This is a genomic window from Actinomadura sp. NTSP31, from assembly GCF_041951385.1.
In the GTDB taxonomy this organism is placed as follows: Bacteria; Actinomycetota; Actinomycetes; order Streptosporangiales; family Streptosporangiaceae; genus Spirillospora; species Spirillospora napierensis.
Window position 1 is genome coordinate 1 of sequence record NZ_JBGNUT010000039.1, and the last position, 98,347, is coordinate 98,347.

Annotated in this window: 89 protein-coding genes, 1 tRNA gene and 1 other RNA gene; 56 read left to right on the plus strand and 35 right to left on the minus strand. The window is 73.9% G+C overall.

Features of this window, described 5'->3' with window-relative positions; translation table 11 throughout:
• Positions 1-321: 321 nt before the first annotated feature.
• Entirely contained in the window at positions 322-1,581 is a 1,260-nt protein-coding gene (locus tag ACA514_RS42275) for a DUF222 domain-containing protein (protein WP_375047105.1), read from the plus strand.
• A 163-nt stretch (positions 1,582-1,744) separates the two neighbouring features.
• Here ACA514_RS42275 and ACA514_RS42280 read toward each other — a convergent pair whose 3' ends face one another.
• Genes ACA514_RS42280 through ACA514_RS42295 form a run of 4 tightly spaced genes read right to left on the minus strand, consistent with a single transcriptional unit; the run spans position 1,745 to position 3,151 of the window.
• Positions 1,745-1,933 (minus strand): DUF397 domain-containing protein, encoded by a 189-nt coding sequence (locus ACA514_RS42280; protein ID WP_375047106.1) that lies wholly within the window; start codon positions 1,931-1,933, stop codon positions 1,745-1,747.
• Between the two features lie 5 nt (positions 1,934-1,938).
• On the minus strand, positions 1,939-2,106 hold the full coding sequence (locus tag ACA514_RS42285; RefSeq protein WP_375047107.1) for a DUF397 domain-containing protein: 168 nt from the start codon (positions 2,104-2,106) through the stop codon (positions 1,939-1,941).
• The gene (locus tag ACA514_RS42290; RefSeq protein ID WP_375047108.1) at positions 2,103-2,300 is read right to left on the minus strand and encodes a DUF397 domain-containing protein; all 198 of its coding nucleotides are present in this window, start codon (positions 2,298-2,300) and stop codon (positions 2,103-2,105) included. Before ACA514_RS42290 ends, ACA514_RS42285 begins: the two co-directional genes overlap by 4 nt.
• Positions 2,297-3,151 carry a helix-turn-helix domain-containing protein gene (locus tag ACA514_RS42295; protein WP_375047109.1) on the minus strand — a complete coding sequence of 285 codons (855 nt, stop codon included), beginning with the start codon at positions 3,149-3,151 and terminating at the stop codon, positions 2,297-2,299. Before ACA514_RS42295 ends, ACA514_RS42290 begins: the two co-directional genes overlap by 4 nt.
• A gap of 131 nt (positions 3,152-3,282) precedes the next feature.
• Here ACA514_RS42295 and ACA514_RS42300 point away from each other — a divergent pair, with 131 nt between their 5' ends.
• Both ACA514_RS42300 and ACA514_RS42305 read left to right on the plus strand, forming a co-directional pair.
• Positions 3,283-3,795, plus strand: coding sequence for an ATP-binding protein (locus tag ACA514_RS42300; RefSeq protein ID WP_375047110.1), 513 nt, complete (start codon positions 3,283-3,285; stop codon positions 3,793-3,795).
• Positions 3,792-4,163 (plus strand): VOC family protein, encoded by a 372-nt coding sequence (locus tag ACA514_RS42305; RefSeq protein WP_375047111.1) that lies wholly within the window; start codon positions 3,792-3,794, stop codon positions 4,161-4,163. The genes ACA514_RS42300 and ACA514_RS42305 overlap by 4 nt, the downstream gene beginning before the upstream one ends.
• A gap of 84 nt (positions 4,164-4,247) precedes the next feature.
• Here ACA514_RS42305 and aceE read toward each other — a convergent pair whose 3' ends face one another.
• Entirely contained in the window at positions 4,248-7,037 is a 2,790-nt protein-coding gene (gene aceE / locus ACA514_RS42310; protein WP_375047112.1) for a pyruvate dehydrogenase (acetyl-transferring), homodimeric type, read from the minus strand.
• A gap of 218 nt (positions 7,038-7,255) precedes the next feature.
• On the opposite strand from aceE, the gene ACA514_RS42315 reads away from it, so the two are divergent.
• From ACA514_RS42315 to ACA514_RS42340, 6 genes are all read left to right on the plus strand, one after another.
• Positions 7,256-7,462: a DUF1918 domain-containing protein gene (locus ACA514_RS42315; protein WP_375047113.1), complete on the plus strand. Its 207-nt coding sequence runs from the start codon at positions 7,256-7,258 to the stop codon at positions 7,460-7,462.
• Between the two features lie 76 nt (positions 7,463-7,538).
• Positions 7,539-7,946, plus strand: a complete 408-nt coding sequence (locus ACA514_RS42320) for a secondary thiamine-phosphate synthase enzyme YjbQ (protein ID WP_375047114.1) — start codon at positions 7,539-7,541, stop codon at positions 7,944-7,946.
• A 220-nt stretch (positions 7,947-8,166) separates the two neighbouring features.
• Complete coding sequence (locus ACA514_RS42325; RefSeq protein WP_375047115.1) at positions 8,167-8,595, plus strand: DUF3052 domain-containing protein; 429 nt, start codon at positions 8,167-8,169, stop codon at positions 8,593-8,595.
• 145 nt (positions 8,596-8,740) lie between these two features.
• On the plus strand, positions 8,741-9,199 hold the full coding sequence (locus ACA514_RS42330; protein WP_344264027.1) for a peroxiredoxin: 459 nt from the start codon (positions 8,741-8,743) through the stop codon (positions 9,197-9,199).
• Between the two features lie 72 nt (positions 9,200-9,271).
• A complete protein-coding gene (locus ACA514_RS42335) occupies positions 9,272-9,622 on the plus strand; it encodes a hypothetical protein (protein WP_375047116.1) in 351 nt (116 codons plus the stop codon).
• Between the two features lie 115 nt (positions 9,623-9,737).
• Positions 9,738-10,796: a potassium channel family protein gene (locus ACA514_RS42340; protein ID WP_375047117.1), complete on the plus strand. Its 1,059-nt coding sequence runs from the start codon at positions 9,738-9,740 to the stop codon at positions 10,794-10,796.
• A 291-nt stretch (positions 10,797-11,087) separates the two neighbouring features.
• On the opposite strand, the gene ACA514_RS42345 is transcribed toward ACA514_RS42340, so the two are convergent.
• Positions 11,088-12,038: a phosphoribulokinase gene (locus ACA514_RS42345; protein WP_375047118.1), complete on the minus strand. Its 951-nt coding sequence runs from the start codon at positions 12,036-12,038 to the stop codon at positions 11,088-11,090.
• Between the two features lie 182 nt (positions 12,039-12,220).
• On the opposite strand from ACA514_RS42345, the gene ACA514_RS42350 reads away from it, so the two are divergent.
• Together ACA514_RS42350 and ACA514_RS42355 are read left to right on the plus strand one after the other, a co-directional pair.
• Positions 12,221-12,877, plus strand: a complete 657-nt coding sequence (locus ACA514_RS42350; protein ID WP_375047119.1) for a response regulator — start codon at positions 12,221-12,223, stop codon at positions 12,875-12,877.
• Entirely contained in the window at positions 12,874-14,055 is a 1,182-nt protein-coding gene (locus ACA514_RS42355; protein ID WP_375047120.1) for a GAF domain-containing sensor histidine kinase, read from the plus strand. Before ACA514_RS42350 ends, ACA514_RS42355 begins: the two co-directional genes overlap by 4 nt.
• Here the strand turns inward: ACA514_RS42355 and ACA514_RS42360 are convergent.
• On the minus strand, positions 14,042-15,220 hold the full coding sequence (locus ACA514_RS42360) for a saccharopine dehydrogenase family protein (RefSeq protein WP_375047121.1): 1,179 nt from the start codon (positions 15,218-15,220) through the stop codon (positions 14,042-14,044). The two genes, ACA514_RS42355 and ACA514_RS42360, sit on opposite strands and share 14 nt — an antisense overlap.
• Before the next feature lie 177 nt (positions 15,221-15,397).
• Between ACA514_RS42360 and ACA514_RS42365 the strand changes: the two genes are divergently transcribed.
• Entirely contained in the window at positions 15,398-15,577 is a 180-nt protein-coding gene (locus ACA514_RS42365) for a hypothetical protein (RefSeq protein WP_375047122.1), read from the plus strand.
• Here ACA514_RS42365 and ACA514_RS42370 read toward each other — a convergent pair.
• Positions 15,540-16,442, minus strand: coding sequence for a LysR family transcriptional regulator (locus tag ACA514_RS42370; RefSeq protein ID WP_375047123.1), 903 nt, complete (start codon positions 16,440-16,442; stop codon positions 15,540-15,542). The two genes, ACA514_RS42365 and ACA514_RS42370, sit on opposite strands and share 38 nt — an antisense overlap.
• 199 nt (positions 16,443-16,641) lie before the next feature.
• Between ACA514_RS42370 and ACA514_RS42375 the strand changes: the two genes are divergently transcribed.
• The 9 genes from ACA514_RS42375 to ACA514_RS42415 all read left to right on the plus strand — a co-directional run bounded on the left by ACA514_RS42375 (position 16,642) and on the right by ACA514_RS42415 (position 24,130).
• The gene (locus ACA514_RS42375) at positions 16,642-18,075 is read left to right on the plus strand and encodes a form I ribulose bisphosphate carboxylase large subunit (protein ID WP_375047124.1); all 1,434 of its coding nucleotides are present in this window, start codon (positions 16,642-16,644) and stop codon (positions 18,073-18,075) included.
• Position 18,076: 1 nt separating this feature from the next.
• Positions 18,077-18,505, plus strand: a complete 429-nt coding sequence (locus ACA514_RS42380) for a ribulose bisphosphate carboxylase small subunit (protein ID WP_208241894.1) — start codon at positions 18,077-18,079, stop codon at positions 18,503-18,505.
• 20 nt (positions 18,506-18,525) lie between these two features.
• A complete protein-coding gene (gene cbbX / locus ACA514_RS42385) occupies positions 18,526-19,473 on the plus strand; it encodes a CbbX protein (RefSeq protein ID WP_375047125.1) in 948 nt (315 codons plus the stop codon).
• Between the two features lie 99 nt (positions 19,474-19,572).
• Positions 19,573-20,481, plus strand: a complete 909-nt coding sequence (locus ACA514_RS42390) for a proteasome assembly chaperone family protein (protein ID WP_375047126.1) — start codon at positions 19,573-19,575, stop codon at positions 20,479-20,481.
• A gap of 70 nt (positions 20,482-20,551) precedes the next feature.
• Entirely contained in the window at positions 20,552-20,971 is a 420-nt protein-coding gene (locus ACA514_RS42395) for a CBS domain-containing protein (RefSeq protein WP_375047127.1), read from the plus strand.
• Entirely contained in the window at positions 20,968-21,615 is a 648-nt protein-coding gene (locus ACA514_RS42400) for a dienelactone hydrolase family protein (protein WP_375047128.1), read from the plus strand. Before ACA514_RS42395 ends, ACA514_RS42400 begins: the two co-directional genes overlap by 4 nt.
• Positions 21,616-21,647: 32 nt before the next feature.
• Positions 21,648-22,832, plus strand: a complete 1,185-nt coding sequence (locus ACA514_RS42405) for a geranylgeranyl reductase family protein (protein ID WP_375047129.1) — start codon at positions 21,648-21,650, stop codon at positions 22,830-22,832.
• A 51-nt stretch (positions 22,833-22,883) separates the two neighbouring features.
• Positions 22,884-22,958, plus strand: a tRNA-Val gene (locus ACA514_RS42410).
• 161 nt (positions 22,959-23,119) lie between these two features.
• Entirely contained in the window at positions 23,120-24,130 is a 1,011-nt protein-coding gene (locus ACA514_RS42415) for an aldo/keto reductase (RefSeq protein WP_375047130.1), read from the plus strand.
• Positions 24,131-24,355: 225 nt separating this feature from the next.
• Here ACA514_RS42415 and ACA514_RS42420 read toward each other — a convergent pair whose 3' ends face one another.
• On the minus strand, positions 24,356-24,946 hold the full coding sequence (locus ACA514_RS42420) for a hypothetical protein (protein ID WP_375047131.1): 591 nt from the start codon (positions 24,944-24,946) through the stop codon (positions 24,356-24,358).
• Between the two features lie 299 nt (positions 24,947-25,245).
• Between ACA514_RS42420 and ACA514_RS42425 the strand changes: the two genes are divergently transcribed.
• On the plus strand, positions 25,246-25,800 hold the full coding sequence (locus ACA514_RS42425; protein WP_375047132.1) for a hypothetical protein: 555 nt from the start codon (positions 25,246-25,248) through the stop codon (positions 25,798-25,800).
• Positions 25,801-25,840: 40 nt separating this feature from the next.
• Here ACA514_RS42425 and ACA514_RS42430 read toward each other — a convergent pair whose 3' ends face one another.
• Positions 25,841-27,064 (minus strand): cytochrome P450, encoded by a 1,224-nt coding sequence (locus ACA514_RS42430; protein ID WP_375047133.1) that lies wholly within the window; start codon positions 27,062-27,064, stop codon positions 25,841-25,843.
• A 192-nt stretch (positions 27,065-27,256) separates the two neighbouring features.
• Entirely contained in the window at positions 27,257-27,940 is a 684-nt protein-coding gene (locus ACA514_RS42435) for a DUF899 domain-containing protein (protein ID WP_375047134.1), read from the minus strand.
• 198 nt (positions 27,941-28,138) lie between these two features.
• Between ACA514_RS42435 and ACA514_RS42440 the strand changes: the two genes are divergently transcribed.
• From ACA514_RS42440 to glnII, 4 genes are all read left to right on the plus strand, one after another.
• A complete protein-coding gene (locus ACA514_RS42440; protein WP_375047135.1) occupies positions 28,139-28,987 on the plus strand; it encodes a metal-dependent hydrolase in 849 nt (282 codons plus the stop codon).
• A gap of 92 nt (positions 28,988-29,079) precedes the next feature.
• Positions 29,080-29,529 (plus strand): group II truncated hemoglobin, encoded by a 450-nt coding sequence (locus ACA514_RS42445; RefSeq protein ID WP_375047136.1) that lies wholly within the window; start codon positions 29,080-29,082, stop codon positions 29,527-29,529.
• Positions 29,530-29,602: 73 nt separating this feature from the next.
• Positions 29,603-30,601 (plus strand): ketopantoate reductase family protein, encoded by a 999-nt coding sequence (locus tag ACA514_RS42450; RefSeq protein WP_375047137.1) that lies wholly within the window; start codon positions 29,603-29,605, stop codon positions 30,599-30,601.
• Between the two features lie 130 nt (positions 30,602-30,731).
• On the plus strand, positions 30,732-31,748 hold the full coding sequence (gene glnII, locus ACA514_RS42455; protein ID WP_375047138.1) for a glutamine synthetase GlnII: 1,017 nt from the start codon (positions 30,732-30,734) through the stop codon (positions 31,746-31,748).
• Positions 31,749-31,834: 86 nt separating this feature from the next.
• Here the strand turns inward: glnII and ACA514_RS42460 are convergent, their stop codons facing one another.
• Complete coding sequence (locus ACA514_RS42460; protein WP_344264086.1) at positions 31,835-32,197, minus strand: DUF2203 domain-containing protein; 363 nt, start codon at positions 32,195-32,197, stop codon at positions 31,835-31,837.
• 154 nt (positions 32,198-32,351) lie between these two features.
• Between ACA514_RS42460 and ACA514_RS42465 the strand changes: the two genes are divergently transcribed.
• Positions 32,352-32,984, plus strand: coding sequence for a hypothetical protein (locus ACA514_RS42465; RefSeq protein ID WP_375047139.1), 633 nt, complete (start codon positions 32,352-32,354; stop codon positions 32,982-32,984).
• Here the strand turns inward: ACA514_RS42465 and ACA514_RS42470 are convergent.
• From ACA514_RS42470 to ACA514_RS42480, 3 genes are all read right to left on the minus strand, one after another.
• Positions 32,965-33,834, minus strand: coding sequence for a hypothetical protein (locus ACA514_RS42470; protein ID WP_375047140.1), 870 nt, complete (start codon positions 33,832-33,834; stop codon positions 32,965-32,967). The two genes, ACA514_RS42465 and ACA514_RS42470, sit on opposite strands and share 20 nt — an antisense overlap.
• A gap of 61 nt (positions 33,835-33,895) precedes the next feature.
• Positions 33,896-34,348 carry a universal stress protein gene (locus tag ACA514_RS42475; protein ID WP_375047141.1) on the minus strand — a complete coding sequence of 151 codons (453 nt, stop codon included), beginning with the start codon at positions 34,346-34,348 and terminating at the stop codon, positions 33,896-33,898.
• Positions 34,349-34,382: 34 nt separating this feature from the next.
• The gene (locus ACA514_RS42480) at positions 34,383-36,305 is read right to left on the minus strand and encodes a RelA/SpoT family protein (protein ID WP_375047142.1); all 1,923 of its coding nucleotides are present in this window, start codon (positions 36,303-36,305) and stop codon (positions 34,383-34,385) included.
• 328 nt (positions 36,306-36,633) lie between these two features.
• Between ACA514_RS42480 and ACA514_RS42485 the strand changes: the two genes are divergently transcribed.
• The 7 genes from ACA514_RS42485 to ACA514_RS42515 all read left to right on the plus strand — a co-directional run bounded on the left by ACA514_RS42485 (position 36,634) and on the right by ACA514_RS42515 (position 52,882).
• The gene (locus tag ACA514_RS42485) at positions 36,634-37,656 is read left to right on the plus strand and encodes an alpha/beta fold hydrolase (RefSeq protein ID WP_375047143.1); all 1,023 of its coding nucleotides are present in this window, start codon (positions 36,634-36,636) and stop codon (positions 37,654-37,656) included.
• Between the two features lie 214 nt (positions 37,657-37,870).
• A complete protein-coding gene (locus ACA514_RS42490) occupies positions 37,871-45,391 on the plus strand; it encodes an SDR family NAD(P)-dependent oxidoreductase (RefSeq protein ID WP_375047144.1) in 7,521 nt (2,506 codons plus the stop codon).
• Complete coding sequence (locus tag ACA514_RS42495; RefSeq protein WP_375047145.1) at positions 45,388-49,656, plus strand: beta-ketoacyl synthase N-terminal-like domain-containing protein; 4,269 nt, start codon at positions 45,388-45,390, stop codon at positions 49,654-49,656. The genes ACA514_RS42490 and ACA514_RS42495 overlap by 4 nt, the downstream gene beginning before the upstream one ends.
• Complete coding sequence (locus tag ACA514_RS42500) at positions 49,653-49,934, plus strand: acyl carrier protein (RefSeq protein ID WP_375047146.1); 282 nt, start codon at positions 49,653-49,655, stop codon at positions 49,932-49,934. Before ACA514_RS42495 ends, ACA514_RS42500 begins: the two co-directional genes overlap by 4 nt.
• The gene (locus ACA514_RS42505) at positions 49,927-50,751 is read left to right on the plus strand and encodes an alpha/beta fold hydrolase (protein WP_375047147.1); all 825 of its coding nucleotides are present in this window, start codon (positions 49,927-49,929) and stop codon (positions 50,749-50,751) included. The genes ACA514_RS42500 and ACA514_RS42505 overlap by 8 nt, the downstream gene beginning before the upstream one ends.
• A complete protein-coding gene (locus ACA514_RS42510) occupies positions 50,748-51,971 on the plus strand; it encodes a glycosyltransferase (RefSeq protein ID WP_375047148.1) in 1,224 nt (407 codons plus the stop codon). The genes ACA514_RS42505 and ACA514_RS42510 overlap by 4 nt, the downstream gene beginning before the upstream one ends.
• Positions 51,968-52,882, plus strand: a complete 915-nt coding sequence (locus ACA514_RS42515; protein ID WP_375047149.1) for a hypothetical protein — start codon at positions 51,968-51,970, stop codon at positions 52,880-52,882. Before ACA514_RS42510 ends, ACA514_RS42515 begins: the two co-directional genes overlap by 4 nt.
• A 13-nt stretch (positions 52,883-52,895) precedes the next feature.
• Here ACA514_RS42515 and ACA514_RS42520 read toward each other — a convergent pair whose 3' ends face one another.
• The 3 genes from ACA514_RS42520 to ACA514_RS42530 are packed head-to-tail and all read right to left on the minus strand — an operon-like array spanning position 52,896 to position 54,339.
• Complete coding sequence (locus ACA514_RS42520) at positions 52,896-53,294, minus strand: hypothetical protein (protein WP_375047150.1); 399 nt, start codon at positions 53,292-53,294, stop codon at positions 52,896-52,898.
• Positions 53,295-53,346: 52 nt separating this feature from the next.
• Positions 53,347-53,709, minus strand: a complete 363-nt coding sequence (locus ACA514_RS42525; RefSeq protein ID WP_375047151.1) for a DUF6191 domain-containing protein — start codon at positions 53,707-53,709, stop codon at positions 53,347-53,349.
• A 45-nt stretch (positions 53,710-53,754) separates the two neighbouring features.
• Positions 53,755-54,339 carry a pyridoxamine 5'-phosphate oxidase family protein gene (locus tag ACA514_RS42530; protein ID WP_375047152.1) on the minus strand — a complete coding sequence of 195 codons (585 nt, stop codon included), beginning with the start codon at positions 54,337-54,339 and terminating at the stop codon, positions 53,755-53,757.
• 110 nt (positions 54,340-54,449) lie between these two features.
• Between ACA514_RS42530 and ACA514_RS42535 the strand changes: the two genes are divergently transcribed.
• The 4 genes from ACA514_RS42535 (at position 54,450) to rnpB (ending at position 57,514) form a co-directional block, all read left to right on the plus strand.
• Positions 54,450-55,271, plus strand: a complete 822-nt coding sequence (locus ACA514_RS42535; protein ID WP_375047153.1) for a Nif3-like dinuclear metal center hexameric protein — start codon at positions 54,450-54,452, stop codon at positions 55,269-55,271.
• Positions 55,268-56,011 (plus strand): zinc ribbon domain-containing protein, encoded by a 744-nt coding sequence (locus tag ACA514_RS42540; RefSeq protein WP_375047154.1) that lies wholly within the window; start codon positions 55,268-55,270, stop codon positions 56,009-56,011. The genes ACA514_RS42535 and ACA514_RS42540 overlap by 4 nt, the downstream gene beginning before the upstream one ends.
• Positions 56,008-57,099, plus strand: a complete 1,092-nt coding sequence (locus ACA514_RS42545; protein ID WP_375047155.1) for a bifunctional RNase H/acid phosphatase — start codon at positions 56,008-56,010, stop codon at positions 57,097-57,099. The genes ACA514_RS42540 and ACA514_RS42545 overlap by 4 nt, the downstream gene beginning before the upstream one ends.
• A 30-nt stretch (positions 57,100-57,129) precedes the next feature.
• An RNA gene (rnpB, locus tag ACA514_RS42550) (RNase P RNA component class A) lies at positions 57,130-57,514 on the plus strand.
• Between the two features lie 23 nt (positions 57,515-57,537).
• Here the strand turns inward: rnpB and ACA514_RS42555 are convergent.
• Positions 57,538-58,014 (minus strand): MarR family winged helix-turn-helix transcriptional regulator, encoded by a 477-nt coding sequence (locus ACA514_RS42555; protein WP_375047156.1) that lies wholly within the window; start codon positions 58,012-58,014, stop codon positions 57,538-57,540.
• 42 nt (positions 58,015-58,056) lie between these two features.
• Here ACA514_RS42555 and ACA514_RS42560 point away from each other — a divergent pair, with 42 nt between their 5' ends.
• Complete coding sequence (locus ACA514_RS42560; RefSeq protein WP_375047157.1) at positions 58,057-58,959, plus strand: alpha/beta hydrolase; 903 nt, start codon at positions 58,057-58,059, stop codon at positions 58,957-58,959.
• 22 nt (positions 58,960-58,981) lie between these two features.
• On the opposite strand, the gene ACA514_RS42565 is transcribed toward ACA514_RS42560, so the two are convergent.
• The gene (locus tag ACA514_RS42565; protein ID WP_375047158.1) at positions 58,982-59,929 is read right to left on the minus strand and encodes a GlxA family transcriptional regulator; all 948 of its coding nucleotides are present in this window, start codon (positions 59,927-59,929) and stop codon (positions 58,982-58,984) included.
• Positions 59,930-60,000: 71 nt separating this feature from the next.
• Here ACA514_RS42565 and ACA514_RS42570 point away from each other — a divergent pair, with 71 nt between their 5' ends.
• Entirely contained in the window at positions 60,001-60,324 is a 324-nt protein-coding gene (locus ACA514_RS42570; protein ID WP_375047159.1) for a cupin domain-containing protein, read from the plus strand.
• A 22-nt stretch (positions 60,325-60,346) separates the two neighbouring features.
• Complete coding sequence (locus ACA514_RS42575; protein WP_375047160.1) at positions 60,347-60,742, plus strand: VOC family protein; 396 nt, start codon at positions 60,347-60,349, stop codon at positions 60,740-60,742.
• On the opposite strand, the gene ACA514_RS42580 is transcribed toward ACA514_RS42575, so the two are convergent.
• Positions 60,743-61,198: a PaaI family thioesterase gene (locus ACA514_RS42580; protein ID WP_375047161.1), complete on the minus strand. Its 456-nt coding sequence runs from the start codon at positions 61,196-61,198 to the stop codon at positions 60,743-60,745.
• A gap of 26 nt (positions 61,199-61,224) precedes the next feature.
• On the minus strand, positions 61,225-61,515 hold the full coding sequence (locus tag ACA514_RS42585; RefSeq protein ID WP_375047162.1) for a hypothetical protein: 291 nt from the start codon (positions 61,513-61,515) through the stop codon (positions 61,225-61,227).
• Positions 61,516-61,620: 105 nt separating this feature from the next.
• Here ACA514_RS42585 and ACA514_RS42590 point away from each other — a divergent pair, with 105 nt between their 5' ends.
• Complete coding sequence (locus ACA514_RS42590) at positions 61,621-61,863, plus strand: GntR family transcriptional regulator (protein ID WP_375047163.1); 243 nt, start codon at positions 61,621-61,623, stop codon at positions 61,861-61,863.
• Between the two features lie 66 nt (positions 61,864-61,929).
• On the opposite strand, the gene ACA514_RS42595 is transcribed toward ACA514_RS42590, so the two are convergent.
• On the minus strand, positions 61,930-62,766 hold the full coding sequence (locus tag ACA514_RS42595; RefSeq protein WP_375047164.1) for a hypothetical protein: 837 nt from the start codon (positions 62,764-62,766) through the stop codon (positions 61,930-61,932).
• 354 nt (positions 62,767-63,120) lie between these two features.
• Here ACA514_RS42595 and ACA514_RS42600 point away from each other — a divergent pair, with 354 nt between their 5' ends.
• Positions 63,121-63,405 (plus strand): hypothetical protein, encoded by a 285-nt coding sequence (locus tag ACA514_RS42600; RefSeq protein ID WP_375047165.1) that lies wholly within the window; start codon positions 63,121-63,123, stop codon positions 63,403-63,405.
• Positions 63,406-63,458: 53 nt separating this feature from the next.
• Here ACA514_RS42600 and ACA514_RS42605 read toward each other — a convergent pair whose 3' ends face one another.
• The 3 genes from ACA514_RS42605 to ACA514_RS42615 form a co-directional block, all read right to left on the minus strand.
• Complete coding sequence (locus tag ACA514_RS42605; protein ID WP_375047166.1) at positions 63,459-65,681, minus strand: bifunctional SulP family inorganic anion transporter/carbonic anhydrase; 2,223 nt, start codon at positions 65,679-65,681, stop codon at positions 63,459-63,461.
• Between the two features lie 157 nt (positions 65,682-65,838).
• On the minus strand, positions 65,839-67,764 hold the full coding sequence (locus ACA514_RS42610; protein WP_375047167.1) for a hypothetical protein: 1,926 nt from the start codon (positions 67,762-67,764) through the stop codon (positions 65,839-65,841).
• A 253-nt stretch (positions 67,765-68,017) separates the two neighbouring features.
• Positions 68,018-68,605 carry a YbhB/YbcL family Raf kinase inhibitor-like protein gene (locus ACA514_RS42615; protein ID WP_375047168.1) on the minus strand — a complete coding sequence of 196 codons (588 nt, stop codon included), beginning with the start codon at positions 68,603-68,605 and terminating at the stop codon, positions 68,018-68,020.
• Positions 68,606-69,017: 412 nt separating this feature from the next.
• Here ACA514_RS42615 and ACA514_RS42620 point away from each other — a divergent pair, with 412 nt between their 5' ends.
• A complete protein-coding gene (locus tag ACA514_RS42620; protein WP_375047169.1) occupies positions 69,018-70,391 on the plus strand; it encodes an NAD(P)/FAD-dependent oxidoreductase in 1,374 nt (457 codons plus the stop codon).
• 90 nt (positions 70,392-70,481) lie between these two features.
• Positions 70,482-73,766 carry a BTAD domain-containing putative transcriptional regulator gene (locus ACA514_RS42625; protein ID WP_375047170.1) on the plus strand — a complete coding sequence of 1,095 codons (3,285 nt, stop codon included), beginning with the start codon at positions 70,482-70,484 and terminating at the stop codon, positions 73,764-73,766.
• Here ACA514_RS42625 and ACA514_RS42630 read toward each other — a convergent pair whose 3' ends face one another.
• Positions 73,767-74,729: an Lrp/AsnC family transcriptional regulator gene (locus ACA514_RS42630; protein WP_375047171.1), complete on the minus strand. Its 963-nt coding sequence runs from the start codon at positions 74,727-74,729 to the stop codon at positions 73,767-73,769. It abuts the gene before it with no gap.
• A 108-nt stretch (positions 74,730-74,837) separates the two neighbouring features.
• Between ACA514_RS42630 and ACA514_RS42635 the strand changes: the two genes are divergently transcribed.
• Complete coding sequence (locus ACA514_RS42635) at positions 74,838-76,169, plus strand: MFS transporter (RefSeq protein ID WP_375047172.1); 1,332 nt, start codon at positions 74,838-74,840, stop codon at positions 76,167-76,169.
• On the opposite strand, the gene ACA514_RS42640 is transcribed toward ACA514_RS42635, so the two are convergent.
• Positions 76,153-76,962 carry an ABC transporter permease gene (locus ACA514_RS42640; RefSeq protein ID WP_375047173.1) on the minus strand — a complete coding sequence of 270 codons (810 nt, stop codon included), beginning with the start codon at positions 76,960-76,962 and terminating at the stop codon, positions 76,153-76,155. The two genes, ACA514_RS42635 and ACA514_RS42640, sit on opposite strands and share 17 nt — an antisense overlap.
• Positions 76,959-77,951 carry an ATP-binding cassette domain-containing protein gene (locus ACA514_RS42645; protein WP_375047174.1) on the minus strand — a complete coding sequence of 331 codons (993 nt, stop codon included), beginning with the start codon at positions 77,949-77,951 and terminating at the stop codon, positions 76,959-76,961. The genes ACA514_RS42640 and ACA514_RS42645 overlap by 4 nt, the downstream gene beginning before the upstream one ends.
• 106 nt (positions 77,952-78,057) lie before the next feature.
• On the opposite strand from ACA514_RS42645, the gene ACA514_RS42650 reads away from it, so the two are divergent.
• Together ACA514_RS42650 and ACA514_RS42655 are read left to right on the plus strand one after the other, a co-directional pair.
• A complete protein-coding gene (locus ACA514_RS42650; RefSeq protein WP_375047175.1) occupies positions 78,058-78,618 on the plus strand; it encodes a PH domain-containing protein in 561 nt (186 codons plus the stop codon).
• Positions 78,615-80,120 (plus strand): PH domain-containing protein, encoded by a 1,506-nt coding sequence (locus ACA514_RS42655; protein ID WP_375047176.1) that lies wholly within the window; start codon positions 78,615-78,617, stop codon positions 80,118-80,120. The genes ACA514_RS42650 and ACA514_RS42655 overlap by 4 nt, the downstream gene beginning before the upstream one ends.
• Before the next feature lie 59 nt (positions 80,121-80,179).
• Here the strand turns inward: ACA514_RS42655 and sepH are convergent, their stop codons facing one another.
• The gene (gene sepH, locus ACA514_RS42660) at positions 80,180-82,399 is read right to left on the minus strand and encodes a septation protein SepH (RefSeq protein ID WP_375047177.1); all 2,220 of its coding nucleotides are present in this window, start codon (positions 82,397-82,399) and stop codon (positions 80,180-80,182) included.
• Between the two features lie 421 nt (positions 82,400-82,820).
• Between sepH and ACA514_RS42665 the strand changes: the two genes are divergently transcribed.
• Positions 82,821-83,750 carry a hypothetical protein gene (locus tag ACA514_RS42665; protein ID WP_375047178.1) on the plus strand — a complete coding sequence of 310 codons (930 nt, stop codon included), beginning with the start codon at positions 82,821-82,823 and terminating at the stop codon, positions 83,748-83,750.
• Positions 83,751-83,762: 12 nt separating this feature from the next.
• Here the strand turns inward: ACA514_RS42665 and ACA514_RS42670 are convergent, their stop codons facing one another.
• Both ACA514_RS42670 and ACA514_RS42675 read right to left on the minus strand, forming a co-directional pair.
• A complete protein-coding gene (locus tag ACA514_RS42670; protein WP_375047179.1) occupies positions 83,763-85,073 on the minus strand; it encodes a D-arabinono-1,4-lactone oxidase in 1,311 nt (436 codons plus the stop codon).
• A gap of 9 nt (positions 85,074-85,082) precedes the next feature.
• Positions 85,083-86,294, minus strand: a complete 1,212-nt coding sequence (locus ACA514_RS42675; protein WP_375047180.1) for an MFS transporter — start codon at positions 86,292-86,294, stop codon at positions 85,083-85,085.
• 139 nt (positions 86,295-86,433) lie between these two features.
• On the opposite strand from ACA514_RS42675, the gene ACA514_RS42680 reads away from it, so the two are divergent.
• From ACA514_RS42680 to ACA514_RS42690, 3 genes are all read left to right on the plus strand, one after another.
• Positions 86,434-87,714: a lytic transglycosylase domain-containing protein gene (locus ACA514_RS42680; protein ID WP_375047181.1), complete on the plus strand. Its 1,281-nt coding sequence runs from the start codon at positions 86,434-86,436 to the stop codon at positions 87,712-87,714.
• Positions 87,715-87,826: 112 nt separating this feature from the next.
• Positions 87,827-88,735: a ferrochelatase gene (locus tag ACA514_RS42685; RefSeq protein WP_375047182.1), complete on the plus strand. Its 909-nt coding sequence runs from the start codon at positions 87,827-87,829 to the stop codon at positions 88,733-88,735.
• Positions 88,732-89,595: an inositol monophosphatase family protein gene (locus tag ACA514_RS42690; protein ID WP_375047183.1), complete on the plus strand. Its 864-nt coding sequence runs from the start codon at positions 88,732-88,734 to the stop codon at positions 89,593-89,595. The genes ACA514_RS42685 and ACA514_RS42690 overlap by 4 nt, the downstream gene beginning before the upstream one ends.
• A 109-nt stretch (positions 89,596-89,704) precedes the next feature.
• Here ACA514_RS42690 and ACA514_RS42695 read toward each other — a convergent pair whose 3' ends face one another.
• Positions 89,705-89,881, minus strand: coding sequence for a hypothetical protein (locus tag ACA514_RS42695; protein WP_173095336.1), 177 nt, complete (start codon positions 89,879-89,881; stop codon positions 89,705-89,707).
• Positions 89,882-90,091: 210 nt separating this feature from the next.
• Between ACA514_RS42695 and ACA514_RS42700 the strand changes: the two genes are divergently transcribed.
• Together ACA514_RS42700 and ACA514_RS42705 are read left to right on the plus strand one after the other, a co-directional pair.
• A complete protein-coding gene (locus ACA514_RS42700) occupies positions 90,092-90,745 on the plus strand; it encodes a response regulator transcription factor (protein WP_344277143.1) in 654 nt (217 codons plus the stop codon).
• Positions 90,742-92,040, plus strand: coding sequence for a sensor histidine kinase (locus tag ACA514_RS42705; protein ID WP_375047184.1), 1,299 nt, complete (start codon positions 90,742-90,744; stop codon positions 92,038-92,040). Before ACA514_RS42700 ends, ACA514_RS42705 begins: the two co-directional genes overlap by 4 nt.
• 13 nt (positions 92,041-92,053) lie before the next feature.
• On the opposite strand, the gene ACA514_RS42710 is transcribed toward ACA514_RS42705, so the two are convergent.
• The gene (locus ACA514_RS42710) at positions 92,054-94,870 is read right to left on the minus strand and encodes an ABC transporter substrate-binding protein (RefSeq protein WP_375047185.1); all 2,817 of its coding nucleotides are present in this window, start codon (positions 94,868-94,870) and stop codon (positions 92,054-92,056) included.
• Positions 94,871-94,872: 2 nt separating this feature from the next.
• On the minus strand, positions 94,873-96,582 hold the full coding sequence (locus tag ACA514_RS42715) for a serine/threonine-protein kinase (protein WP_375047186.1): 1,710 nt from the start codon (positions 96,580-96,582) through the stop codon (positions 94,873-94,875).
• Between the two features lie 521 nt (positions 96,583-97,103).
• Between ACA514_RS42715 and ACA514_RS42720 the strand changes: the two genes are divergently transcribed.
• A complete protein-coding gene (locus tag ACA514_RS42720) occupies positions 97,104-97,400 on the plus strand; it encodes a DUF4193 domain-containing protein (RefSeq protein WP_117404125.1) in 297 nt (98 codons plus the stop codon).
• A gap of 10 nt (positions 97,401-97,410) precedes the next feature.
• Positions 97,411-98,217: a hypothetical protein gene (locus tag ACA514_RS42725; protein ID WP_375047187.1), complete on the plus strand. Its 807-nt coding sequence runs from the start codon at positions 97,411-97,413 to the stop codon at positions 98,215-98,217.
• Positions 98,218-98,347 lie beyond the last annotated feature (130 nt).

Genomic DNA, 98,347 nt, shown 5'->3' on the forward strand with positions numbered 1-98,347 from the left:
TCAAGGGCGCCTTCGGCGTCGCTTCGCGATGGACTTCGTCCACCCTTGACTTTGGAGCCTCTGCGGCCCCTGAGGCAGCGCTTAAGGGGCAGGCTCCGCCTGCCCCGCCTGGTCGCGCCACCCCACCACCCCCTTCCGTAAGGAAGCATCGGCGGCCTGGTTGAATCGCCGAACCGTCGAATCGCGTAACCGCAGAAAGATCCCTGCGAGTGGGCGTTCGCTTGCGCAGTCAGATACTCGGTGGCATTCGGGCTGTGAAATACCTTGAAGAATCCAGCTCCAGTGACTCCAATTGTCGGACGCTCAGGGTATTCTTTACCTATGCAATCAGTGACGGTCGAGCTTGAGGCCGCGTCCACCCGTGAGTTGGTGAACGCGCTCTCCGTCATTGCCACTGAACTTGCCGCCCGCGAGGTTCCCGACTCGGCGGCGGCCTGCCTGGAACTGACGGAGACGCTAGCGGCCGCCGTCGATATGCAGGAAAGCGCGTTGGCCGGATTCATCGGCCGGGTGGACGCCGCAGGTGAGCATCGCCGGTGGGGATATCCCTCCGCGCGGGCCTGGCTGCGCTCACGCCTCGGGCTGCGCGAGAACCGCGCCAAGGAGCGCCTCACCCTCGCCCGCCAACGGCACCGCCTCCCGCAAGTGGCCGAGCGGCTGGCGGCCGGAGACCTGTCCTACGGCTACGCCACCACCGTGGCCGACTCGGTCGCCCGCCTGGACGACACCGACTGCGCCACCGTAGAGGCCACGCTGCTGCAGATGGCCGACGACGGGTTCTCTCCTGGCAAGGTGGCCGCGTTCGGGCAGCGGATCCGGGACGTCATCGCCGACCGCGACGGCACCGGGCAAGCGCCCGGCGACGTCAGGCGGGGATACGAGCGGTCCTGGATCACGTCGACGCGGTCACTGGACGGCGGTCGCTACATCAAGGGATGGCTGAACGCCGAGGACGCCGCCATCTGGGACGGCACTCTCGGCCCGCTGGCCAAGCCGGCCGGGCCTGAGGACCACCGCGATGTGGCGGAGCGGACGGCGGCGGCGCTGTCCAGCATGCTGTCGGGCGGGCACCAGACCACGAAGGTCACCGTCCTCTGCGACCTGGACACGTTGACCGGCGGCGACACACCGGCACGGTTGACCGACGGCACGCCGATCCCGGCGGCGCAGGCCCGCCGCATCGCGCTGGCGGCCGGGGTGTCGCCCCTGCTACTGGGACGCGGCAACACCCCGCTGTATCTGGGGCACCGGCAGCGATTCGCCAGCGCGGCGCAGCGCCAAGTACTGGAGGCGCTGTATCCGTCGTGTGCGGTGCGGGAATGCGAGATCCCCGGGACGCTGTGCGAGGTCGACCACGTCCACGGCTGGGCCCTCGGGAACTCGCCGACCGACATCGACCAGCTCGCCCTGACTTGCGGCTGGCATAACCGCTTCAAGCACGCCAAGCCCCACCAGATCGCCATCGGCAAGGATCCGGACGGGCACTGGGTGTACCGGCTCCTGCCACCCACCACCACACCGCCGCGAACCAGCGACCCACCCCGGCCGAGCGGCCCGCCGCCGACCGGCTGGGCCGCCTGACCACCCACCCGTCGCCCGTCACCGCTAATGCTGGAGGACGGATACATCGGCGTGCTCGCCACCCGGATGCACACAACCGCCACTGCGCGACCCGACGCCGACACCTGCCCGCGTGCCGTCGCGAACACCCGGCGTCACGCCAGAGCCGCTTGCCGTTGCGAACCTATTCCGTCCGCGACGCCAGGCGCGCGAGGAGCGCGGCGAAGTCCCGCCGGGTGACGGTGAGGTGCCCGGCGGCGGTGTCCTTGCTGTCGCGCACGCCGATGCGGCCATTCAGGTCGGCAACCTCGACGCAGTTGCCTTCGTCGCCGCCGCTGTAGCTGCTCTTGCGCCAATGGCGTCCGCTGGTCACGGCTTTTATGCCAGGCGGGTGAGGAGGGCGGTGAAGTCCCGCCGGGTGAGGGTGAGGTGTCCGGCGGCGGGGTTCTTGCTGTCGCGGACGCCGATGTGCCCGTCCAGGTCGGCGACCTCGACGCACTCGCCTTCGTTGCCGCCGCTGTGCGTGCTCTTGCGCCAGTGGGTCATGGTTGTGACGCCAGGCGGGTGAGGAGTGCGGCGAAGTTTCGCCGGGTGAGGGTGAGGTGTCCGGCGGCGGGGTTCTTGCTGTCCCGGACGCCGATGTGCCCCTCCAGGTCGGCGACCTCGATGCAGTTGCCTTCGTCGGCGCCGCTGTGGGTGCTCTTGCGCCAATGGACCCTGGGCAGCTGGGGGGTGTTCATGCTTGCGACGCTACCTCGTCAATGAGTTCTATCGAAGCGGTTCTGCTGAGTGCCGCTTCGAGCAACTGCTCGAAAATGTCCTCGTGTGTGGCGACCTTGTCCTCGTCCTCCACGAAGATGCTCTCACCGAGCAGATCACATACGGACACGGTGACTCGTCCGGGTGGGCGCAGGGAGAGGAGAAGATACGGGGTGATGAGCGCGAGGTACTCGCTGGCCGTGTTGGGCAGGATGCGGATTTCCACGTGATCGAGCCGGGCGGTTCCGGCCAGTTGCCGGACCTGCGCAAGCAGGATTGTCGGATCAGCCCCGACCTGGTTGTGAAGAACGGCCTCCGCGATGATCGCCACGTAGCGGGGCGGGGCAGGACGGCTCAGCACCCGCTGGCGTGACAGTCGGAAGTCGACGAGCGTCTTGACATCGCGCGGGTGTTTGGCCCGGCCGATTGCGATGATCTTCCGGGCATAGTCGGGAGTCTGGAGGAGCCCTGGCACGATGCTGGGCTCGAAGTTGCGGATTTCGGCTGCGTCTTCTTCCAGGCTGGCCAGATCTAGGGCAGCGGCCGAGATACGGCCCTCCCGTTCTCGTACCCACGTGCCCGGTTGGTGGGTGGCGAGGTGGAGGAGGGACTGGCGGAGCGGGCCGTTCTCGATGCCGTAGAGGTCGAGGAGGTCGCTGAGTTCGTCGGGGGAGATGGCCTGGAGGCCGTTCTCGACCATGCTCATCCAGCCCTGGGAGCGGCCGAAGCGGCGGGCGACGGTGGCGACGGTCAGGTGGTGGCGGTCGCGGGCTTTGCGGAGCGCCGAGCCGATCCGGCGCTGGCGGACGGTGGGGGCGGTACCGGAGGGCATCCTTCAAGAATGTCACCGAGTGTGTCGAGGTGGTGACCGGTTGAACGTTCAGTCCGGAAACGTTCAGAGCCGGTACCGGGAGGCCGTCGGGCGGCGAGTGTGGCGGGCGTTTCCGAATCGAGGGGAGGCGCATGATGGGAGCGCCCGAGAACAGAGGGGCGGGCCCCGGCGGGCTGGTCGTGGTGGGCGCGCTCACGCTTCCGGGCGTCCGGCGGTCCGTCGGGCACGCGCGGCGGTTCCTGCGGGACATGGTGCCCCCGGACCATCCGGGGCTGGACGACCTGGTGACGGTCGTGAGCGAGCTCGTCTGCAACGCCGTCACCCACACGGCTTCGGGCGACGGCGGACGGGTGACGGTGAGCCTGCTGGCCGGGAGCGGTTGCCTGCGTCTGGAGGTGGCCGACGACGGTGCGGGCGGCGGGCGTCCGCGGCTCAAGGCGGAGACCGGTGCCGAGAGCGGGCGCGGGCTGCGGATCGTGGACGCCCTGACGCGCGGTTGGGGGTTCCGGCCGGACGGGCCCGGCACCGTCGTGTGGGCGGAGTTTCCGTCGGTCGGCCGGATTCTGTTCGGAAACACCGACAGGGGGTTGTCGCGGGGCTCCTCGACGCTGGTGCCCACAGCGTTCGAAGGAGAAGACCGATGACCGTTCCCGCGTTCAACACCGTCACCTGGTTCCAGGTCGGCACCGACGCCCCGGAGGAGGCCCGGCGCTTCTACGGCGACATGTTCGGCTGGACGTTCGCGGGGGACCCCGACGGCGGCTACGACCTGATCAGCTACCCGGGCGCCGAGGCGCCGAGCGGGGGCGTCTCGCACGAGCCGGACGCGTCCCGCAACCACGCGATGTTCCTGGTGCTGGTCGAGGACGTCGACGCCGCCTGCGATCGGACCGTGCAGTGCGGCGGCAAGGTCGCGATGCCGGCCCTGACCACGCCGGACGGCCTCACGTTCGCCTACCTGGAGGACCCGTCCGGCAACCGCTTCGGCGTCTTCAGGCCGCCGGCGTCCTGACCGCGGACACGACGAAGGGCCCCGGGCGCGGGCGCCCGGGGCCCTTCCACGGTGATCGCGGCCTACACCTCCGCGATCACCGGCTCAGCTCTCGCCGCCGGTGTTGCTCTCGGCGCTGCCGACGCCGCCGGCGAACACGTCGCTGACCTGGGCGTCCAGCTGGTAGCGGCGGATCGCCTCGGGCAGCGCCTCCGGCTTGATCTCGCCGTGCCGGGCGAGCCGGGTCAGCACGGCGAGGACGATGGACGCGGCGTCCACGTGGAAGAACCGGCGGGCGGCGGCGCGGGTGTCGGAGAACCCGAAGCCGTCGGTGCCGAGCGAGGTGAAGTCGCCGCGCACCCACGGCGCGATCTGGTCGGGGACGGCGCGCATGTAGTCCGATACCGCGACGATCGGCCCGGCGACGTTGTCGAGCGTCCGGGTGACGTACGGGACGCGCTGCTCGCTGTCGGGGTTGAGCAGGTTCTGCTCGTCGCACTCGCGGGCCTCGCGGGCCAGCTCGTTCCACGACGTGGCCGACCAGACGTCCGCGGCGACGCCCCAGTCCTCGGCGAGCAGCCGCTGCGCCTCCAGCGCCCACCGGCCGCCGACGCCGGACGCGAGGATCTGCGCCCGCGGCGGCTGCCCGTTGCCCGTGGACACCTCCGGCGCCTCCCGGAACCGGTACAGGCCCTTGAGCAGGCCGTCGACGTCGAGGCCCTCGGGCTCGACGGGCTGCTGGTAGGGCTCGTTGTAGACGGTCAGGTAGTAGAAGACGTTCTCGCCCTGCGGGTGCTCCTCGGACGAGCCGTACATGCGGCGCAGCGCGTCCTGGGTGATGTGCGCCAGCTCGAACGCCCACGTCGGGTCGTAGTGGACGCAGGCGGGGTTCGCGGCGGCGAGCAGCGGGGAGTGCCCGTCGGCGTGCTGCAGGCCCTCACCGGTGAGCGTGGTGCGGCCGGCCGTGGCGCCGAGCAGGAACCCGCGGCCCATCTGGTCGCCGAGCGCCCACATCTGGTCGCCGGTCCGCTGGAACCCGAACATCGAGTAGAAGATGTAGACGGGGATCATGTGCTCGCCGTGCGTGGCGTACGCGGTGCCGGCGGCGATCGCGGAGGCCATCGACCCGGCCTCGCTGATGCCCTCGTGCAGCATCTGGCCGCTTTCGGACTCCTTGTACGACAGCAGCAGCTTGCGGTCCACCGCGTCGTAGGTCTGCCCGTGCGGCGAGTAGATCTTGGACGTGGGGAACAGCGAGTCCATGCCGAACGTCCGGTACTCGTCCGGGGCGATCGGGACGAACCGGGCGCCGAGGTTCTCGTCCTTGATCAGGTCCTTGAGCAGCCGGACGAACGCCATGGTCGTGGCGACGTTCTGCTTGCCGGAGCCCTTCTTCAGCTCGCTGTAGACGGGGTCGCCGGGCAGTTTGAGCGCCTTGGCGCGCACGGCCCGCTTCGGCAGGAACCCGCCGAGGGCGGCGCGGCGCTCGCGCATGTACTGGATCTCGTCGGAGTCCTCGCCCGGGTGGTAGTAGGGCGGCAGCGACGCCTCGAGCGCCGAGTCCGGGATGTCCAGGTACAGGCGGTCGCGGAACTCCTTCAGCTCGGCCTTGGTGAGCTTCTTCATCTGGTGGGTGGCGTTGCGGGCCTCGAAGTCCGACCCGAGCGTCCAGCCCTTGATGGTGTGCGCGAGGATCACCGTCGGCTGCCCGACGTGCTCGCGGGCCGACTTGAACGCCGCGTACACCTTGCGGTAGTCGTGCCCGCCGCGGGACAGCTTGCGCAGGTCGTCGTCCGACAGGTGCTGGACGATCTTGCGCAGCCGCGGGTCGGCGCCGAAGAACTTCTCCCGGATGTAGTCGCCGGTCTCCACGGAGAAGGTCTGGAACTGCCCGTCGGGGGTGGTGTTCATCTGATTGACCAGCACGCCGTCGACGTCCTGGGCGAGCAGCGGGTCCCAGTCGCGGCCCCAGATGACCTTGATGACGTTCCAGCCGGCGCCGCGGAAGAACGACTCCAGCTCCTGGATGATCTTGCCGTTGCCGCGCACCGGGCCGTCCAGCTGCTGCAGGTTGCAGTTGACGACGAAGGTGAGGTTGTCCAGCTCCTCGCGGGCGGCGAGGCCGATCGCGCCGAGCGACTCCGGCTCGCCCATCTCGCCGTCGCCGAGGAACGCCCACACGTGCGAGCGGGAGGTGTCCTTGATCTTGCGGTTGTACAGGTAGCGGTTGAATCGGGCCTGGTACACCGAGTTGATCGCGGTGAGGCCCATCGAGACGGTGGGGAACTCCCAGAAGTCGGGCATCAGCCGGGGGTGCGGGTAGGACGACAGGCCGCCGCCGGGGTGCGACTGCTCCTGCCGGAACCCGTCGAGCTTCTCCTCGGGCAGGCGCCCTTCCAGGAACGCGCGCGCGTAGATGCCGGGGGCGGCGTGGCCCTGGATGAACACCTGGTCGCCGGACTCGCCGTGGTCCTTGCCGCGGAAGAAGTGGTTGAAGCCGACCTCGTAGAGGGACGCGGCGGAGGCGTAGGTGGCGATGTGGCCGCCGACGCCGAGCTCGGGGCGGTTGGCCCGCGACACCATGATCGCCGCGTTCCAGCGGATGTAGGCCCGGATGCGCCGCTCGACGTGCTCGTCGCCGGGGAACCACGGCTCCGACTCCGGCGGGATCGTGTTGATGAAGTCCGTGCTCCGCAGCCCGGGCACGCCGACCTGCAGCTCCCGGGCCCTCTCCAGGAGGCGGAGCATCACGTACCGCGCCCTGCCGCGGCCCTCGGTCTTGATGACCGTGTCCAGCGATTCCAGCCACTCCCGGGTCTCGTCCGGGTTGATGTCCGGCAGCTGGCTCGGCAGGCCGTCGCTGATGATCGAAAAGCGTTGACGTCCGGAAGCCACGGGATCCCCTCTGTGCTTGCCGTCTTTGCTGGTGGGGACCCGGACTCCGTTCGGCGTCCCGCGGTCCCCGGCGGAGGTGTCGCACCGCCTGGTTTCGTGATCCATCGTCGTCGTTCGCGACGGCTAACGCATCTCTACCAACCGGTAACCATTCTCCCCGGTCAGGCTGGGTACGCACCTTCCGAGGAGCCCTTTTTCGACGCGAACGGAGGGGAGCCATGTACGCGCGAATCGGAGACCGGCTGCACGTCCACGGCACCGTCGTCGGGCAGCACGACCGGGTGGGCGAGATCAGGGAGATCCGCGGCGACAGCGGCGGCCCGCCGTACCTGGTCCGGTACGAGGACGGCCACGAGATGCTCGTCTACCCGGGGCCGGACGCGGTCGTCGAGTCCCGCGAGGCCGCGGGGCACCCCGTCCGCTAGGGGACGGCGTGCGCCGCGCCCGGATCCGCGCGCGCCGGGATGCGTCCGGCGCCGCGGATCGGGTAGACCTGCGATCATGGAGAGCACCGTGGTCCGGGTGACCACCGGGACGCGGGAGGCCGTGCACGACATCACGGCCGAGTGCGAGCGGTTCGCCGCGGCGGCGGGCGGGGACGGCCTGCTGCACGTGTTCGTCCCGCACGCCACCGCGGGCATCGCGATCATCGAGCTCGGCGCGGGCAGCGACGACGACCTGCTCGCCGCGCTCGGCGACCTGCTGCCGGCCGACGACCGCTGGCGGCACCGGCACGGGTCGCGCGGGCACGGCCGCTCGCACGTGATGCCGGCGCTCGTCCCGCCGTATGCGACGCTACCGGTGGTGGACGGCCGGCTCGCCCTCGGAACCTGGCAGTCGGTCGCCCTGGTCGACCTCAACGTCGACAACCCGGAACGGCAGGTCCGCCTGTCCTTCCTCAAAGGATGACGGCGTGTTGTCACCCTCTGTGGAGGTCCTGTGACGTCGGCCGCCGTGATCGGGCCAATGAGCCCACCAAAAGCCGGGAAGACACTTGCGCTAGGGGCCCTCACTTGTGTGGACTGTCCCGCAAACACCGCACGGGTGCGGGCGGGCCGCCCGGCACGGGGGCCCGGAGACGAGAAATGCGCGGGACACCGTGCGGACTGACGACAATGGGAGGACTTTCGTGAGCGCGACCGCGGGTCAGGCGCAGTCTGAGCGCAGCCTGGCCGAACGGCTCGGCGTCAAGCCGGGCCAGGTGGTGCAGGAGATCGGCTACGACGACGACGTCGACGAGGAGCTTCGCCGCTCCGTCGAGGCCGTCACGGGGACCGAGCTGGTCGACGAGGACTACGAGGACGTGGTCGACATCGTGCTGCTCTGGTGGCGCGAGGAGGACGGCGACCTGTTCGAGGGCCTGACCGACGCGATGATCCCGCTCACCGGCGGCGGCAACATCTGGCTGCTGACGCCGAAGGCGGGCCGGGAGGGGCACGTCGAGCCCAGCGACATCGGTGAGGCCGCGCAGACGGCCGGGCTGTCGCAGACGAGCAGCGTCAGCGCCGCGAAGGAGTGGTCCGGAACGCGGCTGGTCGCGCCCAAGGTCCGCAAGTAGCGGCGCGGTCCGGGGCGCCCGCCGGGAGCGGCGGGCGGCCGGGCCGTCCGGCGCCGGCGGCGGGTGGCAGACTGGGCGCGTCCCCACGTCCGTGGGGGCGCCCAACACCCCCCGCCCGGGCGGGGACGATTCCGCGGGAGAGGCTTTGTCGGTTGAGGTAGGCGACAGCGCACCGGACTTCGAGCTGAAGGACCAGCACGGGACCCCGGTGAAGCTGTCGGACTTCCGGGGCGCGAAGACCGTCGTCCTGGTGTTCTATCCGCTGGCGTTCAGCGGCGTGTGCACGGGCGAGCTGTGCCAGATCAGGGACGAGCTGCCCACCCTCGGCGGCGACGACGTGCAGGTGCTGGCCGTGTCGGTCGACTCGGTGTTCGCGCTGCGCGCCTGGGCCGAGCAGGAGAAGTACCAGTTCCCGCTGCTGTCGGACTTCTGGCCGCACGGCGGGACGGCGCAGCGCTACGGCGTGTTCGACGACGAGAAGGGCCTCGCGGTCCGCGGCACCTTCATCATCGACGCGCAGGGCGTGGTCCGCTGGAAGGTCGTCAACGCCATCCCGGACGCACGCGACCTCGACGAGTACCGCAAGGCGCTCGCCGGGCTCTGAGCGAAACGGGCCGGTCCCGGCCGCGCGGCGCCGCCCGCGGCCGGATCCGGCCCCCGCACCGCTGGAGGTGTGATGCCCTGCTTCCGCTGCGGGGCGCGGCAGACCGACCCCGTGCGCGGGGCGAGCCCGTGGAGACGCGGAGTCCGGGCCGACCGCCAGGTGCTGATCTGCCCCGGCTGCCGGTCCGCCCACGACTGGGCCGACGACCTCGACCGCTGCGCGGCCTGCGGTTCCACCGCGCTGGTCTGCCGGCTCGGCGAGGTCGAGTGCCGCGACTGCGGCCACACCCGCGAGGCCGTCCGCGACGACCCGCGCGCCGCGGACCTGGTGCCGTCCAGCGCGGGCCCCCGCGCCGACCGGGGCCTGTCCGAGGAGGTCGCGGCGGCGCTGAGCCGCGTGCTGCGGCGCGGCCCGGCCGGCTGAACCCGCGCCGGTGGCCGCCTCCGGCCAGCCCTCCCCAGTCTCGTCACGCACCGTAGCCGCCGCAGGGGGCATTCCGGGCTTGACGCGGCATTTCGCCTGCTGGCACGCTGCGCCAATGCCGATCATCCTGCTGCGCCTGGCGCACCGTGTCGCGGCGCGGTCGTGGCGCGCGCCGGCGCTGGTGCTGCTCGGGGCGTTCGGCGTCGGCTGGCTGCTGATCGCGGTGTGCGAGAAGCCCGGCGCCGAGATCAAGCAGCCGTGGAACTACATCTGGTACTTCTTCGTCAGCGGCACCTCCACCGGTTACGGCGACCTGTACCCGTCCTCGACGGGCGGCCGGATCGGCGGCGTGATCGTGATCGTGGCCGGGCTCACCGCGGGCCTCGTGCTGTTCGCCGAACTGACGCTGTGGATGGCGAAGGGCAGGACGATGCGGGCCAACGGCCAGGCGCAGTTGCACGTCAAGCGGCACATCGTGGTCATCGGGTACGAGCGGGACGGGCTGCGCGCCATCATCACCCAGCTGCGCGCCGACTCCGCGTTCGCCCGCACCCCGGTCGTCGCGGTCTTCTGGCCGGGCGAGCTGACCGGCGAGAACCCCGACCCCGACCTGTACGACGTCGTCGCCTTCGACGACACCGCCTACGGGCGGGCCTGCATGGAGGCCGCGGCGACGGTCGTGGTGGTCGGCCGCACCGACGACGAGACCGTCCGGGTGATGCTGGGCGTGTCGGCCTACCTGCGGCGCCACGGGGAGCCGCCCGTCCACCTGCTGGCGGGCGTGCACGACGGCGGCCGCCGCGCCGAGATCACCGAGGCGCTCGCCCTCGTCGCCCCGGACATCGAGCCGGTCGACATCGACGACCCGGCCGTGGTCGCGGTCGCGATCCGCAACCCCGGCGTCGCCGCGATCTACCACAACCTCGCCAGCACCCTCGACGCCGACGGCACGCTGTACCGGGTCGACGTCCCCGACGGCGCCGGCGAGTGGCCGCGCCTGGACGTCGCGGTCTTCCTGCTCCGCCGCGGCAGCACCCTGCTCGCGGTCGGCGAGTCGCACCGCCCGAACGCCCGCTTCCGCCTCACCTCGAAGCCGGACGAGCTCGTCCGCGGCGGCCAGTCCCTCGCCGTCGTCGCCCCCGACCGCCCCCAGATCCCCTGGAACGAGCTCTGACCCCGCAAGGCCGCGGCCGCGTGCGATCGCGAGCGAAGCCAAGTTCGAGCCTGCGAGAACTTGATCGCGCAGCGAGGCCCCCAGGGCCGAGTCGGAGCGATGCAGCGATCGCCGCTTTGCCCGTTGAAGGAAGGCGCTCCAGCGCCTGACGCCGAGGGCGAAGCAATGGGAAGGGCCGGGAGAGCGCCCTCGCGCCCGCTTGGGCGCTCTCCCGGCCCGCCGCGTGCGCGCGGCCCGAGGCACAGGTCCGAGGCCTCGGGGCCTCCCCGCGCGCCGCGGGGTCATGGTGTTTCAGGCGGCTTGGCGGTGGTCGGCGTCCAGCAGGTGGTAGAGCAGGAGGAGCTGGGTGATCGCGAGGGGGTCGCTGGTGTCGGTGTCGCCGAGGCGGCCGAGGGCGTCGGGGGCGGGCAGGCCGTCGCCGGCGCGGGGGCCGAGCCGTTCCCAGATGGCCTTCTTGACGACCTGGGACTCCTCGGGCGAGACGTAGCCGTGCACGTGCAGGGCGTCGACGGGCCGCCCGTCGTCGTCGCGGTGCAGGCGCAGGTGCAGGAGCTTGTCGGTGTCGCCGGGGGTGCCGTCCAGGACGTCGGCGAGTTCGGGGTGGTCGATGGTGGGGCGCAGGAGCAGCTCGGCCGAGAGGGGGGTGCCGGGCGGGTCGAGCCGGCCGGCGACGGGCGCGAACCGGACGACGATGTCGGCGTACTTGCGCTGCGGCCGGATGTAGGCGGCGCTCTCCGGCTCGCGGCGGGCGAGTTCGGCCATGACCTGCTCGGGGCTGTAACCGCGCTTGTCGCAGTCGCGGCGGACCTTCCAGGAGTGCCGGAGCGGTTCGGGCGGGTCGAGGTAGACGGTGATGTCGAAGCAGGCGCGGGCGAGCCGGGTGTGCAGGGGGAGCAGGCCCTCGACGATCACGAAGTCGCGGGGCTCGACCAGTTCCGGCCGGACGAGTTCGCCGGTGGCGTGGTCGTAGACCGGTTTGAGGATCGGCTCGCCCATCGAGAGCAGCTGCAGGTGCTGCTCCATGACGTCGATGTGGTTGCAGTCGGGGTGCAGCGCCGTGAACGGTTTTCCGGCGCGTTCGGCCCGGTCGTAGCGGTGGTAGTCGTCGACGCAGACGGCCGTCATCCGCTCGGCCCCGAGACACCGCACAAGCCCCCTGGTCAGTGTGGTCTTGCCCGCCGCGCTGTCCCCGGCGATGGCGAGCATGACGGGGCGGCGGCCCGACCCGCGCGCCCGGAGCATATGCACGATCCGATGGGGCACCTGGCTCCTCCGTCCTGCGGAATCCGGTTTTCGAGAGGGAGCGTAGGCCGGTCCCGCCGCGGGTGCGTCCCCCGGCCGGGGGAGAGCGGGGGTGAAGATGGCGGGAGGCCCCGCCGGCGCGGGGCTACTGGTGAGTAGCTTCGGGTTGTTATCGTGCCGGAATGGGCGCCCCCGTACGCGTCGTCCTGGTGGACGACCACGAGATGATCCTCGCCGGACTGCAGGCGATGCTGGCCGGATTCGCCGGGCGGGTGCGCGTCGTGGGGCAGGCGGGCACGGGGGCCGAGGCCACCCGCCTGGTCACCGCGCTGCGTCCCGACGTCGTCCTGCTGGACGTGCGGCTCGGCCCCGAGAGCGGCCTGGACCTGTGCCGGCTGCTCACCGGCCGCGTCCCGGAGGCGCGGGTGGTGTTCCTGTCGGTGTACGACGACGAGCAGTACGTCTTCGAGGCGCTGCGCGCCGGCGCGGGCGGCTACCTGCTGAAACGGGTGGACGGCCCGGAACTCGTGCGGCGCCTGGAGGAGGTCGCGCAGGGCGAGACGGTCGTCGATCCGACGCTCGCCGGGCGGATGGCGGTGACGGCCGCGCGGCTGACCCGCGGCGAGTTCTGGCCGGGCGCGAACCGGGGGCTGACGCAGCGCGAGAGCGAGGTGCTGTCGCTGCTGGTCGGCGGCCTGTCCAACAGGGCGATCGCGGCCCGCCTGGTGCTCAGCGAGGAGACGGTGAAGAGCCACCTGCGGGCGCTGTACCGCAAGCTGGAGGTGGCCGACCGGTCGGCGGCCATCGCGGTCGCCCTGCGCGAGGGGCTGTTCCGGTGACGGCGTCGCCGCTGTCGCCGGCGGAGCTGCTCGCCGGGCGCGGCAACGACCTGCTCGTCCGGATCGTGGCGGTGGCCTGCTCCGACCGGGAGCTGCCGCGGCTGGCCGAGGAGCTGGCCGGGCTGGTCGTCCGGTCGGCGCGCGCGCTGACGTTCTGCGACGTGTACGTCCTGGACGACGAGGAGCGGGGGCTCGAATGGGCGGGCCCGGCCGTCCCGCTGGGGGAGGGCGACGTGGGCTGGGTCGCCGCGCATGGCCGTCTCCGCGCGCACACGGACGGACGAGGCGTCGCGATCCCCGTCCGCAGCGGGAACGCCACGATCGCCGTGGTGGACGTGCGGTCCGCGGGCCCCTGCCCGGCCGACGACGTCGCGCTTGTCACCGCGCTGGCGGAGCTGTTCGCGCCGGTGCTGTGCTCGTGCCGGCGGCTGCGCGCCGCCCGCGAGCGCGAGCACGCCGCCGAGCGGTTCGCCGAGCGGGCCGTGGAGGCGCAGGAGGCCGAGCGGTCCCGGCTGAGCCGGGAGATCCACGACGGCATCGCGCAGCGGCTGGCCAGCCTGGGCTTCCACCTGTCGGCGGCCGAGCGGGCGCTGCCCGAGCACCATCCGGAGGGGCTCGCGCAGATCATGATCGCGCGGAAGCTGTGCGAGCTGGCGGCGGCGGAGACGCGGGCGGCGATCGGCGGGCTGCGGCCGCCCGTGCTGGACGACCTCGGCCTGTCGGCGGCGCTGGCGACGCTCGCCCGCGAGGCCGGGGACGGCCTGGGGCCGTCCGGCGTCATCGACGTGACCGTGACCGTGGAGGGGGAGCTGGAGGAGGAGCTGCCCGACCACGTGCAGACCGCGCTGTACCGGATCGCTCAGGAGGCGGTCGGCAACAGCCTGCGGCACGCGTCCGCGACCTGCGTGGACCTGCTGCTGGAGCACTCCCGCGACCGGGTCCGGCTGAAGGTCACCGACGACGGCACCGGGTTCTCGGTGCGGGACGTGTTCGCGCAGGGCGCGCGCGCGGAGCGGACCCGGCGCACCGACTCCTACGGCCTGCGCGGCATGCGGGAGCGCGCCGAGCTGCTGGGCGGACGGGTCACCGTGACCAGCCGCCCCGGGGTCGGCACGACCGTCGAGGCGGTCGTCCCGGTTCCGGGACGGGGGCGTGCCGCGGGCCTCAGCCCGCGCTGAGCACCCGGAAGGCGATCCCGGCGGCGGTCAGCCGCCCGATCAGCGCGTCGCCCATCGCGGCGGCCGTGGTGACCTGCCCGGACGTCGCCGGCAGGTCGTCGTGGACGAGGCACAGCGCCGACTGCGCGAGCATCTTCGCCGTCTCGCCGTAGCCGGGGTCGCCGCCCGCGACCTCCGTCACGACCCGCTTCCCGCCGCCCTCGCCGACGAACTTCACGCTGAACCAGTTGCGGGCGCGCCGCTCGGCGGACGGCCCGTCGCCCGGTGCGCGCAGCCGCAGCAGCAGCGACCGGGTGGGCGGGAGCTGCGCGAGGGCGAGCAGCGCGCCGGAGCCGGCGGCCATGCCGGCGGCGACGGGCAGCCGCTTGACCGCGAGGTAGTGGCCGTAGGAGAAGTCCGGGCCGTACCGGTCGAGCGCGGCGGCCGAACGGGCGACGATCTGCGGGTCGATGGTCGGCAGCGGGAGCGTCCAGCCGTCGCCGATGCGGGCCTTCGGGACGGGCCGCCGCGAGATCCGGACCGTCCGGTTCGCCGGCCGCCCCTCGGCGCGGCGGCGCTCGCGTTCGGCCCGCATCATGCCGGTGACGTCGGCGAAGATGCCGACGGCGGAGGCGATCGTGCCGCCCGACGCGTCGCCGTGCACGCGCAGGAACCCTTCGACGTGCAGCGGGACGCCCTCCGGCAGCTGCTTCACGGTGAAGTACGCGCCGAGGTCGTGCGGGATCGAGTCGAAGCCGCAGGCGTGGATGATCCGGGCGCCGCTGCGGACCGCCTCGTCGTGGTACTTGAGGTACATCCGGTCGACGAAGGTGGGCTCCCCGGTGAGGTCGACGTAGTCGGTCCCGGCGCGCGCGCACGCCGCGACGAGCGGCTCGCCGTACTGGACGTACGGCCCGACCGTCGTGATGACGACCTTGGCCGACCGCGCCACCTGCTCGATCGAGCCCGGGTCGGTGGTGTCGGCGTGCAGCAGCGGAAGCCCGGCGCACGCCGGGTCGATCGCGGCGGCCCGGTCGCGGACGGCGGCGAGCTTGGCCTGGTTGCGGCCGGCCAGCGCCCAGCGCGTCCCCGGGTCGGCGTGCTCCGCCAGGTACTCGGCGGTGAGGGCGCCCGTGAAGCCGGTGGCGCCGAACAGAACGATGTCGTACGGGCGGTCGGTGGTCATGGTCGCGCCTCTCCGGTACCGAACGGAATCTGTACCGAACACGATTCTGTCGTGCCCGGCGCCCGTCGTGGAGCCGCCTCGCCGCCGATGTGAGCGACCGCACTGCGCCCCTGCGAGCTCGGGCTCGTGCTCGCGGAAACGCCGCTAAGGTAGGCCCCTACGAGGGGGGATGGTGGCGTGATCGGGCTCGCGGTGGCGATGGACGCCGGCGCCGTACTCTCCCTGTGCTGGTCGGCCGCCGGCGTGCTGCGCCCCAAGAGCGTGCCGGGCGGCGGCGACGGCGGACGCTCCGTCGCGGTCGCGCTCATCGGCGTCAGCCTCATCCTGCTGTCGGTGCCCCTGTGGAGCCTGCCCTGACGGGTGCGGTCCAGCCCGGCGCGTCCAGCAGGTGCCGGACGAACAGCAGCGTCGTCGGGGTCGGCGCGGCGCCCCCGACCGCGTGCCACGGCCGGTCGAGGGGCATGCCCGGTGCGTCGATCACCACGAGCCGCCCGGCCGCCAGTTCGGCGCCGACCGCGTCCCGCGACACCAGCGCCACCCCCAGCCCGGCCGCCGCGCCGGCGATCACCGCGCCGTTCGAGCCGAGCACCAGCCGGGGCGGCGCCACCTCCCGTTCGGCCAGGTAGGCGTCCGCGGACGCCCGCGTCCCCGAGCCCGGCTCGCGCATCACCCACGGCGTGCGGGCGGGCGAGAAGCCGTCCGCGACGTCCGGTGCGCCGACCACGACCAGCTCGTTCGGACGCGTCGCCAGCACGGTCGCGGCCGCGTCGGCCGGCGGGCGGCCCGCCAGCACGAGGTCGGCCCCGTGGGCGGCGAGGCTGCTCCACACCTGCCGCCGCGGACCGACCTCCAGGGCCAGTTCGACGTCGGGCCAGCGCGTCCGGAACGAGGCGAGCAGGTCGGGCAGGACCTGGTCGGCGGCCGTCGTCACCGCCGCCAGCCGCAGCGGCCCGCGTCCCGGATCGGCCGCGCCGCGCGCCGCCGCCCGCCCCTCCTCCAGCAGGCCGAGGACCTGCCGCGCGTACCCGGCGTAGACGGTCCCGGCCGGGGTCAGCCGGATCCCGCGCCCCACCCGCCGGACGAGCGGGACGCCGAGGTCGCGGGTCAGCGCCGCGACCGCCGCCGACACCGCCGACTCCGTCACGTACAGGCGCAGCGCCGCCGCCCGCACGGACCCGGTGTCGGCGAGCGCGACGAACGTCCGCAACCGCGCCTCCGTCACGTCCGGCCTCCTCGTTCAAGTGAATGCTTGATGGTCACCGTAGAACACTTGATGGACAGCGCAAGTGTCCGGAGGTGAAGCTCGAGCCGTCACGGTTCCACGTGGCCGGGACGCGGCGCTCCGGCCCCATTCCCCTGGGCATGCCGTCCTTCGCGGGACGGAGCCGCCGCGTCCCGCCATCACGCGAAGGAGATCGGCGATGAGTTCGGGCAGATGGTCGGCGGGCGTGATCCCCTATGCGGAGATGGGCTACTGGAAGCCCGACTACGAGCCGAAGGACAGCGACGTCCTCGCCGCCTTCCGGATCACGCCGCAGCCGGGCGTCCCGCCGGAGGAGGCCGGCGCGGCGGTCGCGGGCGAGTCGTCCACCGCCACCTGGACGGTCGTGTGGACCGACCGGCTCACCTCCTACGAGAACTACCAGGCCAAGTGCTACAAGGTGGAGCAGGTCCCCGGCCAGGAGGGCCAGTTCATCGCCTACATCGCCTACGACCTCGACCTGTTCGAGGAGGGGTCGATCGCGAACCTGACGTCTTCCATCATCGGGAACGTCTTCGGGTTCAAGGCGCTGAAGGCGCTGCGCCTGGAGGACATGCGGATCCCGACCCACTACGTGAAGACGTTCCAGGGGCCCGCGCACGGCATCGTGATGGAGCGCGAGTACCTGGGCAAGTTCGGGCGCCCGCTGCTCGGCGCGACGGTGAAGCCCAAGCTCGGCCTGTCGGCCCGCAACTACGGACGCGTCGTCTACGAGGCCCTGCGCGGCGGCCTCGACTTCACCAAGGACGACGAGAACATCAACTCCCAGCCGTTCATGCGCTGGCGCGACCGCTTCCTGTACTGCATGGAGGGCGTCAACCGGGCGCAGGCCGCGACGGGCGAGGTCAAGGGCCACTACCTCAACGTCACCGCCGCGACGATGGAGGACATGTACGAGCGCGCCGAGTTCGCCAAGGACCTCGGCAGCGTCATCGTCATGATCGACCTGACCATCGGGTACACGGCGATCCAGTCGATGGCGAAATGGGCGCGCAGGAACGGCGTCATCCTGCACCTGCACCGCGCCGGGCACTCCACCTACACGCGGCAGAAGAACCACGGCGTGAACTTCCGCGTCATCGCCAAGTGGATGCGGCTCGCCGGCGTCGACCACATCCACGCCGGGACGGTCGTCGGCAAGCTGGAAGGCGACCCCAACAGCGTCCGCGGCTACTACGACACCCTCCGCCTCGGCCACGTCCCCGCCGACCCGCGCAAGGGCCTGTACTTCGACCAGGACTGGGCGTCGCTGCCGGGCTGCATGCCCGTCGCGTCCGGCGGCATCCACGCCGGGCAGATGCACCAGCTCCTGCACTACCTCGGCGAGGACTCGATCCTGCAGTTCGGCGGCGGGACGATCGGCCACCCGATGGGCATCGCCGCCGGCGCCACCGCCAACCGCGTCGCCCTCGAGGCGATGATCAAGGCGCGGAACGAGGGCCGCGACTACCTCGCCGAGGGCCCCGACATCCTGCGCGCCGCCGCCAAGCACAGCCGCGAGCTGGACGTCGCCCTGTCCACCTGGGGCGACATCACCTTCACCTACGAGTCCACCGACACCCCCGACGTCGTCGAGACCCCCGTGAGCGTGTGACATGCGAATCACCCAAGGGACCTTCTCCTACCTGCCCGAGCTGACCGACGACGAGATCACCAAGCAGATCGCCTACGCGCTGGACCAGGGCTGGCCCTGCTCGGTCGAGTTCACCGACGACCCGCACCCGCGCAACGCCTACTGGGACATGTGGGGGCTGCCGATGTTCGACCTCGCCGACCCCGCCGGCGTCCTGTACGAGGTGAAGGAGTGCCGCAAGGCGTACCCGAACCACTACGTCCGGCTGAACGCCTACGACGCGCACTACGGACGCCAGACCACCGCGCTCCAGTTCATCGTGCAGCGCCCGCCCGTGGAGCCCGGCTTCCGCCTCGACCGCGAGGAGACGTCCGACCGGCGCATCCGGTACACGCTGCACTCCTACGCGACGGACCGTCCCGAAGGCGAGCGTTACGGGGACGCGCGTTGAGCGACCGCCCCGGCTTCGGCATGAGGCCCTCCGAAAACGGCTCCCCGGCGGACCCACCCCAGGCTCCCGCCGCCGGGGAGCCGGCCCCGCCGCCCCGGCTGCCCGCCGACGCGCGCGTCGACCTCGCCCGGGAGCGCGCCGACTCGCACGCCGGCGAGATCCTGGACGCCCTGGACGCCGAACTCGTCGGCCTCGCCCCGGTGAAGACCCGCATCCGGGAGATCGCCGCGCTGCTCCTCGTCGACCGCGTCCGCGCCCGCTTCGGCATCGACTCCGGACGTCCCAACCTGCACATGTGCTTCACCGGCAGCCCCGGAACCGGCAAGACGACCGTCGCCGTCCGGCTCGCCGAACTGCTCCACCGGCTCGGTTACGTCCGCAAGGGCCACCTGGTCTCCGTCACCCGCGACGACCTCGTCGGCCAGTACGTCGGTCACACCGCGCCCAAGACCAAAGAAGTGTTGAAACGGGCTATGGGCGGCGTCCTGTTCATCGACGAGGCGTACTACCTGTACCGGGCGGAGAACGAGCGCGACTACGGGCAGGAGGCCATCGAGATCCTCTTGCAGGTCATGGAGAACCAGCGGGACGACCTCGTCGTCGTCTTGGCCGGCTACAAGGACCGCATGGACTCCTTCTTCGCGTCCAACCCCGGCATGAGCTCCCGCATCGCCCACCACATCGACTTCCCGGACTACAAACCGGACGAACTCGAGGCGATCGGGCACCTGATGATGGAGCGCGAGGGCTACACCCTCGCCCCGGAGACCCAGCCGGTGTTCCGCGACTACCTCGACCGGCGCCGCGGCCAGCCGCGCTTCGCCAACGCCCGCTCCGTCCGCAACGCCATCGAACGCGCCCGCCTCCGCCACGCCAGCCGCCTCGTGGCCGCCGCGGAGGAGGTCGACCGCACCGCCCTCACCACCCTGCGACCGGAGGACTTCCTCACCAGTCGCGTCTTCCTGTGATCCGCGGCACCCCGAATGAGGTCGCGATCACAGTCGGGAAAGGGATTCACCTCTTCATGTCCTAGTGTTAAGACGAGACATGAAGAGGTGGGGGAGAAGTTGCTGAACCCTGAGGATCTGTACGAGCTGGACACCGACCTGCCGGAGATGACCGGCCCGGTGCTGCTGCACAGCCTCGACGGCTTCGTCGACGCCGGATCCACCGGGCAGCTGGTGCGCGAGCACCTGCTGGAGGCCTTGGAGCACCGCGTCATCGCCCGCTTCGACGTCGACTCGCTGATCGACTACCGGGCCCGGCGCCCCACGATGACCTTCGACCGCGACCACTGGGCCTCCTACGAGCAGCCGGAGCTGGTCGTCCGGCTGATGCGCGACGGCGTCGGAACCCCGTTCCTCATGCTGTCCGGGCCGGAGCCCGACCGGCTCTGGGAGGGGTTCACCCGGTCCGTCGTCCATCTGGTGAAGCGCCTGGACGTGGGGCTGGTCGTCGGGTTCCACGGCATCCCGATGGGCGTGCCGCACACCCGCCCGGTCGGCGTCACCACGCACGCCACCCGCCCGGAGCTGATCACCCGCAACACCTGGTTCGACAAGGTCCAGGTGCCCGGTTCCGCGGCCGGGCTGCTGGAGCTGCGGCTCGGCGAGGCCGGGCACGACGCGCTCGGGCTGGCGGTGCACGTCCCGCACTACCTGGCCCAGTCGGCCTACCCGGCCGCCGCGGTCGCCGCCCTGGAGCAGGTCGTCTCCGCCACCGGGCTGGTGCTGCCCGGCGAACGGCTCCGCGAGGCCGCCGCGGCCACCGACGCCGACATCGCCGAGCAGGTCGACGGCAACGCCGAGGTGGAGAAGGTCGTCCGGGCGCTGGAGCAGCAGTACGACGCGTTCGCGGGCGCCGCCGAGCGCGACAGCCTGCTCGCCGAGTCGCAGGACATGCCGACCGCGGAGGAGCTCGGCGCGCAGTTCGAGCGCTTCCTGGCCGAGCAGGAGGGCCCCGACTCCTCGTCCTGACCCCGCCGCCCCGCGCGGGGGACATATCCGGACGGGCGCTGGGTAGGCGAGCCCCCAAGGGGGGATCGCCATGGCCCAGAGAGTGAACGAAGTGATGACGCCGGTGCCGGTGACGGTGTCCCCGGACACCACGCTGGTCACCGTGAGCGACCTGATGCGCCGGCACGGCATCGGCGACGTGCTGGTCGTGCACGACGGGCGGCTGCGGGGCCTGGTCACCGACCGCGACATCGTGGTCCGCGCCGTCGCCGTCCAGAAGGACGTCGAGGAGACCACGGTCGGCGACATCTGCAGCACCAACGTGGTGACGGTGGCGCCGGACGAGGACGCCGACGCCGCGGTCCGGCTGATGCGCCGGCACGCCGTCCGGCGCCTCCCGGTCGTGGACGGCGACCACCCCATCGGGATGGTGTCCATCGGCGACCTGGCCGTGCAGCGCGACGAACGCTCGGCGCTGGCCGACATCAGCGCCGAACCCCCCAACACATGATCACGCTGAAACTCCCGGACGCCGAACTCGGCGGCGACCTGGTGATCCCGGACGACCCGGCCGCCATGGTCCTGTTCGCGCACGGCAGCGGCAGCTCCCGGCACAGCCCCCGCAACCGCGCGGTCGCCGAGGGACTGAACGCCGCCGGGATCGGCACCCTGCTGCTGGACCTGCTCACCGAGCAGGAGGAGCAGGCCGACCGGGCCACCGCCGAACTCCGCTTCGACATCGAGCTGCTGACGCTGCGCCTGATCGGCGCCATCGACGCGCTGGCCGAGGGCCTGGAGTCCGCGCCGCACACCGCCGGCCTGCGGATCGGCCTGTTCGGCGCCAGCACCGGCGCCGCCGCCGCGCTCGCCGCCGCCGCGGCCCGCCCGGACGTCGGCGCCGTGGTGTCGCGGGGCGGCCGCCCCGACCTGGCGGGCCCGTCGCTGCCGCGCGTCCGGGCACCCGTCCTGCTGATCGTGGGCGGCGCCGACCCCGAGGTGCTGCGCCTCAACGAGCAGGCCCGGCAGCACCTGGACGTCGCCGAACTGCACGTCGTCTCCGGCGCGACCCACCTGTTCGAGGAGCCGGGCGCCCTGGCGGAGGTCACCACCCAGGTCGCCGAGTGGTTCAACCGCCATCTCGACCACGGGACCTGATTCGGAACCTGCGGCCGGGGCACGATGTCGGCATGCCCGACGTCATCGTGGTCGGAGCCGGACCGGCCGGCTCCGCCGCAGCCTGCCACCTCGCCCGCGCCGGACTCGACGTCCACGTGCTGGAGAAGTCCGCGTTCCCCCGCGAGAAGGTCTGCGGCGACGGGCTGACACCCCGCGCCGTCCGGGAACTCCAGCGCCTCGGCATCGACATCGACGCCCCCGGCTGGTTCCGCAACCGCGGCCTCCGCCTGATCGCCGGCGACCGCCTCCTCGAACTGCCGTGGCCCGACAACGACGCCTACCCGCGGTTCGGCCTCACCCGCACCCGCCACGACTTCGACGACATCCTCGCCCGCCACGCCGTCTCCGCCGGGGCGACCCTCTCGGAGAACACCAAGGTCACCGCCCCGCTCCGGGACCGCACGGGCCGCGTCACCGGCGTCCGCACCGAGGCCGGCGACCACCGCGCGCCGATCGTCATCGCCGCGGACGGCGCGTCCTCCCGCCTCTCGGTCGCCCTCGGCCTCCACCCCCGCGGCGACCGCCCGATCGGCGTCGCCGCCCGCCGCTACTACCGCAGCCCCCGCCACGACGACCCGTACCTGGAGGCGTGGCTCGACCTGGTCCCCGCCGGATACGGATGGGTGTTCGGCATGGGCGACGGCACCTGCAACGTTGGCGTCGCCTTCCTGCGCACCGCCCACGCCGACTGCCACCGCCTCCTGGACGCCTGGCTGGCCCGCACGCCCCCGGACTGGGGGTTCACCGCCGAGAACGCCCTGGGCCCGGTGCGCGGCGCCGCGCTCCCGATGGGCTACACGCGTCGCCCCCACTACTACCCGGGCCTCCTGCTCACCGGCGACTCCGGAGGCATGATCAACCCGTCCAACGGCGAGGGCATCGCCTACGCCCTCGAAGCCGCCCGCATCGCCGCCGAAACGATCACGACCGCCCTCGCCGCCCCCACCCCCGGCGCCCGCGAGCGCGCCCTCTACACCTACCCGTCCGCGATCCGGCAGGCCAACGGCCGCCCCTTCACCCTCGGCCGCACCTTCGCCCGCGCCATCGAGAACCCGCACGTCATGCGCGCCGCCACCACCGTCGGCATCGCCAACCCGCCCCTGATGCGCTTCGCCCTCAAACTCCTCGGCAACCTCGCCGACCCGTCCGCCGACCGCCTGGCCGCCACCGTGACCCGCCTGACCCCCACCTCATAACCGTTTCGCGATCGCCCCCGCGAACCGGGTACGCTTTCCCGGCGAGCACGCGGGCGCGTAGCTCAGGGGTAGAGCACTCGCCTTACAAGCGAGGAGTCGGCGGTTCGAAACCGTCCGCGCCCACCAAGGTCAGGGCCATGATCCGCAGTCGCGGATCATGGCCCTTCCTCATCCGAGTGACAAACTGAGTGACTAAGAGATCCCGCGGGTAGGGGCGCCGTCGCGAGCGTATGCCCCACGCCTCCGAATTTGCGTTGGAGTGCACTCCAGCTCCTACGTTCAAACGCATGCGATACATCAAACTCGGAACGACCGGACTGGAAGTCTCCGCCATCACCCTCGGCTGCATGAGCTTCGGCGAGCCGGACCGGGGCGGCGAGTCCTGGTCGCTGGGCGCGGACGCCAGCCGGGACATCATCAAGCAGGCCCTTGAGAGCGGCGTCAACTTCCTCGACACGGCCAATGGGTACAGCGCCGGAAGCAGCGAGGAGATCGTCGGCCAGGCGGTCAAGGATTTCGCCCGGCGCGAGGAGGTCGTTCTCGCCACCAAGGTTTGGATGCGGATGCGTCCCGGTCCGAACGGCGCCGGGCTGTCCCGCAAGGCGATCTTCGCCGAGCTCGACGCCTCCCTGAAGCGACTGGGGACCGACTACATCGACCTGTACCAGATCCACCGCTGGGACTACGACACCCCGATTGAGGAAACCCTCGAGGCGCTGCACGATGCGGTCAAGTCCGGGAAGGTCCGCTACATCGGAGCCTCTTCCATGCACGCCTGGCAGTTTGCCAAGGCCCTGTTCCTGGCCGACCTGAACGGCTGGACCCGGTTCGTCTCGATGCAGGACCACTACAACCTCATCCACCGAGAAGCAGAGCGGGAGATGCTTCCGCTCTGCGCCGACCAGGGCATTGGGGTGCTCCCGTGGAGCCCGCTGGCGCGGGGCAGGCTGACGCGGACCCGGGACACCGCCACGGCGCGTGCCGAGACCGACGCGGGCGGCAAGATCCTCTACCGCGACGAGGACCAGGCAGTGGCCGAGCGCGTCCACGAGATCGCGGGCAAGCGAGGTCTGTCCCCGGCGCAGGTCGCCCTGGCCTGGGTCATGCGTAACCCGGCGGTGACCTCGCCCATCGTCGGGGTCACCAAGCCGGCCCAGCTGGCCGACGCGGTCGCCGCGGTGGACGTCGAACTCGACGACGACGAGGCCGCCTACTTGGAGGAGCCCTACCAGCCGCACGAGGTCGCCTACCTGCAGGAGTCCTTCTACAAGCGGCAGCCTGTGGCGGGCTCCCGGTAGTCCGGGCTACCGCCGGCCTTCGACGAGTCCTTCGCCTCGGCCTTCACAGCCCTGTGGTCGGCCCGGCGGTGCTTGCGGGCGGTCGCGCACAACTGCGTGATTCGCACGCTGCCCGCCATCCCGCCGACCATGACGCCACCACCGTCATAGACGGGTGGTGGTGTTTCGCGGTTCTTAAGAGTTCGGGCTTCCAGAAGCTGCGGTACGCCATAGACCTCTGTCGGGTCAGGCTTCCTTTGGATCGGGTGTGCTGGGTGCCGGCGTGATTCCGTACTCGGCGAGCCACTCGAGTAGTTCTTGCCGCTGGGTCTGGACCAGTCTGCCGCCGGTGAAGCGGCCGTCATCGGTCACCTCGGCGGTGATCACCTGGGGCGGGACGAAGGATGATGCCTCTTCGTCTGTGGCGAATTCGGCCTCGCCAAGGATCAGACCGTTAAGGGGCGGATCGAAGACGTCGATGCCCAGGGGCGGGACGCTGAAGCGGGTCTTGGACAGCTCTATGGCCGGGAGAGAGGCGAGCCGGTCGTACTCGGGTTGGTTCAGGTAGATGTTCGTGATCAGGCCCTGGACGGGGCCGGCTTGGTGGGCGGGCACCTTCTGGGTGAGTTTGAACTCCCGGGTTCCGTTGTTCAGATGCTCGACCCGCCGCAGACGAAGGCGCGTCCCGTCCAGATACCGGTCGGTGATCCGACGGATGGCGGTGACGGCTGCCACCGGTGGCGGGGCCGCCAGCAGAAAGCGTCTCTCCCGCTCGACTCGCGCGTACTTTCCCTCGCGGACGGACTCTGGTGAGCTCGAGTTGTTTTGCGCGGTCATGCGGCCACCGTAGCGGGGCGCTCGACGAAGCGGGCTCCGGCGCGGACGAGATGGGCGCCGTTGACCGAGTGGCATCGGGGGGTGAGTCGACTCGACGAGCTTGGACGCCATCGCAAGTCCGGCGCCGCGGGCGACCTTCGCGCGGAGCCGGACGATGAAGAAGGCCGCCTGCGCGTGTATCGGGGAAGACCTCGCGCAGGGGCCAACCGGGGCCATGAGGCGGAGGGTGCGCAGACGAAGGGGGTCGGCGGTCGCGATTTGTGCGCTTTGGACCCGAGGGGACAGTCTCTCGTGGCTGAATGGGGTGGACACTGATCGCCTCCACCCAAGGTTCGCTCATGAGGCTCGTTTGCGACTACTTCCGGGCGCCCGACAGAACTACGGCCCTCTTCCTCCACTTCACCGAGTATTGGATAGACACCCCCCTGCCCGACGCGGAAGCAGTCCGGCTGAAGAGCATCGATCCCTATGTCATGCTCGGCACGCTCATCCGCCTTCTGCTGTCCCGGGCGACCTTCGAGGACGTGCTGTACTCCGGCATCCCCGAACTCGAGATCCCGGACCCCGAACTGCTGACTCCGGAGGACGATGACCCCATCATCGTCGAACTGGACGTGCTGGTGCGCGACACCCTGGCCCAAGCCACACAGGCGGAGATGGACGCGGCGGCGCCGCTGTGGGCACAGACCGAGGAGTTCGTCAGCAGGGAGTACATCGGCTTTCCGGAGGCACAGAGAGCGATCGCTGATCTAGCGGGCTTGGCGGGCCGCGCGAAGGCTGCGGGGCAAATGATGTACTGCCTCATCTGCCCATTTCCTCGGATAGTCGAGTGGCTGCCTCCCCAGGCGGAGTGAGCGCGTCGCGGCCGGGTCGATGTTTCTGTGGAGGTGGGCGTCAGCGGGGGGTCAGGTGGATGGGCATGTGGCGGATGCCTGAGTGTTTGTTGCTTCGGGTGTATTCGATCGGGGCGGTCAGTCCGACGGAGGCGACTCGGTCGAGGAGAGTGTCGAGTACGACGCGCATCTCCATTCGGGCCAGTGCCGCACCCAGGCAGAAATGGCCGCCGCGGCCGAACGCCAGGTGGGGGTTCGGGGTGCGTGTGATGTCGAAGCGGTAGGCGTCGGAGAATATTTCGGCGTCGCGGTTCGCCGATGCCCACCAGAGGGTGACCTTGTCTCCTGCCTGGATCTGCTGACCGCCGAGGGAGGTGTCACGGGTGGCGGTGCGGCGGTTGTAGGGCGTTGGGGAGGACCACCGGAGCATCTCTTCGATCGCGGTCGGGAGCCATTGCTTGTTGGCTTGGAGTTGTTCCCATGCCTGCGGGTTGTCGATCAGGGCGTGTATGCCGACGGCGATGGCGTTGCGGGTGGTTTCGCTTCCTGCTGCGATCAGCAGGTTGAAGAGCATTTGCTGTTCTAGGCCTGAGAGGGGAGCGCCGTCTATGCGCGCGTGAGCGGCGAGCGAGAGGAGGTCGTCGGCGGGATTGGTGCGCTTGCGTTCTAGCAATGCCGTCCCGTAGGCGAACATTTCTGCAGCCGCTTGTTGGGTGCGCTCGGTGCTCTCTCCGAGGGCCCGGTCTTCGTGGTCGAGGGTGGCATCGGCCCACAGGAGCAGTTGGTGCCGGTCCTCTTGGGGGACGCCGAGAAGTTGCGCCACGGCCTGTAGCGGCAGTTCGGCCGCCACGTCGGTCAGGAAATCGCATTCGCCCTTCGCCAGCGCGGCGTCCACGATTCGCTCCGCGCGCCGCCGCAGGTCCTCTGCGATCGTCTGCAGGGTGCGCGGGGCCAGGCTCGGCGTCAGCAGGCGCCGGAATTGCTGGTGCCGAGGGGCGTCCATCATGTTCAGCAGGACGCCGGCGGCGAAGCCGTTGGGGAGGTCCTCGATGAGCGTTCCGCCGCCCGTGCGGCCGGGTCCGCCTTCCGAGGAGAACGTCGTGGCGTCGGACGCGGCGGCCACGACGTCGGTGTACCGGCTGATCACCCAGAAGCCCTCGCCGCCCGGAGTGTGCTCGGTCGCGGGGTGCCACCAGACCGGCGCCTCCCGCCGGAGCTCGTCGAAGACCTCGTAGGGAAACCCGTGCGCGAACCGATCCAGATCGGTCAGGTCGAGGTCGTTCATTGTCCAAGGCTGGCACCGGCCAGGGGACAAAACAACTGCTTGTTTGATTATCGGGCAGGTGCGTCGAGCGTCCGGTCAGGGCGATCCGTCGAGGCATCCGTGAGTCCGGCGAGGTTGTCGGCTGCGTCCGCCTCCTCCATGGCGCGCGCCAGTTCGTCGAGTGGCTGCGACGCCTCGATCGGTGAGTGGGTTTCAGTCTTTGCCGTAGTGGGCGGCTATCTCCTTGGGGCTGGGCCAGCGGCTGTAGGTGGGGGACTGCGGCCAGCCGTCGGGGACGTCCTGCCATTCCTCCTGGCGGCCGTACGGCAGGAGGTCGATGAGCGGGAAGGTGTGGGTGAGCTGCTCGGTGCCCCGGCCGGTGGTGTGCCAGGTGCGGTAGACGGTGTCGCCGTCGCGGAGGAAGACGTTGACGGCGAAGCCGCCTCCGGGCGGGGCGCCCACGTCGGTGCCGAACGAGCTGTTCGCCGTGGAGTACCAGGTCATCTTGTTGCCGACCCGCCGCTTGTAGGCGAGCGCCTCGTCGATCGGGCCCTGGGTGACGATGACGAAGCGGGCGTCGTAGGCGTCCAGGAACTCCAGCCGCGTGAACTGCGACGTGAATCCCGTGCAGCCCGGGCACTGCCACGTCTTGCCGGGGAACCACATGTGGTTGTAGACGATCAGCTGGGACCTGCCGTCGAAGACGTCGGCCAGCCGGACGGGTCCCTCTTCGCCTTCGAGGGTGTAGTCGGGCATCTCGACCATCGGCATCCGCCGGCGCTGGGCGGCGATCGCGTCGAGTTCCCTGGTCGCGGCCTTCTCGCGAGCGCGCAGCTCGTCGAGGTCGCGCTGCCAGGTCTCGGCGTCGACGACGGGTGGTAGTGCCTTGGCGGCCATGGGCCCTCCTATGTGCGCGGCGTGCGTTCTGTATGTGGACCTCGCTCGGCCGCCGAAGTCATCGGCGGAGCCATAATTGGCATTGCGTCCAATTGTGATGCGGGTCACGGACCGGCGGGGTTGAGGCGATCACGAGGGCGTTCGTACCGTCGGAGGCAAAGCGGATATCACCCCCCCTCGTGAACGGACAGAAGTCCCATGAGCAGTTCCGCCTTCCGCGTCCGCCCCCGCACCGTCCGCGCCCGCCGTGTCCAGTTCGCCTACCCGCAGGGGCGGCTGCCACGTCACTACATGAACGACGACCTGGTCATGAGCCACATCGTCACCGTGCTGTCGTCGGTGTTCCCCGAGGGCGAGGACTTCTTCGTCAAGACCGTGCGGCACTACCGCGACCAGGTCACCGACCCGGAGCTGAAGGCGCAGGTCGCCGGGTTCATCGGGCAGGAGGTGACGCACGGCCGCGAGCACCGCCACTTCAACGAGCGGCTCCGCGAGCTCGGTTACCCGGCCCGGTTCATCGACCGCCACACCAAGTTCGGGCTGGCGCTCCTGTCGCGGGTGCTGCCGCCGGACGTGCAGCTCGCCGTCACCGCCGCGCTGGAGCACTACACCGCCACGCTCGCCTACGTGCTGCTGAACAAGCCGGAGGCGCGGGACATGTTCACCGAGGCGGAGATCCGGCGGATGTTCCTGTGGCACGCGCTGGAGGAGAGCGAGCACAAGTCCGTCGCGTTCGACGTCTTCCAGACCGTCAGCGGCGACCAGCGCGTCCGCCGGTGGGTCATGAACGCCGTCACCGCCGACTTCCTGCTGTTCGTCGTCCTGATGACGGCGCTGTCGCTGGCGCTCGACCCGGAGGCCTACCGCCTCCCGCGCCTGGCCCGCAGCCTGCGCCGGCTGCGCACCTCGCCGTTCCTCCAGCCCGACGTCGTCCGGCATCTGCGCGACTACAACCGGCGCGACTTCCACCCGGACGACAACGACACCACCGCTCTGGAACGGAAGTGGAAGGCCAAGCTCTTCGACGAGCAGGCCGAACTCGACTGAAGTGCGCGGCCGGATGTGGCGATGCCATGGACAGGGGGCGAACTCGGCTGCGATAAACGGCTTGTAGCCGACACGGCGGGTTGGGTGGGGTCATGCGGACGCTGTACGAACATGCGGGCGGCCATGAGGGCCTCCATCGCTTCATCGATGTGTTCTATGCCTCGCTGCTCGCCGACCCGCTGCTGCAGCCGCTGTTCGGCGAGGGACGGCCCACGCACGTCGACCACCTGACGGCCTTCACCGCCGAGACGTTCGGCGGCCCCGACACCTTCACGCGGGAGATGGGCGGTTTCGCCCATCTCATCGACGTGCACCGCCATCTGAAGATCACCGAGGAGCAGCGGCGCAGGTTCGTCGCGCTCTACATGGCCGCGGCCGACGCCGCGAAGCTGCCGGACGACGCGCCGTTCCGGCAGGCGCTGCTGGAGCATGTCGAGTTCGGCACGCAGGTCGCGACGCAGAACTCCCATGCCGAGACCGACGACGAGCTGCACCCGCTGCGCGAGGTGCCCCACTGGGACTGGCCTTCCGGCACCTCGTGACGCGGCCGCACCGCAGCCGATCTTGGTGTCTATCGTGGGACGGTCAGGATCGTTCACGGTGGACGGGGCTTTCATGCGGTACGTCATCATCGGCGCGGGCGCGATCGGCGGGGCGATCGGCGGGCGGTTGCGGCAGGCGGGGCAGGACGTGGTGCTCGTCGCCCGCGGCGCGCAGTACGAGGTGCTGCGCGAGCGGGGCCTCAGGCTCGTCGGGCCGGACGGCGCGGCGGAGGTGGCCGTGCCGGTCGTCGACGGTCCCGAGGCGCTGGAGCTCACCGGGGAGGACGCGCTCGTCCTGGCGGTGAAGACGCAGGACGCGATCACGGCGCTGGACGCGTGGGCTTCGCGGCCGGTGGAGGGCGGCGGGACGGCGGGGGAGCGGCTGCCGCTGGTCTGCGCGCAGAACGGGGTGGAGTCCGAGCGGCTGGCGTTGCGGCGCTTCCGGCGGGTCTACGGGATGTGCGTGTTCCTTCCGGCGACGTATCTGGAGCCGGGGGTCGTCACCGTGCGGTGCGCGCCGTACACCGGCGCCCTCAATCTCGGGCGCTACCCGTCGGGCGCCGACGAGACGGCCCGGGTGATCGCGGACGGGCTGGAGAAGGCGAACTTCCTCGCCCCCGTCACGTCCGAGGTGATGCGCTGGAAGTACGCGAAGCTCCTCGGGAACCTGGCGAACGCGGTCGAGGCGGTGTGCGGTTCGCTGGCCGGGGAGGAGGAGAAGTCCCTGGTCGCGAAGGCGCGGGCGGAGGCGGTGCGGGTGCTGGACGCGGCCGGGATCGACCGCGCCACCGGCGAGGAGCAGCGCGAACTGCGGGCGGGCCGGGTCGAGGTGCGGCCGGTCGGGGGCGGTGCCCCGGCCGGGGGCTCGACGTGGCAGAGCCTGCGGCGCGGCAGCGGGGCGGTCGAGGCCGACTACCTCAACGGGGAGATCGTGCTGCTCGGGCGGCTGCACGGGATCGCGACGCCGGTCAACGAGGGGCTGCTGCGGGTCGCGAACGACTTCGCGCGGTCGGGGCGGGAGCCCGGCTCGATGACGGGCGCGGAACTCGCCCGCGCCGCCGGCGGGGTGTGAGGAGCGCCCCGGTGCGGCCGGGGCGCGTGTTACACGCCGTTCACATTTGGGCAACAGGTGCGAAATGCCTGGTTGGCACCGTGGTCGGTGCCGAGAAACCCACAAGGCCCGGCAGTGAGCGAAGGGATCGATGTTGAGCTACAAGGCCGAGTACATCTGGATCGACGGCACCGAGCCCACCGCGCGGCTGCGGTCCAAGACCAGGATCCTCCCCGACGGCGCCGACCTGCCGGACTGGGGTTTCGACGGCTCCAGCACCAACCAGGCCCCCGGGGACCACTCGGACTGCGTGCTCAAGCCGGTCTTCTCCTGTCCCGACCCGCTGCGCGGCGGTGACCACAAGCTCGTCCTCTGCGAGGTGTACCTCGTGGACGGCACGCCGCACAAGACCAACACGCGCGCCGAACTGCGCCCGGTCGCCGAGCAGTACGCCGACCAGGAGTCCTGGTACGGCATCGAGCAGGAGTACACCTTCTTCAAGGACGGCCGCCCGCTCGGCTTCCCCGAGCGCGGCTTCCCCGCGCCGCAGGGCTTCTACTACTGCGGCGTCGGCGCGGACGAGGTGTTCGGCCGGGAGATCGTCGAGCGGCACATGGACGCCTGCCTGGAGGCGGGCCTGAAGCTCTCCGGCATCAACGCCGAGGTCATGCCCGGCCAGTGGGAGTTCCAGATCGGCCCGGCGAGCCCGCTGGAGGTCGGCGACCACATGTGGGTCGCGCGGTGGCTGCTCTACCGGATCGCCGAGAACTTCGGCGTCTCCGCGACGCTCGACCCGAAGCCGGTCGAGGGCGACTGGAACGGCGCCGGCGCGCACACCAACTTCTCGACCAAGGCGATGCGCGAGAACTACGACGCCGTCATCACCGCGTGCGAGGCGCTCGCCGAGCGCGCGCAGGAGCACGTCCAGGGCTACGGCGCCGACATCGAGCGCCGCCTGACCGGGATGCACGAGACGGCGCCGTGGAGCGAGTTCAGCTACGGCGTGTCGAACCGCGGCGCGTCGGTGCGGATCCCGTGGCAGGTCGAGGTGGAGAAGAAGGGCTACATCGAGGACCGCCGCCCGAACGCCAACGTCGACCCGTACGTGGTGGCCCGGCTCATCACCGGCACCTGCTGCGCGGCGCTGGAGAAGGCGGGCCAGGTCTAAGGCGGGCCAGCTCTCAGGCAGGCCAGGTCTGACGATTCGGACATCGCGGGACCCCGGGGGGCGACCCCCGGGGTCCTTCGCGTTTCTCAGGGGAGGGGACGGCGGCCGGCGAAGCCGAGTTCGGTGCGGTGGAACCAGGCCAGCTCGGTGTCGCCCTCCAGCCAGCACAGCCGCACCGACCGCCCGTCCAGCGTCGAGGGGAAGTCGATCAGGAACGGGGCGATGCCCTTGATCTCGATCCCCTGGTCGGTGAACCAGCCGACGTGCTCGTCGATGCGGGCCTCGTAGGACTTGGCCTCCGCCATCCCGCCGAACGCCGACTCCCCGGCGGTGCGCAGATCGAGGGCCAGTTCGGCGAGGTCGGCGCGGAGCCGGACGATCTCGGCGGCGTGCTCGCGGACCTCGGGGACCAGCGCGCGCGCCTGCGCCACGGTGAATTGTCGTTCCACCGTGCCGACGCTATCGCTCCGCGACTTTCGCTTACGCGATGAACGACGCTATGACCGGTGACGGGGCCAAACATCTGCAAATTGTTGTGCTTGCGAGAGTTCCCCCTATCGGTGCCGGGTAGCACCTACATCGTTCGCACCGGGGGGAGGGAACATGCCCGATACGCCGTTCGGGCGGTACCCCGGCGGCCTGCCCGGCAGGCACGCCGGCCGTCCTGCGCCACGGCCCTACGAGCGGTCGTTCCGGTGTCCCTCCACGGCGCGGCGGCGCCGGGTGGAGGCTCCGGCGAGGAGGTACCAGGAGTTCGTCGCCCTGCACGAGGAGATCTCGGCGGGGTCGGCGCTGCCGCTGCGCCCGCTGTGGTGGGCGGGGACGGCGGCGTCGCTGGCCGCGGCGGGCATGGCGTTCGCGGCGGTGATGGGGCTGCGCGGCCTCTTCGGCCTGGAGGTGCCGGTGTTCGCGGGCGGGCGCACCGCGGCGGGCCCGGCGGCGACGAGCTACGCGCTGTGCGCGATGGCCGGGACGATCCAGGCGACCGCGCTGATGCACCTGCTGCTGGCCACGGCGGCGCGCCCGGTCCGGGCGTTCGCGTGGATCGGCGGGTTCGGGGTCGTGCTGCTGACGATCCTGCCGCTGCTGCTGCACGGGCCGTTCGACGCGGCGGTCGCGACCGCGTGCGTCAACCTGGTCGGCGGGACGTCGGTGGTGGTGCTGCTGGCGGGGGTGGTGGCCGCCGCGTCGCGGCCGTTCTGGCCGGAGCGGCCGTTCAGGCGCGGCCGACCGTGATGGCCAGCGGGTCCGGCGCGGACGAGGACGCGACGCGCACGTGCCGGAGCCGCCGCCACACCTGCACGTCGACCGGCTCGTCCGGGGCGAGGACGGGCAGCTCGCGGTGCATGCCGGAAAAGCCGAGGCAGAGCGAGACGTCCCAGCTGCCGCGCGGCAGCGGGTCGTCGACGTACGCCCGGGTGACCGGCAGCACGGCCCGGTAGCCGAGCCGGTCGTCCGACTCCTCCAGCGCGGCGATGACCTCGAAGGTCCTGCGGGTGCGCCGCTCGGTGAGGACCAGCGTCGCGGAGATCGGCATGCTGATCCAGCGCCGGTCGATGTGCCCGGTGATGACGACCTCCGCGCGCCGCTCGTCCCAGGCGATCGCGTCCGCGGCGGTCGTGCCGGCGACGTGCGAGCGCCCGCCGACGTCGATGGACAGCGTGCCGCGCGCCCCGAAGTAGGCGGCGACGGTGACCGCGCCGGGCAGGAAGCGGCGCTGCGGCGAGGTGTCGAGGCCGGGCGCGCGCTCGGGCCCGAGCGTGACGACCCGCCCCTCCGGCGGCGCGCCGATGGCGAGGTCGACGTCCCAGAGCCCGCCCGGCAGCGGCTCGCCGTGCTCGACGGCCGCGACGTCCACCAGCGCCTCGAAGGTGATCAGGCCGTCCTCCGCCGTGACGGACGCGGGGATCCGCAGCACGCCGCCGCCGTCGCGCTCGCGCAGCAGCAGCTCCATCTGCGGGACCGCGGGCAGGTCGCCGTCGCGGCCGGCCGCGCCGGCGACCCGGAGCACGGACCCGGCCCAGCCGACCTCCGTCAGATAAGGCTCCGACATCGTCGCCCCCGCCTCGTCCTCCGCACGGTTCACCCGACCACTTCCCCCGCCGCCGTCGTCCAACCTGCCCCCCGCGCCGCCGACCGCGGGAGGGTCACGGGACGACGGTGACCGGCCAGCGGCCGGTGCGGACCAGCCGGACCGCGACGGACCCGATCAGCCGGTGCCCGGCCTTCGTGGACGCGCCGACGACCACCGCGTCCGCGCGGTTCTCGTCGGCGAGGCGGGAGATCACCGTGAACGGGTCGCCCTGCTCGGTCACGAACTCGTAGGGGACCTCGTCGCGCGCGGCGGCGCGTTCCAGCTCGCGGCGCAGGTCCTCGGCGACGGCCTCGCCCGCCTCCCGCATGACCGCGGCGCCGCCGGCGGTGAGCGTGGACAGCGCCGCGATCGGCGCCACGTGCACGAGCACCAGCCGGGCCCCGCCGCGGCGCGCCAGGCCCCAGGCGTACGCGCCCGCGTGCAGCGAGGTCTCCGACCCGTCGATGCCGGCCACGATCACCTTCGGCCCGTCCACGCCGTACTCGAACGGTCCCTCGCCCGTCATCTGATCATCACGCCGACCAGGGTAGTCGGGAATGTCAGGGTCGGCTGAAGCGGGCCACCAGATCGTCCAGCCCGAGCGCGCCCGCCGCGAGCGCCCCGTACATCTGGTCGATCTCGCCGTAGCCGAGATCGCGGGCGACGGCCAGCGAGTCGCCGCGCGCCTCCGCGGCGAGCAGGTCGATCCGCCGCTGGGCCAGCGCCCGGACGAGGCTGCGGCGCCCGGCCTCCGCGGCCTCCTCCGCGCGCCGCAGCGCCAGGCCGCGCCGGATGTGCATGCGCGCCGGGACGGTCACCGCGAAGTCGAGCCAGTCCTCGGACGGGGAGCCGGCCGGGTCGGTGAGCACCTCCACCACGTTGCCGCTGCGGACCTGAACCGACATCGGTGCGAGCCGCCCGTTGACGACGGCGCCGATGCAGCGGTCGCCGGTGCCGGGGTCCAGCGTGTAGGCGAAGTCGAGCGCGGTCGCGCCCGCCGGCAGCGGCACCGCCTGGCCGTCCGGGGTGAACGCGGCGACGTGCCCGGCGGCGAGGTCGGCGCGCAGGCCGTCCAGGAAGTCGGCGGACGGCGCGTTGGACTGCCAGGCCAGCAGCCGGCTGAGCCACGCCAGGTCGCGGCGGCCGGCCACCGCGTCGGCGGTGGCGGCGTCGTCGTCGCGGGCCCGCCGGATGTGCGCGACGATGCCGTACTCGGCGACCGGGTGCATCGCCTCGCTCCGCACGATCACCTCGAACGGGTCGCCGTCCGGGCTGATCACCCGGGTGTGCAGCGACCGGTACATGTTGTCCTTCGGCACCGCGATGTAGTCGCGGACCTGCCCGGGGACCGGGTGCAGCGCGGCGTGGACCGCGCCGAGCGCGATGTAGCAGTCCTGTTCCGAGCCGTCGACCAGCAGCAGGAGGCGGGCCGCCTCGCAGGGCCGCAGCCCGGCCAGGTCGCCGCCGGACGACACGTGCACCGCGTACAGGTGCGACGGCCGGATCCGCACCTGCGCGCGGACGCCGTGCTCGGTGAGCGCGGCGCGGATCCGGGCGATCGCGGGCGCGAACGCCGCGCCGGCCCGCCGCAGCGCCGTCCGGACGGCGCGGCCGGTCGCGGCGTGCGCCTCGGGGGAGCGGGCGGCGAACGCCAGGTCGTCCATCTCGCGCTTCAGCACGTGGATGCCGAGCCGCTCGGCGAACGGGACGAGCAGCTCCTGGGACGCCTTGGCGTACGGGGCGCGCTTGTGCGCCGGCCGGTAGCGCAGCGTGCGCAGGTTGTGCAGCCGGTCGGACAGCTTGATGACCAGCACCCGCAGGTCGGCCGCCGCGGCGAGGACGATCTTGCGGAACGTCTCGGCCTCGGCGCGGTCGCCCCACCGGCTGCCGTCCAGCTTCGTCACGCCGTCGACCAGGACCGCGATCTCCTCGCCGAAGTCGGCGCGGAGCTCGCCGAGGGTGTAGTGGGTGTCCTCGACGGTGTCGTGCAGGAGCGCGGCGACGAGGGTGGTGGTGTCCATCCCCATCCCCGCGAGGATCATCGCGACGGCCAGCGGGTGGGTGATGTAGGGCGCGCCCGACTTGCGCAGCTGCCCGCGGTGCAGCCGCTCGGCGACCTCGTAGCCGCGCAGCAGCTCCGCCTCGTCGCCGCCGGGGCACGCGGCCCGGTGGACGGCGAGCAGCGGCGCGACGGCGGGGAGCACGGGATCGCCGGCGGCGGGACGGGAGCGGCGCAGCGGCAGCCGGATCGGGCCGCGCGGCGCCCGCTCCGGCGCGCCGGGGAGCGGCGCCGCCCGGGGCCGGCCGCGCGCCGGGAACCCGAGCCGCCCGCGCGGCGGCACGCGGACGCGGCCGTCGGGAAGCACGGCCCCTTCGGGAAGCACGGCCTCGCCCGCCCGCGCGGCCGCGGGGACGGCCGCGCCCGCGGCGGCCGTGCCCGTGGCGCCCGCGCCTGTGGAGTTCGCCGGATCGAGGGTCGTCATCACGCCCACCTGCCGCCTGCCCCTGTAGCGCCGCTGCTACTGGCTGTGACCGACATTATGCGCGATGTCGCGGCGACGGCGCGAGACCGGGGCGTTCGCGCCGGGCCGGTGCCGCCGGACGGCCGCTGGAGCGCGCCATCGCCGGCCCGGCCCGCACGCCCATTACGGACCCGCCGCGGCGCGCTGTCAAGACGAATTAACACGCGCTTCACGGGCCGGAGATTTTCCGGATGCGCTGACCAGTGTATTAATGCTCGCAAGGGCGCTGGGCCGTCTTTGGTCAATGTGCTCGCGCCGCGTTCTGTCAATGCGGATGGATAATGGCAAAATGATCCTCTCCCCGCGAGGCGTGCGAACCGCCGCGGCGAATGCCGTCCAGCTCGCGCGACACGGCCATCTCGCCGATCTGCGCCCGATGCCGGCCGATCCGGTGGAGGGCGGTGGGGCGGCCCGCGCGGTACGGCGGTACCGCCCGCCGGAGGGGGTGGTGCCCGCGGGGCCGCCGGTGCTGTTCGTGCCGCCGCCGGCCGTCCCGGCCCGCTGCTACGACCTGCGCCGCGGGTGCAGCCTCGCCGAGCACGTGGTGCGTGCCGGGCGGATCGGCTACCTGCTCGATCGCGGCCCCGAGTCCGCTGAGCAGGAAGCCGGCCTGCGCGAATGGGTCCGCGAGGTGCTCCCGGAGGCGATCCGGACGGTCAGCCGGGACGCGGGCGGGCAGCCCGTCCAGCTCGTCGGCTGGTGCCTCGGCGGGGTCGTGGCGCTGCTGGCCGCCGCCGACGACCCGGGCCTGCCGATCGCCTCGGTCGCCGCCGTCGCGGCGCCCGTCGACGCCCGCGCGGCGCGGCGCCCGGTCCGCCTGCCGGTGCCGCGCCCGGCGGCGCGAATCGAGGAGCGGCTGCTCCGCCCGTATCGGACGCTCGCCCATCTCGACAATGCCGATCTCCTCGCCCAGATCGAGGCCGTCGATCAATTCACCGCGGCGATGGCCGGTTTTCCCGGGCGCACCGCGCGGCACATTCGCCGCGCCCTTTTCCGGGACGGCGCGCTGACCGCCGGCGCCGTGGACGTCGACGGCCGGCGGGTGGACCTGCGGCGGGTCCGGGTGCCGGTGCTGGCCATCGCGGGACGCGGCGACGGCGTCGCGCCGGTCCGCTCCGTCCTGCCGCTGATCCGGCTGCTGCCGGCGGCGCCGAAGGTGCGCTTCGAGGTCGTGTCCGGCGGCCACCTCGACGTGCTGACCGGACGGTCCGCGCGGGCGACCACCTGGGCGCACCTGGACCGCTGGCTGGACGAGGGCACCGTCCGGCACGGCATCCGCCGGCAGCGCCGCGCCCCCGCGGCGACCGTCTGACCTGACCGCCCGGTCGTTCGCCCGGCGGGTCTTCCGCAGGCCAAGGAAGGTTCGAAAGTCCTTTGCGGTAGGGCCATCAGGGCGTCCCCGGGTGTGTCGTCTCCGTGTTCCGTCGGTCGCTGACCGTAGTGTTGCGCACCGTTGTCGAGAGCGAGGGTCACCAGCCGCGCGGCCACCGGGTCGGGCCGCGCGGGAGGGCGTCGGGGGGCAGTGCATGGCCGCGGACAGGGGCATGGCGGCGGACGGGGGCGAGGCACGGGCCGTCCAGGACGGGCCGGAGCGGCGGGCGCCCGCGCGGGCGCCGCGGACGGAGATCGTCGGGGTCACCCCGTTCGGCCGCCCCGCGCCCCAGCTCGCGGTCGCCGTCGCGCGGGCCGGCGGGCACGGCGTGCTGGACCTCGGCACCGACCGGGAGCCGGCGCTGGCCGCGCTCGCCGACGTGCGCCGCTGGTGGGCGGGCCGGTTCGGGGTGCGCGTCCCGGCGGGCTGCCGGGTCCGCCCGCAGGAGCTGCCGGACGCCGTGGACACCGTGGTGTTCGACGCGCCGGCGCTGCGCTCGGACGACTCGCTGGACATCGCCGGGTTCGCGCGCGGGCGCCGGCTGCTGGTCGAGGTCGTCGACGCCGACGAGGCCGCCGCGGTGCTGCTGGTCGCCGGCGGCTTCGCCGGGACGCGCGGGACCGCGCTCATCGCCCGGGGCGGCGAGGCGGGCGGCCGGGTCGGCGACCTGACGACGTTCGTGCTGCTGCAACGCCTGCTCGCCGACGAGCGCGTCGACGTCCCGGTCCTCGCGGCCGGCGGCATCGGCCCGCGCACCGCCGCCGCGGCGGTCGCCGGGGGAGCGGCGGGCGTGGTGCTGGACGTGCAGCTCGCGCTCGTCCGGGAGATGGACCTGCCCGCCGACGTGGCCGCGGCGCTCACCGCGATGGACGGCTCGGAGACCCGCGTCGTGCACGGCCACCGCGTCTACACGCGCCCCGACCTGCCGGACATCGCCCTCGCCGACCTCACGCCGGCGGAGGTCAGCGCCCGCCTCGGCGCGACCGGGCTGCGGTCGCGGCTGCTGCCGGCCGGGCAGGACGCCCCGCTCGCCGCGGCGCTGGCCGCCCGGCACCGCACCGCCGGCGGTGTCGTCCAGGCGGTCCGGGAGGGGATCGGCGAGCATCTGCGGGCCGCGGTGCAGGCCGCGCCGCTGGCGCCCCGGCAGACCCCGGACGGCCCCGAGTACCCGGTCGTGCAGGGTCCAATGACGCAGGTCAGCGACCGTTCGGCGTTCGCCGCGGCGGTCGCGCAGGAAGGGGCGCTTCCGTTCCTGGCGCTCGCCCTGATGGACGGCGACCGGGTGCGGACACTGCTGCGCGAGACCGCCGACCGGCTCGCCGGCCGCGCGTGGGGCGTCGGCCTGCTGGGGTTCGCGCCGCCGGAGGTCCGGGAGGCGCAGCTCGCCGCCGTCCGGGAGGCCGCGCCCCCGTACGCGATCGTCTCCGGCGGGCGCCCGGCGCAGGCCGCGTCCCTGGAGGCCGCCGGGATCAGCGCGTACCTGCACGTCCCGTCGCCCGAACTGCTGGAGCGGTTCCTCGCCGAGGGCGCCCGCAAGTTCGTGTTCGAGGGGCGCGAGTGCGGCGGGCACGTCGGCCCGCGCGCGAGCTTCCCGCTGTGGGAGGCGCAGGTCGAGCGGCTCATGGCGTTCGGCGGCGACCCCGCCGGCCTGTCGGTGATGTTCGCCGGCGGGATCCACGACGCGCGGTCCGCCGCGATGGTCGCCGCGCTGGCCGGGCCGCTGGCCGAGCGCGGCGCCGACGTCCGCGTCCTGATGGGCACCGCCTACCTGTTCACCGCCGAGGCCGTCGCGGCGGGCGCGATCCTGCCCGGCTTCCAGAAGGCCGCCCTGGAGTGCGAGGCGACGGCGCTGCTGGAGACCTCGCCCGGCCACGCGACCCGCTGCGCCCGCACCCCCTACGTCGAGCAGTTCGCCGAGACGCGCCGCGAACTGGAGGCGGCCGGGACGCCCCGCCAGGACATGTGGCGGCAGCTCGAACGCCTCAACCTCGGCCGGCTGCGCATCGCCAGCAAGGGCCTGCGCCGCTCCACCCCGGTCGGCCCCGACGAGCAGCGCGCCGAAGGGCTCTACATGATCGGGGACGTCGCGGCGCTGCGCTCCGCCACGACCACCGTCACCGACCTGCACGAGCAGGTCACCACCGGAGCCGGGGAACTGCTCGCCGCGCGCGCCGCCGAACTCGGCATCGCCGGAGACCGGTCCGCCGCGCCCGCGGCCGCCCGGCCCGCCGACATCGCGATCATCGGCATCGGCTGCGTGTTCCCCGGCGCCCGCGACGCCGACGCCTACTGGGCGAACATCGTCGGCGGCGTCGACTCCGTCACCGAGGTGCCCGCCGAACGCTGGGACCCGGCCGTCCACTACGACCCGTCCGGGCCCGGGAAGGCCCGGTCGAAATGGGGCGGGTTCCTGCCGGACGTCCCGTTCGACGCGCTCGCCTACGGCATCCCGCCCAGCGCCCTCGGCAGCATCGAACCGGTCCAGCTCCTCGCGCTGGACGTCGCGGCCCGCGCGCTGAAGGACGCCGGCTACGCCGACCGGCCCTTCGACCGGTCCCGCACCTCGGTGTTCTTCGGCGCCGAGGGCGGCAACGAGCTCGCCACCGCCTACGGCCTGCGCGCCACCCTGCCGTCCTACCTCGGCGAGGTCCCGCCCGGCCTGGACGAGCAGCTCCCCGCCCCCACCGAGGACTCCTTCCCCGGCGTCCTCACCAACGTCATCGCCGGGCGCATCGCCAACCGGCTCGACCTCGGCGGCGCCAACTACACCGTCGACGCCGCCTGCGCCGCGTCCCTCGCCGCCCTCGACGCCGCGTGCAAGGACCTCGCGACCGGCGGCAGCGACATGGTGCTGTGCGGCGGCGCCGACGTGCACAACGGCGTCCAGGACTACCTGATGTTCTCGGCCGTCCGCGCGCTGTCGCCGTCCGGCCGCTGCGCCCCGTTCGACGCCGCCGCCGACGGCATCGCGCTCGGCGAGGGCGTCGCCTGCGTCGTGCTCAAGCGGCTCGCCGACGCCGAACGCGACGGCGACCGCGTCTACGCCGTCGTCAAGTCCGTCGCCGGGTCCAGCGACGGACGCTCCCTCGGCCTCACCGCGCCGCGCGCCGAAGGGCAGCGGCTCGCCCTCGACCGCGCCTACGAGCGCGCCGGCGTCCGCCCGTCCGACGTCGGGCTCGTCGAAGCGCACGGCACCGGCACCGAGGTCGGCGACCGCACCGAGCTCGCCACCCTCTCCGCCGCGTTCGCCGCCGCCGCGCCCGGCTCCGTCACGCTCGGCTCCGTCAAGTCGCAGATCGGGCACACCAAGTGCGCCGCCGGGCTGGCCGGCCTGATCAAGACCGCGTACGCCCTGCACACCGGCGTCCTGCCCGGCACCCTGCACCTCACCGGCCCGAACGCCGAATGGAAGCCGGACGGGCCGTTCGCGTTCGGCGGCGGCGCGCGGCCCTGGGCCGCGCGGCCCGGCGACCGGTACGCCGGCGTCAGCGGCTTCGGGTTCGGCGGCGCCAACTTCCACGCCGTCCTCGCCGGTTACGACGGCGGCCCCGAACCGGTGTCCGGCCTCGCCGAATGGCCCGCCGAGCTGTTCCTGATCCGCGGCGCCGACCGCGCCGCCGCCCGCACCGAGATCGCGCGGCTCCGCCGGCTGCTGGACCTCCCGTCCGCCCGGCTGCGCGACCTCGCCCGGACCTGCGCGTCCGCCGAGGGCCGCGTCCAGGTCGCCGTCGTCGCCACCGGCCCGGACGACCTGCGCGGCAAGCTCGCCGCCGCGGCCGAGTTCCGGCCGGCGCCCGGCGTGCACGTCCGCCGGTCCGCCGACCCCGGGCAGGTCGCGTTCCTGTTCCCCGGCCAGGGCAGCCAGCGGCCCGGCATGCTCGCCGGCCTGTTCGTCGCCTTCCCGCGCCTGCAGCGGCTGCTGCGCCTCGCCGGCGGACGCTACGCGCCCGCGATGTTCCCGCCCGCCGCGTTCGGCCCCGACGACGCCCGCCGCCACCGCGACGCGCTCACCGACACCCGCGTCGCGCAGCCCGCCCTCGGCATCGCCGGGCTGGCCGTCCACCGCCTGCTCACCGCCGTCGGCGTCCACCCCGACCTCGCCGCCGGGCACAGCTACGGCGAGCTCGTCGCGCTGTGCGCCGCCGGGGTCTTCGACGACACCGACATGATCGAGCTCAGCGCCGCGCGCGCCGAGGCCATCCTCGCCGCGGCGGGCGCCGACCCCGGCGCGATGGCCGCCGTCAGCGCGTCGCTGCGGCAGGTCAGGGAGGCCGTCTCCGGCGTCTCGGAGATCGTCGTCGCCAACCACAACGCACCCGACCAGGTCGTCGTCTCCGGCACCGGCGACGGGCTCGCCCGCGCGCTCGCCGCCCTGGCCGACCGCGGCCTCGCCGCCGAGCGCATCCCGGTCGCCTGCGCGTTCCACAGCCCGCTCGTCGCCGCCGCGTCCGGCACCCTCCGCACCGCCCTCACCGGCCGCGACCTGCGCTCGCCCGCCTTCCCCGTCTGGTCCAACACCACCGCCGCCCCCTACGACAGCGACCCCGCCGACCTCGCCGCCACCCTCGCCGGGCAGATCGCCGCGCCCGTCCGGTTCGTCGAGCAGATCGAGGCGATGTACGACGCCGGCGCCCGCACCTTCGTCGAGGCCGGGCCCGGACGCGTCCTCACCGGCCTCGTCGGGCGCATCCTCGGCGACCGGCCGCACACCGCCGTCGCCTGCGACGCCCCCGGCGGCGGCTCCGTCGAACGTCTCCTGCACGCCCTCGCCGAACTCGCCGCGGTCGGCGTTCCCGTCGACCCGCAGCCCCTGTTCGCCGGGCGCGACGCCCGCGTCCTGGACGGCGCGCCGACCGCCGCGCCCGGCTGGATCGTCAACGGCCATCTCGTCCGCACCGCCGACGGCGGCTACCCGGCGGGCGCGCTCCGCCCCGCCGAACGCATCGCCGCGTTCACCCGCCCGCCCGGCTCCGACGCCGCCGTCCTGGAGTACCTGCGGGCCGGCCGCGAACTGATCGCCGCGCAGCGCGAGGTCATCCTCCGCCACCTCGGCGCGGACCCCGCCGCCCGGTCCGGGCCCGCCGTACCGGCGCCCGTTCCGGCGCCGCGTCCCGTCCTTCCGGGCGAGACCATCCCCGAGCTGCCGGCCGCCGCCGAACCGCCGCGCGACGTCCACGCCACCGTCCTCGCGGTGATCAGCGCCCGCACCGGCTACCCCGAGTCCATGCTGGACGCCGGCCTCGATCTCGAGGCGGACCTTTCCATCGACTCCATCAAACGCACCGTCATCATCGGCGAGGTCACCGAGCGCGTCGGCCTCACCGCCCCCGACGACGCCGTCATCGAGCAGCTCACCCGGATCACCACCATCGGCGGGATCGTCGACTGGCTGCGCACCCGCCTGCCGTCCGCCGAGACCCCCGGCCTGTACTCGGGGCCGCAACGGCCGCACGTCCCGCCGCAGGCCCCGTCGCGTCCGGGCCCGTCCGCCCACGTGGGCACGTCCGCCCTCTCCGGCGGCCCCTCCCCGGAGAGGCGCCGCGGCGGCCAGGCGGCGGACGCGCCCGAACCGGCGTCCTCCGCGTCCACCGAGAGCGACCCGGCCCCGCCCGCCGACGCACCACTTCCTGAGATGCCCCGGCCGGAGAGCGCCCCGGCGGACCGGGCGGGTGCGTCCACGGTGGCGACCAAGGAGACCGTGTCGGACGGCGGGGACGACGCGTCCGCCGGCACGCGCGAACCGATGGCGGAGACCTGCTCGCTGCGTGGCGCCGGTGCGTCCGAACCGGCTGAAGACCTGTCCGGCGAGACCGACGGCGGGCGGCCCGACGTGCCGGCGGCAAGGCCCGTCGAAGAGGAAGCGGGAGCGGCGGACGGCGAGGAGACCGTGTCCGCTGGGCACGATTCGCGCGAACTGGCGACGCCTGGCCCTGGCGGGCCGGAGGAGGACGGCGAGGCGGTCGTGTCCGCTGGGCAGGAGGCGCCGCGTGAAGTGACGCGGATGCCCTGTTCCGGTGAGCCGGGGGAGGAGCCCCGAGCCGCCGCGGAGGCGGACGCGCGTGGAGGCGGGCGGCCCGAGACGGCGCCGAAGTCGGCGGCCGTGGAGGTCGTGCGGCTCACCGGGGACGGGGCCGCGGCGCTCGGCGGGGACGAGGCGGATGTCATGCCCGCCGAGCGCCGCGGCGGGACGCCCGCGGAGAAGGAGCCGGTGGGGGCGCGCAGGGTGCTGGCCGGGCGGGTCCGGCCGTCGGGGGAGCGGGCCCGGCGGGTCGTCCGGCAGGTGGTGCGGACGGCCGACCTGGAGGCGCTGCCCGTCCCGGCGGACACCGGCACGGCGTTCGATGGGCGGACGTTCGTGGTCGTGGACGACGGGTGCGGTGTCGCGCTGGAGCTGGCCGACCTGCTGGAGCGGTACGGCGCGCGGGTGCGGACGCCGCTGGACGTGGACGGGGAGTGCGACGGGCTGGTGCATCTGGCGGCGCTGCGGCCGGGGGCGACGGCGGTGCTGCCGGACGCCTACGCCGGGATCCGGCAGGCGCTGCTGGGCGGGCTGCGGTGGCTGGTCCTGGCGAGCGGGGCCGGGGGCACGTTCGGCCGGGCGTTCGAGGGCGGCGGGATCGGGGATCCCGGGCCGGGCGCGGGGCTGCGGGGCCTGGCCGCGACGGTCGCGCAGGAATACCCGGAGACGCTGGTCAGGGCGGTCGACGTGGACACCAAGGACACGCCGCGGGCCATCGCGCTGCGGATCATGGCGGAGCTGCTGGACGCCCGCGGCCCGGTGGCGGTCGGGCACGAGGGCGAGCTGCGGCGCACGACGCGGCTGGTGCCGGCGGAGCTGCGGGGCGAGGCGCGGGTGCCGCTGGAGCCGGACGGGGTCGTCCTGCTGACCGGGGGCGCGCGGGGCGTCACCGCGCGGACGGCGCTGGAGCTGGCGCGCACGACGGGCTGCCACATCGAGGTGATGGGGCGGACGCTGGAGCCGGTGGGGCCGCAGTCGTTCCCGGACGTCCCCGACGAGGCCGGGCTGCGGCGGGCGCTGGTCGCGCAGGGCGGGCGGAAGCCCGCGGAGATCGAGGCGACGGTGCGGCGGATCCTCGCGGAGCGGGAGATCCGCGCGAACCTGGACGCGCTGAAGGAGCACGCGGCGTCGGTCCGGTACCACGCGGGCGACGTGCGGGAGCCGCGCGTGGTGCGGGACGTCGTGGAGCGGGTGTACATGCGGCACGGCCGGCTGGACGGGGTGGTGCACGGCGCGGGGATCGTGGAGGACCGGCTCGTCCGCGACAAGGAGCCGCAGTCGTTCGAGCGGGTGTACCGGACGAAGGTGGACGGCGCGTCGGCGCTGGCGGCGGCGGTGCGGCCCGGCGTCGGGTTCTTCGTCGTGTTCGGCAGCGTCGCGGGCGTCCACGGCAACCGGGGGCAGGCGGACTACGCGGCGGCGAACGACGCGTGCGACACGCTCGCGCACGTGTGGCGGACGCGGCTGCGCGGCCGGGTGCTGGTGGCGGACTGGGGGCCCTGGGCGGGCGGCGGGATGGTGTCGCCGGAGCTGGCCCGCGAGTACGCGCGGCGCGGCGTCGGGCTGATCGATCCGGACGCGGGGGTGGCGGCGCTGCTGCGCGAGATCGCGCACGGCGACGAGGCGCAGGTCGTGTTCACCGGGACGGTCCGGTGACGCAGGAGCCGATCGCGATCGTGGGCGCGGGGGCGGTGTTCCCCGGCGCCGGGTCGGCGGCGGAGCTGTGGCGCAACGTGCTGGCGGGGGTCGACGCGATCTCCGAGGTGCCGCCGGGCCGCTGGGATCCGGCGCTGTACTACGACCCGGACGCCTACGGCCGGGCGCCGGAGTGCGACCGGTTCTACTGCCGGCGCGGCGGGTTCGTCGACGAGCTGGCGACGTTCGACCCGGCCCGGTTCGGGATCACGCCGGCGTCGGTGCCGGGGATGGAGCCGGACCAGCTGCTGGCGCTGCGGACGGCGGCGGAGGCGATCGCGGACGCGGGCGGCGACGACCGGCTGCCGGACCGCGGCCGGATCGGGGTGGTGGTCGGCCGCGGCGGCTACCTCACCCCGGGGGTGGCGCGGTTCGACCAGCGGGTGCGGACGTCGCACCAGGTGGCGGGGGTGCTGGCGGAGCTGGTGCCGGAGCTCGGCGCGGAGCGGCTGGAGGAGGTCCGGCGGGCGTTCCGCGACCGGCTGGGCCCGGACGGCCCGGACGCGCCGGCGGGGCTGCTGCCGAGTTTCGCGGCGGCCCGGATCGCGGACCGGTTCGACCTGCGCGGGCCGGCGTACACGCTGGACGCGGCGTGCGCGTCGTCGCTGCTGGCGGTGGAGCACGCGGTGCGGGCGCTGCGCGGCGGGCAGGCCGACGCGATGCTGGCGGGGGCCGTCCATCACGCGCACCACGCGACGGTGTGGAGCGTGTTCAGCCAGCTGCGGGCGCTGAGCCCGAGCGAGACGATCCGGCCGTTCGACCGGGCCGCGGACGGGACGCTGCTGGCGGAGGGCACCGGGATGGTGCTGCTGAAGCGGCTGGGGGACGCGGTGCGGGCCGGCGACCGGATCCACGCGGTGATCGTGGGGGCGGGGTCGTCCAGCGACGGGCGGGCGGCCGGGTTCCTGAGCCCGCTGGTGGAGGGGCAGGTCCTGGCGGTGGAGCGGGCCTGGCGGGACGCGGGGCTGGATCCGCGGGCGCCGGGCGCGCTGGGCCTGGTGGAGGCGCACGGGGCGGGGACGCCGGCGGGGGACGAGGCGGAGCTGGCGACGCTGCGGCGCGTGTTCGGGACGGGCGGCGCGCCGGTCGGCCTCGGCACGGTGAAGTCGATGATCGGGCACGCGATGCCGGCGGCCGGGATGGCGGGGCTGATCAAGGCGGCGTGCGCGCTGCGCGACGGGGTGCTGCCGCCGACGCTGCACGTGGAGGACCCGCATCCGGCGCTGGACGGCGGCCGGTTGCGGATCGTCCGGGAGGCCGCCGAGTGGGAGCGGCCGGCGGACGGCCCGCGCCGGGCGGTGGTGAACGCGTTCGGGTTCGGCGGCGCGAACGCGCACGTGGTGCTGGAGGAGCCGCCGCCGGCGCGGACGCGCAGGCGCCGCAGGCTGGAGGCGCCGCGGTCGGAGGAGGGCGTGCTCAGGCTGGCCGCCCGGACGGCCGACGAGCTGGCGGCGCTGCTCGCGGCGCCCGACGAGGAGCTGCTCGCGCGGGTGGGGGAGAGCCCGCCGGACCTGCCGTGCCGCCTCGCCATCGTGGGCCCGACCGCGCGCAGGCTCGACCTGGCGCGCGCGGTCGTCCAGCGGGGGACGCCGTGGCGGGGCCGCAGCGACGTGTGGTTCACGCCGCGCCCGCTGCTCGCGGAGGGCGGCCGGCTGGCGTTCCTGTTCCCGGGCTTCGAGGCGGCGTTCGAGCCGCGGGTGGACGACGTCGCCGAGCACTTCGGGCTGCCGCGGCCGGAGCCGAGCGGCCGCACCGACCTGTTCGGCCACGCCGCGGACGTGATGGCGGTCGGCCGGCTGCTCGCCGCGGCGCTCGCGGAGCTGGGCGTCGAACCGGACGTCGCGGCCGGGCACAGCCTCGGCGAGTGGACCGCGATGATCGTCGCTGGCGTCCACGACGCGGGTGCCGCGGAGGCGTTCGTCCGCGCGCTCGACCCGGACGGCCCGGACGTCCCGGACGCGGTGTACGGGGCGCTCGGCTGCGGCGCGGACCGGGCGCAGGAGGCGATCGCGGGGCGGCCCGGCGTGTTCGTCAGCCACGACAACTGCCCGCACCAGTCGGTGATCTGCGGCCCGGCCGAGGACGTCCGCGAGGTGCTGGGGCGCCTGGCGGAAGAGGGGGTCCTGGGCCGGGAGCTGCCGTTCCGGACGGGGTTCCACACGCCGCTGGCGGAGGCGTACGAGAAGCAGGTGCGGCGCTCGTTCGAGGTGCTGCCGGTGCACGAGCCGCGCTTCCCGGTGTGGTCGGGGACGACCGCCGCGCCGTTCCCGCCGGGGGAGGACGCGGTGCGGGAGCTGGTCGTCCGGCACCTGCTGGAGCCGGTGCGGTTCAGCGAGCTGATCGAGCAGCTGTACGGGACGGCGCACGTGCGGGTGTTCGTGCAGGTCGGCCCGGGGAGCCTCACCGGGTTCGTCGGCGACCGGCTCGGCGGCCGCGAGCACCTGGCGATGGCGGTGAACGTGCCGAAGCGCGACGGCATGGCGCAGCTGCGGCGGGTCGTCGCGGCGCTGTGGGCGGAGGGGTACGGGGCGTCCCCGGCGCCGCCGTCGTCGGCGGGCATGCGCCTGGACCTCGGCACGCCGCTGGTCCGGCTGGGCGGGGCGGTGCCGCCGGTCCGGTCCGGTGCCGGTCCGGTGCCGTCGCTGCCGTCGGACGATCCGGTGCTGGCCGAGCTGGAGGCGCTGCTCAACGACGCGGCGACCGGGGCGCAGACGGTCCTGGAGGCGCTCGGCGGCGGACCGGCGCCCGCGTCCGCGCCCGCCGCGGGGCGTGCCGCGGACGAGCTGGCGGTGTCCCGGGTGTTCTCGCTGGAGGCGATGCCCTACCTCGCGGACCACTGCGTCATGCCGCAGCCCGCCGGCTGGCCCGACATGTCGGACCGGTTCCCGATCGTCCCGCTGGCGACGCTGCTGGAGGTGATGGCGGCGACCGCGCGCGAGCTGCTGCCCGACACGGTCGCGGTGGGGTTCGAGAACGTCCGCGCCGTCCGGTGGGTCGTGGCGTCCCCGCCGACCACCGCCGACATCCGCGCGCACCTCCTCGACGGCCGGGGCGGGCCGCGCAGGGTGAAGGTGGTGATCCCCGGCCACGCCGACGGGACCGTCCTGCTCGCCGACCGGCACACGGCGCCGCCCCCGCCGGACCGCACCCCGCTGACCGGGGAGGGCCCGCCCGTGGTGACGGCGGAGCGCCTCTACGACGAGCGCTGGATGTTCCACGGCCCGCTCTTCCGCGGCGTCACCGAGGTGACCGCGCTGGCGGAGGACGGGGTGCGCGGCGTACTGACGTCCCTTCCCACACCGGGCGCGCTCATCGACAGCGCGGGGCAGCTGTGCGGCCACTGGATCCAGGTGTATGGGGAGAAGGACCAGATCGTCTTTCCCGTAGGGATCGAACGCGTCGCCCTGCACGGTCCGTCGCCGTCCGCAGGAGAACGGCTCGAAACCACCATCTGGGCAGAGTCGCTTACGGACACCACACTGCGCTGCTCCGTCGAGATGGTCCGCGAAGACGGAACCCTCTGGGCGCGCATCGACGGATGGACCGCGCACCGCTTCTTCACCGACGAGGCCGTGTGGCGGATGAGGTTCACCCCCGAGGTCTCCGGGATGGGCGAACCGCAGGACGGCGGATGGTGCCTGGCTCGCCGGCACTGGGACGGCGCCGCGTCCCGCGACCTCGTCATGCGGCAGTACCTGTGCGCGGCCGAACGCGCCGAGTACGAGCGGCTGCCCTCGTTCGCGCAGGGCCCGTGGCTGCTCGGGCGCGTCGCCGCGAAGGACGCGGTCCGGGACTGGCTGTGGCGCAACGGCCACGGACCCCTGTTCCCCGCCGAGCTGACCGTCCGCGACGGACCTCGCGGGGCCGGGGGCGCGGCGCACCGTCCCGAAGTGAGCGGGCCGTTCGGCGAGGACCTGACCGTGTCCATCGCCTGCGACGCCGAGTTGGGCGTCGCCCTGGTCCGGCCGGCGGGCGAGCCCGCCGGCATCGGCCTGGCCCCCGCCGGCGAGGACGCCCGCGTCCGCGCCGCCGGGCAGGCCGCGCTGCAGGCCCTCCCCGCCGGGGCCGGCCGCCCCGAGCCCGCCGTCACCGCGGCGGGCGCCGAGCGGCTGCTGGTCACCGGCGGCGGGACGGTCACCACGGTCGAGACACGCGAGCTGGACGGACACGTCGTGGCCTGGACGGTCACGGCGGGCGGCACCGACACGGAGGAGAGCCGAACATGAGCGACGACGCCCTGACGCAGGTCGTCCGGATGCTGGCCGAGGTCGTGGGGGAGGACTTCCTGCTCGACGTGGAGATCGGCCGCGACACCGCCTTCAACGAGGACCTCGGGCTGGAGAGCATCGAGTTCGTCGCCCTCGCCGACAAGCTGCGCGACCACTACGGCGACGGCGTCGACCTGGCCGCGTTCATCGCCGGCATGGACATCGACGAGATCATGAACCTGACGGTCGGCGACCTGGTGGACCACATCGCCGCCACGGAGACGGCCCATGCCTGACCTCACCGTCCGCGGGGTCCGCTTCCACGTCCAGACCCCGGGAACCGGCGGCGGCGCGGACGCGCCCGTCGTGGTGTTCGTCCACGGGCTCGTCATGGACAACCTGTCGAGCTTCTACACCACGCTCGCCCTGCCGATCGCCGGCGCCGGCGCCCGCACCGTCCTGTACGACCTGCGGGGGCACGGCCGGTCGGAGCGGACCCCGTCCGGGTACGGCGCCGCCGATGCCGTCGCCGACCTGTTCGCGATCCTCGACGCGCTCGGCCACCACCGCGTCCACCTGGTCGCCCACAGCTTCGGCGGCGTCATCGCGCTGAACGCCGCGCTCGCGCGCCCGGACCGCGTCGCCGGGCTCGTGCTGATCGAGGCCCACGGGCCCGGCGAAGGCCCCGGATGGTCCGAGGGCCTGCTCAACACGCTGGCGCGGTGGTCGCTGATCCTGGAGTACGAGCGGTTCGCCGACCAGATGCTGGCCTCCGGGCGGCGCCGGACCGGGCGGCAGATGGCCACCGCCGACGCCCTCGTCAACCGGACCACCCTGTTGGCGGACGTCGCCGCCATCGAGCCCGTCCGACCCGCCGACCTGGCCGCCGTCCGCTGCCCCGTTCTCGCCGTGTACGGGCAGCACTCCGACGTCGCCGCCGCCGGGCGGCTGCTGCTGCACTCCGTCCCCGACTGCACCCTGCACGTCATGGCCGGCCACGGCCACACCGCGCTGCGCGAGGGGACGGCCGAGATCCTGGAGGTCGTCCTGCCCTGGCTCGCCCACCACGCGGGGACCCGCGTCCCCGCGGCCGTCGGCGGAGGTGTCCGGTGAAGGGCCGCCGCGTCCAGGTCCCGTCCCTGCTCGGCGCCCCCGGCATCCCGCGCGCCGAGACGCCCCGGCGGCGGTTCCTGTTCGCCGTCCCGCCGCTCGCCGGGCACGTCAACCCGACCGTCGCGGTCGCCGCCGAGCTCGTCCGGCGCGGCCACACCGTCGCCTGGACCGGGCACCGCGCCGCCCTCGAACCGCTGCTGCGCGCCGGCTCGCGGATCTTCTCCGCGGGGGACGACGCGTTCGCCGCGCGGCTCGCCGCCGCCCGCGAGGAGTGGCTGCGGCTGCGCGGCCCCGCCGCGCTGCGGTTCCTGTGGGAGGACTTCATCGTCCCGCTCGGCCACGCGATGATGCCCGGCGTCGAGACCGCGCTCGACCGGTTCCGCCCGGACGTGGTGGTCAGCGACCAGATCGTGCTGGCCGCGCCGGTCGCCGCCCGGCGCCGCGAGATCCCGTGGGCGACGTCGGCGACGACGTCCTCGGAGTTCACCCGGCCGCTCGCCGGGCTGCCGCTGGTCGAGGAGTGGGTGCGCGAGCAGATCGGCGACTTCCAGCTCGACCACGGCATCGAGGACCTGCTCGACCTGCGGTTCTCCGACCACCTCGTGCTGATCTTCTCCACCGGCGCGCTCGTCGGGGACGTCTCGGTCTTCCCCGACCACTTCGCCTTCGTCGGCCCCGCGCTCGACCGGCCGGCCGGCGCCGCGTTCCCGTGGGAGTGGCTGGACGGGCGGCCCGCCGTGCTGGTGACGCTCGGCACCCTCAACGGGGCGGCCGGCGAGCGGTTCTACCGGGTCGCCGCCGACGCCGTCCGCGACCTGGACGTCCAGGCCGTGTTCGTCGCGCCGCCCGGGATCGTCGCCGACCCGCCGCCGAACGTCCTCGTCCGCGCGCACGTCCCGCAGCTCAGGCTGCTGCAGCGGATGTCGGCCGTCGTCTGCCACGGCGGGCACAACACCGTCTGCGAGAGCCTCGCGCAGGGCCTGCCGCTGGTCGTCGCGCCGATCCGGGACGACCAGCCGGTCATCGCCCGGCAGGTCGAGGCCGCCGGTGCCGGCGTGCAGGTCCGGTTCGGCCGGGTCCGCGCGGCCGAACTCCGCGACGCATTGACCGCCGTCCTCGACGGGGACGCCCACCGCGCCGCCGCCGAGGCCGTCCGGGAGTCGTTCGCCGCCGCCGGCGGCGCCGCCGGGGCCGCCGACCGCCTGGAGAAGCTGGCGTGACCGCGGGGCCGGACGTGAGCGGCATCGCCACGTCCCTCGACGTCCGCATGACGGCCTACGACTTCGAACGCGTCCACGGCCGCCCGCCGGCGGCGGTGCACCGCGCTCCCATCGGCCTGCCGCTCCTGGACGGCCTCACCATCGCGCTGCCCTGGGGCGTCACGGTCGCGGCGAGCGCCGACGGCACCACGTCGCTCTACTCGGTGAACCACCAGACCGACGGCGTCACCTCGGCCACGGGCCCCGTCCCGCACTGGGCCCGGGAGGCCGTCGCCGTCCTGAACGCCCACGCCGATCCCGCGCCCGGCGCCCGCCTGGTGATCAACCGGGAGCTCCCCGCCGAGACCGGGCTCCTCACCGGCGCCGAGACCGCCGCCGCCACCTACCTGGCCCTGCGCGCCCTGCACGGCCCGCCCGCCGGCCCGCACCCGCTCACCGAGCACCCCGCCTACCGGACGTCTTTGCAGGCCCGCGAAGCCCACGCCCTGCTGACCGCGCCCGGCACCACGGAGCACGTCCCGTTCGACCTGGCCGCGTGCGACCTCCGCATCCTCATCGTCGACCTCGCCGCCCGCCACTCGTCGCCGCTGCCGACCCCGGCCGGTGCCGCCGCCCGCGCCGCCGCCGCCGTCCGCGCGTCCGGGCCGTCCGCCCTCGGGCCCCTCCTCACCGACGCCCACGCCTTCGGCGACCCGCTGCCCGACCTCGCCCTCCGAACCGCGCTCGACGCCGGCGCCCTCGGCGGCCGCAAGATCGGCGCCTGCATCGTCGCCCTGGCCCCCACCTTGGCCGTCCCCGACGTCCGCGAGGCCCTCACCACCCGCCTGACCCCCGTCCTGCCGCGCCCGCCCCGCGTCCTGACAGCCCTCCCCGCACCCTCAGCCACCGCGCAGAACGCGATCCACTTCTAAAAGCGGTCGGCGGTCAGAGTTTGGGGGTGAAGGGGCGGCGGTGGACCGGGTCGTCGGGTTCGGCCTGGGCACGCAGGGCGGTCTCGACGAGTTCGATGGCCTGGAGCAGGGAGACGAGGCGGGCGCCCTCGCGGCGGTACGCCTCCAGGACGGCCTCCACCCCGTGCGGCGGGACGAGGGGCGCGAGATCGACGCGGGCGGTGCGGAACCCCTCACGGGCTGCGTCGACGGACGCGTTGACGTGGTGCCGGGCCATCCGCGCGAGCGCGATCGGATAGCGGCGCAGGACGCCGTAGCGCCGGTACTCGGGCGGGACGAGCTCGAGCAGCCAGCTCAGAGCGGTGTCCTCGAAGCGGTCGGTGCCCGGTGGGTGCACCTGCGAGGGCCAGCCGGGCGGGACGTAGGTGCTCACGGCTCCACGATAACCCGGAATTCGAACCTATGTTCGACCCAAACCGGACATGTCACTCGGTCGCGGGCGGCGGGGTGATCGGCCCGTTCCGGCGGATCCGGATCTTGCCGGAGTCCAGGTCGTCGCGGGCGGAGCCGTCCCCCGCCTGCTCGTGGTCGTCCTGGCGCAGCACCTTCTGCCGCTGCTGCTCCTCCTGCTTGACCTTCTTGGAGCCCTCGAACGCCGAGGCGAGGTCCTCGAACATGCCGCCGCCGAAGCCGGCGCCGGTCTCCCCGTCGCCGCGGATGGCGCCCATCAGCGTCGACCGGCCGGTGCCCTCCGTGGGCCACTCGACGGGCTCGTGGCCGGCCTGCTCGGGACGGTTGCCCATCGGGCGCCCCTTGACGCGCTTGCGGCGGCGAAACGGTGATTTCACACAAGCTCCAACGCGACGAGCCTCCAGATTGATCCCGGCGGGCGCTCAGCCTCCGAACGACCACCGGGTGGGAGAACCGGTGAAGTCCCCCTGACGCAGCCCGAACGCCTTCTGTGGCCGCACCGCGACGGTCGCGTTCACCTCCGGGTCCAGGAAGTCGACACGATAGCGGGTCGCGTACTTGGAATTGACCAGGTCGATGAAGCGCTGGAGATCGCGCGGCTCGGTGACGACCTCCGCGCGGCCCTCCAGCACCACCGGGTCCTCGGCCTCCTCGGTGGCGACCACGACCTGCGGATTCGCCCGCAGGTTCACCATCTTGCGGGACGGGACGCTGCTGCTGAACATCAGCGCCTCCCCGGACCAGGCGCCCCACACCGGCATCGCGTGCGGCCGCCCGTCCGGCCGGACGGTGCACAGCCAGAAGTTGCGGGCGGCGCGGAGCCGCTCCACGGCCCACGACCACGGCAGCAGGCCGCTCCCCTCGGCGGCCCCCCGGATCCCGTAACCGGGCATGTGCGGACGGTCTGCGACGGGCTCCGGCGCCGGGACGAACCCGGGGCGGGGCTCCGATGCCAGGGCGAATCCGGACGCGGACTCCGGTGCCGAGGCGTACCCGGAAGCCGACATGGCGCTCTCCCTTCTACGGACGTTCCCCGGCCCATCGTTTCAGACCGCGGAGCCTCCCGGTGACGCTCGGTGGCTCGTTGGGAGCGGCTCGGCGCGGTAGCCTGCGGGACGTGCGCCTATCCCATGTCATCGCGGCTCTCGAAGAGCTCTATCCGCCGTCGTGGGCGGAGTCCTGGGACGCGGTCGGCCTGGTCTGCGGCGACCCCGCCCAGGAGGTCGGGCGGGTGCTGCTGGCGGTCGACCCGGTCGCCGCGGTGATCGACGAGGCGCTGGAGTGGGGCGCCGACCTGGTGGTCGCGCACCATCCGCTGCTGCTGCGCGGGGTGCACTCGGTCGCCGCGACCACGCCGAAGGGCCGGCTGATCCACCGGATGATCGTCAACGGGGTCGCGCTGCACACCGCGCACACCAACGCCGACGCCGCCGATCCGGGGGTCTCGGACGCGCTGGCGCGCGCCGTCGGGCTCACCGGGGAGCTGCGCCCGATCGTCCCCGCCGCCGACGACCCGCGCCGCGGCCTCGGCCGCGTCGGGGAGCTGGCCGAGCCGGTCACGCTGCGGGAGTTCACCCGGCGGGCCGCCGCGGGGCTGCCGTCCACCGCGTGGGGGCTGCGGGCCGCGGGCGACCCGGACCGCGCCGTCCGCACCGTCGCGGTCTGCGGCGGCGCCGGCGACTCCCTCCTCGGCGCCGTCCGCGCGGCGGGCGTCGACGTTTACCTCACCGCCGACCTGCGGCACCATCCCGCCTCGGAGTTCGCCGAGCACGGCGGCCCGGCGCTGGTGGACGCCGCGCACTGGGCGACCGAATGGCCCTGGCTGGCCGACGCCGCGCGGCGCCTGGCCGCCGCCGCACCCGAAGCGGGCAAGTTGGAGACACGGGTGTCCACGCTCGTCACCGACGCGTGGAGCCTTCACGCAGAAGGAGAACAGTGAAAGCCGCACCGCAAGCCCAGCTTCGCCTGATCGACCTGCAGGACCTGGACAGCTCGCTGGACCGCCTCGCGCACCGCCGCCGCACGCTGGCCGAGCTCGCCGAGATCGAGCGGCTGGAGGCCCGGCTCACCGAGCTGCGGGACGCGATCGTGGCGGCCGAGACCGAGACGGGCGACCTGGCGCGGGAGCAGAAGAAGGCCGAGCAGGACGTCGACCAGGTCCGCAGCCGCGCCGAGCGGGACCAGAAGCGCCTGGACTCCGGCCAGGTCGCCTCCGCCAAGGACCTCAGCGGGCTGCAGGCCGAGATCGAGTCGCTGCAGCGCCGCCAGTCCGACCTGGAGGAGGTCGTGCTGGAGATCATGGAGCGGACCGAGCAGGCCGAGGGCCGCGTCGCCGCGCTGCGCGCCGACCAGACTGCGACACAGGAGGAGCTGGCCGCGGTCGTCGCGCGCCGCGACGCCGCGCTGAAGGAGATCGACGAGGAGGGCGGCACGACCGGCGCCGCCCGCACCGCCGTCGCCAAGGACGTCCCCGACGACCTGCTCGGCCTCTACGAGAAGCTGCGCGGCCAGTTCGGCGGCGTCGGCGCGGCGAAGCTGTTCCGCGGCGCCTGCCAGGGCTGCCACCTGGCGCTCAACACCGTCGACCTGAACCGGATCCGGGCCGCCGCGCCGGACGAGGTGATCCGCTGCGAGGAGTGCCGCCGCATCCTCGTCCGCACCCCCGAGTCGGGCCTGTGAAGCTGATCGTCGAGGCGGACGGCGGGTCCCGGGGCAACCCGGGCCCGGCCGGGTACGGCGCCCTCGTCCGCGACGCGCTGACCGGCGAGGTGCTGGCGGAGGTCGCCGAGTCGATCGGCATGGCCACCAACAACGTCGCCGAGTACCGGGGCCTGATCGCCGGGCTGACGGCCGCCGCCGGGATCGACCCGTCCGCGCGGGTCGAGGTGCGGATGGACTCCAAGCTCGTCGTGGAGCAGATGTCCGGCCGCTGGAAGATCAAGCACCCGGACATGATCCCGCTGGCCCTGCGCGCCCGCGAGGCCGCCGAGGGGCTCGGATCCGTCTCCTACGGCTGGATCCCGCGCAACCGCAACGCGCATGCCGACCGGCTCGCCAACGAGGCCATGGACGCCGCGGCCCGCGGCGAGCGCTGGACCCGCACGACCGAGGAGCCCCCGCGGGAGGAGGCGCCGGGCCCGCCGCCCGTCTCGTCCACCCCCACGCGGACGATCCTGCTCCGCCACGGCGAGACGCCCCTGTCCGCGGAGAAGCGCTTCGCCGGGACGAACGACGTCCCCCTCACCACCGCGGGCCTCGCGCAGGCCCGCGCCGCCGCCCTCGCCCTCAAGGACCGCGGCCTCGACGCGATCGTCAGCTCGCCCCTCGCGCGCTGCCGCGACACCGCCGCCGAGGTCGCCGCCGTCACCGGCCTGGACGTCCGGGTCGAGGACGGCTTCCGCGAGACCGCCTTCGGCGACTGGGAGGGGCTCACCTTCGCCGAGGCCGGCAAGGGCTGGCCCGCCGAGATGAAGGCCTGGCTCGCCGACCCGGAGGTCGCGCCGCCCGGCGGCGAGAGCTTCGCGCAGGTGTCCCGGCGCGTCCGCACCGCCCTGGACAAGCTGAAGGTCCGAAACCGGCAGCAGACGGTCCTGGTCGTCTCGCACGTCACGCCGATCAAGCTGCTGGTCAAGGACGCCCTCGGCGCCCCGATGAAGTCGCTGTACCGCATGCACCTGGACGTCGCGTCCCTCACCACGGTCGACTGGTACGCCGACGGCCCCGCCAGCCTGCGCGCCTTCAACGACGCCCACCACCTGGAACACTGACCGACCCGCTAGAGTTCTGTGTACGGCGGACGAGCCGGCCGGACGGCCGCGTCGGGGACCTGGTCCCCGTCGAGGAAAGTCCGGGCTCCACAGGGCAGGGTGGTCGGTAACGCCGACCCGGGGCGACCCGCGGGACAGTGCCACAGAAAACAGACCGCCACCGGCCCGGCCGGTGGTAAGGGTGAAACGGTGAGGTAAGAGCTCACCAGCGCCCACGGTGACGTGGGCGGCTCGGTAAACCCCACCCGGAGCAAGGTCAAGAAGGGGCTTCGGCCCCGCGCAGGTGCCTGAGGGCGGCCCGCCCGAGCCTGCGGGTAGACCGCTGGAGGCCGCCGGCAACGGCGGTCCGAGATGGATGGCCGTCACCCGCCCTCCGGGGCGGGCACAGAACCCGGCTTACAGGCCGACTCGTCCGCCGCCATTCCGTTCCGCCGCGGGTCAGCCCAGTGGGGTGCCGGTTTGGTCGTGTTCCAGGGCGGCGCGCAGCTTTGCGAGCGCGTTTGCGGCGGCCGCCGTGGAGGGGGCGTCGAGAGCTCTTCCGATCATCTCCGCCAGGGCGTCGGCGAAGGTTTCCTCCGCCGCGTCCACCAGCTGCGAGCCGGCGTCGGTGAGAGCCAGCAGCGAGGACCGGCGGTCGGACGGGTTCGGCCGCCGGACGGTCCAGCCCTGCCTCTCCAGACGGTCGACGCTCTTGCTGGCCGCCCCGATGCCGATGGCGAACTCGGCGGCGAGGTCCGCGACCCGGGCGCCGGGATGGTCGCGCAGGTAGCGCAGGGCCTCGAACTGCGAGGTGACGATCCCGTGCCGCGCCCGGAGACGGTCGTTGAGGGCGTTGTACAGGCGCGTCTCGCATCGGACGAGGTCGGCGAAGAAGCCCGGGAGGCCGGCCGCGTCCCCGCTCGATGTATATTCCATGGCATATAGTGTACTGGAAGCTATTTACGGCGGGAGCAGGTCATGAGCAAGGAGCAGCGCGCCCGGATCGACGCGATGATGCGGCGGCAGCAGCCCGAAGGCCCAGGGACGGTCGAGGAGATCCGCGCCGGATTCGAGGCGCTGATGGCCCAGATGATCGTGCCCGGCGGCATCCGCACCGCGCGGACGGCGCTCGGCGGCCGGCCCGCGCTGCGCGTCGAGCCGGACGGCGGACCCCGCGCCGGGACGATCCTGTACTTCCACGGCGGCAGCTGGGTGTTCGGCTCGCCCGAGACCGCCCTGTCGCTGACGGGGCACCTGGTGGCCGGGACGGGCTTCGGGGCGTACTCGCTGGACTACCGGCTCGCCCCCGAGCACCCGTTCCCGGCCGCGATCGAGGACACGCTGGGCGCCTACCGCGCCCTCCTCGACGGCGGCGAGGACCCTTCGGCCATCGCGTTCGCCGGGGACTCCGCCGGCGGCGGCCTCGCCGTCACCACCTGCCTGGCCGCCCGCGACGCGGGGCTGCCGCTGCCCGCCGCGATCGTGGCGTTCTCCCCGGGCCTGGACGCCACCCGCACGGGCGAGAGCATGGAGACCAGGGCGGCCGCCGACCCGATCTTCACCCGCGCGGCCATGGAGCACACCGGGGCCATGTACCTCGCCGGAGCCGACCCGCACCAGCCCCTGCTCAGCCCGGCCGTCCTCGCCGACCTGACCGGTTTCCCCCCGATGCTGATCCAGGTGGGCACCAACGAGATCCTGCTGGACGACTCCACGCGCCTGGCGGCACGGGCGAGGGCGGCCGGAGTGGACGTCATCCTGGACGTCACCGCCGACCTGCCGCACGTGTTCCAGGCGTTCGCCGGCGTCCTGGACGAGGCGGACGAGGCGCTGGACCGCGCGGCTCACTTCCTCCGCCAGCGCATCCGGACGGCGGCGTAGGGGCGGCGACCCCGCGGCCGTGTCATCGCGCGCCGGTGCGGAAGGTGCGGCGGTAGGCGCCCGGGGTGGTGGCCAGGGCGTTGAGGAAGCGGCGGCGGAGATTGGTGGCCGAGGAGAGGCCGACGCGGCGGGCGATGGCGTCCAGCGGCAGGTCGGTGGATTCCAGCAGGTTCTGAGCTGCGGCGATGCGCTGGGACAGCAGCCATTGGCCGGGGCTGGTACCGAGCTGGTCGGTGAAGCGGCGGGTGAGGGTTCGCGGCGAGACGCCCGCCTCGGCGGCCATGGTCTCGAGGGTCACGGGTTCGTCTAGGCGGGCGGTGACCCATTCCAGGAGTGGGGCCAGCGAGTCGTCGAGGCGGGCGGGGGTCGGGGGCGTGTACTGCAGTTGCCCGCCCTCGCGGTGGGGCGGCATGACCATGGTGCGGGCGATGTGGGCGGCGTACCGGGCGCCGTGGTCGTTGCGGACCAGGTGCAGGCACAGGTCGAAGCCGGCTCCCGCTCCGGCGCTGGTGGCGATGTCGCCGTGGTCCACGTACAGGACGTCCCGGTCGAGGTGGACGTGCGGGAAGCGCGCGGCGAACTCGTCGGCCTGGGCCCAGTGGGTCGTCGCGCGGCGGCCGTCGAGGAGGCCGGCGTGGGCGAGCGCGAAGGCGCCGGAGCAGATGCTGACCACGCGGGCTCCCCGGGAGTGCGCGCCGCGCAGGGCCCCCACGACGGCGGGGGAGGGCGGCTCCGCGGTGGGAAGCCAGCCGGGCACGATCACGGTGTCCGCCCCGTCGAGGGCGTCCAGGCCGTCGGTCACGAGCATGTCGTAGCCGGCGAGCGTGGCGACCGGGCCGGGACGCTCGGTGCACACGCCGAAGGCGTACCTGGTCGGGAGCCCGTGCCGCTCCACTCCGAACACCTGGGCCGCGCAGCCGAGCTCGAACGTCGACTGCGGCGGGCGGACGAGCGCCACAACGCGATGCATGGCGTGAAAGTACCGCACGATGTCTTTCCAGACACTCGGCGGGCCGGAGCATGTCTCGCCAGGCTGGTGCCATGACGACAGAACTGGGTTACGTGTGGTCCTCCGTCCAGGACGCCCCGGTCCGCGACCTGTTCCCGGGGATCAGGCTGCGGCCGTTGTGGAGCGGGGACGGCGGCGCAAAGGCATTCGTGCTCGAAATGGACGCGAACACCCGCTGGGAGGGCATCGACGTCCACGAGCCGGGGCCCGAGGAGGTCTTCGTGGTGTCGGGCGTCTTCAACGACGGCGAGCGCGACTACCCGGCCGGCTCCTTCATCCACGCCCCGGCGGGCTCGTCCCACGTCCCGCAGACGACCGTGGGCTGCACGCTCTTCCTCTTCTACCCAGAGGGGTAGGCGCGCGTTCTAGGCTCGTGGGGTGCGACTCGATCTGGTCACGATCATCGTGGACGACTACGACCGGGCCATCCGGTACTTCACCGGGGCCCTCGGGTTCGAGCTCGTCGAGGACTCGCCTTCGCGGACCAACGACGGCCGTCCCAAGCGGTGGGTCGTCGTCCGGCCGCCGGGTGCGCAGACCGGCATCCTGCTCGCACGCGCGGACGGGGAACGCCAGACCGCCGCCGTCGGGGAGCAGGCGGCCGGACGCGTGGGATTCTTCCTGCGCGTGGACGACTTCGACTCCGCCTACGAGCGCATGACGGCGGCCGGTGTCGAGTTCGTCACCGCACCCCGCGCAGAGCCCTACGGGCGCGTCGCCGTGTTCCGTGATGTCGCCGGCAACCGCTGGGACCTGCTCGGCCCGGCCGGGTGATCACGCAGTGGCGTCCGGGGCCGGAACGGTCTTGATCTGGGCCGTGGCGGTGGCCGTGGCGACCGTCTCGCCCGTCTCGTCGACGAGTTCGCCGGCGAGGAAGCAGATCTGCCTGCCGCGGCGGACGACCCGTCCGCGGCCGACGAGGCGCCCCGGACGGGCCGGACGCAGGAACTGCACCTGAAGGTCGAGCGTCGGGGCGAACTGGCCGGGCGGCAGCGTCGCGACGAGCGCGGGGCCGAGGGTGTCGTCCAGCATCGCCGCCAGGAAACCGCCCTGGACGGCGCCCACCGGGTTGAGGAACTGCTCGGTCGCCTGGAAGGCCACCGTGATGGTGCCCCGCTCCGGGTCGGCCTCGACGAGCTCGAAGCCCAGCGTCACGGCGGCGGGCGGGGGCGGAACGCGCCCGGCCTGGACGTCCCAGAACATTCCCTGCCGCCGTCCGTCCGCGATCATGCCGACACCCTAGCGGGGCGATCCCCTCAACGGGCGCGGAGCCGGGCGGCGATGAGGAGGGCGGCGTCCGCGACGTGGTCGACCTCGGCGATCCATTCGCCCCACGAGTGCGCGAACCAGAACCGGCCCTCGTCGTCCGGACGGGGGCGGCAGGCGATGGTGTCGGACGGCTCGGGGTTGCCCTCGCAGCAGCCGTCCGCGAACGGGTTGGAGACCTGGAGGCCGTCGATCTTCAGGCGGACGTCCAGGCCGTAGAGGTCCAGACGGTGCAGGAGCGCGCCGAGCCCGGCCTGCGCCCGCGCCAGGGGTGTGTGCATGGAGTGACGGTACCGTCACTCGTCTATGCTTGTCTAGGCTCGTCTAGACGTCTGCATACGTACCGCTATGAAGGGCTTCGTAGGGCCTCATCTAGCGTCGAGGGTGTGACGATCGATCATGATGGCGACACACCCGTCTACCGGCAGATAGCCGCGATCATCGCCGAGCGCATCGAGTCCGGCGATCTGCAGCCGCGCCGGCGCATCCCGTCGGAGTCCGACCTCGTGCAGGAGTACGGGGTGGCCCGTGAGACGGCTCGGCGCGCGGTCGCGTATCTGCGGGAGCAGGGTCTCGTCTACACGGTTCCGCAGCGCGGCACGTTCGTGAAGGCGGACGGGGGCGAGTAGGGGGTGCGGGTGTTGCCCTTATGCGTCGGTGGATAAGGGCAACACGCCGCGGGTGGACGCCTGGCGTCAGTAGCCGCCGGGGGCGCCGCTGCCGGTCGGGGTGCCCGTGGGCGCCCCGGTCGGGCTTTCGGGCGGGCTGGTGGGCGGGCCGGTGGGGCTCTCGGGCGGGCTGCCGCTGGAGCCGCCGGTCGGGCTCTCCGTCGGGCTGCTCGTCGGCGTCTGGCCGCCCGGCGGGACGACGCCGCCGGAGCCGGGCACGGTGATCTTGGTCTGCATGCCGAGCGCGCGGTGGTCGTCGATCGGGCACCAGAGCTGGTAGGTGCCCGGCTGCAGGGTGACGTTCAGCTTGGCCTGCTGTCCGGGCGAGATCCCCGGGGTCACCTTCGTGCTGGTGATGCCCGGGCCGGAGATGGCCAGGGCGTGCTGCATGCTGCCGGTGTTCTTGGCGATGAAGATGTACGGGCCCGCCTTGAAGGTGGTCTGGGAGAGCTTCAGCGAGTACTCCTTCTCCGTGACGGTGACGCTCGTGGCCTTGGGGTTGGCGGGCGCGCCGCCGCCCGGGGCCGGCGTCGCGCCGCCCGGGGTGGTCGGGCTCTCGCCGCCCGGGGTCGTGGGGCTGCCGCTGTCGGTGGGGCTGCCGCCGTCCGTCGGGCTGCCGCCGTCCGTCGGGCTGCCGCCGTCGGTGGGGTTGCCGCTGTCGGGGGCTCCGGTGTCCGGGCCGTCGGTGCCGCCGCCGCCCGGAGTCTCGCCGCCCGGCTCGCCGGGGTTGCCCCCGCCGGGGTCCGTGGTGGCCGGGGCGCCGGGCCTCGGGACGGTGGTCGCGTGGGCGGCGGAGACGGGGAGCAGGGCGCCGGCCGCGAGGACGAAGGCGCCCGCTGTGGTCGAAATGGTGGATTTGTTCATAATTGCCGGGCTCCCCGCAGCACCTCCGCCGAAACCGGTCGGGTGTTGCCGAAAGCCCAGGTCAAGGCCGGTTTCGGCGGAGGTCGATCGGTGCCGTCAGGGGCGGGCCAGGGCGGGGTGGAGTGGGTGATGAGGATGCGCCGGCGTCGCCGGTCTCGTCGCGGTCGCCGACCGGGCCGCCGACTCTGAGAAGTGCAGCGAACCTCGCACGCGGGCGGAGTGGCGTGGATCTCGGCGGCTTCGGGTCACACGACACAAAGAAACCGATAGGAGGCGCCTAACGTCCCAGGTAGAGCGATCGCCGGTCGGCGGTGGCGGCGGGGCACGGTGGCTGCCCCGTGGAGAGGAGCGCTGATGTTCATCATCATCGTGTTCGTGGCCCTCGTGCTCGCCGGGGCGCTGGCCGCCCTGGTCTACCTCTGGGACTTCGCGCGGGCCAGCCGGCGCGACACGCTGTTCACGCCCCCGTCGGGCCGCCGCGCGCGCGCCGCGCGGAAGGTGACCGGAGTCTACGTCCGCGACTACAGGCGGGAAGGCGACCTGCGCGGTCCCCGGCCGCAGGAGCCCGGCCCCGCGCTCGGCGGCGGCAGCCCGGAGGAGGACGGCCGGGCGCGCGGCGAGCAGCTGGTAGGACGCTGAGAGGGTGGTCTCCGGGAACGTCCCCGGAGACCACCCTCCCGTCGTCGCGCGGGTCAGGCGTCCCGGCGGGCCCCGTCCGGGACGTGGTCCGGGATCGTGGCGAACGTCCCGGCGGCCCGGTCGAGGACCTTGACCGTCGCGGACTTCAGATCGAAGTAGAGCCCCACGAGCTCCAGGTCACCGGCCTCCGCGCGCTCGCGGAGCCACGGGTAGGTGAGCAGGTTGTCGAGCTGCTGCATCACGTTGAGCTGGCTGAGCCGGGCCAGCGGATCGTCGCCGTGGTCCCGCTCGGCGCGGAAGCGCTCCAGGGTCGGCTCGCCGTGCTCGAGCCAGCGCGACAGCCCCTCGAGGTGCGCGACCTCCGCGCCGCCCGCCATGACGGCGGCCATCGCGCCGCAGTTGGAGTGGCCGCAGACCGCGATGGTGCGGATGTCGAGCACGTTGGTCGCGTACTCGACCGTCGCCATCACCGAGTCGTCCGGGACGGCCGACCCGTGCGGCGGGACGAAGTTGCCGACGTTGCGGTTGATGAACAGGTCGCCCGGCCCGCTGGCGGTGATGATGTTGGGCACGACCCGCGAGTCCACGCAGGTGATGAAGAGCAGCTCCGGCTTCTGCTCCATCGCCAGCTCGGCCATGATCGGGCGGACCAGCCCCGCGGTGCTGTCGTGGTACTCCCGGACGCCGTCGAGCAGCACGGACGTCGCGGACGACGGTTCGGCGGCGGCCTCGGAACGTCGCTGGCGATTCGCCCAGGGAGCCCACCAGCGGGCTTGAGGGGACGACTTACGCGGCGAAGACATATCACCTGTCACCCCTCTTTCATACCAACCCTCGTGAACCTCGTCGATGTCGACCCTGCCTCCCTGGCGTTCGTGCGCCAGGCGCCACTCGTGGATCGCGTCGAACGCGGCGTGGTCCATGAAGTCGATGTTCAGGTCCAGGTCGACGCCCGCCCCGGCCGGGACGGCCCGCAGCGCGCGCGTCACCTTCGGCACCCCGAGGAAGGTCAGCGTCCCCTCCACGACCACGTGCCAGCGCGGCGGGGCGGGCACGTCGCCCGGCACCGGGACGAGCCGCTCGGTCCGGACGGTGAGCCGGGTCAGCCGCCGCAGCGCCAGCACCGCCGTCACCGCGATCCCCAGCAGGACGCCCTCGCCGAGGCCGAGCACGACCACGCCGCCGAACGTGGCGAAGTAGGCGGTCGCCTCCCGGTGGTGCCGCAGCTCGCGGACGCGGGCCGGGTCCACCAGCCGCACGCCGAGCACCACCAGCAGCGCCGACAGCGCCGCGAGCGGGACGTGCTCGATGACGGGCCCGCAGGACACCGCCAGCACCAGCACCCACACCCCGTGCAGCACGGCGGACAGCCGGGTCCGCGCGCCGGCCTCCAGGTTGGCCGTGCTGCGGACGATCACGCCCGCGACCGGCAGGCCCCCGAACAGCCCGGACACCGCGTTCGCCGCGCCCTGGGCGGCCAGCTCGCGGTCGAGGTCGGTGGGGGCGACCCCGGCGGGCCGGACGCGGTCGACCGCCACGCTGCACAGCAGGGACGCGACGGCGGCCACCACGGCGAGCGAGACGACGGCGCCCGCCACCCCGTGCGGCGCCCCGTCCGGCAGCTCGGGCGCGCCCCAGCCCTCCAGCAGGGTCTCGGGCAGGTCCACCCGGGCGGCCTGCCAGCCGAGCGCCCACGCGGTCACGGTGGCGGCGGTGATCGCGGGCAGCGGGCCGGGGATCATGCGCAGCCGGCCGCCGCGCGGCAGCCGGGACCAGCCGAGCAGCACCAGCACGGTCAGCGCGGCGACCAGCGCGGAGTGCGGTACCGGGTGCAGCAGCTGCCCGGGCAGCTCCCGCAGGTTGGCCACGGCGGACTCCTGCGGGCCGCCGCCCAGCACGACGTGCACCTGGCTCAGCACGATCACCGCGCCGACGCCGGCGAGCATGCCGTGCACGACGGCGGGCGAGACGGCCAGCACGACGCGCGCGACCCGGCTCAGGCCGAGCGCGACCTGCACCAGCCCGGCGAGCAGGGTGACCGTGCAGGTGGCCCGCCAGCCGTAGGTCTGGACGAGCTCGGCGACCAGCACCGTCAGCCCGGCGGCGGGCCCGCTGACCTGCAGCGGGGACCCGCCGGCCAGCCCGGCCACGACGCCGCCGGCGACGGCGGCGATGAGCCCGGCGGCGACCGGTGCGCCCGAGGCGACCGCGATGCCCAGCGACAGCGGGATCGCGACCAGGAACACGACGAAGGACGCGAGCGCGTCCCGCCGCAATGCGGATACGTTGAGTGGCTTTGAAGTCACTCAACGTATACAACCAGATTCTCCGGGTCCCGCCCGGGACGCGCCGCCGCGCGGGCGCCCGGAAACGCGCCGAGGGCCACCGGATCCCCGGTGGCCCTCGCCTGGTGGTGCGCGAAACGGTGCCGCGTCAGCGGCGGTAGTTCTCCCAGTCGTCGGGCTGCTGCCGGGAGTCGTACGGGTTGGTGTCGCTCGGCAGACCGCCCTGCTGCTGGTAGCCGCCCTGCTGCGGCGCCCCGGGGTAGCCCGAGCCGTACGCCTGGGTGGCGCCCGGGTCGTGCGGCGCTGCGAGCGGGTCGTTGCCGTTGTAGCTGCTGCCGCTGAAGTCGCCGTAGGCGCCGGTGCCGCCGCCCTGCCCGCCGCCCTGCCCGCCGGAGCCGTACGGCTCGCGGGACCCGCCGCTCAGCGGGTCGTCGTAGCGGGGCGACTCGCCGTAGGCGGGGGCGGTCGGGTACCCGTCGGTGTGCGAGCCCTGCCCGTAGCCGCCGGAGCCGGAACCCGCGCCGGACGAGCCGTACCCGCTGTCGTACCCGCCGCCCGGGGCGCCCGCCCCGGACGAGCCGCCGGAGGCCGGCGGGGGCCACGGCCCCGTGCCGGAACCGGTGCCGGCCGAGCCGGTGCCGAAGGAGCCGGTGCCGAGCGGGTCGTTCAGCGGGTCGTTCAGCCCGCCGTAGCCGCCGGAGTCCGAGGACGGGCCGCCCGCGGTGCGCTGCCGGTCGGTCTGGATGCGCTGGAGCAGCTCGTCCACGGTGGGCAGCTTGTGGTTGTCGGTGTCGGACCCCGAGGCGCCGGACCCGAGGCCGGCGTGCGCCGCGGGCGCGGCCGGAGCCGGTGCCGGGGGAGCGGGCGGCATGACCTCGGACGCGCCGGGCAGGCCGCCGGTGGAGTCGCCGAACCCGCGCCCGGGCTCGTCGGTGCGGCCGAGCGGCAGGCCCAGCGGGTCGGACGCCGGCGGCGCCGGGTGCTGCGCCGGCGGCTGGGGCGCCGAGGCGCCGAGCGGCAGGTCGAAGCCGTCCGTCCGGCCGCCGCCGGACGGGGCGCCCGCCGGGCGCGACCCCAGCGGGTCGGAGCCGAAGTCGGGGTAGGACGGCTCCTGCGAGCCGTACTGCGGCTGGTCGGGGACGCCGTACTGCGGCTGGTCGCCGTAGCCGGACTGGTCCTGCCCGCCGTAGTGCGGCTGGTCGCCGTGCCCGCCGAACTGCTCGGTCCCGCCGCCGTAGGACGGGTCGTACTGGTCGGCCGCGCCGTACGCCGGCTGCGGCTCCTGCCCGCCGTAGACCTGCTGGTCGGGCATGCCGTAGGGCGACTGGGGCCCGGTGCCGGACGGGCCGCCGAGCGCGCCGAGGTCCGCCGGGATCGGGTCGAGCGACGTGGCGCCGGGGTCGGCCGCGTACGGCTCGGAGCCGTACGGCGCGCCCTGGAAGCCGCCCTGCGCGGGAACCTGCTGCGGGCCGGTGCCGGGACCGCCCAGCCCGTTGAGGACCGTGCCGTCGGCGCCCAGCGCGACCGGCTGGGTGAGGCCGGGGTGCTCGATCGCGGGCTGCTGCTCGGGCGGCTGCACGTGCTGGGTCGCCTGCCCGGGCTGCTGGGGGGCGTGCTGGGCGTTCAGCGGGTCGGCCGCCGGGTCCGACCCGCCGGCCTCCTGGTCGTGCTGCCAGGGGAACTTGGGCTTGTCGAAGGTGATGGTGGCCCAGTAGTCGTCGTCCTCCATCTCGTCCGACGCCGGGCCGCCGTGGGCGGGCGGCGGCGGCGGGGACGGGGCGGGGGCGCCGGCGGGCGCGGCGAGCGGGCCGCCCGCGACGCGCCGGTCGTAGGCGGGATCCGGGGCGGCGCCGCCGTAGCCCTGGTCGTACCCGGGGCCGTAGCCGTCGTCGTGCCCGCCCATGTCGTCGGGCGGCGGCGGTACGCCGCGGCGGCCGCGCGGCTGCTGCTGCGGCTCGTCGTCCATCCAGTCGTCGTCGCGCCCCGCACGGCTGGCCCGCAGCCCGAGCGCCACGAGGACGACCACCAGGACCACGACCACAATGAGGCCGAAGACCACGATGTAAGAAGTCATGCCACCACCCAATGCCTTGGCCCGGCGAGAGTCGCCGGCGCGGTCCGCGGGTCGGGCCCGTTCGTCGCCGGCGGTCGGTCGTCCTCGGGGCTAGTCCGATTCTGTCCGACCGCTATGACCGTTGTCACACCCTTCGCGCACATTTACCCTCACCCGACGCGTACCGGCCGGCCCGTCCGGGCCACCCGCACACCCCTGTCAGCTCAGCCCCCGAGGGGGTCCCGCGCCGACCCCGTGCCCTGAGGCTCCACGGTCAACGCGCCTGCTTGCCGCCGAAGTTCCCGGTGATCCGGCCGCGGCCCACCGTGTGCTCGGCGATGGCGCCGAGCGAGTCCCGGAGCTTGGCGCCCTGGCGGAACGGCGCCGGACTGTCCAGCGCGTAGATGGTGAACCGGTACCGATGCCGTTCTCCCTTGGGCGGGCACGGGGCCGCGTATCCCGCCTTCTTGCCTGTGGTGAGCCCCTCGACGGCGCCCTGGATCTCGGCGCCCTCGACGAGCTCGTTGGTCGTGCCGTCGATCCCCGCGATCACCCAGTGCACGTAGGCGCCCTCCGGGGCGTCCGGGTCGTCCATCACGATCGCGAACGACCTGGTCCCGGCGGGCGCCCCCGACCAGTGCAGCGGCGGGGTCTTGCCCTCTCCGCCAGGGTACGTCCCGCAGCCGTACCGCGTGGGCAAGTCGCGCCCATCGCGGAAGACCGGGCTGGTCACGGTGAACCACTCCGACAGCTCGGCGCTCTTGTTCTGGGGCTGGCCGATCAGCCCGCAGCCGCCCAGCGCCATGGTGAGCGCGAGGACGCCCGCCGCGGCCGGGATCGGACGCCGGTCTCTGCTCTTCATTCGTTACGCTCCCGGGCGAGATCGTACGCCGCGCGCCGCCGGCCTGCCGTCGTCCGGGTCCCGCGCGCCCGCGCCGGTGGCGCCCCCTTCCTCGTCCGCCCCAACCTTAGGGGCTCTCCGGGTGTGGAACGGGCCTTTCCGGGTGGCGCCCGGGTGGCGTCCCCAGGTCAGCGGCAGGTCGGCGGCAGGTGAGCGGTCGGTGATCGCCGGTGTGAGTTGCGTCATGCGTGCTTTGCCCCGTTCCATCCGAAAATTTGGGAAGGAGTGGCGAGTTTCACACGCTTCGCAACGCTCCACTTTGCCAGTACGGGAAGTTTTCGTGTTCTTTCCTGGTTCTGGATTGGTGTCAGAGTGACTTCATCGGCTAGTTTGTGAATGTCTTCACAAGCCGACCGTGACATAGGAGGCCGCAATGGCCAGGACCGCCGAGGAGACCCCTGGCGCTCCCCACATCCTCATCGTGGGTGGCGGCTATGTGGGCATGTACACCGCCCTGCGCCTGCAGAAGAAGCTCCGCAAGGAGCTCAAGCGGGGCGAGGTCAAGGTCACCGTCGTTGACCCCAACTCGTACATGACGTACCAGCCGTTCCTCCCCGAGGCCGCCGCCGGGAACATCTCCCCGCGGCACGTCGTCGTCCCGCTCCGGCGGGTGCTGCCCAAGTGCACCGTGCGCAAGGCGCGGGTCACCGAGCTCAACCACGACGAGGGCTGGGCGATCGTCCAGCCGCTGGCCGGGCCGCCGGAGCGGATCTCCTACGACTACCTGGTCATGGCGGCCGGCGCGGTGCCGCGGCTGCTGCCGATCCCCGGGCTGGCCGAGAACGGCATCAGCCTCAAGACCGTCGGCGAGGCCATCCACCTGCGCAACCACGTGCTGGAGCAGCTGGAGATCGCCGAGTCCACCGACGACGTCGACCTCCGCCGCAAGGCGCTGACCTTCGTGTTCGTCGGCGGCGGGTTCGCCGGCGTCGAGGCGATCGCCGAGCTGGAGGACATGACCCGCGACGCCACCAAGTACATGCGCAAGGTCACCCCGCAGGACCTGCGGTTCATGCTCGTCGAGGCCGCCGACCGCATCCTGCCCGAGGTCGGCCCCGACATGGGCAAGTGGACCGCCGAGCAGCTGCGCGGCCGCGGCATCGACGTGAAGATGAAGACCTTCCTGCAGTCCGCGGTGGACGGCCAGATCGAGCTGTCGGACGGCAGCAGCTTCCAGGCCGGCACGCTGGTGTGGAACGCGGGCGTCAAGCCGTCCCCGGTCGTCCGGCACGGCGACCTGCCGGTGGACGAGCGGGGCCGCGTCAAGGGCACCGAGTACCTCACCATCGAGGGCCTGGTGCGCGCGTTCACCGCCGGTGACAACGCCGCGATCCCCGACCTCACGCAGGACGGCATGTTCTGCCCGCCGAACGCCCAGCACGCCGTCCGGCAGTCCAAGGTGCTGGCCGACAACATCGTGCGGTCGCTGCGCGGCAAGTCGCTCAAGCCGTACGTGCACGGCAACGTCGGCGCCGTCGCCGGCCTCGGCCTGCACAAGGGCGTCGCCCAGACCTACGGCTTCAAGGTCAAGGGCTGGCCGGCCTGGTTCATGCACCGCAGCTACCACGGCGCGAAGGTCCCGACCTTCAACCGCAAGCTGCGCGTCCTGGCGGACTGGACGCTCGCGCTGTTCCTCAAGCGCGAGACCGTCTCGCTCGCGACCGTCGAGCAGCCGCGCGCCGACTTCGAGCTCGCGGCCCTGGACGACGTCAAGCCGAGGGCCAAGTCCAGCGAGCCCGCGGCCTGACCCGCGCCCCTCGCCCGGCACCCGGCGCCCCGGCGGTCCCCGTGACCGCCGGGGCGCCGGCATGTCCGCGGGTGGGGGAGAATCGCCGGTGTGCGGATCGGGATCCTGGGGCCCCTGGAGGTGCGCGCGGACGGCGGCCCCGTCGAGGTCGGGGGAGCGCGGCTGCGGGCGCTGCTGACCCTGCTCGCCCTCGACCCCGGGGCGCTCCTGCCCGCCGAGCGGATCATCGACGCGCTCTGGGAGGACGGCGTGCCGCGCGGCGCGCCGAACGCGCTGCAGTCCCTGGTCTCGCGGCTGCGCGCCGCCGTCGGCCGGGACGCGGTCGAGTCGCGGTCGGGCGCCTACCGGCTCGTCCTGCCGCGCGCGTGCGTCGACGCCCACGACTTCGAGGCGCGGGCCGCCGCCGCACACCGCGCCGGCGACCCCGCCGCCCGGTCCGCGGGACTGCGCGAGGCGCTCGCCCTGTGGCGCGGGCCCGCCCTCGCCGACGCCGCCGGGCTGCGGTTCGCGGACGCGCCCGCCGCGCGGCTGGACGCGCTGCGCCGCGCCGCGCTGGAGGAGCGCATCGACGCCGACCTCGCGCTCGGCCGGCACGCCGGAGTGATCCCCGAACTGCGCGCCCTCGCCGCCGAGGACCCGCTCCGGGAGCCCGTCACCGCCCTGCTGATGCGCGCGCTGTACGCCGCCGGCCGGCAGGCCGAGGCGCTCACCCGGTACGAGGAGGCCAAGCGGGCCCTCGCCGACGGGCTCGGCGTCGACCCGTCGCCGGAGCTGGCGGCCGTCCACCTGGCCGTGCTGCGCCGCGACCCGGCGCTGGCGGCGCGTCCGGACGCCGACGCCGCCCCGCCGCCCGCGCCGCGACCCCCGAAGGGCAACCTCAGCGCGCCGCTGACCAGCTTCATCGGGCGCGCCGCCGACCTGGAGAAGGTCGGCGCGCTGCTGGCCGGCGCCCGCCTGGTCACCCTCACCGGCCCCGGCGGCGCCGGCAAGACCCGGCTGTCGGTCGAGGCCGCCCGCCACCTCGGCGCGCGGTGGGACGCGGCGTTCCCGGTGCCGGACGGCGCCTGGCTGGCCGAACTGGCGCCGGTCACCGACCCGGGGGAGGTGCCCGCCGCCGTCCTCGCCGCGCTCGGGCTGCGCGAGGCGGCCCTGCCGATGCCCGGCCGGCGCGCCGTCCCGCACCCGTCCGACCCCCTGGACCGGCTCGTCACCGCGCTGGCGGGCAGGCGGCTGCTGCTCGTCCTGGACAACTGCGAGCACCTGCTGGACGCCGCCGCCCGGCTCGCCGACCGGGTGCTGGCCGCATGCCCCGGCGTCCGGATCCTGGCGACCAGCCGGGAACCGCTCGGCATCACCGGCGAGACGCTCTGGACCGTCGGGCCGCTGGAGGCGCCGCCGCCGTCGGCCGCCCCGGCGGAGGCGCTGGCCCGGCCCGCCGTCCGGCTGTTCGCCGACCGCGCCGCCGCCGTCTCGCCCGGGTTCGCGGTGACCGGCGCCAACGTCGCCTGGATCGTCCGGATCTGCCGGGCGCTGGACGGCATGCCGCTGGCGATCGAGCTGGCCGCCGCCCGGATGCGGGCGATGACGCCCGGGCAGGTCGCGACCCGGCTGGACGACCGGTTCCGGCTGCTCAGCGCGGGCAGCCGCACGGCCCTGCCCCGGCACCGGACGCTGCGGGCCGTCGTGGAGTGGAGCTGGGACCTGCTGGACGAGCCCGAACGCGTGCTGTGCCGCCGGCTGGCCGTCTTCCCCGGCGGCGCCACGCTGGAGACCGCCGAGCGGGTGTGCGCCGCCGCACCCGGCCTGGACCGCGCCGACGTCCTGGACGTGCTGACCGCGGTGGTCGACAAGTCCCTGGTGACGGTGACCGGCGCGGACGGCGGGCCCCGCTACCGGATGCTGGAGACGATCCGCGCGTACGGGACGGAGCGGCTCGCCGAGGCGGGCGAGGAACGGGCCGTCCGGCGGGCGCACGCCGACTGCTTCGTCGCCCTGGCCGAGGAGGCGGCACCGCACCTGTACCGGGCCGAGCAGCTGGACTGGCTGCGCCGGCTCACCGCCGAGCACGACAACGTCTCCGCCGCGCTGCGCTGGACAATCTCCGCCGGGGACGCGGCGACGGCCCTGCGGTTCTGCGCGGCGCTCGGCTGGTACTGGTTCCTGCGGGGCGAGCTGAGCGACGGCGCCGACCACCTGGAGGAGATCCTCGCGCTCCCGGGCGTCCCGGACGACGAGACGACCGCGCTCGCCCTCGCGCTCGGGGCCATGGCGTCGCTGGACAACCAGCTCGACGGCGACCGCGTGCTCGGCTGGCTGACCCGCGCCCGGGGCCTGTGCGCCGGCCGCGACCCCGCCGCCGTGCACCCGGTGCTGCGCCTGATGCTCACCAGCTTCGAGATGTACACCGTGGGCTGGGACGACACGTCGGCGATCGGTGTCGACGGGCTGCTGGACGACCCGGACCCGTGGGTGCGCGGCCTCGCGTACTTCATCCGCGGCCAGGTCGCCCACAACTTCGGCTGGGTCGGCCGCGTGCAGGACGACTGCGACCGGGCGCTGGCCGCGTTCCGCGAGGCGGGGGACCGGTGGGGGCTGTCGTTCACGCTGGCCGCGCAGGCCGAGATCGCCGGCCGGGACGGCGACCACCGCCGCTCCGCGGCCCTCTACGAGGAGTCGCTGCGGCTGAACGCCGAGCTGGGCGGCGGGACGGCGGCGCTCGTCCACGTCCACATGAAGCTGGCCAACGCGCTCGACCTGATCGGCGAGCGGGCCCGCGCGGAGGCGCTGCTGCTCGCGGCGGTCGAGGGCGTCGAGGCGGCCCGGCGGCCGGAGGAGGTCGCCGCGGTGCACTACCAGCTCGGCGAGTTCGCCCGCCGCTCCGGCGACGAGCCGGAGGCGTCGCGCCGGCTGTCGCGCGCCGACGAGCTGACCCGGGGCATTCCCGGCCCGCCGCAGTTCCGGGCGATGGTGCTGTGCTCGCGCGCCCAGCTCGACATGGCGATGGGCGCGATGGACGAGGCGTCCGCGCGGCTCGACGAGGCGGTCCGCGGCGCCGTCCAGGCCCGCGACTACCCGATCCTGGCGTACGTGCTGGCGGGCCTCGCCGAACGGTCGCGCCTGTCCGGCGATCCGGAACGGGCGGCCATGCTGCTCGGCACCGCCGAGGGGCTGCGCGGCGCCCGCGACCTGTCGCAGCCGGATGTGCTGGCCATCGAGGCCGCCGTCCGCGCCGACCTGGGCGAGGCGGCCTTCATCGCGGCCCGCGGGCGCGGGCTGGTCCGCACCCTGGACGACGTCGTCGCCGAGTTCGGCCTCGCCCGCCCGCCCGCGCCGGCGATGACGCGCCCGCCCGGCCCCGGGAGCGCCGCCTCCTGATCAGGGCGGCGGGCCGGCCCGTTTCACGGTCCGGATCACCGGCGCGGTCTCCATCGTGACGATGCCGTCCAGCGCGGCGACGCGCTCGGTGAGGTAGCGCGCGAGGTCCTCGGTGTCGCGGCAGTTCACGACGGCGACGAGGTTCGTCGGCCCGGTGGTCAGCGCGACGAACGACACCTCCGGATGCGCGGCCATCGCGGTCGCGACGTCCGTCACGGCGGACGGGCGCACCGACATCCACAGCCGCGCCTCGGCGTGGAAGCCGAGGCGGGCCGGCTCGATGTCGACCTGGTACTGCAGGACGCCCGCGCCGCGCAGGGCCTCGGCGCGGCGCTTGACCGTGGAGTCCGACCAGCCCGTCGCCTTGGCGAGGTCGGCGTAGCCGGCGCGGCCGTCCCGCGCGAGGGCGGCGAGCAGGGCCCGGTCGGCCGCGCCCACCTCGACCGGCCGCGTCCCGTCCGGCGCCGGACGCGGCCGCAGCCGAGCGGCCTGCTCGGGCGACAGGACCGCGGGACCGAGCCAGGTGGCGGGCAGCGCGAAGCTGCGGAGCAGCAGGTGCGCCGAGACGCCGATCACCCGCCGGGTGCGCGGCAGCTTCTCCAGCAGCAGGGCGTCGCGCTCGTCCGCCGACCGCGTCTGCGCGTTGCAGGAGATCTCGGTGCCGCCGGACAGCAGGTACACGAACGAGGTGTCGTCGCGCGCCGCGAGCGCCCCGGCGATGGATCCGGCGGCGTCCGGGGTGCAGCGCAGCCGGATCGTCCACGAGGTGTACCCGAGGCGGCGCCCGTTCACCGCGCCGACCACCCGCAGCACGCCGGACGAGCGGAGCCGCCGGTAGCGGCGCGCGACGGTGTTCTCCGAGACGCCGAGCACCTCGCCGATCCGGCTGAACGGGGCCCGCCCGTCGATCCGCAGCGCGTGCACGAGCCCGTGGTCGACCTCGTCCAGCGTGACGTCATCCATCGCAGCAGGCTACCTGTTGACGGAAACCACCGGGATCTGTTCCGTGGTTGGCGGACATGCGCTGGCGATGGCGACGCTGTGCAGGCCTTCCAGCGAAAGGAGAGTCCGATGCGCCGATGGTCGCCGCTCGTCGCGGTCTGCCTGGGCTCGTTCATGTTCATCGTCGACACCACGATCGTCGCGGTGGCGCTGCCCAGCGTCGCCGGCGGCCTGCACACCTCCCTGTCCGGCCTGCAGTGGGTCGCCAACGTCTACACCCTCGTCCTCGCCGTGCTGATGCTCCCGGCGGGCTCGCTCGCCGACCGGCACGGGCACCGCGCCGCCTACCTCGCCGGGCTGGCGATCTTCGCGGCGGCGTCGGCGGGCTGCGCGCTCGCCCCGGACGCGGCGGCCCTCATCGCCGCCCGCGCCGTCCAGGGGATCGGCGGCGCCGCCATGGCCGTCACCGCGTTCTCCCTGATCGGCGCCGTCTACCAGGGGCCCGAGATGCGGACGGCGATGGGCGTGTGGGGCGCCGTCAGCGGGCTCGGCGGCGCGGCCGGGCCGATGCTCGGCGGCGCCCTGACCGGCTGGCTCGGCTGGCGCGCGATCTTCCTGGTGAACCTTCCGGTCGCCCTCGCCACCATCGCGCTGACGGTGAAGGCGATCGGGCGCGGCGACCGGGCCGCGCGGCCCGTCCCGCTCGACCTGCCCGGCATGGCGCTGTTCGCCGTCTGCGCGGGCGCCCTCACCGCCGCGCTGACCCGGGCCGGCACCGACGGCTGGGACGCGGCCCCGGTGCTCGCCGGGCTGGCCGCCGCGCTCGCCGCACTGGCCGCGTTCGTCGCCCTCGAACCGCGCCGCCGGCATCCGCTGCTCGACCTCCGGCCGTTCCGCGAGCCCGCGTTCGCCGCCGTCATGGTCTGCGTGCTCGCCTCGTCGGCCGCGTTCGCCTGCCTGATCTACACCTCGGTCTGGCTCCAGTCGTCGGTCGGTCTCGGGCCCGTCCGCGCCGGCCTCGCGCTGATGCCGATGGCGCTGGCGACCTTCGCGGCCTCCACGCTGAGCGGGCGCCACGTCCCGCCGCGCGTCGCCGTCGGCGGCGGACTGCTGCTCAGCGGCATCGGCTGCGCATTGCAGGCGCACCTGGACGCCGGCTCCGGCGCGTCCTCGATCACGTTCGGGCTGGTCGTGACCGGCGCGGGCGTCGGCCTGATGATCCCCGCGATGGGCGCCGCCGTCATGACGGCGGCCCCGCCGGAGCGGCGCGGGACGGCCGCCGGCGCGATGACCACGTTCCGCCAGCTCGGCCAGACCCTCGGCGTCGCCGCCCTGGGCGTCCTGTTCCAGCACTCCCCGCACGACGCCGCCGCCGGCCTGGACCGCGTCTACCTCGCCGCCGCGATCACCGGCCTCGCCGCGGCGGCCCTCGCCTTCACCACCCTCAGGCGCGCTTCTTGAAGGCGCGCAGCGAGAGCGGAGCGAAGACGAGCGAGATGCCGACGCCCCAGGCCAGCGCGATCCAGGCGTGCTCCAGGACGGGGCCGCCGACCAGCAGCCCGCGCATCGACGCGACCAGCTGCGTCACCGGGCTGTTGTCCATGCAGAACGCCAGCCAGCCGGGGATGCCCTTGGTCGTCGGGATGAACGCCGTGCTCAGGAAGCTCAGCGGGAAGATCACCACGAAGCCGAAGATCTGCACCTTCTCCGGCTCGTTCACCTTCATCGCGATGAACACCGACGTCCACGAGAACAGCATCGCGAACGTGAGCAGCAGCAGGAACGCCAGGAGAACCGACAGCACACTGGTGTGCACCCGGAACCCGATCGCGAACCCCACCGCCAGCAGGATCAGCATCGACCACGCCTGCTTGACGGTGTCGGCCATGATCCGGCCCGCGAGGGGCGCCGCACGCGAGATCGGCAGGCTCCGGAACCGGTCGAACACCCCCTTGGTGATGTCGGTGTTCAACCCGAAACCGGTGCTCATCCCGGCGAACAGCGCGTTCTGCGCGATGATCCCCGGGATGACGATCGGCAGGTAGGCGTGCACGCTGCCGGCCATCGCCGGCCCGAACACGTAGGCGAACAGCAGCACGAACATGATGGGCTGGATGGACAGGTCCAGCAGCTCCATCGGGTTGTGCTTGATCTGGACCAGGTTGCGCCAGGCCAGCGTCAGCGTGTTGCGGACGGCGATGCCCGGCGACACCCGCTTGGCCAGGTCCTGCGGTGCGAACGCGGCGGTCGTCATGCCGACGCCCCTTCCCTGTCGGCGGCCTGCTCCAGCTCGCCGGCCTCCGCGTCGATGTCGTCGGTGTGGTGGCCGGTGAGGGCGAAGAACACCTCGTCCAGGCTGGACTTGCGCAGCGACAGCTCGCCGACCGCGACGCCCGCGTCGTCGAGCCGCCGCACGACCGCGGGCATCAGCGACGGATCGGTGATCGGCGCGGACACCAGCCCGTCCCGGATCTCCGGCTCCGATTCGGTGAGGTCCGCGACGATCCGCGCGGCGGCGTCGCCGTCGGACGCCCGGATCGGCCTCAGCTCCAGCACCTGCCCGCCGACCTGCGCTTTCAGCATGTCCGACGTGCCGTGCGCGATCACCTGGCCGCGGTCGATCACCACGATGTCGTCGGCGAGCTGGTCGGCCTCCTCCAGGTACTGCGTGGTCAGCAGCACGGTGACGCCGTCGTCGGTCAGCCCGCGGACGATGTCCCACAGGCCGTTGCGGCTGCGCGGGTCGAGGCCCGTGGTCGGCTCGTCCAGGAACAGGATCTGCGGCCGGCCGACCAGGCTCGCCGCCAGGTCGAGGCGGCGGCGCATCCCGCCCGAGTAGGTCTTGGCGGCGCGCTCCGCGGCGTCGGAGAGGTGGAACCGCTCCAGCAGCTCGGCCGCCCGCGCCCGCGACGCCCGGCGCGGCATGCCGAGCAGCCGGCCGATCAGGATCAGGTTCTCGGTGCCGGTGAGCATCTCGTCGACCCCGGCGTACTGCCCGGTCAGGCCGATCAGCTGCCGCACCTTGTGCGCGTCCTTCACCACGTCGAACCCGCCGACCCGGGCACTGCCCTCGGTCGGCTCGATCAGCGTGGCCAGGATCCGCGTCGCCGTCGTCTTCCCGGCGCCGTTCGGGCCGAGCATGCCCAGCACCGTGCCGGGCTCGGCGGTGAGAGAGACGCCGGCCAGCGCCCTGGTCTCACCGAACCGCTTCACCAGGCCCTCGGCCTGGATCGCGTGGGACATGTGATCTCCTAGGACTCGGTCCGCCGCACGTCCGGCCACTCTCCCAGCCGCTACTGACAAAACGCTGGTACACCGTCGATTTCTCCGGACGTTCTAAACTCGCGATGTGACGTCGGTGCGGCGCAGCCACCACAAGGACGGCGGGGGGTCGCACCCGCCGCGCCTGCGGCCGCCCGCGAACCGGGTCTCCCCGCGCGCCGTCGCGCACTGGGCCATCGAGTACTTCCTGCTGTGGGGCCTGGCGTTCGGCCTCGCGCTCGGCGTCGCCGCCTGGCTCGGCGACGCCGGATGGAGCGGCATGCCCGGCTGGCTGACCGGCCGCGTCGGCTGGCTGCCCTACATCATCGGGACCGCCGGGCTGCTCATCGTCACCGCCGCGCCGGTCTGGCGGTACCGGGTGCACCGCTGGGAGGTCAGCGCCGACGTCGTCTACACCCGCACCGGGTGGTTCAGCCGCGAATGGCTGCTGGTGCCGGTCGGCCGGATCCAGACCGTCGACACCGAGCAGGGCTGGATCGAACGGCTGCTGGGACTGGCCACCATCAAGGTCAACACCGCCTCGCACACCGGCTCCTCCGAGGTCTCCGGCCTGCCCCTGGCCGTGGCGACCCGGCTGGCCGAGCAGCTCGCGCACCGCGCGCACGACCTGCGCGACGACGCGACGTGAGCGTCCGGACCGGGACCGGGGGGTCCGCCGCCGCGGGGCCCCCGCCGCACCCCGCCGCCGCACCGCACCGCCGGCGCCTGCACCCGCTCACCTTCGTCGTCGGCGCCGTCCGGGAACTGGTCGCGCTGCTCGCCGCGGGCGCCACCGGGCTGCTGGTCGGCGGCGTGTCCATCGCCTTCTACTTCACCCTCGCCGGGCTCGCGTTCGGGCTGGTGTTCCACGTCGCCGGCTGGGCCACCTTCAGCTACGTCCTGCACGACGACCGCATCGAACTGCGCCGCGTCCTGCTCGGACGGTCCGTCAAGAGCATCCCGCGCGACCGGATCCGCGGCGTCGACGTCAGCACGTCCCTCCCGCACCGGCTGCTCGGCATCGCGGTCGTGCACATCGACGCCGGCGCCGAAGGCGGCGAGGGCACCCTCAACGCCGTCTCCCGCCGGGAGGCCGAGCGGCTGCGCCGGGTGCTGCTCGCCCGGCCGTCGGCCGAACTGCGCCCGCCCCGCCGCGTCCTCGCCCGGCTGGCGCCCCGCTGGTACCTGTACGCCCCGCTCAGCGGCGCCTACCTGCTCACCCCGTTCGCGCTGGCGGGCAGCGTGCTCGGCACCCTCTACAACCTGAGCGACGACCTCGGCCTCATCACCCGGCAGCGCGTCGAGACCGTCGGGCACGACGTCGCCGGCGCGGCCCCCGTCCTCGCCGTCGTGCTCCTCGTCCTGCTGCTCCTGGCCATGCCGGTCATGTCGGTGATCGTCTTCGCGCTGTTCAACTGGGACTTCACCGTGCACCAGCGGGACGGGTCGATCCTCGTCGAGCGCGGCCTGCTCACCCGCCGCGCGGTGTCCCTCGAACGCCGCCGGCTGCGCGGCGTCGAGCTGTCGGACAACCCGCTCGAACGGCGCGCCGGCATCGTCCGCCTCGGCGCCCTCATCACCGGCCTCGGCGACGCCGCGCACCGCGGCCGGCTGCTGCCCGCCGCGCCCAGGTCCGCCGCCGAGGACCTCGCGTCCCGGGTCCTCGGCCCGGTCCCCGGCCCGCTGGCCGCCCACCCCCGCGCCGCGCGCGGCCGCCGCGTCGCCCGCGCCGTCGCGCCCCCCGCCGGCGTCGCCGCGCTCGCCGTCCTGGCCGGCCAGCCGTGGGTCGCCTACGCCTGCGCCGCGCTGGCCGTCCTCGCCGTCCCGCTCGGCCTCGACCGCTACCGCCAGCTCGGGCACGGCACCGACGGCGAGCGCCTGACCGTCCGCTCCGGGTCGCTGCGCCGCCGCCAGGTCGTCGTGGAACACGGCGCCGTCATCGGCTGGCGCGTCCGCCGCACCCTCTTCCAGCGCCGCCTCGGCCTCGCCACCCTGTTCGTCGCGACCGGCGCCGGCGACGGCGGCTACTCCGCGACGGACATGGCCGAGTCCGACGCCGTGGCGTTCGCCGCCGCCATCACCCCCGAATGGCTCGAGCCGTTCATCGAGCGTCCGGCCCCGGCCTCGCACCTCGCGCGGGACGCCGGCTGAGCCGCCGAACGCGGAACACGGCGGTCATGCGGGACGCATGACCGCCGTGCCGGCGGGTCTCACTCGGGGCGGCGGGCGCCGAACATGATCTCGTCCCAGGACGGCACGGACGCGCGCTTGCCCTTGGACTTGCGCCGGGGCCGCGCGGGCCGCCGCTCCGGCGCCTCCGCCGCCGGGGCGGCCGGGGCCGGGGGAGCGGTGACCGGCTTGTCCGGCGCGGCGGCGGGCATGGGGGGCCGGGCCGGCTTCTTCTTCGCCGGCGGACGGGACGGCTCCCGCCGCGCCGGATGCTGCGGAGCCGGCTTCGGCGGCGCGGCCTTCTCCTCCGGCGCCTGCGCGGCCGCCGTCCGCGCCTCGCGCTCCGAGGCGGCCCGGTCGTCCTCGGGAGCCTCCGCGTCCGCGTCCTCGGCGGAGGTCTCCGGCGCCGGAGCGTCCCTGCGGGCGCTCTCGTCCGCCTCGTCACGCGACGGCGCCGCCTCCCGCCCGGCAGGCGCGCCGGCGTCGGCCCGCTGAGACTCGCCCTCGCCGGACGTCCGCACGTCCTCCCCAGAACGCTCGTCTTCAGCCGCCTGCGCGACTTCGCTCGACCGCTCGCCATCGGCGGGACGCGGCGTGCTCTCGTGCCGTGCGCTCTCGAGGCGGGGCTCGTCCTCGCCCTCGCGGGCGCTCGGGCTCTCCGCGGCGTGCCGCTGCTCGTCCTCGGCCTGCGCCTCTTCTTCGCGCGCGGCCTCCTCGGCCGCCGCTTCCTCGGGCGCTTCGCGACCCGGACGCGCGTCCTCACGAGCGGCTTCCTCGCGAGCGGCTTCCTCACGCGCCTGGGCTTCTTCACGGGCCGCTTCGTCGCGCGCACGAGCGTCTTCGCGGGTGCGGGCGTCCTCGCGGGCCGCTTCGTCACGCGCCCGGGCATCCTCGCGGGCCGCTTCGTCGCGCGCCCGAGCGTCCTCGCGGGTGCGGGCGTCTTCGCGAGCGGCGTCCTCACGTGCCTGGGCGTCTTCGCGGGCGGCTTCGTCCCGCGCCCGAGCGTCCTCACGCGCCCTAGCGTCTTCGCGGGCGGCTTCGTCGCGCGCACGGGCGTCTTCGCGGGTCCGGGCGTCCTCGCGAGCGGCTTTGTCGCGCGCCTGGGCGTCCTCGCGGGCTTGGGCATCCTCGCGGGCTCGGGTCTGCTCGCTGGACGCCAGGCTCTCGCGCGGCTGTGCCTTTTCGCCCGCATTCTGCGGACGGGCGTCCTGGAACCGCGTGTCCGCGCGGGCCTCGGCCTCTTCGCGCCGGTCCGCGTCGGCGGGGCGCTGCGCCGCGGCCTGCGGCTGCTCCTGGCGGGGGCGCGGCGGGCGGAGCTCGTCCTCGCGGGAGGAGCGGTCGTCGCGCGGCCGTGCGTCGGCCGGACGGGCGGGGGCCTCACGCAGGCGAGGGGCCTCGCGGGGGCCGTCCGAGGCGAGCGGACGGGACGCCTCGCGCAGCGGCGAGCCCTCGGCGGGCGCGTCGCGGAAGGCGGGGCGCGGGTCGACCATGCGGCCCCGCTCGACGATGTACTGCGGCGCCTCGGCGGGCCGCAGCGGACCGGGCGCGGCGGGCTGCTCCGGCTCGGCGGGCAGGCCGCGCGCGGAGACGTCCCTGTCGCTCGGGGGCCGGTCGTTCTGCACGACCTTCATCGCGGGGCGGCGCGGCACGAGCGGGGTAACGGTGTCGGACAGGGCCTCGTCGTCCCATTCGACGGCGGTGAGCCGCGCGGCGATCTCGTCCAGGGGCGAGACGTGCCGGCGGCGCGGGTCGAAGGACCACTCGGCGGCGTGCGGGCGTCCGTTGTCGAAGAACGACAGCCGGACCCGCCAGGTGGAGTCCTCGCACTTCCAGGAGTCCCACTCGACCTCCTCGAGGTCGACGCCGCCGCGGCCGAGCCGCTCCTCGACGGTCTCGCCGAGCGGCGGGCCGAGGGTGGTCTCGCCGGGGCGGCGCACGGCGACGCGCTGCGCCTGCTGGGCCATGTACTCGCGTTCCTGCAGGACCGGGCCCTCGAACCAGCGGATGCGTTCGACCGGGATCCCCGCCGATTCGGCGATCTCCTCCGCCGTCTCGCCGGACCGGATGCGGGCCTGGATCTCCTTGGGACGCAAGGGACTCTCCACTTCGATCTCGAACTGGCCGAGGCGGGAGAAGTGCCCACGGACCGCGGCGCGGAGCCGGTCGTCGACGGGCAGGGTGAACCGGGTGCCTCGGCCCGCGGTGGCCAGGACGAGGTACGTACCGTCCTCGCTGACCGCGACGAGGCGCAGCTCCTGCATGCGTGTCCTTCCTGCCCTGTCCTGACGGCACGGAGGGCGCCGGACCGTCCGGCCGCGGTCTCACCGGCCGGTCGCCCGTTGCCCGCCGAGGGCGCATGCGTGCCCTTCCCCCGGGTTCCCGAGTCTCTCTTCCGGACACACCTGCTGCCAGCACCGTACCCGGCATGTCCGAACATCGCCGCTCTCGAAGCCCTCTTCACGAGGCCGAAGAGGGCACCTGACCTAGCTTGCCGGTGCGGAGGCGCGGCCGTGGCCGCCCTGCCGGATTCTTGTGCATCCTTTTCCACACTGTGCCTGAGCCCGGCGGAGCGCTCCACCTCCTTGAGGTTAGGAGCGTCACGTCTGTGGCAGGAACACTCGGATCTTCCGATTAGTTTCGTTTCCGGGGGATTCGGGCGAACAGACAGGGGTGAAAGGGTCGATGCAGCGCAAGCTGCCGGATGTCAGCACGACGCAGCTCATCGCCAGCGGGGTGGCCACGCTGGTCGCCGCCGTGGGGGCGTCCTACCTGGGGGTCTACGGGACGATCATCGGTGCCGCGCTGATGAGCGTCATGTCGACGGCCGGTTCGGCGGTCTTCAAGCACTACCTCGACCGGGGCCGCACCCAGATCAAGGACCTGACGCACCTCCAGGCGGCGGTGAGCCGGCGGGACGCGGCGGACCAGGCCGCGGCGGAGGCGATGAGCGCCGACCCGACCCGGACCGTGGTGTGGCCCGGCGGCGGGGACCCGAACGCGACGCGGCTCGACCTGCACCTGCCCGGCGGCGGTGACCCGAACGCCACCCGTCTGGACCGCACCCCGGCCGAGACGGTCGCGGACACGCTCGCCGCGGCGGCCGGCCCGGACGCGCTGCGGGAGGTCGTCCGCCGCTCCGCGCTGGACGGCACCGTCGAGTGGGCCAAGCAGCACTGGACGAAGCTCGTGGTGTCGTCCGCGGCGATCTTCGCGATCGTGATCGGCGGCATCACCCTCTACGAGGCGACCACCGGCTCGCCCATCGGCAAGAATTCGGGCAGCGGCACCACCATCAGCAAGGCGCTGACCGGCGGCGGTGGCGGCGGCTCGCAGCAGACGCCGGAGTCGCCGTCGCCGTCGGGGCACTCCACCGGGCCCAGCGGCACGCCGACCCCCAGCTCGTCCGGTGAGACGACCTCGACCGGCACGCCCACCACCACGCCGCCCGCGACGACGCACAGGCCGACCGAGCCGACCGCGCCGACGTCCTCGGCCCCCAGCACGCCGAGCACGCCGAACACCCCGCAGCCGACGACGTCCTCGGACGGCGGGAACGACGGTCAGAAGAACGACCAGAACAACGCCGACCCCAACGCCGGCACGACCCCGTAAGAGGGCCGCGGGTCAGTCTCCGAAGACCTGGCGGGTGTAGGGGTTGGCGAAGCGGCGGTCGGGGTCGAGGTCGTCGCGCAGCTTCTGGAAGTCGCCGAAGCGGGGGTAGACCTTCTCCAGGTAGGTGGCGTCGCGGGTGTGGAGCTTGCCCCAGTGCGGGCGGCCGTCGAGGGCCGTCAGGAGGTCCTCGACGCCGCGGAAGTACTCCTGGTGCCGGTCCTTGTAGTAGACGTGGACGGCGATGAAGGCGGTGCGGCGGCCGTGGGCCATCGACAGCCAGGCGTCCTCCTCGGGGAGCAGCCGCACCTCGATCGGGAAGCTGATCCGCCAGTCCTTGCGGGCGAACAGGGAGCGCAGTTCGCGCAGCGCGGGGACGAGCTCCTCGCGCGGGATCGCGTACTCCTGCTCCTTGAAGCGGACGGTGCGCGGGCTGGTGAACACCTTGTAGGAGGTGTCGGTGTAGGTGCGGGCGCCGAGCGCCTTGGCGGAGATGCCGTTGACGAAGGGCGTGGCGGCCGGGGCCAGGTGGGTGAGCCGGTTGACGGCGCCGAAGACGGTGTTGGACAGGAACTCGTCGTCCAGCCAGTGCTTGAACCTCGGCAGCGGTTCGGCCGGGCCGTCGGCGCGGTTGTTGCGCTTGGTGAGGCAGCCTTCGGTGTGCGGGAACCAGTAGAACTCGAAGTGCTCGTTGGCGTGGTCGAACTCGTCGACGCGGGCGAGGACCTGGTCCCATTTCATCGGTTCCTCCCGCGCGCGCAGGAGGAAGATCGGGACGGTCCGCCAGGTGACGGCGGTGACGACGCCGAGGGCGCCGAGGCCGGCGCGGGCGGCGTCGAACAGCTCGGGCCGCTCGTCGCGCGAGCAGGTGACGACCGAGCCGTCGGCGAGGACGAGTTCGAGCGCGGCGACCTGGGAGGCCAGGCCGGCGGCGTCGCGTCCGGTGCCGTGGGTGGCGGTCTGCAGGGCGCCGGCGACGGTCTGCTCCTGGATGTCGCCCATGTTGGCCAGGGCCAGGCCGTGCTCGGCGAGGACGCGGTTGAACACGTGCAGCGGCAGTCCGGCCTCGACGGTGGCCAGCCCGGTGGCGGTGTCGACGGAGCGGACGGCGGTGAGCGAGTCCGGGCGCAGCAGCACGCCCTCGGCGACGGCGGCGCCGGTGAAGGAGTGGCCGGTGCCGGTCATCCGGACGGTGAGCCCGTCGGACGCGGCGGACCGGACCGCCGCGGCGACCTCGGCGGTGCTGCCCGGGGTCGCGACGCGATGCGGTGTGGCCTGCTGGTTTCCCGCCCAGTTCTGCCACTTGCGGTGGGTCACGGGTGACATGCGCCGACTCTACTCGGCAATCGATCGTGAGGAAAGTTCACGTTTACTCAGGGCGCGCGCCCCGGCCAGCCCGACCAGCGCGGCCGCCGCCGCCGACCCCAGCGGGACCAGGAACGCCGCGTGCGAGCCGGCCGCGTCCACGACCCGTCCCGACAGCGACGACCCGGCCGCCACCCCCACCCCGACGGACGTGGAGACGAGCGCGAGCCCCTCGGTCAGCTGGTGCGGCGGGACGAGCCGCTCCACCAGCCCGTAGCCGGGGATGATCGTCGGCGAGATCGCCAGGCCGGAGAAGAAGACCACGGCCATCATCAGCCACAGGTTCCCGACCAGGACGGGCGGGACGAGCCCGGCCGTCAGCAGGCCGAGGCCGGCGAGGAAGCGCCGGGCGAGCGGGCGCCGCCAGTGCCGCGCCCCGTACCAGAGCGCCGCGGTGCCGCTGCCGAGCGCGTAGCAGCCGAGCAGCAGGCCGGCGAGGGCCTTGTGCCCCTTCTCCTGGGCGAACGCGACGCCGCTGACGTCGATCGCGCCGAACACCATGCCGAGCGCCAGGAACACCGGCGTGATCACGACGACGCCGGGATTGCGGAACACCCCGCCGCGCGTCCCGGGGGCGCGCGGGCGGGGCGGCGGTTCGGTGCCGCGCTGCGCAGCGAGCGCCAGGCAGCCGGTCAGCGTGCAGGCGACGGCCGCCCCGAGGCCCGCCGCCGGGTGCACCCCGGTGGCCAGCGCCGTGACGACCAGCGGCCCGGCGACGAAGATGCTCTCGTCCACGACGGACTCGAACGAGAACGCGGTGTGCAGCCGGGCGGGGCAGTCGCGCAGCACGTTCGACCACCGCGCCCGCACCCACGCGCCCAGCGACACCTGCGTCAGCCCGGCGGCCGCCGCGGCGGGGAACAGCGTCCACACCGGCAGCCCGGCCAGCGCGAAGCCGATCAGCACGGCGAAGCTCGCGGTGTTCGCCGCCACCAGCGGAAGCAGGACGCGGCGCTGCCCGTACCGGTCGGCGTACCGGGCGCTGAGCGGGGCGCCGACCGCGTAGGAGAGGGACAGGGTCGCCGTCACGGATCCGGCGATACCGTACGATCCGGTAACCGCGGACACGAGAAGGACGATGCCGATCCCCACCATGGACATCGACATGCGGCCGACGAACCCGGCGGCGACGAAGGGCCGGGCGCCGGGAACCGACAGCAGCTCCCGGTACGGGCCGGACATCCGCGACTCCCCTCCCGACCGGGAGGAGGGGCGCCCCCCGGCACCCGTCGTTCGACTTCAGCCCCATGATCACGTTACCTGGGGGAAAGAAGTGCCAAGACGTGTAACTCACCCGTAGCGACACTCGTTGGGAAATGTTGTGGCTCCTCCATCAGCACCGCGCGCGGCCGCGGACGGGGCGCCGGCCGCCCCCGCGCCGGCCGGGCGCCCGCCCCGGCAGCGGCCGCAGAAGAAGCAGCGCCAGGGCCGGCCGGTGCGCGCCGCCGGCCGGGACCCGGCGCCGGGCGGCCCGCGGCGGAGCCTGCCGCTGCTCATCGCGACCATCGCCGTGCTCGCCGTCGCCAGCACGTCCGCGGGGGTCTACGCGGCGCTGACCACGGACGACTCCACGTCCGCGGGCTCCTCCGGCGGGCCGCACGGCGACCCGCCGCCGAGCGCGGGCGCGGGCGACCCGGTGAAGGTCGTCGACGGCGGGCAGGTCGCCCCGCTGCGCCGCGTCGTCCCGCCGGACGTGCTCGCCGCCGAGCCCGGGTCCATCTCCGCCACAAAGATCGCCAAGATCGCGAAGCTGGCGAAGGTCCGCGACGTGGTCGCGGTCGCCGGCGGGGCCGTCCAGCTCCAGGGCCGGCAGGTGAACGCGTTCGCGGTCGACCCGTCCTCGTTCCGCTCCTGGACGCCGCCCGGCACGGCGAAGAAGACCGACCTGTGGGCGGCGCTCGCCGCCGACCGGTTCGTGGTCTCGCCGGAGGCCGCCGAGCAGCTGCAGCTGACCCGCGGCTACGAGTACCCGGTGGTCGGCCGGACGGTCCCGAAGCTGACCATGGGCGGCTCCGGCGAGCTCGGCCTGCCCGGGATCAACATGCTGGTCAGCAAGAGGTCCGGGACGCAGATGGGCCTCGTCCCGAACGTCGCGCTGCTGGTGAACGCGCCCGGGGTGAGCCCCGCCAAGGTCGTCAAGGCGGTCCGCAGGATCCTCGGCGCGCACTCGAACGTGGTGAACCTGCACGACGCCAAGTACCAGTCGTCCGGCACCGGCGGGAAGGCGACGAGCTACCTCGACCTGTACAAGCAGGCCGCCACCGCCTGCCCGGGCCTGTCGTGGACGGTGCTCGCCGCGATCGGCCAGGTGGAGAGCGACCACGGGCGCAACGCCGGGCGCTCCAGCGCCGGCGCGCTCGGCCCGATGCAGTTCATGCCGGCCACCTGGAAGGTCTACGGGGTGGACGGCGACCGGGACGGCAAGGCCGACATCATGAACCCCTACGACGCCATCCCGGGCGCGGCGAAGTACCTGTGCGCCAACGGCGCCGGCAGGGGCGGGCAGCAGCTGTACCAGGCGGTCTGGCACTACAACCACGCCGACTGGTACGTCCAGAAGGTCCTCAACCTCGCCCGGGCGTACGCGGCCCGCTACCGCTGACCGGTCGGCTCGGTCCTCACCCGGAGGCCGTCCCGTCGGCGCGATGGCGACGCGAAGGCCCGGTGCTCCGCCCGTGGCGGGGCACCGGGAACGGGCTGGTTGGATGGAGGGCATGACGTCCCATGACGCGTTGCTTCTGCTGTCCTTCGGGGGGCCGGAGGGCCCCGAGGACGTGATCCCGTTCCTGGAGAACGTCACCCGCGGCCGCGACATCCCGCGCGCACGGCTGGAGAAGGTGGGGGAGCACTACCACCTGTTCGGCGGGGTCAGCCCGATCAACCGGCTGTGCCGGGAGCTGAAGGCCGCGATCGAGGCCGACTTCGCCGCCCACGGCGTGGACCTGCCCGTGTACTGGGGCAACCGGAACTGGACACCGTACCTGGCCGACACCGTCCGGCAGATGAGGGACGACGGGATCCGGCACGCGGCGGCGTTCGTCACGTCCGCCTACAGCGGCTACTCCACCAACGACCAGTACCTCCAGGACATCGCGCGGGCGCGCGAGGAGGTCCCCGGCGCCCCCGAGATCGACAAGCTGCCCGTCTACTGGGACCGGCCCGGCTTCCTCGACCCGTTCGCGGACGCGGCGCGGGACGCGCTCGGCCGGCTGCCGGACGGCGCGCGGCTGCTGTTCACCGCGCACAGCGTCCCGCTGTCCCAGCCGAACCGCGACCTGTACGTCGCGGAGCTGGAGCAGGCGTCGCGCGCGCTCGCGGACCGGGCTGCCCCCGGAACGCCGTGGGATCTCGTCTACCAGAGCCGCAGCGGCCCGCCGTCGCAGCCGTGGCTGGAGCCGCAGATCACCGACCACCTGGAGAAGCTCGCCGGCGAGGGGGTCCGCGCGGTGGCGGCCGTGCCGGTCGGGTTCGTCTCCGACCACATGGAGGTCAAGTACGACCTCGACGTGGAGGCGGCCGGACGCGCCGCCGAGCTGGGCATCGCGTTCGTCCGCGCCGCGACGCCCGGCAGCGACCCGCGCTTCGCCGCGCTGCCGCGCCAGCTGATGGAGGAGAAAGAATGAGCGAAGCGAACCGGGGGGCGCGGGGGGTCGTCCCCCCTCGGGAGACCCGAGCGAGTCTGCCGGAGGACCTGCTGGAGCTGGCCGCCGCGACGGCCCGGGAGGCGGGCCGGATGCTGGTCGACAAGCGCCCGGCGGGCGGCCCGGACGTGGTGCAGACCAAGTCGTCGCCGACCGACGTCGTCACCCAGATGGACCGCGCCGCCGAAGCGCTGATCATCGAGCGGATCCGGGCGGCCCGCCCGGACGACGCCTTCCTCGGCGAGGAGGGCGGCGAGCACGGCGGCGGCAGCGGCGTCCGGTGGGTGATCGACCCCATCGACGGGACCGTCAACTACCTCTACGACCTGCCGGACTGGGCGGTCAGCATCGCCGCCGAGGTGGACGGCGCCGCGGTCGCGGGCGCGGTGGAGATGCCGCGGCGCGGCGAGTCGTACACGGCCTTCCGGGGCGGCGGCGCGCTGCTGCACACCGCGTCCGGGACCCGCGAGCTGCGGGTGACCGAGCGGGTGCCGCTGAGCCAGGCCCTGGTCGCGACGGGGTTCGGCTACGACGCCGGACGGCGCGCCGCGCAGGCGCGGGTGCTCACCGGGGTGCTGCCGGCCGTCCGGGACATCCGGCGCGGCGGGTCGTGCTGCGTGGACCTGTGCTCGCTGGCCGCCGGGCGCCTCGACGCCTACTACGAGCGGGGCGTCCAGGCGTGGGACATCGGCGCCGGCGCGCTGATCGTGCAGGAGGCGGGCGGGCGCGTCGAGGGGCTGCACGGCGCCGCGCCGGGGCCGGAGCTGACCATGGCGGCCGGGCCGGGCACCTTCGAGGCGCTGCACGCGCTCCTGGCGCCCCTCGACCCCCTCAGGGACTAGCCGGCCGGACGAGCCCGGGAACCGGCCCCGCCGGACGAGCCCGGGGACCGGCCGGGCGGACGAGAAGAGCCCGGGACATGGGCGTCCCGGGCTCCGCGCGTCGGGCGTCTCAGTCGCAGCGGGGTGGTTCGACGCCGATGTCGTTGTTCGCTGCGATCCGGCGCAGTTCGTTGATCTCCTCCTGGCGGATGTCCGCCAGGTAGGTGTCGCCTTCCGCGTGGGCGCTGCGCAGCGACGCGTACGCGTCGTCGAGTCGCTGCTTGATCGTGCGTGACAACTCGCCCATGGGCCTCCTCCCGGATCGTGCCCATGCCTACCCAGCCGTAGGCTGAAGGTAAACCTTGTTCGCCGGTGCAATTTTCGCGGATCCTTACGCCGCCAGTTAACGCGGCGCGGCGAACGCCACCTTGAACGGGTGTTTACGGGCGTCTTACGACTTCCGTGGCATATCTGGGACCACGGGGCGGACCGCGCCCCGACCGGAAGGGGACGCAGAGTGCGTGTTCTAGTCGTCGAGGACGAGCGGGTGCTCGCCGACGCGATCGCGACCGGCCTGCGCCGCGAGGCGCTGGCCGTGGACGTGGCCTACGACGGCGCCGGCGCGCTGGAGCGCGCCCAGGTGAACGAGTACGACGTGATCGTCCTGGACCGCGACCTGCCGCGGGTGCACGGCGACGACGTGTGCAAGCAGCTGGTGGCGCAGCGCTACCCGGCGCGGATCATCATGCTGACCGCCGCCGGCGAGCTGGACGACCGGGTCGAGGGCCTGTCCATCGGCGCCGACGACTACCTGGCCAAGCCGTTCGCGTTCGCCGAGCTGATCGCCCGGGTGCGGGCGCTCGGCCGGCGGGCCGCGGCGCCGCTGCCGCCGGTGCTGGAACGCGCGGGGATCGCGCTCGACCCGGCCCGCCGCGAGGTGACCCGCGACGCGCATCCGGTGGAGCTGACCCGCAAGGAGTTCGCGGTGCTGGAGGTGCTGCTCAGCGCGGACGGCGCCGTCGTCAGCTCCGAGCAGCTGCTGGAGAAGGCCTGGGACGAGCACATCGACCCGTTCACCAACGTGGTCCGCGTCACCATGATGACCCTGCGCAAGAAGCTCGGCGACCCCCCGGTGATCGAGACCGTGCCCGGAGTGGGATACCGCCTGTGACGACCGAATCCGGACCCCAGGACCACGAGGCCGAGCAGGCCCCCGGCACCGACCAGACCGGGCCGGACGAGCGGCCCGCGCGCCCCGGCCGGTGGCGGCGGCCCGGCCCGCAGCAGGTCCCCGGCCCCGAGCAGGGCGGCCGGGGCGGGTGGCGGGCCGAGGGCGGCGCGTCGTTCGGCGAGCTGACGAAGCTGCCCGGCCGGATGAGCGTCCGGCTGCGGCTCACCCTGCTGTACGGGCTGCTGTTCTTCATGGCCGGCGCGCTGCTGCTGTTCGTGATGTCGGTGCTGGTCGCCAACATCCTCGGCAACGTCAAGGTGATCGGGCTCGGCTTCATCTCCGACGAGCAGGCGGTGGAGCTGCAGCACCAGTTCGTCGAGCAGACGATGAAGCAGCTCGTCGGCCGGTCGCTGATGGCGCTGGCCGGGGTCGGGGTGATCACCCTGGTGCTCGGCTGGTTCGTCGCCGACCGGGCGCTCAGCCCGCTGCAGCGGGTCACCGCGACGGCCCGCCGGCTGTCGGAGAGCACCCTGCACGAGCGGATCGCGCTGGAGGGCCCCGACGACGAGATCAAGGAGCTGGCCGACACCTTCGACGCGATGCTGGAGCGGCTCGGGCAGGCCTTCGACTCCCAGCGCCGGTTCGTCGCGAACGCCTCGCACGAGCTGCGCACGCCGCTCGCGATCAACCGGACGCTGCTGGAGGTGGCGCTCGGCGACCCCGAGGCGTCCGACGACCTGCGCACCGTCGGCCGGACGCTGCTGGCCACCAACGCCCGGCACGAGCGGCTCATCGAGGGCCTGCTGCTGCTCGCCCGCAGCGAGCGCGAGCTGACCACCCGCAACCCCGTCGACCTCGCCGAGGTCGCCGCGACGGTGCTGGAGCACGCCGCGCGCCGCGACCACGACAACGACGTGGCCGTGCACCCGGAGCTGACGTCCGGGACGGCGCTGGGCGACCCGGTGCTGCTGGAGCACCTGGTGTCCAACCTCGTCGACAACGCGATCAAGCACAACGAGGCCGACGGCGGCGAGCTGTGGATCCGCACCGGGCTGCTCGACGGCTACGCCACCGTGCAGGTCGAGAACACCGGCCCGGTCGTGCCCGCCTACGAGGTCGAGCGGCTCTTCGAGCCGTTCCGGCGGCTGAACTCCGACCGGGTCGAGTCGGCCAAGGGCGCGGGCCTCGGGCTGTCGATCGTCCGCTCGGTGGTGCTGGCGCACCGCGGCGCCGTGTACGCGGTGCCGCGCCCGGGCGGCGGGCTGATCGTCACCGTCCGGCTCCAGCCGGGCTGACGGCCCCCGGCCGCTACTTCAGCGCGGCGGACGCCACCGTCGGATCGCCGTCGTAGTCCATGCCCAGGTTCACGTACTTGCCGCTGACCAGCGCGCCGCCGCCGTCGTAGACGAGCGGGACCAGCGCCATGTCGTCCAGCGCCGTCCTCTCGGCCCGCTTGTACAGGTCGGTGCGGGCGGGCGCGGAGGAGGTGCGGACCGCGTTGGAGATCAGGTCGTCGAAGCCCTGGTTCTTCCAGCCGGACAGGTTGTAGTAGTCGTTCTTCGGGGTCGCGACGATGGTGCCGCCCAGCAGCGGCCACAGCATCGAGTAGGGCGCCGGGTAGTCGGGGCCCCACGCGAACAGGACCAGCCCGGAGGCGTCGTCCGCCACGACGGTGCTGCGGAACTTGGTGAAGTCGGCGATCGGCGTCAGCTTCGTCTCGACCTTCCAGCCGAGCACCGACCTTAGCTGCTGGACGACGGCCTCGGCCGCCGGCTGGTTCGTGGCGGACTGCTGGAGGTACAGCCGGACGGTCGTGCCCGGCCGCAGGCCGGCCTGCTCCGCGAGCTCCTTCGCCTTGGCCGGGTCGGGCGCGTCGCACGACGCGCAGGCGCCCGGCGCGCCGAAACCGGAGAGCGAGGGCGGGACGATCCCGTGCGCCGGCTGGTCGGCCGGGCCCCACACCGAGGCCAGCTGCCGCCGGTCCAGCGCGTAGGACACCGCGAGCCTGGCCTCCTTGGACGCCATCGGCCCGCGCGCGGTGATCGGGACGAGCATCCGGGTGAACGGCAGCGTCTTCGTGACCAGCCCGCTCGTCCCGCGCGCGGCGGCGAGGTCGGAGCCGCGCAGCGACGCCCACCCGGCCCTGCCCGCGGTGAACGCGGAGCGCCCCTGGGCCGCATCCGCGGTGAGGTCGACCTGGACGCCGTCGAGCTTGGTCGCGCCGAAGGCCCACCGGTCGTTGCGGACGAGGACGACGCTCTTGCCCTTGCTGTACGTCTGGACCTTGAACGGCCCGTTGCCGACGGGGTTCAAGTTGTAGGTGTTGTTGGCCGACGCCCCCGCCGAGCGCGGGACGGGCGCGAAGACCGGGTCGGCGAGGCGGTCGGGGAAGTCGCAGCTCGACGAGGTCAGCCGCACGGTCAGGCCGTCGCCGGCCGCCTGGACGCCGGACAGCGCGTCCGCCTTCCCCGTGGAGACCTCGGAGTACCCGGCGATGTCGGACATGAGGACCGGGCCCGCGCCGGTCGCGGTCGCGGCGCTGCGCGCCCAGCCGCGCGCGAACGCCGCCGCGTCCACCGGCTCGCCGTTGCTGAAGGTCGTCCCGCCCCGGATGGTGATCGTCCAGTTCGTGCAGGTGGCGTCCGGTTTGATGGCGGTGGCGAGCCGGTCGTGCCGCGTGCCGTCGGGCCCGGTCTCGGTGAGCCCGGTGAACAGCTGCTTGCCGAGGAACCGCTCGGTGCCGCTGTAGCTGTGCGACGGGTCGATCACGCCCTGGTCGGTGCCGACGTCCGACACCGACATCTGCAGCGTCCCGCCGACCCGTCCGATGGGCGGCTCCGGATCGGGGTCGCCGCCGCCGTCCATGTTGACGACGATGACGGTGGCGATGACCGCGAGCGCGACGAGGGCGGCGCCGCCCGCGCCGGCGAGGACGCCGATCCGCCTGCGCGACCCGGGGCGGGGCGGCTTCGTCATGTCGACCCCGGGCGCGGGCGGGGCCTGCGGCCCGGACGGCCAGGTCGACGGCCCGGCGTAGGCGGACGGCCCCGACCACGGCCCGCCCGGCGCCTGCGGGCCCGGCATCGGGACGCCCTGCGGCATGGGGGCCGGCGGGGGCGGCTGCGGGACGGGCGCCTGAGGGGCCGGCGCGAAGCGCGGATGCGAGTCGTGCGGCCCGGGCGTCAGCGGCTGCCGGACGCTCAGCGGCGACGGCGCCGCCTGGAGCCGCGCCGAGTCCGCCGCGGCCGTCTCGGCGCCCCGGCTCAGCATCTCGTCGGCCGGGTCGCCGGTCCCGCCGCCGGGCTTCGGCGGGTTGCCCGCCAGCGTCAGCAGCATCGCCAGGGCCTGCTGCGAGGCCGGCCGCAGCGCCGGGTCCTTGCTGAGGCAGCCCGCCACGACGCCGCGCAGCGGCTCGGGCGTCATGCCGAGGTCCGGCGCCATGTTGAGGATGCGGTGCATCACCGCCGGGATGGAGTCCTGCCCGAAGGCGGCCCGGCCGGTCGCGGCGAACGCCATCGTGGCGCCCCAGGCGAACACGTCGGCGGCGGGCCCGACCGGCGCCCCGGAGATCTGCTCGGGCGCCATGTAGGCGGGCGTCCCGACGGCGGTGCTGGACAGCGTGCCCGTCGCGTCCAGCGCGCGGGCGATGCCGAAGTCGATCACCCGCGGGCCGTCCTCGGCGAGCAGCACGTTCGCCGGCTTGAAGTCGCGGTGCACGATCCCGGCCTGGTGGATGGCGGCCAGCGCGGTCATCGTGCCGATCGCGAGCCGGTCCAGGTCCGCGCCGCGCAGCGGGCCGCCCGCGGCCAGCGCCGCCGACAGCGACGGGCCGTCGATGTACTCGCTGACGATGTAGGGCCGGTCGCCCTCGACGTCGGAGTCCAGGATGCGGGCGGTGCAGAACGCGGAGACGCGCTGCGCCACCGCGACCTCGGCGGCGAACCGCGACCGGGCCTTCGGATCGGCGCTGAAGCGCGCGTGCAGCAGCTTCACCGCGACCCGGTGGCCCGGCTCGTCCTCGGCGAGGTAGACCGCGCCCTGCCCGCCCTCGCCGAGCAGGCCCGTCAGCCGGTAGCCGCCCAGGCGCTCCGGATCGCCCGGACGGAGCGGGCGGATGTCGGCCATGATCAGTTGTGCACGGTCCCGGACGCCGACGCGGTCGGATCGCTGCGGTTCTCGCGCCACTCCCACCGCATCGTGCTGCCGCCCGGGGCCACGAAGCGGACGTACCCCGGCGCGCAGTTCGACCTCTCCTGGCCCGCCATGGGCGTCTCCTGGTACTCGACCATGCTGCTGCTCTCATCGCCCGACAGCAGGGACAGCTTGGTGTAGCAGGTGGGCTGCGCGCCGTTGTAGTCGTACGTCGCGGTGCCGTAGGTGTACACCAGCGCGAACTTCGCCGTGAAGTTCTGGTGGCCGGACGGGGCGCCCGGCTGGTAGCCGGTGCCGTCCCAGACCCCGACCAGCCCGCCCCTGGCCGAGGTGGTCGGGGTCTCGTCGTCGGTCGGCGGCGTGTAGATCGAGGTCGACGTCGGGCTGGGCCCGGCGTCGTCGTCGCTGTTGGCCGCGATGACGACGAGCACCACGACCCCGATGAGCACGATCAGCGCCAGCACGCCGCAGCCGATCGCGATGGCCGGCCCCGGCGAGCTCGACTTGCCGGACGGCGGCCCGTACGTCGGCGGGGGCGGCGGCTGCATCGGCGGTTGCATGGGAGGCCGCTGCCCTATCGGCATGTTCGGCGGCGGGGGCTGCATGCCGCCCTGGTACATCGGCATGGGCGGCGGCGTGATCGGCTGCGGGGGCGGCGTCGCCGGCCCGCCCATGCCGCCCTGCATCCCGCCGCCCTGCATGCCGCCCTGGTGCAGCGGCATCGGCGGCGGGGTGATCGACTGCTGCGGCGGCTGCGGGCGCGGCGCGGGCGGCACCCGCGGCGGCGCCGGCATCTGCGCGGCGATCCGGGTGCCCTGGTTGAGCAGGTCCTCCTGCCCGGCGGCCGGGTTCGACGGCGCGGCGCCGACGGCGCCGAGCAGGTTCAGCAGCAGCTGCGGCGCCGGCGGGCGCAGCCCCGCGTCCTTGGACAGGCAGCGGGCGACCAGGTCGCGCACCGGCCCCGGCGGCAGCGCCGACAGGTCCGGGTCCTCGTTGAGGATGCGGTTGATGATGACCGGCAGCGTGTCGGCCTCGAACGGCGACTGCCCGGTGGCCGCGAACACCATCGTCGCGCCCCAGGCGAAGATGTCGACCGCGGGCGTCAGCGGCGCGCCGGTCAGCTGCTCGGGCGCCAGGTAGCCGGGCGTGCCGACCACCATGCCGGTGGCGGTGACGGCGCTCTCTTGCGAGTTGACCGTCCGGGCGATGCCGAAGTCGACCACGCGCGGGCCGTCGGAGGCCAGCATCACGTTGTTGGGCTTGAAGTCGCGGTGCACGATCCCGGCCTCGTGGATGGCCGCGAGGGCCGTCACGGTGCCGATCGCCAGCCGCTCCAGCTCGGCGGCGCCGAGCGGGCCGTTGTGCGCGACCACGTCGTGCAGCGACGGGCCGTCGATGAACTCGCTGACGACGTACGGCTGGTCGCCGTGCACGTCGGCCTCGAGCACCCGCGCGGTGCAGAACGGCTCCACCTTCTGGGCCGCCGCCACCTCCCGGGTGAACCGGGCGCGCGCCGCCGGGTCGTTGGCCATCTGCGCGTGCAGCAGCTTGACGGCGACGTACTCGCCGCCCGGCGCCCGGCCGAGGAAGACCGCGCCCTGCCCTCCGGCGCCGAGCCGGCCGACGACCTCGAACTGACCCAGCGCCCTGGGATCGCCCGGCTCCAGCGGAGCGGCATCCGGCATCTGATCCTCCAGTGACCCGCAGTGATGTCCCGCGACATGATGCGCCCGGGCCCGTCCGAGGCCGCGGTTCCCCGCGGGGCCCGGGCTCGCGCGGGCGGACCCGCGCGGGCTCGTCCCCCCGGCCTCAGGCGGGCACGATATCGCGTTAGTTCAGACGTTTCACCGAAGCTTCTGGTTCAGCGGCCGACCAGCCGGTTCGGGCCGTCCCGCGCGCCGCGGGCCGGTCGGCGCGCGCAACGCTCCCGGGACCGATATGCTCCCCGCCGCCGCGGGTACCCCCGGCGGGCGCCACCGGCCCTTCGGGAGCACGCCGGAGCGCCGGCCGGGCGTGTGAGGGACGACACATCGCGAGGACGGGAAACGGGTGATCGGCGTCACCCGTGGGACCGGTCGCGCCTCGTGTGTCACAGCTCACCAAACGTGACAGAATTTCCCGCCCGGATCGGGCACAAGAACGGTCCCCCGAGCGTTAGTTCCGCGCGACGGGGCGCATAAAGCACTGAGGGGGATGGAGATAGAAGATGGCGACCGACTACGACAGCCCACGCAAGACAGACGACGACCTGAGCGAGGACAGCCTCCAGGAGCTCCAGGCCCGGCGCGCCGACAAGGCCGCGAGCATCATCGACGAGGACCTGGACGCCGGTGAGGTCGCCGAGCTGCCCGGCGCCGACCTGTCCAACGAGGAACTGACCTTCCGGGTGGTGCCCCGGCAGGCCGACGAGTTCACCTGCACCCGCTGCTTCCTGGTGCACCACCGCAGCCAGCTGGCCACCGAGAAGAACGGCCAGCCGGTCTGCCGCGAGTGCGCGGCCTGAGTGCCACGGCATGGCGGGTGACCTCGAACGACGCCGCGACGATGTGGAGCCGGCGCCCGGCGGCGGCTCCACCGAGCTCGGCGAGCTGATCGGCAGGCTCGCCGGCGACGACGAGATGGACCGCGAGACCCGCGGGCGGCTGCTCGGCCGGCTCGCCCGGCTGCTCGGCCAGGGGGCCCGCCGGGCCGGCGCCGCGGGGATCGCGCGCGGCCGCCTGCTGGCCGACCTGCTGGTCGAGGCGGCCCCGCACATCCCGATCCGCGATCTGGAGACGCTGAGCCGCCATCACCACGGGCTGGCGGGCGAGGACCTCGCCGACAACGTGGTCCGGGTGGCGGGCCACGCCACCACCGGGGTCGGCGCGGCCGGCGGCGCGCTGGCCGCGGTGGAGTTCGCCGCCCCGCCGCTGCTGCTGACGGCCCCCGCCCAGATCGCGGCGGAGACGCTGGTGGTCGCGGCGATCGAGGTGAAGATGATCGCGGAGCTGCACGAGGTGTACGGGGTCCGCGTGCAGGGGACGGGCACCGCGCGCGGCGCGGCGTTCGTCACCGCGTGGGCCCGCCAGCGGGGCGTCAACCCGCTGGAGGGCGGCACGTTCACCAGCGCGCTCGGCTCGGCGGCGAAGGCGACGCTCCGAAAACGGATGATGCGGACGTTCGGCCGCCACATGACGACGATGGGTCCGCTGCTGACCGGCGCCGCCGCGGGCGCCGCGCTCAACCGGGCCGCGACGCGGGCGCTGGCGGCCAAGGTCCGGCAGGACCTGCGCGGCACCGCGCCCTCCCCGCCGCCGCTCCCGGGCGGCCCTCCCCGCTGACTCCTCCCGACCGCCGATCCATCGCGACCGCGGCCCAGGGGCCTCGCTCCCGGCGGCCCCGCCCCCGGACCGCGCCGCACTCCATCCCGCGCCCGAACGGCGTCGTGGCCGGTCCCGACTTGTCCGGGAC

Coding starts and splice junctions, on each gene's coding strand:
- ACA514_RS42555 (WP_375047156.1), bottom strand. CDS start 58,014: ATGGAATATACATCGAGCGGGGACGCGGCCGGCCTCCCGGGCTTCTTC.
- ACA514_RS42530 (WP_375047152.1), bottom strand. CDS start 54,339: ATGTCGGCTTCCGGGTACGCCTCGGCACCGGAGTCCGCGTCCGGATTC.
- ACA514_RS42295 (WP_375047109.1), bottom strand. CDS start 3,151: ATGCCCTCCGGTACCGCCCCCACCGTCCGCCAGCGCCGGATCGGCTCG.
- ACA514_RS42445 (WP_375047136.1), top strand. CDS start 29,080: ATGCGGACGCTGTACGAACATGCGGGCGGCCATGAGGGCCTCCATCGC.
- ACA514_RS42570 (WP_375047159.1), top strand. CDS start 60,001: ATGACGACAGAACTGGGTTACGTGTGGTCCTCCGTCCAGGACGCCCCG.
- ACA514_RS42485 (WP_375047143.1), top strand. CDS start 36,634: ATGATCCTCTCCCCGCGAGGCGTGCGAACCGCCGCGGCGAATGCCGTC.
- glnII (WP_375047138.1), top strand. CDS start 30,732: ATGTTGAGCTACAAGGCCGAGTACATCTGGATCGACGGCACCGAGCCC.
- ACA514_RS42630 (WP_375047171.1), bottom strand. CDS start 74,729: ATGGATGACGTCACGCTGGACGAGGTCGACCACGGGCTCGTGCACGCG.
- ACA514_RS42340 (WP_375047117.1), top strand. CDS start 9,738: ATGCCGATCATCCTGCTGCGCCTGGCGCACCGTGTCGCGGCGCGGTCG.
- ACA514_RS42345 (WP_375047118.1), bottom strand. CDS start 12,038: ATGCTCCGGGCGCGCGGGTCGGGCCGCCGCCCCGTCATGCTCGCCATC.
- ACA514_RS42585 (WP_375047162.1), bottom strand. CDS start 61,515: ATGCACACACCCCTGGCGCGGGCGCAGGCCGGGCTCGGCGCGCTCCTG.
- ACA514_RS42435 (WP_375047134.1), bottom strand. CDS start 27,940: ATGGCCGCCAAGGCACTACCACCCGTCGTCGACGCCGAGACCTGGCAG.
- ACA514_RS42305 (WP_375047111.1), top strand. CDS start 3,792: ATGACCGTTCCCGCGTTCAACACCGTCACCTGGTTCCAGGTCGGCACC.
- ACA514_RS42290 (WP_375047108.1), bottom strand. CDS start 2,300: ATGAACACCCCCCAGCTGCCCAGGGTCCATTGGCGCAAGAGCACCCAC.
- ACA514_RS42360 (WP_375047121.1), bottom strand. CDS start 15,220: ATGACCACCGACCGCCCGTACGACATCGTTCTGTTCGGCGCCACCGGC.
- ACA514_RS42670 (WP_375047179.1), bottom strand. CDS start 85,073: ATGTCACCCGTGACCCACCGCAAGTGGCAGAACTGGGCGGGAAACCAG.
- ACA514_RS42300 (WP_375047110.1), top strand. CDS start 3,283: ATGATGGGAGCGCCCGAGAACAGAGGGGCGGGCCCCGGCGGGCTGGTC.
- ACA514_RS42450 (WP_375047137.1), top strand. CDS start 29,603: ATGCGGTACGTCATCATCGGCGCGGGCGCGATCGGCGGGGCGATCGGC.
- ACA514_RS42320 (WP_375047114.1), top strand. CDS start 7,539: ATGGAGAGCACCGTGGTCCGGGTGACCACCGGGACGCGGGAGGCCGTG.
- ACA514_RS42350 (WP_375047119.1), top strand. CDS start 12,221: ATGGGCGCCCCCGTACGCGTCGTCCTGGTGGACGACCACGAGATGATC.
- ACA514_RS42695 (WP_173095336.1), bottom strand. CDS start 89,881: ATGGGCGAGTTGTCACGCACGATCAAGCAGCGACTCGACGACGCGTAC.
- ACA514_RS42275 (WP_375047105.1), top strand. CDS start 322: ATGCAATCAGTGACGGTCGAGCTTGAGGCCGCGTCCACCCGTGAGTTG.
- ACA514_RS42405 (WP_375047129.1), top strand. CDS start 21,648: ATGCCCGACGTCATCGTGGTCGGAGCCGGACCGGCCGGCTCCGCCGCA.
- ACA514_RS42610 (WP_375047167.1), bottom strand. CDS start 67,764: ATGACTTCTTACATCGTGGTCTTCGGCCTCATTGTGGTCGTGGTCCTG.
- ACA514_RS42640 (WP_375047173.1), bottom strand. CDS start 76,962: ATGACGACCGCCGCGTTCGCACCGCAGGACCTGGCCAAGCGGGTGTCG.
- ACA514_RS42615 (WP_375047168.1), bottom strand. CDS start 68,605: ATGAAGAGCAGAGACCGGCGTCCGATCCCGGCCGCGGCGGGCGTCCTC.
- ACA514_RS42675 (WP_375047180.1), bottom strand. CDS start 86,294: ATGTCCGGCCCGTACCGGGAGCTGCTGTCGGTTCCCGGCGCCCGGCCC.
- ACA514_RS42635 (WP_375047172.1), top strand. CDS start 74,838: ATGCGCCGATGGTCGCCGCTCGTCGCGGTCTGCCTGGGCTCGTTCATG.
- ACA514_RS42715 (WP_375047186.1), bottom strand. CDS start 96,582: ATGCCGGATGCCGCTCCGCTGGAGCCGGGCGATCCCAGGGCGCTGGGT.
- sepH (WP_375047177.1), bottom strand. CDS start 82,399: ATGCAGGAGCTGCGCCTCGTCGCGGTCAGCGAGGACGGTACGTACCTC.
- ACA514_RS42595 (WP_375047164.1), bottom strand. CDS start 62,766: ATGAACAAATCCACCATTTCGACCACAGCGGGCGCCTTCGTCCTCGCG.
- ACA514_RS42600 (WP_375047165.1), top strand. CDS start 63,121: ATGTTCATCATCATCGTGTTCGTGGCCCTCGTGCTCGCCGGGGCGCTG.
- ACA514_RS42725 (WP_375047187.1), top strand. CDS start 97,411: ATGGCGGGTGACCTCGAACGACGCCGCGACGATGTGGAGCCGGCGCCC.
- ACA514_RS42480 (WP_375047142.1), bottom strand. CDS start 36,305: ATGACGACCCTCGATCCGGCGAACTCCACAGGCGCGGGCGCCACGGGC.
- ACA514_RS42400 (WP_375047128.1), top strand. CDS start 20,968: ATGATCACGCTGAAACTCCCGGACGCCGAACTCGGCGGCGACCTGGTG.
- ACA514_RS42465 (WP_375047139.1), top strand. CDS start 32,352: ATGCCCGATACGCCGTTCGGGCGGTACCCCGGCGGCCTGCCCGGCAGG.
- cbbX (WP_375047125.1), top strand. CDS start 18,526: ATGAGGCCCTCCGAAAACGGCTCCCCGGCGGACCCACCCCAGGCTCCC.
- ACA514_RS42645 (WP_375047174.1), bottom strand. CDS start 77,951: ATGTCCCACGCGATCCAGGCCGAGGGCCTGGTGAAGCGGTTCGGTGAG.
- ACA514_RS42620 (WP_375047169.1), top strand. CDS start 69,018: ATGGCCAGGACCGCCGAGGAGACCCCTGGCGCTCCCCACATCCTCATC.
- ACA514_RS42425 (WP_375047132.1), top strand. CDS start 25,246: ATGGGGTGGACACTGATCGCCTCCACCCAAGGTTCGCTCATGAGGCTC.
- ACA514_RS42285 (WP_375047107.1), bottom strand. CDS start 2,106: ATGACCCACTGGCGCAAGAGCACGCACAGCGGCGGCAACGAAGGCGAG.
- ACA514_RS42475 (WP_375047141.1), bottom strand. CDS start 34,348: ATGACGGGCGAGGGACCGTTCGAGTACGGCGTGGACGGGCCGAAGGTG.
- ACA514_RS42720 (WP_117404125.1), top strand. CDS start 97,104: ATGGCGACCGACTACGACAGCCCACGCAAGACAGACGACGACCTGAGC.
- ACA514_RS42420 (WP_375047131.1), bottom strand. CDS start 24,946: ATGACCGCGCAAAACAACTCGAGCTCACCAGAGTCCGTCCGCGAGGGA.
- ACA514_RS42685 (WP_375047182.1), top strand. CDS start 87,827: ATGACGTCCCATGACGCGTTGCTTCTGCTGTCCTTCGGGGGGCCGGAG.
- ACA514_RS42430 (WP_375047133.1), bottom strand. CDS start 27,064: ATGAACGACCTCGACCTGACCGATCTGGATCGGTTCGCGCACGGGTTT.
- ACA514_RS42710 (WP_375047185.1), bottom strand. CDS start 94,870: ATGGCCGACATCCGCCCGCTCCGTCCGGGCGATCCGGAGCGCCTGGGC.
- ACA514_RS42375 (WP_375047124.1), top strand. CDS start 16,642: ATGAGTTCGGGCAGATGGTCGGCGGGCGTGATCCCCTATGCGGAGATG.
- ACA514_RS42315 (WP_375047113.1), top strand. CDS start 7,256: ATGTACGCGCGAATCGGAGACCGGCTGCACGTCCACGGCACCGTCGTC.
- ACA514_RS42505 (WP_375047147.1), top strand. CDS start 49,927: ATGCCTGACCTCACCGTCCGCGGGGTCCGCTTCCACGTCCAGACCCCG.
- ACA514_RS42500 (WP_375047146.1), top strand. CDS start 49,653: ATGAGCGACGACGCCCTGACGCAGGTCGTCCGGATGCTGGCCGAGGTC.
- ACA514_RS42335 (WP_375047116.1), top strand. CDS start 9,272: ATGCCCTGCTTCCGCTGCGGGGCGCGGCAGACCGACCCCGTGCGCGGG.
- ACA514_RS42565 (WP_375047158.1), bottom strand. CDS start 59,929: ATGCATCGCGTTGTGGCGCTCGTCCGCCCGCCGCAGTCGACGTTCGAG.
- ACA514_RS42580 (WP_375047161.1), bottom strand. CDS start 61,198: ATGATCGCGGACGGACGGCGGCAGGGAATGTTCTGGGACGTCCAGGCC.
- ACA514_RS42560 (WP_375047157.1), top strand. CDS start 58,057: ATGAGCAAGGAGCAGCGCGCCCGGATCGACGCGATGATGCGGCGGCAG.
- ACA514_RS42380 (WP_208241894.1), top strand. CDS start 18,077: ATGCGAATCACCCAAGGGACCTTCTCCTACCTGCCCGAGCTGACCGAC.
- ACA514_RS42490 (WP_375047144.1), top strand. CDS start 37,871: ATGGCCGCGGACAGGGGCATGGCGGCGGACGGGGGCGAGGCACGGGCC.
- ACA514_RS42415 (WP_375047130.1), top strand. CDS start 23,120: ATGCGATACATCAAACTCGGAACGACCGGACTGGAAGTCTCCGCCATC.
- ACA514_RS42395 (WP_375047127.1), top strand. CDS start 20,552: ATGGCCCAGAGAGTGAACGAAGTGATGACGCCGGTGCCGGTGACGGTG.
- ACA514_RS42690 (WP_375047183.1), top strand. CDS start 88,732: ATGAGCGAAGCGAACCGGGGGGCGCGGGGGGTCGTCCCCCCTCGGGAG.
- ACA514_RS42665 (WP_375047178.1), top strand. CDS start 82,821: ATGCAGCGCAAGCTGCCGGATGTCAGCACGACGCAGCTCATCGCCAGC.
- ACA514_RS42440 (WP_375047135.1), top strand. CDS start 28,139: ATGAGCAGTTCCGCCTTCCGCGTCCGCCCCCGCACCGTCCGCGCCCGC.